A 115,343-nucleotide genomic window follows, 5' to 3' on the forward strand; every position below is an offset into this window, starting at 1 on the left:
GCTGGTTCGTGGTCCTTCGTCCGCGTCGCCCTTCCTCGTCTATCTGATGGTCCTGTGTCCGATCTTCGCGGCTCCGGCCGAGGGTCGTGGTGTCATCACTTGGCTGTGTCGCCGTCCGTCGACGGCGGATCCTCGCACGTCGTGGCACCGACATGGAGGGCGCACGCCGGTGGCGAAACAGTGAGCCGGTGTGCCGTCATGCCGCGGTGACCGCGGGCCAGCTGTATTGACCCGCAGCGTTGTTGACCCGGCTGATGGGCGGGTGTCCGTTGAGTGCGGTGTGGCAGCGGTGGTGGTTGTAGGTGTGGAGGAAGTCTGCCAGGGCCTGGGAGCGCTCGGTGTTCGAGGTGTAGGGCCGCAGATAGGCCCATTCGTCGTGAAGGGCGCGGTTGAACCGTTCGACCTTGCCGTTGGTCTGTGGCCGGTAGGCCCGGGTCAACTTGCCCGTCGCGCCGAGGTCGGCCAGGGCGGGTTTCCAGGCCAGGCCCTTGCGGTAGGCCCATGCGTTGTCGGTCAGGACCCGTTCGATGCGGGTGATGCCGTGGGCGTGGAAGAACGCGGCCGCACGGGCGAGGAAGCCTGTGCAGGTCACGACCTTCTCATCGCTGTGGATCTCGCTGTAGGCCAGGCGGGAGTGGTCGTCGACGGCGGAGTGAACGTAGTCGAAGCCCATGTTGCTGCGGGTGGCCCGGCCGGCCTGTCGGCCCAGGACCTTGTGACCGCCGCCGTCGGGAATCCGCCCAGCTTCTTCACGTCGACGTGGATGAGTTCGCCGGGGCGGTCACGCTCGTAGCGGCGGATCGCGACGCCGGTCGGGCGGTCGAGCCAGGCCAGGCGGTTCAGCCGGTGGCGGGTCAGGACCCGGTGCACGGTCGAGGCGGGCATGCCCAGGATCGGACCGATCCTGGCCGGTCCCAGCTTGCGGTCCGTCCGCAGCCGGCAGACCCGGGCCTCCATCGCTGACGCAGTCCGGTGGGGTGTCGTGCGGGGACGGCTGGACCGGTCGTGCAGCCCTGCCTCACCCTCGGTCCGCCAACGCCGGATCCACTTGTGAGCCGTTGCCCGGGATATCCCCATCTCGGCCGCGACATGCACGACCGGGCGGCCGGAACGGACACGATCCACGAGCAGCCGCCTGCCATGAACGGTCAGCCGGGCATTACGGTGGGACACGAAGACCTCCGTTGTGCGGTGAAGCCTAGACACCTCCACCACACCGGAGGTCTTCGCCATGATCAAGTCCCACGAGTGTCAACAACGCTCGTGACCAATACAGCTAGAGCGTGTCTCTTTGATGGGTTGGTCAGTTGATCGGATGTGCCTGTCCGATTAGTGATCACTGATGCGATGTGGGAGCGGATCGAGCCGCTGATGCCGACCGATCCGGTCCGCGGGCGGCGGTGGGCCGACCATCGCCGCACCCTTGAGGCCATCGCGTGGAAGTACCGCACCAACTCGCCCTGGCGGGACCTGCCTGACGAACTCGGCCCGTTCCAGACCGCCCACAAACGGTTGATCAGATGGGCTATCGACGGCACCTGGGAGAAGACCCTCGCCGCCGTCCTGGCAGCAGCGGACGCCGACGACGACATCGACTGGACAGTATCGGTGGACTCCATGGTCGTCCGGGCCCACCAGCACGCCGCCGGAGCACGTAAAAAGGGGCGACCCGCCCCGGCGAGCCCGCCGATCACGCACTCGGACGCTCCCGCGGCGGCCTGAGCACGAAGGTGCACCTGGCCGCCGACGGCGGCGCACGGCCTGTGGCCTTCACCGTCACCGCGGGCCAAGCCGGTGACGCTCCCGCCTTCGAGACGGTGATGCCCCGCATCCGCGTGCGCCGTAGAGGCCCGGGCAGGCCGCGGACCCGGCCCTTCGTCGTGCTGGCCGACCGGGCCTACTCCTCCCGCGCCATCCGCAGCCACCTGCGACGCCGGGGAATCCGCGCGGTTATCCCGCAGCCCTCCGACCAGATCGGCCACCGCCTGCGGTGAGGCCGCCAAGGCGGCCGCCCACCCGGCTTCGACCGCGATGCCTACTAACAGCGCAACACCGTCGAACGGTGCATCAACCGCCTCAAGCAGTGGCGCGGCCTGGCCACACGAACCGACAAACTCGCCATCGCCTACCAGGCCGCACTCCACCTCGCCGCCATCCTCATCTGGATCCGACGCTGACCGAAGAGACAGAACCTAGCTGAACCCGTCTCCCGTACTCTGCGTAATACACGGCAAATGCCTCGCGTCGGGCCAAGACTCATCCGACAGGTCGACCTGGAGTGTTGCGCCGTGAGTTCCCAGTTCTTCAGCTCAGTTCCGCCGCGGCGTGGCAACCGCCTTCCGGAGAACCCGCTTCCGGCTCCTCGGGCAATGCCGAGGAGGTGGTACCGGCAGTTGACCAATGACAAGAGCGCCCCCCGATTGGTCCGGCGCCATGTCTGTGAGGTTCTGTCGGACTGGGGTCTGGACCGGTTCGTCGATGACGTACGGCTGGTGGCATCGGAACTGGTCACGAACGCGGTAGTGCACGGCCACGGACCAGTGCTGGTGACCCTCGACTGCGACGAGGCCCTGCCTGGTACGCAGGTGTGGCTGGAAGTTCGGAACAGTGTGTCGGCAGGCGACCGTGCGGAGATTCCCGTGCCTGTCTCGAAGCCCGGTGGCGGACTTCTGCCAGAGTCCGGCGACGACTTCGCCACCGGCGGGCGGGGCTTGCAGATCACGTCCGCCCTCGTCGACAGGTGCGGAACGCAACGCACTCAGCGCCACGTCACTGTGTGGTGTCGCTTCACCTCCCGTTCCTGACGGCCGAGCTCGACGGGATGCACCTGGCCCGTGGCAGGCTGTGTCTCCGGCGCCGCCGTGGAGCGGCAAGCCCTCGCTGAACGGGGCATGCCGGGAAACCGTTCCTTGCAGAATAGGAGGGCGGCCGAGGCGGTGGGGTGTCATGGGCTCGCGCGCCGGTCCGTGAGGCCCGCTTCACTCGGGCGGGATGGGGCTCGGCCGGAAGCGACGGTGCCCGACCCTACGATGGACTCCGCTTGACAGCCGGGCGCGCCGACGAGGGCCCGGGCGCCCTCGACGACCAGGTTTCCACGCCGCGTTCACCGACCGCTGCGGCGGCGCGCCGCCGCAGCGGACCCCCGCTCACAGCCGGAGGACGTCCGAAGCGCTCAACGCCCTGCCGAACACCTCCACCTCCTTGATCCGGCCCGGAAACCAGTCCGCGGGCCGACCGCCGTACTGCGCCCGGCCAATGACGAAGTCGCCTCCGGAGGCGTACGGCGTGGCGTCGACTGCTTCGCCCTCCAGCCGCCCGTCGACGTACAACGACAAGCGCTTCGCGGCGGCGTCGTACACACCGACCAAGTGCGTCCAGCGGTTGAGTACCGGCCGGCCGATGGAGAGCGCCCTGCTGCTGGCCGGGTCGGAGGAGTCACTTGCCACCCTGGAGAACGCCCAACGCTGGTCGACGACGGAGTACTGCAGATAGAACCCGCTGTTCACCGACGCGTCCTGGCTGACGGCCGTGGCGAAGGCATGCGTGCTGGACAGGGACACCCAGGCGGAGACGGTGAAACTGGAGCCGGGACCGGTGGCGATGTCCGGGCCGGAAGCGGTGACCACGCTGTCCTTTCCGTTGAAGGAGCCGCCCTGGCCGACCGAGAACGCCACATGTGACGCTTGTCCGCTGAGGCGCCCCGTGCTGTCCGCCGGGCCCCAGACGGCGTCGAGTGACCAAGCACCGACGGGCGCCGGTCCAGTGTTCGCGCCCGCGGCAGCTTGACCGGAGGACGACAGATCTCCGGTCGCGGAGGGACGTGCCGCGACCGCCCTGTGAGTCGGCGACTGTGTGGACGACGGGGACAGGGAGCGGGCCGACATGCGAGGGCTCGGCGTGTGTCCGTCGCTGACGTCCGCGGACGCGCCCGGTGTGTCGGAGATTGCTCGTGTGTGATGGTGCGGCCCGCTGTCCGTGATCAGGAACAGGCCTCCGACCAGTGCCGATCCGGTGACCGCCACGGCGGCCAGAAGCGGGACGCGCAGTGGTGAGCGGGGTGCGGGCCGGGGTGACGCCGCCGGTCCCTCGAGCGTGGGCCAGTCTTCCTGCGGCGCCGGGCTCTGGTCGATCGCTTCCATCTGCCGTGCGGCTTCTGGCATCCGGGCGGTGGTCGGCCCCTTGGCCTCGGAGGTGAGTTCGGGGGAGGGAGCGAGGGTACACTCCGGCACGAGTGGTACATCGGGCATGGCGACGGCTTTGCGGATCACTGGCCTCGCCGACCCCTCGGGGCCCGGGCCGTCCTGGCGTGATGCAGTCACTCCTGTCCTCCCTCTGCTCCTGTGCGTCGCCGTGGTCCTGGTGAGGTACGCGCCCCGGTGCGGCGGGGTTCATCCAGGGCCGTGCCGGAGCCCGCCGATGGCGCGGCTCGGTGGTCGCGGTCTGGGGCGTTGCGACGATACGTGCACGGTCGCCCACCCGCTTGGTGAAGCTGGATGGGGCGGAGGCAGGATGCCCTCCGCCAGCGGCGGGCCTGATGTCCTCCGCCGGCGGCGCCAAGTCGCGGACGAGTGCCGCGGGTCGCCCAGATCGACGACTGCCGTGTCCCAGTGGTCGTCCCAACGCGGTGTTGAGACTCATAACGGGAGCGTGGCCCGGGTCGAGCTCCAGAGTGCGCCTGGAACGCGGCACGTCCTGTTATCCAGTGCCTCGGAGGTGTTGGGTATCAGCTAGGCGCGGGAAAGATGTCCTTGTTCGAGTAGATGATCATGTGCAACTGGCTTACCCTGACCTGGAATTCATGAGTCGCAGCAGGCATGGACGCATTCCCTTCCGGCCTGGGACGACGCGCTGCTCCCGTCCCGTGGGGCACGGAGTCGGCCGCGAATTCAACTCGTCACCACTGCGCGGGCGGCCTACGCGGCGCACCCTTCTGGGCGGGTCCGCGGCCTCGGGTCAGCCTCGGAGCAGTTCGAAGAGGCCCACCGCGAAGAGGCCCGAGCCTGCCAGGAAGGCCACGAGCGCCCCGCTCACCCGCTGGGAGCGCAGGTCGATGGAGGCCTGGTGCGGTGCCTTCGGAAGGTACACCACGGGCACCGATCGACCGATCGGCCACTTGCGCCGCCCCGAAGACGCGCTGCGGCACTCGTGCTGATGGCCCGTCGTGTCGGTGAAGACCACGACCGCGTAGTGGACGTGGCCGCCCTCGTCCGTCGAACGGCGGTCATAACGCACCACCGTGCCGGTGGTGCGGACTCCGTGCCGTCCCAGGCGCCGTTGCCGACGGACCTCGAACGCCCCCGCCACCCACAGCAGTGGGCCCAGCACGACCGTGAGGTACAGCAAAAGCTTCATCGCGCCTCCTCGTTGGACGGACCGGAACGCAAGACACCCCGCCGGTCCGTGGCGATTCCGGAAGGGCATCCCTATCACCGAGTCGAGGCAGCGGTCAGGTCGGGGCGCTGGTTGTGGGAATCGTCTCGGCGCCCCGCGCGCCGTTTTCGAATGTCCTCCATCAGTGATAACCACGTCCAGGGCGGACGGCTCCTGAGGTGAACCGAGCGACGGCCAGGGCCGTATACCCGTTTGGGCCCTGTACCCCGCAGCGGGCGCGAAAGGAGCAACTGATGACGGCCTGGGGCACCCTGTTCACCCGTTGGTCACACCGAACCAGGGGGCGGTTCGGCGGAGGGGCTGCCGTCACCCGGACTCAGGACACACTTGTCGATGAGTACGACGGGGTGGCACTGCTGCGCCCCTCCGCCGCCGCGCTGCCAGGGCCGGAGGCGATCGCCGATCTTTCCCGCTCGCTGACCGCCGCGGAGACCGCGCACGGCATGGCCACCATCGTGGTGGGCACCGAGGGTCTCATGCCGCCGGAGCTGTGGACGCGGCTCGGTGACCTGCTGGACGCGCTGAAGGAGGAGGGCACCACGACCGTCCGGCTGGCCGTGCCGGGTGCTGGCGCTCTCTTCCCGGATCAGCCCGCGTTGGCCCAACGTATAGCCGACGCTTGGGAGTTCGGCGTTCTGGCCCCCGAAGGATCGCCGATGATCGTGCCTGGTGGTTCGCTGTTCGATCTGGGCCGTGGTCACGCTCCGGGCGGCTGGCGACTGTTCCGTGCCGGCGCCGAGCCTGTCCGGTTGGGACCGCGCAGTCCCGCGCCCCGCTGGCAGGACGCGGTCCTCCAGCTGCCCCTGCGCACCGAGCACGGCTGCGCCGTCGACCAAGTCCCCGCCGGCGTCCTGATCCGCGCCCCCGGCTCCCAGCCCCCGCAGCCCGGAAGCCTGGGATACGCCGTTCCGGTCGACTCGGCCCGGCCTCTGGTGCTTGTGGGCGCCCAAGGGCCAGGCGGAAGCGGACCGGTCGGCACGGACGACCTCGCCGCGCTGTTCACCGCGCTGCCCGCCCCTGTACGAGCTACCGCCCGCTTCGCCCCGGGCTGCCCCGTCGATCTATTGCCTACCGCGCAGGTCGTGGCCGACACACTCGGCACCGAGGTCGAAGTGCTGACCGGGCTGCCGGTCCTCGATGTCGAGGACAGCTCGGACGCGGACGCCGCGCGGCCGATCCTTTTCGATGCCGACGGCATGCCCACCTGGCGCCCGTTCATCGAGGCGGTGGTTTGCGCGCCCGCCAGCTCGAGGTCCGCGGCCGAACCTCCGCGCATCCTGTCCCGGCGAACTGGTCTGCCCGGCGCCGGCGCCGACGGCGTCGTCGGCCTCACCCGATCCTGGCATGCCCATCTCACCCGCGCAGGCATGGCGCTCTTGCCGGCCGGCGTCGGCGCACCATCGTCGGATCGGCAGGTTCGCGCCGACCGGTTCCTCGTCGAGATCGACGGATCGGCCGGTGCCGTCGTCGACGAGGCGTTCTGCCGTGCTCTGGCCGGCCTCATCGACAAGCTCGGCTCCGAACTGCACCCCTACGTGGCACTGTTCTCACCGCCCAGGTCCGCCGTCGAGGCCCGTCGGCTGCGCCGTCTGGCGGTGGAATGCCAGGTGCGGCTGCTGGGACCGGAGGAGGTCGGCGATACTTCCGCCGCGCTGTCCGTGCCCGCGGCACCCGAAGGAGACCTTGACCGCTATCGCGACGCCATCGGCCGCATCGCCCAACTGGCCAATACCGCCCAGTACGAGGAGGCCATCGAACTGGCGGCGGCCTTGGAGCGTGAGGCGTTCGCCCTGCACGGCGAGGCATCCCTCACCACGCTGCGGGTGCGCCAGGTACGAGCCCACGTATCCCGGCTGGCGGGCTACGAGGCGCTCGCGGCGGACCTGTACCGCAACGTGGCCCTCGCCCTCCCGAACGTCCCGCGCTCCGACGAACTGGAGGCGGAGCAAGCCGCGTCCAACGCGGACGCCTGCTGGCGCGCCGTCCGGGACATCGCCCAGGCACACCGGATGGGACCGAACGTCATCGAGTTGCGCCGCCACTTTCCTGGCCCGGGCGGCCGGTTGCTGTGGGCGGCGGAGCAATACCAGCTCCGCCTGACCGAGTCGCTGCCACCCTCGGGCCTCGAACCACGGGTCGCCGGCCACATGCTGGAGGGCCAGGACCCGCCGTTCGACGCCACGATGGCCACGCCGACAGTGTCGGCCGAGGCCCGGCAGATGAGCGAACCGGATGGGGCCACCGTCGGCACGCTACCCGCGGTGGAGACGCCGCGGTTGGTCGGCGCAGGTGCGCCCGTCTCCCGGATCCGCGGCTTGTCGGCCGTGGAAACGCGCGTGGCGCCCAGCTTCTCCGCGCCGCGTCCTCCAGGGGCCGAATCCTGATGCGGTACGGGTGCCGTGTACGCGGATCCGTTACGGGCGGCCCTGGGCATGGAGGACTGTCCGCCTTCCCGCGCAGGGTGTGGCCGCCGGACGCTCTGGCCTGGCACACGTGGAACCGTCGACTGCGCGTCGCCCACGCCGTACGGGAGGGGCAGGGAACGCCATGACCGACCGGACAGGCCGACCGCGACATCACGTTGAGGTCCTGATCGAGCGTCATGAGGCCCTGATCGTCCTGCGTGGCCAGTCCGGCGCGGCACTCGGCCCGACGGACCTCGCCGACCTGACCCGTGCACTGAGCCTGCACGATGGCGTCACCACGGTGTTCGCTGATTCCCACGCGGTGGGCTCGTCGGACTTCTGGAGCCGGTTGGCCGAGGTGCTCGACGAATTGAAATCGGCTGGGGCGGTCGGCGTGCGACTGGCGGTGACCGGTGCCGGTGACGAGCGGCCGGGCCGCCCGGCCACAGCGCGGTGGGTCGCCGACGCCTGGAAACTTCCGGTCGAGGCGCCTGACGGCGCGGCGTTCGTCGTGCCTGGGGGTTCGCTGTACGTGGTGGGGCCCGCCGGTGGGCCTGGTGCGTGGCACCGGTTCCTTCCCGGGACCCGGGCCGCAACGGTGGGCGGAGCCCGCTGCCCCGCCCCAGCTTGGCAGGCAGCGGTGGAGGGCGTGCCACCACGCACCGCTGGCGGGTGCACCGTGCATCACATCCCCGCCGGCCTGGTGCTGCGGCCTGAGGCGTCTCACGCGGTACGGTCCGACGACATCTATCACGCTGTGCCCGTCGACCCGGAGCGACCGACCATCGTGGTCTTGCCGGGGACCAGCCCAGTGCCGGTTCCCGACCTGCTCTCCCTCCTGCGTGCAGCACCGCAGCTGGCGGCGTTCCCCATCCGGCTCGCACCGGGCGGGCCGCACGACGTGCTCCCACTCGCCCAAGGTGTCGCAGACGCCCTGGACACCGAGATCGAGGTGAGCACGGGCCTGCCGCTGATTATCGGCATCGCCGCCACCGGGCGCGACGCCGCACGGTCGGTGCTGATCCGGGCGGACGGTTCCCCGGGATGGGTTCCCTTCGTAGACGCTGTCGCGTGCCAGCCGTCGACGGTGGGCGAGCCTTTGCCGGAACCGCGCCTGGTGCGCTGGACACCCCCGCTGCGGGGTGCGGCGGCCACCGGCGACGGGATGCTAGGCACGGTCGGCGGGTACCGGGTCGAGGTCACTCGATCAGGGTTGCGGGTGTCCGACGCGCGCACCGCGTTGCGGGCTGATGCCTTCCGGCAGGTGAGCGACCGCGGACCGGTGATCGAGGTCGGCGTGCCCGGCGTACCGTTGGCTGAAACGGTGTGGACCGCGCTGTCACGCGTCCTGGGGGACATCGATCCCGAGGTGCGCGAGCAGGTCATGGTGCACGTGCACGGAACTCCGGTCGACCGCGGTGCCGGTCTGCGACGCCTCGCCGACCGGTTCGGCCTGCCGAGGCTGTGGGACCGCTCCGCGGTGGGCGCCCCGTACCTCCCGCCGGACGTCGGTTCCCTACCGCTCTCCCGTGGCCCGGCCCGCCCGATGACCCGCCCCGAGCCGCCTGGGGGTGCCGACGTCACCTGGGCCGAACACCGCTCACCCGTGCCCCGGACCGAGTTGACCGGCGCGCTCCGCCCTGCCTGGGCGGTGGACGTCAATCTGGAAGGCGCCTGGGACCACCTGAGCGGCGGCCGCCCGGCCGCGCCTCCCCGTCCGGCGCTGGAGGAGGTTCCCCGACCGGCGTGCGGCCCCGACCTCGAAGAGGCCTGGAACCACCTGAGCCGGCAGCGCGCCCGGACGGAACCGCGGCCCGAGGCGGAACCATTGGGTGCCCCCGGGGGGCCCGTCATCGGCCGGACGCCGGAGCGGGCTCCCGCGGTGCCGGAGGCGGCGCGCGCTGCCGCCGCCCGCGTCCCGCGCCTCGGGTACCGCAGCACTTACACCGACCGCAGCGCGCTGCGCGTCCTGGTCGGCCCGGCCGGCTCGGCGCACACGGACAACATCGACCAAGCCGTCTCCCGTCTCGGTCTGCTGGGTGAAGCGGGACGTGAGGCGGCGGCAGCCGACCTGACCGCCCTTGGCTTGTATCTGGACGCCGACTCCGAAGAGGCAGCGCTTTCCCATGCCCACCTCGCTCGCGCGCTGCGCGCCGGTGACGACAGCCTGTACCCCTACGCGGCCTGTCTCGTGTCGAGCCTGCGCCTGGTGCCTGCTTACCGTGGGATTGTCCTGCGTGGTGCCGGCCCGGGTCCGGCGGTGGTGGACACCCTGGAGGTCGGCGGCCTGCTTCAGGACCCCGCACCGGTGAGCGGAATCGTGCTCGGGCCGGGAAAGCCCACGGCGCTGCCCAGGGGGCCGCGCTACGCCGTCTGGTCAGTCACGGGGCGCCGACTGCGGCGGGCCTTCCCGGGGGCGGACGACGAGGTGCTGTTCGCCCCGGACACGCCTTTCCGCGTCCTGGAAGTCCGCAGGGCGGGTGTCTCGCCGGTCGTGCTGCTGCGTGAACTGCCCCCGCACGGCGCGGTGTCCATCGCGCGCTCGGCGCAGGAAGGCCCGGTCGAGCTGGACGAGGCGGACCATGCGGCGCAACTGCGGCTGGACGAGTCGCTCAAGTCGCTTGCGACGTCCGGCGATGCCGATTGGCCGGAGCGGTGCGCGGGACCGGTCGGGCAAGGCCCGTGATCCGGGCACCGGGCACGTCGTGACGTCGCGGCGCGCGACCGGTGCTGAGCCCTGGCCTCCTCCGCGCTCGGGCGCCGGTATACCGCTCCGGCAGCGGTACGCATCGAGGACGTCCTGCTCCGAACGGGGACCCAGGAAGAGGGACTTGGCGGGAAGGGTCCGCACTCGCCACGATGACGTCGAAGCTCCACGACCCGCTCTGTGAGAGGAGTGCCATGGCTGACGGCCTGGCCAACTTCAAGGTAACACCCGAGATGATCAGCACCGCCGCCACTTCGTGCGACACTACGGCCGCTGATGTGGACAGCAAGCTCGGCGAGCTGAAGACCTACGTGACCAACCTGGAGAACGTCTGGCAGGGCATCGCCCAGAACACGTTCCAGGAGATGATGGTCGAGTACCAGACCTACGCGCAGATGCTCCACAACGCGCTGACAGATATCGCGCAAGGCCTGCGTGGAAACTACGTGAACTACACGGACTCCGAGAACGCCAACCTCACCACGATCCATAACGTCCAGTCTCAGTTGTCCGCCGCCAACCTGGGCTGACGGCTCCGCGAAGAAGAGCGAGGAACTTCCCATGGCTGGTGTCGACAGCGCGAATCTGATGGTGGGCAGCGATCTCTCAGGCTCAGGCGCATGGATCAACAACAAGGCACAGGAGATCGTCGAAGAGCTCAACACACTGATCAAGCAGCTGCAGCCGATCACTGAGACATGGACCGGTGATGCCGCCAAGTGGTACTACGGCCTCCAGCAGGAGTGGAACTACGCGGCGAACGGCCTGCTCGGCCCTGATGGCGTTCTCGGTGAGATCGCCCAGGCGATGCACGTCAACTGGAACAACTACTCCGAAGCCGAGTGGTCGAACGTGACTAGCTGGCAACACATGTGACCCGACCGCCCCAGTGAACCGAGGAACCGAGGACCGGAATCGTGGATGAGCACTGCCGCATCACGGTCGTCGGGGAACGGCGCCAGGTGGACCTGGCCGTCCCCGCGGGCGCCCCGATCATCAGCTACGTCGACACCCTGGCCAGTCTCTGCGACCAGAACGAGGCCGATGTCATGCCGGCCGCCTGGACCCTGGCGCCCGCGACAGGAAGCCCTTTCGCCCCCGAGTGGTCGCTCTCCGAACTGGGCGTGGTGGACGGCGAGATCCTCTACCTGCGTGACACCGTGGGTCACGAGTCCGCGGAACCTGTCGTCCACGATGTGGCCGAGCGTGTGACCGACGCCGTTGCGGGAGCCCTGGAACGCGCGTGGGACGCTCGCGCCAGGACCTTCACCCTGCTTGGTCTCGGGTTGGGCTGGATCGTCATCGCACTGCTGGTCTTCGCCTGGCGCGACCAGGTGGACCGCGAGGCGCTCGCGGACCTTGCGTTGTTGTGCGGTTCGGTGCTCCCTGGTCTCGCCTGGGTCGCCATGGAACGCGGCTGGCCGGTCCCGCCGCCCTTGCGGATGACACTCGGCCTGAGCGCGGTGCCCACCCTGGGACTCGCCGCGTGGGCGCTGTCCCAGTCGCCGGGGCTGGGCGGTCTGGGGCTGAGCAGCTCCATGACACCGGGTGGCTTGGCGGCCACCGCGATCACCGCGGGGACGTTGTTCGGTGCCTTCGTGGCATTCATCGCCTCGCCAGGTGTCACCACCACTGCGGTACTGTTCGGCGCCGCCCTCACCGCGGTGCTCGGCACAGGCCTGGCGGTGCTCCGTGCGGACACGGTCGAGACGGCGGCGGCGGCCGCGATCGTGATCTTCGCTCTGCTGACGGTGATCCCTTCACTGGTCAGCCGGACCGTGGGCTTCGCGAGCCGGCGCATCGGCATGCGCGCCATCGAGCAGGACACCGACGAGGACGACGTCGTGGGAGCGGTGCGCGCCGCGACCCGCCTGCTCGTCACGTGGAGTGCTCTGCTCTGTCTCGCCTTCACGACCTCCGTGGTGGTCATGGCATTCTCGTACTCCTGGTGCGCCAACGCTGAAGCGGCACTGCTCGGATTCGCCTTTCTGCTGCGCGCTGGATCCGCTCGATTGGTGGCCGAGGTGGTGCCGCTCCTGGTGGCGGGGGCCATCGCCCTCCTCAGCTCCCTGTTGTTCGCACCGGCGCATCTCGGCTGGGGCGTGTGGGTCGCACCGCTGTACGCACTGCTGCTGGGCGCGGCGATGATCGTCTACGGGTTCCGTCGGCTGATGCGACGACCTGGTGTGCGTTCGATGGAACGGCCGCGCTGGACCACGGCGTTCGGGTCGTTCCTCGCGGGAGGCGGCGTCGCCCTTGCCGTGGCGACCTTCGGTGCCTTCGGATCACTGGTCTCCCTGGGACACCACATGTGAGGCGTCTCGACGGGACCTCAGGCCGGCAAAACGAAACCTCCGTGGCTGGAGGGGGGACGGACAACACTCTACCGATTCGCGACTGTGCGGAGAACGGCGAGACGCGGTGAGCCCCGGTACCCACGACAGATCATGGGTACCGGGGGCGCGGCAACGGTGCGGTGTCAGGCGGCCGGGGGAAAACCGGGGACAGTGGCGTCCACCGACGACTGGAACTCCGCCGAGAGGAGGCCGAGTTGGATCGCCTTGCGGGTCAGATCGGCCTTGTTGCCGACGTTGAGCTTGCTCCTGATGCGTTTCACGTAGGTGCTGACCGTTGTCTCGGTCAGGCCCATGCGGCGCGCGATCTGACCGTGTGTAAGGCCGGTGGCAAGCCAGCGCAGCGCCTCCATCTCTCGCTGGGCGAGGGCGGGCGAGGCCGCGCCGGCGACCGGCTGGCGCAGTTCGGACAGCATGCGATCGGCCAGGCCGGGCGAGACGTACACGCCGCCCTGCGCCACGGCCGAAACCGCGCGCAGGAGTTCCTCCTCGGTGGCCTGTTTGCCCACACACCCGAACGCGCCGGCGCGCAGGGCGTCAGTGACGGGCTGCAACTGGGTGAACTCGGCCAGGATGAGCACGCGTCCGATGCCGGCGAGCGCGCCCACTGTCTCACTGAACGGCCTACGCTCGGCCTGCGGGACACCGTAGACGATCACGTCGTAACCACGAGGGTTGGACGCGCGCAAGCCTGCCGAGTCGGCGGCCACTGCCGCGAGTTCCACCTGCGGGTGGTTCGAGAGAAGACTCTCCAGCCCGCGGCGGACCAGAATCTGCTGTTCGATGATGGCTAGTTGCGACATGGGGGGCATCGCACTCCTGCTTTTCTGCGGGGTCCCGGGGCGACTGTCGAGGAAACGCGGGATTGGGAAATCGCCGCGCCTCGCCGTCCTTAATGTATCCGCAGGTATCCACAGCATGTTCAGGACGCTGTGGACTTGCGGGGTGAAAGAAATCACGTGAACCACGTCGGCCTCTCGTACGTATCACATGCCGAGTGGATTTCCCGTGATTTCCTGAGGGGAAGCTTGTCGCACGCGAGCCAATTCAGCTAGGGTTCTCACGGGATTTCATAGAGACGATCAAGAAGTGAGCTCGGCATGATCGATGAGGACTGGCGTGGATTCAACTCCGCGTTCGCCGAGAGCGTCCGGCCGGAGGATCCACGGGGCCTGACGGGGCGTCGTATGCTCACAGTGAGCATCTCCGTCGTGCTGGCCGCGGCCCTTGGAGCCCTGATCTACGGCGCGTTGGGTGGGCCAGTGGTCGCGCTCCCCGACGAGGTCAAGCCGCTCGCGCCGAGCGGAGACGCGACGCCGTACCAGGCTGGCGGGCAGCCCTCCGGCCAGACCTGGACGGGCATCGCCGGACCGAGCTGCGCGGCGAGCAGTGACGGCTCCACGGACTTCGGCGTCTACGGGTACTACACCGGCCTCAACCCGGACCAGTCGACTGGCTGGAGCACTGATGCCACAGGTGGATATACGGGAGAGGCATGCACCGGCGGCTTCATCTCGCTTCCGGTCTCCGGGAAGCCGGCGGCGTACGACCCAGAGCGGTTCGCGCTGTGGACGTACGACTTCAGCTCCAAGTTCACCGACGCCACTTGCCAGGTTTCGACCTACGTGCCCACCAACTCCTCACGCACGTATGTCGGTGGGGACCCCGCCTACTTCTACTACTACGGGCGGGGCTACTCGTTCGACGACCCGCAGGCCTCGCCGACCGGGGGTTTCACCGTCAACCAGCTCGACAAGCAGGGCTCCTGGGTGGACTCTCCCTCCTTTCAAGTGACCACTGGCAAGGTGTCGGTGAAGCTTGTCAACGCCGGCGTCAAGACCGGGGCCGGCCAGGACGCCCACGTAGCCGCCGCGCAGGTGCGCCTCACCTGCACCTCGACGTGAGCGCCGGGCTGCGCGTCGCCCCCCGCGGGTGGGGCACCTTCCGCAGCATCGCCGCCGCGGTTCGGGAGGCCGAGGCGGGCGCGCTGGTCTCGGTCCAGCCCGGCACATACACGGAGAATGTCGTCATCGACCGTGACATCACCCTCGTCGCCGAAAAGGGACGCGGCACGGTCACGGTGGTGGGCGCGGGCCACGGTGCGGCCCTCACCGTGCTCAGCGCCGGTGGCACGGTCCAGGGCCTGGTGATCGAGGCCCGCGACAAGGCCGCGGCCGTCAGCGTGACATCCGGCGCGGTGGTCATCGCCGACTGCGAGATGACCGGCGGTCGTACCCAGGTCACCGGATCAGCGTCTCCGACGATCCGCGACTGCCGACTGCACCATACCGGCGAGCTCGGCCTCCATCTGTCCGGCGACAGCCGAGCCGTGGTGGAGAACACCGGCATCAGTGATGTGGAAGCGGTGGGGATCCTCGCCGAACACGGCGCGGATCCCAAGCTGGAGCGGGTGTCGGTCACGCGTTCCGGAAGCCACGGTATCCGGGTCACCGGCTCGGCCCGCGGCACGTTCTCGAACTGCGTGGTGTCGCACTCCGCCGCCGCCGCTGTCGCGGTGGACGGCGCCGCTTGTCCGGTGCTGCGTGGTTGCCGCATTGAGGAGAGCATGGCGTCGGGCGTCGTCGTCACCGGCGATGCCGGCGCGGATACCGGCCGGGGGAGTGCCACAGATGGCACGTCGGGAGAAGAACCCTCCGCGGGGGGCAACCTGGGGGTCGCGCTACGTGACTGCGAAGTGCGCAAGACGGCCTCTGAGGGGATCTGTGTCAACGGCCAGGCCGTTGCCTCCCTGATCAACTGTCATGTCAGCGACGTGCGGGGCGCCGGCGTGATGGTCGCGGGTGCCGGCACAGTGCGGATCGAGGAGTGCGACACCACCGACAGCAGTGGTTCCGGTCTCGCGGTGGGCGGCAGCTGCCACGTCGACGTACGCGGCGGTGGCTTCATCCGCTCCGCGGCGAACGGGGTCTTCGCGGCGGAGACGGCTCGTCTCTCCCTCACCGACTGCGCCGTCACCAACAGCGCGTACACCGCCGTCCACGCCTGTGACAACAGCACCGTCACGGTCACCGGATGCGAGGTGCGCGGCACTCCGGAACACGGTCTACGGGCCATGGATCGCTCACTGCTGACCGTCGTGAGAACCACGATCGACGACGCGGGACTGTGTGGGATCGAGGTCGACGGCGGAGACCTGGCGGCCCGCGCATGCAAGATCACCAAGGCCGCCACCGGGATCAGCCTGACCACCGAACACCGCCCATTGATCGAAGGGTGCGAGGTCACCTCGTGCGACGGCGTCGGGATCGATATCGGCACGGGCACCGCCGTCGTGGTGGTGGACACGACCATCAGCGAGACGGGGGCGGCGGGGATCTTCGTACGCGAACGCGCGAGCGCCTGGATCACCGACTGCTCCGTCACGGACGCCAGGGGCACGGGCTTGGTCGTCCGGGCCGGAGCGGCGCCCCGAGTGCGCGGCGTGACCATCGCCCGGAGTGCCAAGAACGGCGTCTACGTCGGGGACGACGGTGCCGGCAGGTTCGAAGGGTGTGACATCAGCGGTACCGGATTTCCGGCGCTCTACGCCGGTACCGGCGCCGAACCACTCTTTCGCGACTGCGTCGTGCACGACACGGACGAGGACCTCAAGCTCGCGGACGGGGCGGCGCCTGTCTTCGAACGCTGCCGGGTCAGCGAGGTCAAGGTGAGTACCCTGCCCGAAGAGGGCCTCACCAGCGACCCGGCCCCGTGGGCTGCCGGCACCCCCGCCATGATCCCGTCGCCCGCCGGAGGGCCGTCGGCGCCCACCGCCCACGGGAACGGAACACAGCAGCGTCCGGTGGAGACCCTGGCCGACGTGCTGGCCGAACTCGACGGGCTCATCGGTCTCGACAGTGTCAAACAGGATGTGGCCACGATGGTCAAGGTCATGCAGATGGTGCGGCAGCGTACCGAGGTCGGTCTCGCGGCGCCTCCGCTCAGCCGCCACCTCGTATTCGCCGGCAATAGCGGTACCGGCAAGACCACCGTCGCTCGGTTGTATGGCCGCATCCTGGCCGCGGTCGGGCTTCTCGCACGCGGCCACCTGGTGGAGGCGGATCGCGGTTCACTTGTCGGCGAGTACGTCGGCCACACCGCGCCCAAGACCACCGCGGTCTTCAAACGGGCCCTCGGCGGCGTGCTGTTCATCGACGAGGCGTACGCGCTCAACCCCGGTTCCCAGGGGAACGACTATGGCCGCGAGGCGATCGCCACACTGGTGAAGCTGATGGAGGACCACCGCGACAACGTGGTGGTCATCGTCGCAGGCTATCCCGACGAGATGGAGCGCTTCATCGACATCAACCCGGGCCTCGCCTCCCGGTTCACACGCACGTTGATGTTCGACGACTATGCGACGGATGAGCTCAGCCGCATTGTGGAGTTCCACGCCGACAGGCACGAGTACCAGCTGCCCGAGCAGACTGTGGGCGCCTTGCTGGAGTATTTTGAGTCGCTGGTGCGAGACGACCGTTTCGGCAATGGCCGCACGGCTCGTCAGGTCTTCCAGCGGATGACCGAGCGACACGCACAGCGCGTGGTGGAGATGACCGATCCCGCGACGGACGACCTGGTCACCCTGCTCCCGGAGGATCTGCCGTCGATAGCCGTCCGGTGAGCGGAACGCGTCAGAGAGCCCGTAGCGGGAGTGTTCAATGGTCGCCGGATCCGATGATCAAGGAGACGCCAGGTGAGCGACACCACGATCGAGCAGATACCGGGCAGTGGGGCGGCGGTGGAGGCGTCGGCGAGTGACGAGCAGTTGGTCGCGATGCTCGTGGACCGGGCCCGGTCGGAGGGTGTGCAGCTGACCGGGGAGGATGGGCTGCTCCAGCAGCTGACCAAGCGTGTCCTGGAGTCCGCCCTGGAGGGCTAGATCACCGATCACCTCGGATACGAGAAGCACGATGCCGAAGGCCGGGGCAACTCCCGTAACGGGACGCGGGCGAAGACGGTGCTGACCGATGTCGGCCCGGTCGAGGTCAAAGTTCCCCGGGGCGTGGCCGGTTCGTTCGAGCCGCGGATCGTCAAGAAGCGGCCGCGGCGCTTGTCCGGGTGGAGGAGATGGTGCTGTCGCTGTCGGCGAAGGGGCTGACGCACGGGGAGATCTCCGCGCATCGGGCCGAGGTCTACGGCGCGGGCGTGTCCAAGGCCACCATCACCACAATCACGGACAAGGTGATGGACGGGATGGCTGAATGGTCCAACCGCCCGCTGGACTCTGTCTATTCGGTGCTGTTCGTGGACGCGGTCAACGTCAAGATCCGGGACGGACAGGTCGCGAACCGTCCGGTCTACGTCGTGATGGTCGTGACCGCCGAGGGCCAACGCGACATCCTGGGGATCTGGGCCGGCGACGGCGACGAGGGCGCAAAGTACTGGCTGAGCGTGTTCACGGACCTCAAGAGCAGGGGCGTCGACGCGTCCTGATGCTGGTCTGCGACGGGCTGAAGGCCCTGCCGGAAGCGGTGGAGACAGTCTGGTCTCGAACGATTATCCAGACCTGTGTCGTTCACCTTCTCAGGAACAGCTTCTGGCACGCGGCCCTCCAGGACTGGGACAAGATCGCCAAGGCGCTTAAGCCCGTCTGCACGGCGCCGGACGAGGCCGCCGCGACCGAGCGGTTCAGCGAGTTCCAGGAAGCCTGGGGCAAGAAGTACCCGGCGGTCATCCGGCTCTGGGAGAACGCCTGGGCCGAGTGCGTGCCCTTCCTCTCCTTCGATGTCGAGATCCGCAAGGTCATCTGCTCGACGAACGCGATCGAGTCCGTCAACGCCCGAATCCGCAAGGCCGTCCGCGCCCGCGGCCACTTCCCCAACGAGGCCGCGGCCATGAAGTGCGTCTACATGACGCTCATGTCGCTGGACCCCACTGGCACGGGACGCAAGCGGTGGACCATGCTCTGGAAGGCGCCCCTGAACGCCTTCCAGATCGCCTTCGAAGGCCGGATCACCCCGGCCGCCAACTGACCCCTAAAGAAACTGGATCAGCCGTCTACTGGACACACCCCCGTAGTCGGTGGCCCCGTCTTCCGGAAGGCGGGGCCACCCCGCGTGCTACGACGCCTTCTTCATCGCCGACTTGAAGTCGGTCTCGGTGTACATCTGGCCGGCGTTGTTGAGCAACGCGGTGAACTGTCCAATGGCCTCTACGCCGCTCGCGATGCTCTGGAGGACTTGTGTCATCTTCGGGTTGATCTCCTTGGCGAAGTTCACACCCTCCTGGTCCAGGTCGTCCTGCACCCAGCTCGCGGTGTTGTGGAAGCCGTGATGCTCGGTTTGACCGGCCAACTGGCCGAACGCGTTGGTGTTGTTGATCGCGTTGGTGACGGTGGTCTTGAGGGTCTCGTACTGGCCCTGAACGTTGCTCAGCGCCGTCAGATACTGCGTCTCGCAGGTACGTAGTGCGCCGAGGTCGATGTTGAAGGGGGCGTCGTCCGCGGAGTTCCCGACCTGGGCCGCGTCAGATGATGCGGGGGTTGACGGCAAGAAGTCCGGTGCCGTCGTATACGCCATGGCGAGGTCGGGCATGGTGACGCTCGGGGGGGGCGGGGTGTTGTCCGTGGGATCGGGCCCGTATGTCGGGGTACCGCCGTAGACCGTGGTGTAGGCGTCGGCGGCTTTCTGCTGGTCCTTCGCGTCCTTCGAGTGCTTGTCTACGTTCGGTTCCCAGGGGTCAGTCTGGTACTTCGACTTTATCGGGGATGACATCAGCGCTCCTCCCGCACTTCGGTGTTCGGTTGACTTCTTGACCTCCCTATCATGCCGTGCTAATGCACTGGCCTCGATGTCCTCTTTCCGGGACGTGGGCACACTGGAACGAGGAACTGTTGGGAGTGGGACGCATGTCAGAGGCTCAGTGTGCTGACATGCGACGAGAATCGAGAGAGTCGTGGCGGACGGAACACCCGAGATTCAAGAGACGATCGACGGCCATGTGGTGGCGGGCGTTCGCACCAAGGACGGCGGATTTCTCTCCGACGACGGGAAGACCTATGTCACGTCCGATGGGAAGGTTGAGCATGGTCTGACCGCCCCAGATGGTTCGTTCCTCGAGAACGGTGAGGTGCGCACCATCGAGGGCCGGCAGGTCTACGGGACGAAGCTGGGTGATGGGTCGTTCCTGTCGGAGGACAGGAAGACCATGGTGACCTCCTCCGGGAGGGTCGAGCACGGGATGACCGACGACTCGGGCCGCTTCCTGACCGAGCGGTTCGTCGGTGGAAAGACGGTCTGGGGCTCCGACACCCAAAACGGTGGATGGGTGGCGCAAGGCGGCAAGATTTTCATCACCTCCTCCGGAGAGGTGGAGCACGGAATCACCACGCCTGATGGTTCCTTCCTCGAAAACGGCGCGGTTGAGACGATCGAGGGCCGCACGGTCTACGGCTCCCGGCTCAGTGATGGCTCCTTCGTCTCCGAGGACGGTACCCTGCGCGAAACCGCTGCTGGGAAGGTCGAGCACGGTCGCACCACACCGGACGGTGTGTTCGAGACCCCAAGGACCATCGATGGCCGGACTCTTTGGGGAAGTGACACCTCGGACAGCGGATGGCTCTCGGACTCTGGCACCACGTATATCTCCGACACGGGGAAGGTCGAGCACGGTCTGATCGCACCGGACGGATCGTTCCTCCCGGACGGTCAGGTCAGGGTGATCAATGGTCACCAGGTTTACGGCAGCCTCTTGCAGGATGGGTCGTTCCTCTCCGAGGACGGCACCATCATGCAGATGCCGGGCGGTCGGGCGCAGTACGGTCGTACCACCGAGGATGGCACCTTCGAGACCCAGCGCACCGTCGATGGGCGGGTCATGTGGGGCAGTCAGACCCAGGACGGCGGCTGGGTCGCGGCGGACGGCAAGACCTATGTGACGGCTTCCGGTCAAGTCGAGCACGGGATCTCAGCTCCGGATGGTTCGTTCCTGCCGAACGGCGAGGTGCGCACCATCGATGGGCAACAGGTCTACGGCAGTGTGCTGAGTGACGGGGCGTTCCTTTCATCGGATGGCACTCTGCTGGAGACCCCCAGCGGCCAAGTCGAACATGGTCGTACCACCGAGGATGGCACCTTCGAGACCCAGCGCACCGTCGATGGGCGGGTCATGTGGGGCAGTCAGACCCAGGACGGCGGCTGGGTCGCGGCGGACGGCAAGACCTATGTGACGGCTTCCGGTCAAGTCGAGCACGGGATCTCAGCTCCGGATGGTTCGTTCCTGCCGAACGGCGAGGTGCGCACCATCGATGGGCAACAGGTCTACGGCAGTGTGCTGAGTGACGGGGCGTTCCTTTCATCGGACGGGACGATCCTCGTCACGCCGAGTGGGACGGTGGAGCACGGGCGGACCGAACCGGACGGGACGTTCCAGACGCAGCGCACCATCGACGGTCAGACGATGTGGGGCAGCGACACCCAGGACGGCGGCTGGGTCGCGGCGGACGGCAAGACCTATGTGACGGCGTCTGGTCAGGTCGAGCACGGGATTTCCACCCCGGACGGCTCGTTCTTGGAGAACGGCGTGACCAGGACGTTGCCGAATGGCCAAACGCTATATGGCTATGCCTCAGGTGCTGATTTCTACTCCTCGGACGGCAAGACCGTTGAGCTGGCCAACGGGACTGTGCTGACAGGGACGTTGGATTCCAAGACAGGGATCTTCACGAGTGGTGACGGAAGTCAGTACGTTGTCACTGACAACGGGATTGAGAAGGCTACGCTGCAGAGTGACGGCTCCTATCTGCTGGCGGATGGTTCAACGCTGATGACTGCCCGGTCGTGGGCGGTGGACATCGCGGCCCTGGCGGAGTCCATCAAGGTGGTGTCGAGGCTGTCGGACACGATCAGCTACTGCGTCAAGTCGGTACAGCAGGAATACCAGAGCATCGAGAACGTCTGGACGGGGCCGGCGGGGTCGACCTTCAACGACGTCTCGGCCACGGTCGATTCCGCGACCCGGGATCTTGAGCAACTACTGAGCGACATGATCGCCCGTATGCGGGTCAGCCACGACAACTACGTGGCGGCTGAGAACGCCAACGTCTCGAACTCCAAGGGATCGTAGGAGGAGTACCGTGGCATTGCCTGAGAACTGGGATTCAGCCGTAATTTCTGTGGACCCCGGCGAGCTCAACACGAGTTGCACCGTGTTGATCGAAGCGACGATCAACATCAACCACGCGTTGAGCGATATCATCACCTCGCTCAACGGGTTGAAGTTGTCCTGGACCGGTGAGTCCTCGCAGGTGGCGAATGATTTCAACGACCGTTGGACAACTGCGTGCACGACGCTGTTCGGGAAGCAGGGTGATCCGAGCAGCGGTGTGTTGAACGTCCTGACGAGTGGCGTGGCGCAGGCGGCGAAGAACTACAGCGGCAATGAGTTCGGAGTCGCCAGCATGTTCGACAAATTCGCCGCCGCGCTGACGCAGACCTCCGGAAAGCCCGGCAACGTCACGGACAGCGTCACCGGGAATCCGGCCGTTTACCACACCACCGCTGTCAACGAGTCCGGGTTCTGATCCGGGGTCGGCGCCCGCTGCTCGTGGCTTGCGGGCTTGCCGCCGCCGGACCGAGCCGGAGCCCACGAGCCAGCATGACCGAGCGAACCGTTCCTTGAGGTAGCGCCCTATGTCGAACAAAAGCTCTTCTCCGAATGAACCTACGATCCTGAAGAGTATGAAGTGGGACCCAAGCCCTATCTACGACTTGGGGAACGCGTTCATCTCGTTCGGTGATTTCCTGGATGAGCAGCTTGCCGACATGAGCAGCGCGTCGTTCGATCTGGGGGACGGCGCGTGGATGGGCGATGCCTCGATCTCCATGTCGTTGGCGTGGCAGAGCGGCACCAATGACAACATGGGCGGGCTGCGCGGCGCGGGGATGAGCCTCGTGGAGCAGTGCTGGCAGCTCGGGGAGTCGATCAACTATTACGCGATGTTGCGGACGGCCCAGGAAGCGACCCAGGCGAAGCAGACGTTGCTGGATGTCATTGCCGGGATCCTGGGGGTCGCCTTCGGTGAAGTCGCGGCGTTCACGGGTGAGATCCTGGGCGCGTTGGGCGCTGCGCTGGATGCGCTGCTGGCGGTCTCAGACTCGGTAACGGAGGCTATCGCGGCGCTGAGCACGTCGATGGAGCAGCTGGGGAGCTGGGTAGGCGACACGGCCACCGCGGTGGCCGACACTCTGCCGCAGTGGGTCGTCTCGATGGGCAGCAGTCTGGGCAAGATCGGTTCTGTTGCGGGACGTGTGGCATTTGATCTGACGTGGACGTCCGCGGCGACGACGGCGGCGGTGGACGCCGTGGCGGGAGAGAAGACAGACTGGTCGCGGTGGTCGCCGATTCCCTTGACGGCCCAGGAGTGGGAGCAGTTCATCTCCGAGGGTCTGCTCCTCGGTCCGGTCGGCTATGCGCTCACCAAGGGCATCAAGGGCGCGATCGCGTCGTTCGAGAACGGCAAGGCCGGCGCGGTGAACGTCGGCGACATTCCAGCCATCAAGCCTTCGTCGACGCCTCAGGTGACGGAGACAGTAGGTTCCTCGGTGTTCGGAGGGGTCGGAGGGGTGACGGCTCCACGAGGGGCCGGGGCGGCTGGTGACACGATCGCTCCGGCTCCCAAGTCCCTTTCCAAGTCGGGTGCCGACCTGACACCTACTGGTGGGGTGAACTCCGGCTCGACGCCGGTGGCGAGGTCTGCCGTCCGAGACGGCGGCAAGAACCCGGCGGTGTCTCCGGGTGGGCCTCGGGGCGCGCGCAGTGTCCCCGCGGTCAGGCCGGCCGATGTGGGGAGTTCTGACCGGGTCGGCGAGGCGACCCCCGATGTTCCCGCGGGCCAGAGCAGGTCGGCCCTCGCCCCCCGGCCAGGCACACCTTCCTCCGTGCGGCCTGGTAGCGGAGACGGGGTCCCGGTCGCGGCGAAGCCCATACCGCATGACCCCACCAGCGTGCGGCGGGACATCGGTGGTGCCTTGAGTGGGTTGGCGAGGGCAGCCCAGAGCGCGACGAGGCCGCTGACGGCGGACGCGGGGCGGCGTGGCGGGGTGGAGGGTGTCGGGGCCGACGGGGGTGAGCGGCGCCTGGTCACCAATCCTGGTCCGCTGTCTCCGCTGCCGACGGGTGACCGCAGCGACGTGACGCATCCGGTCGCACGGGATGTCGCGGACACTATGCCCCCGAGGACCCTGAAGGCCGAACTGGGTACGGGCCTGGGCGATCACGGGACACCCAGCCACGCCGATGCCGATGACGGGCGGGTCAGCCGCACGGTCGATGACGTGCTCGACTCCGCTCGTCCGGCAGGCTCGGCGTTGGAGGCGGCGGCCCGGTCTGTGCTGCGTAATGAGGGCCGCCTCGACCCGGGAGCGGCGCGTAGTGCCGTTGAAGTCGGCCGCGCGCCGGCCGTCCGGGCAAGCAGTGCGCTTGTCGGAGACCTCTCCAGGGAGTCCGATTCCGGCGCACGGGCCGGCGAGGCGGCGGCGACCACGGATGGGCGCTCTCCGTTCGCTCCCAGCTTCGGTGGGCGTGTGCTGAGCCCGGCCCGGGAGCCGTTCGTCGCCCCGAAGCGGAGCTACCGCAGCTTTGATGAGCAGTCGTCGCACACCACTGACGCGCCCTCCCCTGTCACGCACACGGAGGACAGGCCGACCGTCACAGGCACCGGCAGCGGTTCGTCGGGCACACGCGGCGATGATGCTTTCTCCGTGCGGAAGATGGTGGAAGTAGAAGGCAGCTCGGGCAAGCAGGGCGACAACACGGCGTCCTCGCCCGGGACGGTCGCCTCGCGTACGTCGGTGTCGGCCCGCTCGCTTGAATCGGCAGACGCGGTCCGTGGAGATGAGTCCCTCTCGCAGACCGACGGCGCATCGGGCCTGCTCAAGCAGACCGACAGCGCGGTATCCGTACCCCTCCGGGCTGCCGGAGAAGGGCAGTCCGCGCCTGCCCGTCCGTCGGACGCTCACGGGTCGCTCGACCAGCAGGCCGCTGAGTCTGCTTCGACCCCGCTGTCCAGCGACCGCTCCGGGCCCGCAAGTTCGAGCGGGGCCCGGGATGCCTCGCCCGCGCAACGCGTCGAGGACGCTTTCGCCGGAAGGGGTCCGCAGAACAAGGGCGCGTCTGCGGACGCGACGCTGAGCCGTGCGGACAAGACGGCCGAGTTGATGGAGCAGAAGCGGGCGGAGGCTCGTCGGCGACAGGAGGAGATCGAGGCTGTCGCGGCCAAGTCGCCCGAGGTGAAGTCCGCCTTGGAGACTGTGCGGCTGCACCAGGAGTTGACGTTGCGGGCGGAGGAGGGGGTCAGAAACGCCGAGCGGGGGAGTGACCGGGCACGAGGCGGCCTGGTGGCGGCCTCGGCCAGGGAAGGGAACGCGCGAGGACGCGTATCGGCGGTGGCGACGCGGGCCGCGCAGAAGTCCACCGACTACGAGAGTGATCGCGACACCGCCGTTGCCCAGCGGATCGAGCATGACGCGGCTCCCACGGACGAGACCGAGGTGAAGGCGGAGCAGGCCCTGGAGCAGGCGAAGGCCTCGTTCCTCGAGGCCAGGGAAGCCAAGAAGGAGGTCGCCGCCGCGCGTGATTCGGTCAAGGAGATGCGGGCCGCCGCCCAGAAGGCAGATGAGGGCCTCGACAAGGACTTGGGGGCGGTCCGCTCCGCGCATCAGGCCCTTGTCGACCGCAGCCAGGCGTTTCGGCAGGTGGAGAGGGGGCTGGAGAACGAGCTGCGTGTTCATGTGCTGCCGGCCGCCGCCAGGGATGCCGAGGATGCCGCCCGCGGAGTGCGGCAGGCACAGGCCGCTGTGGAGCGGGCCACAGGTGCGGTGCGCGATGGCCGCCCGGGCGCTTCGGGGCAACTAAGGGTCGCGCAGGAGGAGCTCGCTGCGGCGCGATCCGCCAGCGACGCAGTCACCGAGTTGCCGACTGCTTTGGCGGCGGCGCGCGCCGCGCGGGCCCACTACGCCGAGTTGGAGAAGTCGGCCGCGGCCAAGGCCGCCGAAACCGAGAAAGCGGCGGCTGCTGACGAGAAGGCTGCTGGCAAGGAGATGGCTGGTGCCCAGGAGCCGGACGGCCCCCCGGCAGTGGCCAAGAGCGTAGGGGCCGATGACAAGTCGGCCACCGTGGCGCATGAGGAGCTTGCCAGCTCTGGGATTCGGGAGGAGACCGGGAGGCCCGTTACCGCTGAGGCGGCTGACGGCACCAGGAACGGCTCGCCCAAGCAGACGGCTGGTATCGAGGGGCCGGAAGAGACGGTTGGCGGCAACAGGTCCGGCACCGGTGAGGAAGGTGCCGCGGCTGGGGAAGTCAGGACCGAAGCGCTGGTGGAGGCGCGTCGTGTCGCGGGGGTTGCCGAGGGCCGACTCGCGCGGCTCTTGACCGCCGTGGAGAAGCTGGGTGTGGTGGCCCCGGAGCGCGAGGGCGGCCGGGAGGCGGGGCGGGAAACGCCACAGGGCATGGCGGCGGCCAGGCGTGCGGGTGCGCGCCGTGAGGCCGGTGCTGATGCGGAGGGTGTGGCGGCAGCCAGGAGCGCGGTGGAGCGTGCGCGGGCCCGGGCATTGCGGGCGGAGGAGCTGTGGAGCGAGCGCAAGCGGCACGAAAGCGCCGCGCTGGGCCGGATGATAACGGCCCGGACGAAGGTGAGCGGTGATGTGCAGTCGGTCAAGGAAGGCAGGAAGGGGCTGAGGTCGGCGCAGGAGGCGCACGCTGAGGCTCAGGAAGCGCTGAGGCAGGCGCGACAGTCGGTGACCCGAGAGACCGAAGCTTTGCGCCAGGCCGAGAGGGGCCTGGAGAGCGAGCAGCGGGTACAGGCGCTGGATCTGTCGGATGCGACCGTGTCGGCGCGCGAGGAGGTGGGGGCGGCGCGAGCCGAGCTTGCGGTCGCTGAGCGTGCTCTCCAGGCACAAGAGCTCGGTGCCGAGGAGGCCGTGGCTCAGGCGAACCGGAAGCTGGGCGATGCTAGAGCCGGTGTGCAGCGACTTGAGCGGGTCGATTCCGCGTTGGGTGCTGCCCGGACCGCGCGGGCGAGGGCGGCGGAGGCGGAGCGCGCGGCCGAGAGCGGGGAGCCAGGTGCTGCGCGGGGGCTGGAAGCGGCCCGGCGGCAGGTCAGCGAGGCGGAGTTCGACCTCGTGAGGGCGCTGAAGGATCAAGGACGCGTCGGGGCGCCGGGTGACCGGAGCGGGGTGTCGCGTGCGGTGCGTGCGGCGCAGTTGAAGGCGATGACTGGACGTGTGGAGGAGGCCACCGGGCCGGGCCGCTCGGTAAAGGTGCAGGCTGCGAGGGAGGCGCTGGACAAGCAGCGGGCCGCGGCGGAGCAGGCGGGCAGGGATGTCGCGGAGAGGGCCGCACGGGAGGCAAAGGCAGAGATCATCCAGCGGTTGACCGGTGATAGCGCGCGCAAGGCGCAGGCCGCCGCCGCCGATGCCGCGCGGACCCAGAACAAGGCTCTGCTCGCTCACCGCAGGGCCAGGGAGTCCGCCCAGGCCGCGAGGGCGACAGCGGACGCTATGTTCCGGGAGGCCTACCGTACTGGTGAGGGCCTTGCGGAAGCCGTTGCCGCGGAGAGGACGGCCAGCCAGCTGGAGGACGCGGCTGAGGCCACGCACAAGACGGCCGACGAAGCGCAGTCGGCGCAAACCCAGGCCTCACGGGCGATGGGGCGCAGGAGCGCTGTGACTCGTGAGAAACAACGAGACCTCGACCAGGTCCGCAACGAGCTCGCCACCGCGCGCAAAGAGCGCGACCTGGCGGATGGGAAGCTCGCCCGGGCGATGGACGCTTACCACGAGACCGTCAACGCCGAAAAGACCGCTCAGGCCGGCAAGGACGCTCCCGCGCAGGGCGGGAGCGAGCACGATGTGGCTGTCGGCGACAGGCGTGAGGCTGCCGGAGGCAAGGAGGACGAGGCTGCGGCGGGCCGGGGCGAGGAAGACGCCGGATCCGTCAGGCGTACTCGCGGGGCGGCTGCGGCGGATCGTGCGGTCTCCTCGCGGGAGCAGGCGCGTCAGGCCGCTGACCGCTCGTCACGGGTGCGGCAGGCCAAGGAGAGCTTCGAGGTCCTTCAGCGCCGGACGCACTGGCTGGGCAAAATCCGCTTCATCCGCCAGGAGGTGCAGGCGGACGCGCTGCGGGACTTCAAGAGGGCGCAACTGGGCGAGGCCTTGACCAGAAGAGACTGGGACGCCGCGCTGGCGCTGGAGACGTCCACGGCCATCGCGGCCAAGGAAGCCGAGGCCGGCGCGCGTAAGGCGTTGTTCGATGCTGCCCGCTCGGGGGGCCCGGAGGCGGTGGACCGGGCCGCAAGGGCACAGCAGGAGTCCGAGGCTGCGGCGAGCCGGGCCGCGGACGCCGCGCGGGGGGCCAAGTCCGCGGGCGACGTCGTCCGCGGCGCGAAGGCGAAGACCGCGGCCGCCAAGGCCAAGCTGGTTGAGGCCACGGGCGACGTCAATGAAGTGGACGGATATGTGCTGCGTGGCGAGAAGGAACTGGCCCAGGCTGAAAGGCACTACAGCGACACGCTGCGGGAACAGGTTGTAGCGAAGGCTTCGCCCGCGGTGCGCTCCGCTCTGGAGCGTGTTCACGCTGCTGAGCGTCAGGTGCGCTCCTTGCGGGATGCCGTGCGAAGCGCTGGTTCCGGGCAGCGGGCCAAGGCATTGCGGGCCGAGGCCGACGCGGCGGAGAAGGCGGTCGAGCAAGCTGGGACGCGGGCCGCGAAGGACTTGGATGACGCCGCGAACCTGCTGGTGCGGGCAGGGGAGGACGGCACGGCCCGGTCGGCGGCTGAGGCAGCGCGTGCCGAGGCGAAGGCCAAGGTCTCGTCCCAGACCCTGGAGCAGGCACGCGCGAAGGCCCAGCAGGTGTCGCATGCCGCGAAGGAGGCTGAGAAGAACGCCGTCGGCGCCGTGAAGGAGCTTGGGCGCAAGGCGGGCAAGGCCAGCGGCAGGCAGCGCGCCGGACAGCCGGACGACCTGCAGCAGGCACTGAGCCAGGCGACGCGGGAACTGGCACAGGCCAAGGACGAGCTCGCCGTCCAATTGCAGGACGGGGCCAGGACACGGCGGCCCGCGGGCCGGCCCAGGCGCCCCGGCAAGGACACCCAGGCAAAGCAGGCATCTGCCGCACACGGCGGCCCGGCCGGCTCCAGCCGTGGGGTGAGTCGGCCAGCCGTCGGGCGTGGGACGGCCGTCACAACCCGTCAGCCACTGGAGGGTTCCGCCACCACTGTGGAGCCGGAAGGAACCCCGACCAGGCCCCAGGTCACGGCAGGCTCCGCCCTGTTCGACTCGACAGGCCACACCCTGGACGGCACCACTGTCGAGCCGGTCCCCGAGGATCCCCGCCCCACTGCATTCACCGGCACCGGCCGCACCCTTCAGGAGACGCCTGAAGAGCTACCTATCGCCACCCGAACCCCTGCCTCCGAGAGCGAGCAGCCGTGGACCGGGGCGGACTCGGGCAGCGAGCGGCCGCAGGCCACGCCGGATGAGGAGGGCGCGGCCAGTGCAGTGGGCGAGGGCGCGTTCCAGGGCGAGGGGTGGAGACTGGGCGGCAGCAAGGGGACTGGGACGCGGATAGCGGGAGAAGAAGACACCGCCGCGAAGGGCCGCGCGCGGCCTGCGCGGGCCGGAGGCCGGGGAACCTTCGAGACCCTGGGACGCAGGCTCGGCGGCCTTAAAGACCCGAAACCGGTTGCGCAAGAGGAGGACGTGCCGACCCGACAGGTTCGAGAGGGCGCGTTCACCGGCACAGGGCGTCGGCTGGACGGCAGTCGGGTCGAGGGCCCGCAGCCGCACGCCGCCGACACGGGAGGCGAACAGGACACGCGCGCGTCCGGCGACACGCAGGACGCCAACGCCGCATCTACCACCGGGGAGGCCGGGACCGCGTCCGGTGCCGAGGCGAAGCCCCGGGCTGAGGTCTCTTCCGGGACGGAGGCCGGTACCGGGGCGGAGCCGGGTCCGGGGCACGGTGAGAGGGTGGGCGGCAGCGCTGCCGAGCTTCCTCCCGACCGGTCTGCCGCGGCATCGCGTGGCGGTTCTGACTCCGTGCGCAGCAGCCCCTTCGAGGCTGTGGGCCGACGGCTGGGCGAGGGGGCCGCCAACCCGGATGCGCGGGAGCGCGAGAGCGCGACGGGCCATGACACCGGTGCTACGGCGCGCCGCGGTGTGCCACGGCTGCATTGGCGTCCCGGCCGTATCGCACGCGTGTGGGCGGTAGAGCGTACGCTCAAGACCAATAAGCAGGCAGTACGGAAGGCAGCGGCACACTCCAAGCAGGTCGCTGAGTCGCTGCAACAGGTGGCCCGGGCGCAGGCCGCCGTGGACAAGGCTGTCGTCGCCACTCGCCAGAGGGCCGCTGAACGGCGGGCGGCGTACTATCAGTGGCAGCACGACGACAACCGCTCGAAAGCCGCTTCCGCGCGGTTGGAGGCGGCGCTGGCCGATGAGGGCAGGATGGCCAACCTGCACCAGATGGCGAGGAAGACCGCCGACGCGCAGGTGAAGAAGGGCGACAGCGGCCAGGAGGCACAAAGCAGTTACCTCAGCGAGGCCGAGGCAGCGCATCAGTGGCGGGTGGCGCGGACGGCGGCCGAGCAGGCCAGGACGAGGGCGGAGCAGGCGAAGGCCACAGCCGAGGCCTCCGAGCAGCGGCTGCTGCAAGCACAGGGGCTGCCCACGAGGATCAATGGCCGCACTGTGTGGTCCGGAGTCGGCGGCGCCAGCCGTGACTTGGACCGTGCCTTGGGCGAACTTGACAATGCGCGGGCAGAGTTGGCAGCAGCCATGCGCCTTCACGCAGCTGCCCGTACCGCCCCGGAGCAGGCACGGCAGGTCCGCCAGGCCGAAGGCCGCGTCGCCGGACTGACCGCGGACGCCGAGCAGCACGAGACCACCGCCCAGGCGGCAGCCCAAAAAGCGGCAGAGGCCCAGGTCGCCGCCAAGGACGCGGCCAAGGCGGCAGCCATTGCCGCCAGGGACCTCGCCGGCGCACAAGACGCCGTGAAGGCGCAGGCGACCGGGACCAGACCCTCGCCGAAGCACGCCGCCGAAACCCCGCGAGAGACGGAATCCCCGCAAGTCCCCCAGGCCGCCCAGACCACCGTGGACAGCGGCACCGATACCGCGCCCGTCGCGGGGGTCGCGCCTGCCGAGGACGCTTTCTCCCGTAAGGCGCCGGCCTCGCAAGACCGGCTCGAGCCGAGCTCTGACGCTCCTGGCGAGGCCCCCGCAGCCGTAAAATCCCGTCTGGCCCAGGCGGAAGCTGCCGTGGAGCAAACCAAGGGTGTTCTGACCCAGGCCACAGCGGCGGCCAGGGAGCAACGGGAGAGCGCGCGGCAGGCACAGGCCACATCGCAGCAGACCCAGCAGGAGCTCAAAGCCGCACGAGCCCAGCTTGCCGCCGCCGAGGCAGCCCTGCCAGCCCTCGGCGGGCGTCAGCCCAGCACACCACCCGTTGGCCTGCCTCACGCTCTGGGCCCGTTGCTGCAACGGGCCCGCAACGCCGCCCGTCTCAAGGCGGTGGCCCGGCTGAGTCCATCGGTCATCAAGGACCCAGACGCCAGCCCTCTCACCACCGCACGGCTGCAGGTGGCACGCGAAGACCTCATCCAGGCACGGCGGGATGCCGAGAGCGCCGGGGCCCAGGCCGCGCTCAGCCGCACCGAGGAAAGGCGGGCCCAAGCCGTTTGGGTGGCACGAGTGGCACGCGCCGACAGCGCGGACGGGGCCGTCGAGGCCGCGACCCGGCGCGCCGAGCGGCTGGCCGAGGCCGAGAACATCGCCAAAACCGAGGCCAGCGGCGCCGCATCGCAAGCCAGGACCACCGGCGCCGCACAGGATCTCGCGCACGAGCAGGCCACTGCCGCCGCCCTCAAGGAAGTCAAAGCCGCACGCGATCACGCCGAAAAGCAGGTCAAGATCCGCGCTGAGCAGGCCAGGGAGGCCCAGGCGCAAGCCAGACAGGCGGAGGAGTCAGCTTTCCGCGCGGCCCAAGCGCTCAGTGAGCACAAAGCCGTCCACGCCCTGGCCGCCCAGCGGGTGGACGACACACACATCGAACTCTTCCTCACCCTCCGACACGCCAGAGCCGAAGCGCGTCAACTCGCCCGCCTCACCTCGCCGCAGCGTGCGAAGGGCGAGCGCGAAACAGCCGAACAGCACCTCGCCATGCAGAACGCGACCGAACAGGCCCCGGCAGCCACCGCCCCAAGCGATCCGGCCGAGCGGCGTGAGCAGGAGGAGCAGACAACCGTCCAGTACGAGGCCCTCACCGAACAGGAAGCGGGGCGGCAAGGGGCGGCGGGAGAAACGGAGCACGCTGAGCAGACACCTCACCAGAAGGCGATCGCCCAGCGGTTGCAGCTCATCAATGACTTCAAGCAGAATTTCAACCGCGCCCTGGCCACCAGCCGGGCGCGGGCCGCAGCCGCCGCACAACTCGCCGCCGAACTCGCGGCGCACCGGGCCGCTCAGGAGAAGGGCACGACGTCCTCCAGGCAGGACGATCCTGCCGACTCCGCTCACGAGCCTGGCGCGCGGCGGGAGATGTCCGAGACCATGCTTTCGCTAGGAGAGCCGTCGTCCGGGAGTGCGGAAGGCGAGCAGTCACAACCGCGAACGGAACTGCCCCACACCGAGTCTGTGCGGGACGACAATTCCGAAATCGGAGACGCCGTCACCGGGCCCGAGTGGCCCACCCCCCGCTTCACGCTCCGCAACGAGACCAGCCGCACGCCCTACGGCACCATGCGGGACCGCCTGGTCGACAACCCATTGGTGCTCCCCACGCTCAACGGCGCCCTGCTGAGCGCCGGACAGTTCCGCGACTGGGGCAAGCAGCTGTTGATCGACGGCGAATGGCGCAATGCCGAGGCCACGGCGAGATGGATCAGGTCGCTCCCGGGTTGGTCGGCCAACAGCCGGATGCCGGTCGTATTGTTGGCAGGCGGGGCCGGAGGTACCTTCGCCCGTCAGCTGTCGCGCTTCCTCGGTGGGAACACGGTCATCGCCACGCCGGGCCACCCGATGCAGCTGTCCTCGCATGACATCTACGCGGGCACCCCGAGGTTTGACATCACGGATCGACGCACCTGGCTGGACGTTCGGGACGGCAAGGGGTGGACTCGGTACACCTGGCGCCACGCTCCCGAAGAGGAGCTCGGCCACGATCTCAAGAAGGTCCTGGCTCGGCTGGGCGTCACGATGGCACCCGCCGCCGTCGAACCGGACGAGCCGATCATCTGGAGCTACGGCCCCGAGGCACCGGTCCGCGTGGCTGAATACCACAGTACGGGCAAACAGGTGATGGCTCGCCCCACCCCCAGCGCGCCGGCCGGCTGGTGGCAAGCGTCCGCGCTCGTCAGGCGCTGGAACCCCTACCCCCTAACGCACCAGACGACGGATGCGGAAAAGACCCTCCGCGCGTTGCACGAACGCGACATCCGCGCGGTCGAGACCGTGCTCCGGGAATCCGGCGTCCACGCCGCGGAGGCGCTCGCCAAGGCCCAAGGCCGCAAGCGCGGCGTCGCTCCCGCTACCACCCCTCTCGGCCGGGGCCGCCCCGGCCGACCCGCTCAGCAAGCGGACCGTGGAGCCCCTTCCCGCGCTCCCCTCGGCACATCCGTGACCGCAGGGCCATCCACCGCAGCCTCGCCTACCGTCGCATCCAGCGATATCACCCTCACCGTCCTCAACGGCGAGATCACCACCAGTCTCCGCGCTTTGCGCGGCGTGAAAGGTTGGCGGCTCCCCCTGCTGGTCGCTGGACTGGCGTTCGCCGACCAGTTCACCACATTGCATCAGCAGGCCCTCGAACTCGGTATCTCCGTCAGGACCCTGCGAGATTTCAGCAGAAAGTTGCGGGACGCTTTGGGGCTGCCGAAGAGAGGAGGTGGCCGAGCGCTTGCGTGGGTGCCGGGAGCGGGACTGGAGATAGTGCACACGAGCGTGGGTGGGCCGTTCGGGTTCACCTTGCCTATCAAGTCGGACTGGCGTGATTTCCAGGAGCTGGAACGGCAGGGCTGGGAAGCTGAACAGCGTGTGCAAGGCAGCGGCCTGCCGATGTTGACCGCTGCTCTGCGTCTCGTGACCGGTCCTCTTTTCGGCAGTCGGCCGCCTGGATGGGTGGAGCCACTGCGCCAGCAGATGGCCAGGGAGATCGAAAAGGTCGTGCAGTATGTGATTCTGCTGACCTCGCACCCCGGCCGCTCTCACTATGATGAGCAGGTCGCACAGTTGGCCCGCGCTGTCCAGCAGGGTCTCCCCGTCCCTGTTATGTCCCGTCCATACCTGAGTGTTCTGGGCGGCACGACCCGTATCACCGGTATTCCCACCAGCTCCGAAGTGCCCAGGGGCGCCCTGGCCGCACTCGCCACCGCCCTGGTGTTCGCCGATCGCTTCACCACAGATCGGCAACAAGCCGCAGCGGCCGGATACTCAGAGCCAGCCACCCTGGAGACCGCTGTCTCGGCATTGCGCCAGGCACTTTCGCAGATCGCGGAACCCGTAGGGGTGATACAGGACCAGCCTGGTGGGCCCTACCGATTCCAGCCGCCTATCGCGTCCGACTGGGCGGACTTCCACCGAGCGGCGAATCACATTCTGCACGTCGGTCCCGAGGATCCCGATATGCTCGCGACCTCCATCCAGCAGGTCCTCGACCTGTTCACCGCAGAGCCCTTCGATCGACGGCCACCGGTCTGGGCAGAGCCGCTCATCAGCCGGCTGACTACTCTGGTCGGTCAACTGGCGAACCGAATCTCCCAGATCACCACGGATCCGGAGACCCTTGAGAAGACCCTCGCTCTCCAGCACCGTCTCGCCCCTCCCGCGCCTTCACGGCCTCCTCGCCTCATCCTCTTGGGAGGCTCCACGGATATCACCGGACTACCTGTCGCAGACACGAGTTCAGGACCCCTGGCAAAATTGGTCACAGTCCTGACTTTGACCGATTCGACTGCCTCGGACCAGGAACAGGCCCGGGCGATCAATCGTAAAGATCTAAGTTCGTGGGTCTCGAGATTGCAGGGTGCTCTGAAGGGGGCGGCGGGTGGGCCGTTCAGCGTGTCCCAGAAATCGGTACGTGGGGGGGCGTATCGGGTCGAGCCGCGGATCAGGTCGGATTGGGGTGATTTCCAGGAGTTGGCTCAGCGGGGCCTGAATCCCGGTGTGGACGATCTGGAGAGGGGGAAGCGGGAGCTTGTAGCGGCCCTCCGTCTCGTCAGTGGCCGTGCTCTGGGCCGCTGGTCCACCCCATGGGTCGATCAATTGCGTGAGCAGATCGCCGCGTTGGTGAACCAGGTGGCGGACCGGTTGATCTTGCTGGCCTCGGACCCCGACAGCCCCCTCTACGACGAGGTGGCTGTTGTTATGGCAACCACCACCAAAGAGATCGTCCTCTCGGGGACGTATGTCCCCGGCATTTACCTCAAAATGCTGGACGGCGATCCCAAGGTCGAGGGACTTGCCATTCCGAGCGCCATGAGGCGTCACCTGTCCCCAGAGTCATTGGGCAGAATGCTTGTGGTCCTTGGGCTGGGAGACCAGTTCACCTCGAATCAACAACAACCTGATGCCCTCGGTTACCCCCCGCACACAATTTCCAGTCTCCTCACGTTGGTGCGGAAACTGCTTCGTGACGCCTCGGGCGGGTCGGCATCGATTTCTCAGGACGCGAGAGGTGGGGCGTATTGGGTCGAGCCGCGGATCAGGTCGGATTGGGGTGATTTCCAGGAGTTGGCTCAGCGGGGCCTGAATCCCGGTGTGGACGATCTGGAGAGGGGGAAGCGGGAGCTTGTAGCGGCCCTCCGTCTCGTCAGTGGCCGTGCTCTGGGCCGCTGGTCCACCCCATGGGTCGATCAATTGCGTGAGCAGATCGCCGCGTTGGTGAACCAGGTGGCGGACCGGTTGATCTTGCTGGCCTCGGACCCCGACAGCCCCCTCTACGACGAGGTGGCTGTTGTTATGGCAACCACCACCAAAGAGATCGTCCTCTCGGGGACGTATGTCCCCGGCATTTACCTCAAAATGCTGGACGGCGATCCCAAGGTCGAGGGACTTGCCATTCCGAGCGCCATGAGGCGCGAACTGTCCCCAGAAACATTGGGCAAAATGCTTGTGGTCTTTGGGCTGGCGGACCAGTTCGCCTCGAAGCAGCTTCAATCTGATGCCCTCGGTATCTCCCTTTATTCAATGACCGATGACATCGTGGCGGTGCGAAAGGCGCTTCAGGAGGCTTCGGGCGGGACGGCGTCGATTTCTAAGGGCGTGAGAAATGAGGCGTATCAGGCCGTGCCGCGGATCAGGTCGGATTGGGATGATTTCCGGGAGTTGGCTCAGCGGGGCCTGAATCCCGGTGTGGACGATCTGGAGAAGGGGGAACGGGAGCTTGTAGCGGCCCTCCGTCTCGTCAGTGACCGTCCTCTGGGCCACTGGTTCACTGCCTGGGCCGATCAACTGCGTGAGCAGATCGCCGCGTTGGTGAACCAGGTGGCGGACCGGCTGATCCTGCTGGCTTCGGATCCCGACGGCTTTTTCCATGATGAACAGGCCATAGAACTCGCGCACACTGCCAAAAAATTCGTCAGTCGCCCACGGTACGCCCCCGGCCTGTACCTCAGAATCCTGGGCGGTGAAATCAAGATCGAGGGAATTGGTGCCGTAGCAGGCATTTCCGCAAACAAGCTTCCCGATCTGGTTGCGCCCTTGGTGTTCGCCGATCAGTTTTCCTCGCGTGGTGACCAGAAAAGCGCCTTGCCTTACCCCGAGGCTGCAGTGTATATATCGTTCCTCCGCTCCGCCGTGAGCGAGTACACGGAGGTGATACTAGATCCAAAGAGCAAGGTGTGGCGGTTCGTTCCGCCGATCAGGTCGGATTGGGATGATTTCCAGGAGCTGGCGAACAGGGGTATGCGGGCCGAGACTACTCCAGGTGCTGGATTGGAAATCCTTCGGGAAGCCCTCCGCCTTTCCGTCGGGTCACCTTTTGGTGGCAATCCTCCCTCGTGGGCGGCTCCACTCGTCGAACAGATCGAAAGGCGGATCAGTGAAGTCGCAGGCTATGTAGAGTTGGAGTCGATGGGACTTCAGCCACTGGATCCCGCGGGTGTGACGGAGATCGGTGATGGCGACCCGGCAGACAGCGACATCGCCATGACGGATTTCGGGGACGATGATCCCTTCGCTCCGTTCCCTTCGTACGACCACACCGGCCTCGTGGCGGGCCCGTCCTCATCGCTCGTGCGCACTCCCCGGCCCGGTGACTCCCCCGATGGTGGTGGTTGGCGCGGTGCGGTCCCCCAGGCGCCGGTGGGGGAGGTGGACACCCGTCATGGTGCTCTTTCCGGCACAGCGTCCTCGGACACCACGGACCCCGAGGATGGACAGTCTTGGGGCAGGGGCTCGAGCACTACCGCCGACCATGACGCAGGCGTCAGTGGCGGTGAGCTTCATCCGCTGGATGACTGGTCGGCCCGGCGGTTCGGCTGGCTCAACCCGGTGGTGTGGGGGCGCTCGGGTGGGAAGGAAGACGGAAAGCTCGAGCCTGTTGTCAGCTACGCCTCGTTCTCCGTACGCCGAGTGCGTATCGGCGCTGAGAGCGGGGTGGAGATCAGGGTCGGCGTCCGGCTGCGTGCCGAGGCTGGGGTGACAACCGGTCAACTGGACGCCGTCTGGCGCACGATCACCGCTGCCGCTGAGACGTATTACAACCGTCCACGGTATCGCCTGCCTGGCGCCTCCCGGGTGACGGCTGGCCGCCATGCTTCCCAAGCCGGGGACGGGCAGGCGGACGGTGACCTTCTGCGCGTGTCGATGGTCCGGGTCACCGGACCCGGTGAACGTGCCGATTCCGACGTGATGGTCTTCGACCCGGCGCGGACCGCCAAGCGCCCGGACCAGCGTTCCATACCGACCACTACGACACAGGCCCTGGCCGCTCACGAGGTCATCGGTCACACCCTGGGAATACCTGACGCTTTTCGCATCACCGAGACCACCCCCCGAGTCGACTCTGGCCACTCCCTGCGCTCCACAGACCCGGACCACCATGTTGGCACGCCCTGGATGGTCGTCGAGCAGGACACCGCCCCACGCCACCCGAGCCTTCTCATGGGCGACTACACCAAAGAGCCCGCCGACACCCCGGACGAGCAGACACCAGCACCCTCACACGCCGGACCCACCCCGCCGACCGCCGCTCTCCTCGACTGGGACCTGCACCGGCTCGCCCGGCATATCCACCTGAGCTCCGAGCCGGCCGACCTCTCGCAACCCAACACCCCACGACACGGAGCCATCCCTCAAGCCCCCGAAAACCACCCCACCAACTCCGCCGCATCCAGCCGCAACACCAACAATGATCCTTCTATGCCGCCAGCGGTCTTGGCCGTGCGAGGCGCCACGGTGCACGCGCCGGAGGCCGAAGACTTGGACGCCCCCGCCAGCGAATCGCACACGGAGACCGATACCGTTCGCCCGCACGGTGACAAAGCCATCCCCCCCGGTGGTTTCGTCAGTGACTTCGGCTCGGGCGGGGGTGGTCTGCCCGGACACATCAACGTCGAGCCGCTGCCCGAGGCGCTGACCACATGGGTCCGACAGCGCCTCGCTGAGACTGTTTTCGCGAAGAGCCGAGCGGGGAGTTCCGGCCCCGGCCGGGACGAGGAGGCCAGCCCCGCCGCCCGGCCGACCCCCGAACAGCAGGCCGAGCTCGACCAGTCCGTGGCCGCAGAGTTCGGTGACGCCGCTTTGCTGGACGATCTGGCGTACCTGCTCAGTAGCGGCATGCGGCGCACGGTGGCCTTCGAGGGCACGTCCTACGAGACCACTGCGCAGCTGGAATTCAGCGACGCGCAGCAGAAGCATGATGTCGCCGCTCAGGACCCACTCGGCCACCGGGTGTACGTCGAGGAACGGAGCCAGGGTAGTTTCGAGACGCGCGACATCGGTGGTTCAGCCAATGTACGCAGCCTGCCGCTGAGCTACAGTCGCAAGTTCCGCATTCACGACCAGAAGGACCCGCTTGTCAGCTCGCTGACCCTCACACCGTCGCTGGGCATCGGCTACAACCAAACCACGGTTTCCTTCACCGTCAGCGAGGGTTACGGCAACTACTCCCTGTTGTTCTCTTCCTCCGAACCGTCACTACCCTTCACCTACCAGGCGCACTGGGCGTTCAAGGCCGAACCGTCAAATACCAGGTCCACCGAAGCCAAGGACAGGAATAAGGGCGAGGCCCTTACGACGGGCGTCGGCCCTCTTCGGCCGCTGCCCGGCCCCGGGCGCGTCACAGCGTGGTTCCCGACGTACCTGACTGAGGACTACATCCCATCGGCCGACGACGCGCGGACGTTCGCGGATGTGCCTGCGGACGCCGACACCCTCGTCGACGAACTCCCCAACCTGCGCGTGGACCGGGTCCCGGACCCCAATTACCTTTACGACCAGGTCATGAATCACAGCTCCATGGCGGTGCTGCGCCGGAGGATGAGCGATGAGTCCCAGAAGGCCGTCAAGGCACTGCTCAACGATGCCGGCCAGAAAGAGGGGTTCCAGTTGATGCTGGCCGGCGGCCATCCTTCGAGTGTGCTGCACGACCGGTCGGGGGATGTGCTGGGCTTCTTGGCTGTCAAGGCGGCTATCAACACGATCGATCCTCATCCGAGGACCAAGAGTCGTGGCATTTCGTTGGCCTCGATCCTGCTCCACAGTTCAGGAACTGCCGGCAGCAACACGATCTCCAACTCGGTGAACCCCGCTGGGAGCCTGACCGCCAAGTGGGGGTCGGACGAGGAGGGGACCTATGGGCAGTTCACGATCAAGGGAGGCTACAAGTACAGCAAGAGCCGGACGTTCGGTTTCGGGGGCTCGGCCTTCGAAGGCTTCACCTTGTACGAGTCCAACCCGCATGTACTGGTCGACGCGGAGGTTGACTTCGAGGTCTCGCTCGTGCTGGCCAAGGGCGGGGAGGCGGACCCGGTAAGAGTGCGGCAGCATCTCGATCTGCGGGTTCCGACGAAGGGGAGCGCTGACGGCCAGACTCCCGAGCCGGGGACCGAGCTCCATCTGCCGCCGGAAGTGGCCAATCTCCGCTCCATCGGCGCCACGACCGTGCCCCTCAAGATCGACGGTACGGCTTCCTTGTTCGACGACGCCACTGACTGGCTGCGCGGCGAGGGCTTCCTGGCCCCGGAGCGAAGCGGGGTCGACCTGGGCTTCCTGGGGGACGACCAAGCGCTGTTCACGGCATGGATGAACAACGCCCGTAAACTGCTCATCGCCCGCTCCCAGGCTGGTTTGCGTGGCGACTTCGGTGAGATGATCGACGGCGGCCACACTCTGTGGTTCGATCTCCCCGGAAAGCTGGCGAGCGAGCGGGCCGCGATTCGTCTGGAGGCCGAGCCCCGGCCCGGCACCGTTCCTCAACACCTGAAGAACCTTCCCGGCTGGTCCACGATGGCGATCTGGGGGCTTGCGAGCAACGGCGGTCAGAGCGAGAGTCATAGTCATTCCGGCTCGTTCGAAGGCTCGTTGACCGGGAGCGGCGACAGCGTCCCGCATCACCACAAGCCTCCGCTGCCGACGGACCCTGCCACCAATGGGACCTTCGACTACGCCCACACGTGGCAGTCGGGGAAGAGTGAGAACTCGCTCAATGTCCCGGGTAACGAGTTCTACGCCGTCGATGGCAGCGTCCTGTCGATGTTCCGCGTTCCCACCACATTCACGATGAACGCGTTCAAGGGCAACGGCACTACTCCGATCCGTACCTTCAGGTCCAGTGAAGGCTCGGCTTTGCTGACTGTCCCGAAGGACCGCGCGCTGCCGCAGCCGCCGGCCGACCCAGAGCCTTCGGCCGGACCGCTTCGACGCAACCACGTCGTCCGTCAGCCGAACCAGGCCGACTTCGAGGCTGCGCGGTTGCAGGAGGACGTCGATGGCATGCTCCCGCCGAACGTGGTCGGGCTGAACGGAAACCTCGTGGTCGTGGCGGAGGGAAGCGCCGCGCTGAGAGACGGCTTCCAGCGGATGCTCAACGGCACCCATCCGGGCGCGCCACAGCCCTGGAAGGTCACCGGGCTCGCCAACGCCGCCGTGAGCAAGGTGGCGAGCAGCATGCCAAGCTGGATCCGCAGCGGCCCGAGCTGGGTCTCAGACATGACATTCGGCCCTTCGCTGCGCAACACCGAGAGCTTCGGACAGGAAGCCATCCTGAACGGTTTGCGCCCCATGGCCATCTTGGGGCGCGGTGGCCAGATCTTCGGCAGTGCTCACATCATCGAGGCGGAACGCGATGGCGCCCTCATCGGCACGGATACCCAGGTCGTACTCCTCGGATACCTGCACCACGCCGTCTACGACGACAATCCGCACGACGAGCACCAGCGATACTACGAGTCCGATGCCTTCACCTACGACTCGTCGGCACGGGGAGAGGCGGCGGGCCACGGCCTCTCGGTCTACGGCACTGGTTCTCAGTCGAAGGACCTTCGGTCGCTCACTGGTACCGCCACGCATAGCCGGTCCTGGACAAGGAACAGCACGGAGAGCGACAGTGCGTGGCTGAACCGGGCCACCATCGAGTCTCACGAGGCCATCCGCCAGTTCCGAGCGTCGGCGACGTACCTGTTGGCCCTGGTCGAGGCGCCGCGCAACGTCGTACTCGACACTCTGATCACCGACCCGGCCCGTTGGCTCGGCTGGCTCGGCGACAACTCCGACGTTGTCGCCATCGACGTTCCTGACGCCGTGGTCTTCTGGGCGCCCGCCGAGGAGATCCGTACGAATCCCGCTCTACTCGCGGCATACAACCTCAAGGCGCAACTCCCACCCGAGGTTCCCGCCACCTTCCTGCTGCCGGACTACTTCGTGCGAAGTGGTGGTCGGAACATGGGCCATGGTGTGGTGACCACCGCGTCGCCGCACGACAACTCGATGGCCTTCATCGACAACCTCGAGATGGCTGTCAAGCGGGAGGCGCCCGGCTCCCTCACCCTCAAGAGCTCCACGTTCGTGCCGGGGCTCAGATCGGTGATCGCCGACTACGGCTCGCCGGTCGGACTCCGGAACATCATCTCAGCCGGCAATGCCCCCGGTCGGCACACCCGCTTCTACTTCTTCTACCGGGGCTACACCGGCCTACACGTCGTGGAGGTCGCTCTTCACGCCCGCCCGGCCGGCGCACTGGAATCGATCCTCGGTTCACCGCGTGAGCAGTCCGGTCTGGATTCCGTCACAGCCGTTCTGCCCGGAGCGCGGAGCACGAGCGTCTCCAAGAGCTATAGCTTCAGCCTGAGCTTCAAGGGCGCCTCCGGCACCACCGGTGCGACGGCCGCGATGGCCCGCAGCCGTGGTTATTCTTCGGCGTTCGCGGATTCCAGGGAAGTTCGCCAGTGGGTGTCGAGCTACCGAGGAGCCGTGGACTTTCCGGCGGAGTACATGGTGGACGTCACCACCAGGTCGGTACGCCTTCCTGACAACCTGCTCGGTCTGCTCGCGAACTTCGTGGCCGTGGTGCCCCGGGCCATTCCAGGAGTGATCGATCCCGCGTACGGGATTTCGGGCCTCAGCCGATTCATGGACTCTGTCCTGAACAATGTGCCCGGTCTGCGGACGGCGGTCAGCACTCCGGTCCACGCCCGGCTGCGCTTCCTGGCGAGCGAGTCACAGCAGAATACGGCCCCCGCACCGGCACCGCCCGCCCTGATCGGCACTGGGGTGCACAACACCTCGCCCATCCCGGGAAGCGACGTGCTCGACGCCGCCATCCGCTGGATGCCCACGCGGCCGATCTTCTTCAACGATTTCGACGGTCTGGACTTCCTGGTCACCGCCCTTGGCGCGGTTTCGCCCAGTCTGCGTCGGCATGGTCTGCCGAAGACATCGGACGCGCCTGCCATGGCTATGATGCGGCTCGGTCATCTGCTCGCCTCCCAGCGGGTCACCCTGACCCCCGCCATGGCGGATGCGTTCACCGGTTGGGGCGGTGGCACGGGTGAGGCCCGGATCGAGATCATGCTCTACGCGCCGCGGATCGACGTCGAGTCGCAGAGCAAGGGCGTCGCGCTCATGGGGACGCGGGCCCAACACGGCAAGGGGAGCTCTACTTCGTCGCAGACGATGAGCCCCACCGCCGGGGTGCCGCTGACCTTCACACCCGCCGACTCGCTCAACACCTTGCAGAGCACGCTGCCTGTGCTCGGAGGGACCCCCAAATCCGGCCAAGGCTCCGCGAACAACTCTCGCAACATGAGCCTCCTGCGACACGGCGCGGCCGACGACGACAGCGACAACGGCGCCTACGGCCAGACCCTCACCGTGTACGTGGTATTGAAGGTCAGCGGTGCCGAGGGCACCAGGTACGTCACAGGCAACGCCCAGGTCCGGTCACTGATCGATGATGTCCTCGGACTCGGCGTCATCGAGCCGCACCTGATGGAGAACGTCTACGACATCCCGGCCATGTTGGCCGCCCAGGGCATTCACGACTGGCGGACGGCCACGGCCTTGGGCCCCGCCATCGCAGCGGGGCTGGAACCGACGGAGGACCCGACCGCCCCCGCTCAACTCTGGCTTGACCTCGGTGAATTGTCGCCGAGCATCGTCGCGTTGCTCGACCGGCCCATCACCGCGCAGACCCTCGCGGTCAAGCCACTCCCGGAGAATGGTCGTCGGGATCCGTCGCCCGCTGGATCGAGGCACCTGCCTGACGGCGCCGACGCCTCGACGGAGAGCTATCTTCCTTCGGACATCGCCAATCTGCTGCGGGCCGCGGATGCGGCGGCGAACTCCGCCAACCGCCCGGTCCAGGTGGCACTGCGTACTACGGGCGGTGTCCGCTACTTGGACTTCTACCCCTTGGCGACCCTCCCGCCCACTTCGGCCGGCGACCCGGACGCCCTCCTGCCCCGTCTCACCCGCAAGTCGCGCAGCATCTCGGCCAGCTCCGGCGCTCCCTCGGAACGGGGCGTTGGGCAATTCGCCCCTTCCGCCATCGGGCACGCGACCGCGGCATCCCCGACGCGCACCAGCACAGACGTGCCGCACGACGACTCCGCACGGCTGTCGATGGAAGACCGCAGTACCCGGGCCACCATCCTGGACAAGGCTCGAACCGATGCCACGTCCGCCGAAGCCGTCGACCGCAACGTGAACCCGGCGAAGGCCGTGAAGGAGCCGACCTCGGCTCTCCTGGCACAGGCTGGCGACGGTAGCGCGGTCGACCGGGATGGTGGGCTCCTGGACGACCTCGACCCGAGCAACCCCGCTCTCACAGGGCCGCCCAGCGCCGCACTCGAGGAAGCTCCCCGGCGGCCGGTCGCGACCCACGACGACGCAGAGCGAATGGGCGCCTCCGGCGGTGAGGCCGAGACCGAAGCGCTCCTTGAACAGGCCAAGGCGAGGCTCCGCAGGGTGCCGGGGCGGGACGAGGCCAACCTCGGCACCGAGCCTTCGCTCAGTGCCGGTACGCAACTTCAGTCGACTACCGAGAACCCCGAGGAAGCCGGACAGCTCGTCAGGAGTGAGGAGGAGAACCAGGGCGGAGAGACACAGCTGGCCAATCCGGCGCAGCCCGATGCGACCATCGAGCGGCGCGATGTCACCACTGAGCAGGTTTTGCCCCAGGCCGAACAGGTCGTCCTCGTCTCGGAGGCGCCGCCCGCCTCCGAGGTGGCTCCGCTCGGAGCCGAGGATACTGACGCCGGCGATGTCACCGGCGTAGGACGTGACGGGGCCGACGAACGGAAGGAGTCCGTCCAGGAGCCGCACGAGGAGCAGCAACTCGGTGAGCTGCTGTACCTCACGATGCTGGCGGAGGAGGTCCTCTCGGCGGAGGCGGAGGCCGACGGCTTGGCACGATTGCGGCCTGACATGAGAAGGCCGGACTTCGATGCCGCGTCCCAGACCGACCCCGGGTCCGGGGCAGCCCCGCTCCCCTCGGGTCCGTCCGCCGTGGCCCGAGCAACGGGGAAGCCCGAGGCCGTCGCCGCGCCGGACGGAACGCCGAGGGATGCAACGGGAGAGGGACAACTGAACCCGTCCGGTGTTCCCGCCACCCGCACCGAAGAGCCCGGGTCTCGGAGTGACGGCGACCTGGCGCCCCTTCAGCCCGGTACGATCCCGTCTGCCGACCTGGCCGACGCGCCCGGTGCGGGTCCGGGCTCCGCGCCCGACGCCGATGTCTCGGCACAGCGTGCCGAGCCTACGGCTAACGCAGAACCTGCCATCTCCGAGACCGAAGCCCTCGTGGTATCGCTCACCGTTCCAACGATCACGATCACGGCACCCGACGGCACCACGACGGAGGGCATGATCGACTCGGAGGAGGAGTCGGAGCAGCAGGCCAGGACCGACGTACGAGAGGGAGAGGAGCCTCCCACACAGCTCGGGGGCGCCGAGCCCTGGAGCGAGCCGGGCCACTCGGTCGAGGACGGCCGGCGGGACGGCGAGGAAACTGAGGGCAGCGCGACTGCGGCGCCCTCCGAAGACCTGGAAGTGCGGACCTCGCCCTCATCCGGCAAGGCGCGCGGCAGCCGCCTGACGATCGACCTTCCCCCATCCGCGTCGAGCATGCAGACGACGGAACCGCCCCAGAGCGCGGCCGAAGCCGCTCTGGTCGCGGTGTATTTCTCCCAGGTTCAGGATCGGCCGGACTATCACGACCTGGTGGAGGCCGTCGAGCGCCTCGACCGTTTGCGCGCATCCCACCGCGATCTGCGCGACGGGCAGCTCGACCTGGAGTCCATCGCCCGCATTGTGCTGGGCTTGGACGATCGCATCCACCCCACGGGTGGGGACATTGACCAGCTCCTGAGCGCGGCAGCCGACCCGGTGATCGGCGGCCGGTCGCAGAGCATCGCCGAGCTAGGGGCGCGGTTCCTCGCGGGCGTCGGCGTCTTCGCCGACCACTCGCTCCTGGTCATCGGCGGTGTCGTGCACGGGCGTAACTGGCGTTATGACCCGATGGAGGACCTCGACTTGTCGGCGGTTGGTGTCGTGGAGGTGATTTCGGACGGAGATCGCGAGCGCCTGCCTGATGCCGAACCCGCAGCGTGGCCCAACTCCGACGGGCGTAAGACGTACACCGTGGTGGCAGATGGCGGTCCTCGCCGGATCCAGGTGCGGGACGGCAGAGGAATGGTCCGCCAGGCACGCCGGGAGGTCTTCGCCTTCCTGCTGTCCCTCGATCCGCTCCTGACCGGCTCGACTTCCTGGGAGGCGGCGTTGCTCCTGGTGTCGAGGGGGGGCGCCAACCATGCCTCGATGCCCCGGGCGATCGCTTCTCGGATCGGTCTGACGACATGGGCGGCAAGCGGCCGCATGCTGGTCGAGCGCGAACAAGGAGAGCGCACGCATCGGATCTCGCTGCTCCGGAGTTCAGGCCAGGCGGTGGGCACGTTCTTCCCCAACCCCCCGGACCTGCCGCCGGCGGCCGACGACGCGCCCGCCTGGGAAGAATACGTGGTGAGCTGGACCATTCCGCCCTCCGGGAAACTGCTCGGTGGACGGGCCGGGATGACCTCTGCAGACATGGCCGCACAGCGTGAGGCCCGACTGCGTCACCTGCCGGAGATGAACACCTACCAGCTGCACAACCCCGCGACCGACAGCTATGTCGGGCCCGAGCAGGAGATGCCGACTGACGATCCCGAGGAGCCGTTCGTCCACCTGATGTACCACGGCGGCCCGGACGGCGTGGACGTTCCCCTGGAGGGCGGCAAGACCAAGAAGCTCGACTGGGAAGAGTTCACCGCATACCTGAGAAGGCGACCGAGCATCCAGGCGCTGCCCCGCAATACCCGGATAGATCTCAACATCTGCTGGCTGGGCACCTCACTGGGAGCCTCGGCCAAGGGGCGGCGTCATCTCGCTGCCCCCAGCCCCTTCGTCCCCGACCCATTGGAGCAGAGCGCGGGCGGCCAGATCATCTCCACGGGCCTTGGCCTGAAGGGACGAGGCGGAACCCGTGTCGTCGGCACGATGCGGGCGCGCGATGGCGATCGCCCGGTCTGGATGCTCGCCACAGACCAGCACAACGCCGGCGGTCCCACTTGGGAGACCTGGCTCCCCGACCCGGAAGCCGAGGAGCTCGCCGACCTGGCGGTCTCTGTCGGCCTCCACCAGGAGACCGGCCCGGTTCCAGAGGCCACCCGGAAGACGGCGCTGCGCCTGGTGCGTGCCCTGCGCCATACCTTCGGCCACACTGTCGGACAGGACGCCGACTTCCCCGAATTGTGGCAGGGCATTGGAGCGTTGGAGCTGCTGCGGCGGAGAGATCCGTGGCTGCGCTCCACCACACCCCTCACTCTGGAACTCTTCGAACGTGCCGCGATGGCCCTCAGGACCGCCGATGTCCTAAGGAACCCACCCAGCCGCGAGGAGTACCGCGACCTTCTGCGATGGGCCGTCCAGCACGTCGATGACACTCAGCCGCTCACCTTCTCCCTGGGGCTCACCGAACTGGCCTCTGTGGCGCACGGGATGGAGAACGCCCACAACCTGGACGCACAGGCCGCTGGAGTGCTCGGCCTGGATGGTTCGCAGAAGCTCGGCGAGCCCGAGTTCAGCCGCCTTTTCTGGGCCTTGGTGAAGGCTGGCGAGTGGATGAACCGGATGCTGTATCCGCATCGCGTGGTGCAGGAGATCCTCCATCAGGAGCTTCCAGAATCCGAGGCCAACGAGCAGTTGTTCACTCTGGCCGCGATGGCGGCGGCCCGTGGCCGCCCCCTGACTCGTGGCGGGTTGGCCGCCCTTCACCTGGAGATCCTTGGAGCCCACGCTGAGGAAACCGAGGTGCGCTTCGCGACCGTACCGGGAGCGCACGGACGGGATTGGAGTGGTAAGGGCGGATATGCGACCATCGACCCCTCCCGCTTCTCGAGCTGGCAGTCCTCGGCCGACGGCATGCTGGTCGACCGGGGTGTGGAGCCGTCCCCCTTCTACACAGCAGAGGCCAAGCCGCTCCTTGTGGCCGTGGACAAGATCGACGGCGAACGGGCCACGATATCCCTCGGTGGACGCGCAATACCCGTACGGCATGAGGAGATCGGAATTCTCCTCTCGTACGATCCTGTGTTCATGATGACCGGTCTCACGCGGCCTATCGTCCTGGTGGGTCCCGGCGGCAATTCCGTCTGGCTGCGGCACGCTGTGAGCAGCTGGACCGGCCGCGAGAGCTGGAGCTTCGCTGGGCACATGCGGATCGCACCGCCACATCAAGGCCTGGACACGGCGCTCATCGAGGTCGTGCAGGACGTGCCGACCGGGCAACAGCCCAAGGATCCCAAGCAGATGTGGGAGAGGACACTTCCCCGGGAGACCGTACCGGCTAACCAACTCTCGGCGTTCAGTCCGCTTGCGGTCGTCAGTTCCCCGACGCCGACACAACCCGCGATCAACGCTGAGATCCAGGTGGCGCTGGAACGGGCCTTCGGGCCCGACGTGAACTCCCATTCGGACTATGCGGCCAAGGTGTCCGCCGCGGAGGTCCTTGACGGGCTCCGCAGGACCGATCCCGACCATGTGGATCTAGCCGGTACGGCGTTCGACTTGGCGGAGATCGCCCGACGCGTTCTACTTCTGCCCGCCAGCGAGCCGGTCGAGGGGGTCGACTACGAGCGGCTTCTCGAAGTGGTGGGCGATCCCGCCGCGGCGGACCCTCCGCGCCTCCACACGCTGACGGCGGTGTATCTCATCAGCGAGGGCGTGTTTGACGACGAGTTCACCCTCACCGACTCGTCGGGAAGGCGCTGGGGTCGTAACTGGACCAATCGGAACGCCGGCGACATCGTCATGGATCGCTACCGGGCCCGCAACATCAAACCCGGTGGTAGCGCGCTGACAAGCTTCGTAGCGGCGCCGTGGTCGCGGCTGAACCTGCAGGACCCCCCTTACACCGTGATCGCCGACAAGGAAGGCGGCATGCCGGTGGTGATCAGCCACGAGGACGACTGGGCGGTACATCCCGGCGTCTTCGCGGAGTTGATGAGGCTGGACGAGATCCAGCGTCGCCTGCCCGCGGACGTGCCGTTCGTGTTGCTTTACGATCACGGGCACAAAGGATTCGGCGACCTGCCGCGCCGAGCCTCCGCCTACACCGGTCGTAAGGGGTACTCGCACACAGGCGACATTGATCTCGAGAGCACCGCCTCCGATCCGCGGCTCATCATCACCTTTCCCCACTACGAAATTGACCCGGTTAACGATTTCATTCCCAGTGAACCCGGTCTGCTGCGATTCCCAGACCCGAAAGCCCCCGCGTGGCAGCGCAACATGGTCAGCCACACCATCATTTCGCTGGAGAACGAACTACGGGGCCGGGCCGTGGTGAGTGACGAAGATTGGCACAGGCGATCCGCGACCTTCCGCTACCTGGATGGCGCAACGACCTTTGTGGCCTACAATCCGGCCACCAGGGAAACTGGCCCCGAGCAGTCACTTCCCACCCCTCCGGGACCCATGTACGTGGACGCTGTCCATGGGAGCCCAAGCGCTGTCCAAATAAGTCAGGACTCGGGTAACGGCCACGACGTGTCGGCGGAAGAGCACGCGGACGAGGTCGCCCGGCGCCGGAGTGTCATTGACTTGGCTCCGGACGGGTGGCTGGACGAGATGGTCTGTTGGGGGGACACGCCTGGTGATGGGAGCCGCCTAAGCGAATGGTCTCGGGTCCCGCTGGTGCCGGATCCGTTGTCGGTGCTGTCGGTGGCCCAAGTTGTCGCTAACATCACACGACGCCTGGTGCGCGCCAGCAAGCGCGCTCGGGGAGACAGGGTTCTTCAGGACCCCGGGGGGCCGAGCAGGGTCGTCCACGTTGTCGTTACCGATGTGCATGGTAATGGTGGGGGGCTCGACGGTTGGGCGATCAAGGAGCCGGTTCCGGATGATGGGGAGTTGGCGCGTCGGGCGGTGGCGGCGGGGTTGTGGCCGTCGGGTGGGGGGCCGGTGTCTGGGGAGGTTGTGGAGACGGTCAGGCGGCTGGTGTATGCGTTGCGTCAGGCGCTGGGTGACCAGGTCGATCATCATGGCTCGTATGGCACGCTGTTGCGGGGTATTGGTGCGTTGGAGCGGATGCGTGCGGCGGATCCGTTGGTGGGTTCTTTCGGGCCGTTCCCGATGGATCTGCTGGAGTGGGTCGCTCAGGTGCCGGGGGGGCGGAAGCCGTCGGCCGATGACTATCGCCGGGTGTTGTCGCAGGCCGCTCAGTCGGTGGGCGGCCTGCGTCGTCTGACTGAGTTCGTGCCGAATGGATGGGCGTTGGAGAGCGCTGCCCAGTCGCTTACCGCGATGGGTGGGGCGGAGCGTGGGGAGTTCGTGGCCCGGCTCGTGAGGAAGAGCGTGGGCGATGTCGTCCCGTTCGACTTCACACGGGTGTTGTGGGCCATGACCCGGGCGACGAAGTGGCTGTCGGATGTTCCGGAGAAAGACTTGGGCCGACTGGCCGGTAGGGTGTTCCACCAGCCGGGCCTCGTGTCGGCGGATGACGCCAAGAATATGGATCGGTTGCTGGAACTGGTGACCATGGCCGGCCTGGCCGGACGGGGCATCTACGACGAGCGGGAACTCGCGGTCTTCCATCTGGAGGCCGTGGGAGCGTTTACCGATCAGACAAGGGTGACTACTGAACGCGGCGACTTCGCCGGACGGAACTGGGGGGACACTACCGCCCGGAGGATCAAGTGGGGCCCTCTCCGACTCCAGGGCTTCGCACAGAGCAGGCCCGGTGCCCCTCTCCAAGCCCTGGGACCGATGGCGCCTCCGTGGTCCACCGGACACTCACCCCTCCTGTTCAACGTGAAGCCGTCCCAGAGGCGCAACCGGGCTCGGCTCGCCTTCGGTAACGGCGTCGAGTTCGAGGTGCCGCTGGACGAGATCGCGCTGCTCGCCTCCTATGACCGTGAGCTAAGCAGGGTGAAACTGGAGTTCGGCGTTCTCGCCGTGGGCGCCGGTCAATCAAGCGGCGACCTGAGTCAGGAAATGACTCGGGAACTCGGGCGCGAGGCCTGGTGGTACATGAGATCAGCGTGGCTGATGGGGTCCCGCGGCACGAGCAACTTCGCGACGCTCCTCCCCAGCGGCTTCTCGTCCACTGGTGGCCTCTTCCGGCGCACCAAACCGGTGGACGTGCTCCCGAAGCTCCCGAGGGCAACCGCCTCCGCGGGGAGGGGTGGTAGGCAGGCGAACACCCTGGGGCACGTCATCGGGACACCGACCTTCTCCGGACGCCCGACGTTCCCATCGCTGCCTGCGAGAGATCACTCGGATGCGGAGAGCGACGGCCCGGATTCGGTGGACGAAGGTTCGGCCTTGGTGCCGGACGCCTCGGGTTCGAAGCACGAGGAATCGCCCTCGATGAACGGTTTGAACCCGGTGAACGACCACGACTTGAGCATGGCATCGGGCGACCCCGAGGAGCGCGCTCGGCGGACTGTCGGAGAGGCTCTTGAGCGTGCCTTCGGTTCGGGGGTGGCTTCGCGTCCTGATTACCCGGCCATGGTGATTGCTGCGGAGTTCCTCGACAGGCTGCGCAGGAGCGATCCTGATCCGGACCACGCGGATCTGGCCAGCGGCGAACTCGACTTGGAGTTGATGGCTCGTCGGTTGTTGCTGCTGCCGGAGAGCGGACGACTTCCCCTGAGCGCTTATGAACGGCTCTTGGAGACGGCTAATGATCCGGCCGCAGTGGATGCCCCGCGTCTTGACACACTGACAGCGGTGTATCTGATCAATGAGGGCGCGTTCGATGACCAGTTCACGCTGAAGGACGCTTCGGGGAGGCCTTGGGGCCGTAACTGGAGCGGGGAATCGATTGACGACATCGACCTGGACCACTACCGGGTCCGCGTCTCCAAGCCCAGCGATCTTGTGGACCGGAGCCGGGTCCTCCCTGTCCCACCGGGCGCCGACGCACTGAGCGGTATGACGGCCACGCCGTGGTCGCGGCTGAATCTGAGTGAACGGCCTTACACGGTGATCACCCGCAAGCGATCCGGGCCACTCCGTGGTGGGTTCTTGAGTCCAGGCGTGCTCGCAGAGTTGACGAGGCTGGATGAGATCCAGCGGAGCCTGGAGCCGAACACGCCGTTCCTGCTGATTATGGGCGATGCCCATGAGGGCTTCGGTGAACTGCCGCGCTATATCGCCGAGGTCACCGGTCGCAACGGATACTCGTTCGACGGCGCCTTCGCCTGGGAGCGACTCCCCGATCAGCGGCGGGAACTCATTAACCTGCTTCGCCGGGAGGGCGAGCCGGCGAACTCCTTCATCCTCAGCCAGCCGGGGCTGATGAGGTTGCGGGACGCGGATGCTCCTACGTGGCACCGGAGTATGGTCAGCCACACCGTCGTATCGCCAGATGGCGAACTACGTGGCCGGGCAACGATGACCAAGGCAGATTTGGGCAACGGGCGCGGTGACCAATACCGGTCTCTGGACGGGATCACGACTTTCATCGCCATCAATCCCGCCACTGGTGAGAGAGGGCCTGAACAGCCCCTGCCCACCCTGCCCGGCCCCATGTACCTGGACGCGGCCCACGGGGTTGCGGGTGGGGTCTACGTGCCTCAGGCTTCGGGCCCCGACGTCAAGGTTTCGGGGGAGGAACACGCGGAAGAGGTCGCGCGTCGTAGGAGCCTCAGTGAGATGCGTCCGGAAGCGTGGATCAACGGACTGATCTGTCGGGGGCGCGCTGCCGGCGATGGGACCACCAGCCCGCACGCGGGCGCCCGCGTCCCGCAGGTCGCGGATCCGCTGTCACTACTCCCGGTCACCCAGATCGCGGCGAACAAGACACGGCGCCAGGTGCTGGGAAGCGACCGCGTGATCGGGACGACCCTGATAGGCGAGAAAGAAAAGGAGAGGGTCGTCTATTTCGTCTACACCGATGTGCACGGCAACGGCGGAGGGCCGGAGAGTTGGGGCTTCAGCGAGCCGGTTCCGGATGATGGGGAGTTGGCGCGTCGGGCGGTGGCGGCGGGGTTGTGGCCGTCGGGTGGGGGGCCGGTGTCTGGGGAGGTTGTGGAGACGGTCAGGCGGCTGGTGTATGCGTTGCGTCAGGCGCTGGGTGACCAGGTCGATCATCATGGCTCGTATGGCACGCTGTTGCGGGGTATTGGTGCGTTGGAGCGGATGCGTGCGGCGGATCCGTTGGTGGGTTCTTTCGGGCCGTTCCCGATGGATCTGCTGGAGTGGGTCGCTCAGGTGCCGGGGGGGCGGAAGCCGTCGGCCGATGACTATCGCCGGGTGTTGTCGCAGGCCGCTCAGTCGGTGGGCGGCCTGCGTCGTCTGACTGAGTTCGTGCCGAATGGATGGGCGTTGGAGAGCGCTGCCCAGTCGCTTACCGCGATGGGTGGGGCGGAGCGTGGGGAGTTCGTGGCCCGGCTCGTGAGGAAGAGCGTGGGCGATGTCGTCCCGTTCGACTTCACACGGGTGTTGTGGGCCATGACCCGGGCGACGAAGTGGCTCGCAGGCGTTGGGAAGATGAGCATGGGCCGCCTTGCAGGGCGTGTGTTCCATGAGCCGGCCCTGGCGTTGGCGGATGTCGAGACGAACCACCAACGGCTACTGGAACTGGCGACCATGGCCGGCCTGGCCGGACGGGACATCTACGACGAGCGGGAACTCGCGGTCTTCCACTTGGAGCTCGCCGGAGCCTTCACCAGCCGCACTTCGATAGTCAGCGCGTCCACCCCGTACGTAGCCGGTCGGAACTGGGCCGACAACACAGCCCGATCGGTCACGTGGGACCACCGCACAGTGAACGTTCTCAAGCCGACCGCAGACGGTCTCCAGGCCCGGGGATCGCAGACCCCTCCTTGGCAAAAAGAGCTGCCGTACCTGTTCGATGTCAAGCCGTCCGAGGTGGCTGGCCTCGCCTGGCTGGTCTTCGACGGAGACACCGAGTTCGAGGTGCCTGTGGACCAGATCGCGTTGCTCGCCTCCTACGACCCGGATCTGAACCGGATCAAACTGGGGCACGATGTCGTGGTCGTGGGCGCCGCCGGGGCGACCAGCGCCCTGCGGCAGGCGATGACCAGAGAACTCGGCCGGACGGCACACTCGTATTCGGGAAGCGCGAGACTGGTGCTGGACTCGGACGGCACGACCAGCGTCCTCAGCCTGTTCGAGTGGCCGGATCCCCGCCGACGGGACAAGCTGAGCAAGCTGCTCTTGAAGAGCAGCGCGCCCCGGGTGGCTTCACGTTTCGAACAGACCGATCCGCGGGACGTGCTCCCCAAGCTCCCGGGGACGACCAACTCCATCCGCAAGCCGGGAGGGTTGCCGAACACCTTCGGGCGGGACATCCGGATGCCCAACTCCCCCAGGTCAATGCCGCCGTCGATTCCGGCGATCAAAGTCTCGCCCACGGCGTTGGACAAGGACGAGGCGCTGACGGATGCCCCGGCTTGGCAGAAGCGCCTCGTCACGCAGCCCATCCTTTCCCCGGACGGCCGATTCCTCGGCCGCGCGGCGGTCACCGAAGCCGAACTCGCTCCTAAGCTGGATGCACTGCGGCGTCTGCACGAGATCACCCATTTCCAGCCGGTGAACCCCGCCACTGGAGACGTGGGAGCGCCACGGCCACTTCCCGTTCCCAGTCAGGCGAACGTGCAGTACTGGGACATCGGGCATGGGTTCCCGGGGGGAGCTCACATATCACTGAGCGGGGCGACGGCCAGTCAGCCCATCACGGCGAGGCAGCACAGCGGCGAACTCCGTTACCGTAGAAGCCTGTTGGCCATGGACCCCTCGGCTGGGATCGCGTCAATCAGGTGCTGGGCAGCCACTCCTGGCGGCTCCTTCCAGTCGAGGCACCTCGGAGCCCGGCCGCCGTACGTTCCGGACCCGCTCGGCTCCCTCTCGGTCGCGCAGGCCAGTGCCACTGAGACGACCCGCTTCGTGTTGGCTAACAGACGCGTCATTGGCACTGGGTGGAACGCCCAATTGCAGAATCACGTGTACTACGTCTGGACCGACGTGCACGGCAACGGTGGTGGAGCTGACAGCTGGGTGCTGGCCGAGCCGTTGCCTGTCGGGGCGGAACTCGCCCGCCGGGCGGTGACCGCGGGGCTGGCGCCCACACCTGATGCGGTCTCCGGGGAGATCCTGGAGCTCACCCAGCGTCTGGTTCGGGCGCTACGGGTGGCTCTCGGCGACGACGTGGACCACGACCCGGACTACGGGACGTTGTTGAGAGGCATTGGCGCGGTGGAGCGCATGCGCGCGACCGACCCGCTTGTGCGCAACTTCGGCCCATTCGTGATGGACCTGCTGGACTGGGCCGCGCGTCCGGCCGGTGACCGAGCCCCGAGCGCCGTCGAGTACCGGCAGTTGCTCGAGGGGGCCGCCCGGCAACCAGAGGGGGTGGCTCTGACCTCCTTCGTGCCGGATGCGACGACACTGACGCGGGCCGCGCGACGGCTCAACGCCATGAACACGGCTCAGCGTGCGGCCTTCGCGGCGGATCTACTGCGGCTGAAGGACCCCAAGGAGGTCGATCAGTTCGACTTCACCCGGGTGCTGTGGGCGCTGACAAGGGTTTCCGAGTGGCACCGGCTGATTCCTGCGGACCATGTCGAGCGCTTTGCCAGGCGTGTCCTCCATCAGCCCGCCGGTGTAACCGTGGAACCGCACCTGCTACAGGAAATGCTGATGCGGCTGGCGGCCAAGGCGGTGCTCTCCGGGCGCGATATTCACAGCGGCCTGGAGCTCGCGGTCTTTCACCTGGAGGACGCTGGTGCCTTCGGCGTCCATACCCGAGTGCTCGACACCGACGGACGGGTGGTCACCGGCCGGAACTGGCGGAAGCCCGCTCCGGCACACGCTCTGGCGCCGGGGCAACAGCATCGATGGGCCCCCGACCAGCTGAGCGGGGGTATTCCCTCCGGTCAGCGACTCCAGGCCACCGGGATGGAGGGTGCCCCGCCATGGGGCGCGCGTCCCTACCTCTTCCAGATCAGGCCGACCGCTAAGGACAGCGCGATGCTGTACTTCGGCGGCGATGCCGAGTTCGACGTCCCCTTCAACGAGATCGCCCGTCTCACCTCCTATGATCCCGAACTGCTCCAGGAGCCTCTGACGACCGATGTCGTCGTCCTGGGTGCGGGAAACCGCTCAACGGCGCTGCGCATGCGCATGTCCAATGAGCTGGGTCGAAGGACCTGGTCCTACACGGCGCCCGCAGCCCTGGTCCCGTCCGGCCGGGTCAGCTATCTCCAGGTGGTCCAGACGGTGGCACCCGGGACAGCCCCCAGACCGTTCGCCTCTCTCTTCGAACGCACTGTGCCCCGCGACGTGATCCCCCTGTTCCCGGACTCCACCGGCGAGAGTCTTACGTCGACCTTGATTCCGTACGCCGTCGACGGGCGGTCGTCGGAGTCCGAACCTGGGGCCGACACGGTCAGCCTTGCTGCTGTGATGCGCGAGATCGGTACGGGATCCCGCGCGGAACGGATGGCTCAGGCCGACGCGGCGCGGAAGCTCGACCTCCTGCGTGCCGGAGACCCGGAACTTGGCGCCGGCACGCTCACCGAGGCGCTGGAGCCCCTGGCTCGGCGGGTGCTCGGGCTCAGCCGGGAAGCGCCGGTGGGACCGACAGAGTTCGCCGAGTTGTTGGCCGTCGCCTCGGACCCCATGGCCGCGGACACCACCACGGTCGAAGGCTTGGCGATCGTGCATGAGGCCCTGCGTGGCCCGGGCGACATCGTCTCGGTGGCCTCCGACGAACTCGTCGTCGGGTCGGAGTCCGACGCTTCCGAGGTATCGGCCACGATGTCCGGTACCTCGGACCTCCAGCGATCCGTCACCTTCGGTTCCGGCATCGAGTCGAGCGCCACGGGCGACACCGAGGTAGACCCGGCGCCGGCCGACCGGAGCCCCTCTTCGGGTGAGAACGCGGACTCCGCACACGCCGACGCACCGGACGGGCGCGACACGACTCCGGCGCCGATCGCCGTGGTGCGAGGCTTGTACCAGCCCGAGAGCGACACCGTGCTCGTCGACGGCGAGCAGCTGACCGCGCAGCAAGTGGCGCGGCGGCTGCGGAGCTCCGCCACCTGGCAGCCCGCTTCGGTGGCCGTGCTGTACATCAGCGGTACGGGAGCGCCCGCGAATGCTGGGCACCGACCCTTCTCTGCACAGGTCGCCACGCACCTCGACGCGACCGTCGCCGCCCCGCGGGGACCGGTGGAGGAGGCAGTCGGCTGGATCGTGCAGCACCCGCAGGGCCGCCCCGCTCCGGCCGATGAGACGTGGCGGCCGAACGCGTCCGCCCCTCCCGCGGACTACCGCAACGCCCTCTTCGATGGCAAGGCCGAGGACGGCTTCGAGGACCAGGACATGGACTTGGCCGAGTCCGAGCCCGAGCTGGAGGAGCCCCTCGGCGAGGTGCCGTGGTACGTCGAGCACCGGGCTCTCGGTGAGGCCGCCATCAAGGGAGCCGGCTACCCCGAGGACTCGGTGCCGCTCATTCACCAGGCAGCGGTGGACACCGCGGCTCACGTCACCCGGCCCGACGAGGCGAAGTCCTTCGCCGACGCGGTGGCGGACTGCGTCGCCGAACTGCTGGCAGCGCAGACGACCCAGGAGTGGCAGACCCTGCTGCGGGTCGGTCGGCATCACGTCATCGAGGGCAAGCTGGTCTGGCTGCGGCCCGTGCTGGTGAACATGAAGGCGACGAAGCGGCCCGCGGACGGCGCAACGCGGGAGTACAACATCTCCTTCGCGTCGACCTCGACCGGCGGCAAGACAGCTGTAGAACGGACATTCGACTATCAGTCGCTGCTCATGCTGATCGCGTCGATCGGCTCCAGGGTGCTGTCCAATCTCGTCCCTGGCGTGCCCCTCGTCGGCGTGGGCCGCACTGTCACCGAGGGCGTCGAATGGAAGCGCAACATCATCGCCGGACGCAAGCCGTACATCAAAGACAACTCCCGTTTTGTGAGCGGGGCGAAGGTTCTGGTCTTCGTCGATGGCGTCGAACGCGAACACAACATTGTGCTGAACGGGCGCCTCACCCTCGACATCCCCTCGGAGTTCGCCGCCACGAACGGTCCGGCGCCGGAACCCTCGGCGAAGGTCGTGGAGAGCAAGATGGGTCTCCCGGGCATCCGTCGTCAATTGCCCTCGATGGGACGTGAACTGCTCAACGCGGTCGACCTCATTCCCGTCACCGCCTCCGTGCAGCGGAGCCTCCTCAAGGCGGGGCTGCCGCCGGAGAGCGTCGTCAAGGCCATGCGCGAGGTACAGGGCGTACTCAACGAGCACGCGGTCCGCAACCGCAGTCGGGCGTTCTTCACCAAGGGCGGCATCGTCACCAAGAAGATCCACGTCACTGCGGGGGCCTTGCGCGACTTCGACGCGCACTTCGCGGTCAGCGCCGCCGTCGACACCGTGCAGTACCTGGGCGACACCCCGCTGAAGGTGCGCGAGGACGTGGGCGGCGCCGTGTCCGGCGGCCGGGCCAAGCAGGTGGCGAGCAGGGCCGACACCGGATTCGCCTTCGACATCGTCGGTCTCGCCCAGCCCACCCCCGGGGCGCACACCAGCCCCGAGAGCGGCTCCGTGAGCCCGGACGCACTGGAGTCGTCGGAACACCACCACGCGGCGGCTACTGGGTTCCTGCCCGCGATCTCGTTCATCGTGACCAGTGAGCGTACAACCGCCCACGAGCTGACCCAACAAGCCACTGGGCACACGGTGCTCACCGTCAACTACCCGCACAGTCGCTACCACGCTTCGCTGAAGATCACGGTCGACATCCGCTCCACGACGCACAAGCTCGGCCCCGTCATCGAGTCGGCCACCAGTGAGATCGCCGTGGGCCGCCGAGACGCGGCCACCTTCGAGCGCCGACTGCTCGGCCGCGTCCACACCCCGGAGCTGCTCACCGAAGAACCCCCGGCCACCAGGACCGTGCACCCTCGGATACGTGTCCTGCCCGCCCCGGACCCCTCCGAGGCGTCGATCTCCACGACACGCCCCGACGACCTGGATGCGCCGCTTGGCAGGCGCCACGCACGGGAGCCGCTGGGGTTGGCGTCGCGCCGCGGCCTGGGTTTCGGGTCGGGTGTCTCGCTGCCCGGCTCCGAATTGGTTCACGACCTGTTGCGGGCCAAGCTCGTGGCCATGGACGCCAAGCACGGCGGTCGGAAGAAGACCGACTGGGCGCAGGCGGACCTCGACCTGTCGGCCTGGTACAGCAGGCCCGCCCTGGAGGGCGATCTCAACCGGCTCCTTTACGGCATCGATCACACCGTCACGGTCCGGGGGCGCGAGTACCAACTGTTCGCCAGGGCGTATCTGCGAGAGAGGATCGGCGACGCGCCGGAGACCTACCCGATGACAGTCAACCTGCGCAACCAGCACGCGACCCTGGTGCGCGGCCATCGCGGTGGCAGCTGGAACGTGAGACTCGCCGTCGGCGCGGGTTCCCGCTTCACCCTCAAGGAATGGGCCACCTTCCAGCTCGGCGCCCTCGGCGGCGCCGGGGTGTACGGGCCGGGTGCCGGCCACGACTTTGTCGGCACCACCAAGTCCTACCGCCGGACCGAGACCGGAGGCGACGTCGATGAGTACCTCTACGACGTGGTGTACGAGGTGGCGGTCAGGCCTGCGCGGGGGAAGACCGAGCGGTGGTGGATCGACGGCCGGGAGCCCCGTCAGTCCGGCAAGGGGCAGCGGAAACTGGCCGGCTCGACCGCGGCACGGGTGGTCGTGCCGCACGAGCACGCGCCGACCAGGGCTTCGGCCGCGGCGCGGGGCGGCAAGCCGGGCGAGCTCACCAAGATCGAAAGCTGGCCCACCGGCAAGAACCCGAACAACCGTCCGGTGGACTTCGCCGGGGGCGGCACCTCGGGTGTCTTCCCGGTCTTCCTGGCGATGCCGGAGCTGGCGGCGAAGGCCGCCGCGATGTACGCGGCGGCCAACGGCAACCCCCCGGTGTGGCTGGCCGACCCGATGAACTGGCCCGAGGCGATCCGTCAGATCGCCTCTCCATCCGACCTCGCCACCTTCTTCGCCGAGGAAACCGGTGAGGTCGGCCGGTACCTCGAACTGCCGAAGGGCAAGCACGGCTACAAGCAGTCGATGCGGGTACGCATCCGTGGCTACAGGCCGCGGCTGGTGACCGTCAGCGATGCGATCGAGCTGGAGCAGTACACGCAGGGCGGCCTCAACCACAAGCGGGGCAACGAGCACACCTGGCGTGGTGGTCTGGTCGGCTCCCTCGGCCCGCAGCTTCACCTCGGCAACGCCGCCAGCAAGAGCGGTGTAGCCGCGGAGTCGGGAGGGACCGACAAGCCCTTCCTCGCGGCTGGCGTGCACGTGCACGGCGAACCCAGCTGGTCGAAGACGCGCCAGCGCACCCTGGGCAAGGGCCAGGTACAGATCACCCGGGCCACCTACAGCGGGAAGACGTACGTCTTCCGGATGGATCCGGTCTTCGAGTTCACCCTCGTACGCTGGAGGAACGGCCAGATCACCGAGACCAGCGAGTACTACCGGACCCGCGACGCGGTGGATGTCGCCGTGCCCGAGGAACTTCTCGCAGACCTGGGGCTCAGCGACTTCCGGGAGGGCAAGATCTCCGCACCCTCGTCGGAACCGCGCTTCGTCCACCCCGGCCTGACGCGCGGAACCGGCTACCCCGAGCGGCTGCGCGCCGGCCAGGTGCTCGATGTGATCAAGGCCAGGCTGCGTGAGCGGGGCATCCTGCGCACCGAGAACGACCCGGCGAAGGAGCGCCCCAACCTGCTGGCCCGGGAACTGGAGGTGTCCTTCGGCTCGGAGCCGCTGCGCAACCAGTATCCATTGCTCACCTCGGGCGGCGGGGTGATGCGGTGGATACCACTGCCTCGGGCTTTCGGCGCTACCCAGTACCTGTGGGTGAAGGTCACGGCGCGGGCGGAGGACGCCACCTCCAACCGGGCACGGCCTGATGTCGCGTTGATGCTGCGCACCCAGGCGCCGTCGGTGACCGAGAGGAAGACAGAGCAAGGCCCGGCGCTCAGCGGTGGGTTCGAGGCACACGTCCTCGGCGGCAGGCAGCGCGGCGAGGGAGGTGTCGAGTTCGGCGGTGTCTGGGAAGGCAAGCGGGCCGACACGGACGAACAAGCCCAGAAGGTCCTGAAGATCTACCGCTCCAACCCGGTCGGCACTTCATGGGAGTTCGAGCACCCGCTGACCTTCGCGATCGAGATGGGGGTGAGTACTGAGCCCCCGGAGCTCCTCAACGTCCCGGTCCGGGCTGCCCGCGAGACTGTCCTGGGAGCCGGGCGGTTGATCGGCAAGGGACGTGGTGTATACCACTTCTGGTACGACCACCGCCCCTTTGTCTGGAGTTGGGAGGGCGAAGCCCAGGGCGACCTTCGGCTGCTGCTCCCCGAGCACCTCACCGAGAAGGGCACCGGCCCGAAAACCGGCCTGGTCTACGGTAAGAACGCGACGTGGGGTCACTTCCCCTTGCCACGAAAGACGCCGGACAAGCTGATCGAGCTGCTCCACCCCTGGGGTGTACCCGCGGCAGGCGCGGTCAGCCGGTGGGCCGCACTGGCGTCCGCTCCGTTCAAGCCACCCGCGGACCTGTCGGAGGAGACGAGCAAGCCCTGGCGTGTCCCCGGCCTGGACTTCACGAATGTCGCTGGCCTGCGGTACCAGCATTTCACCGACGCCGACCAGTTGCTGCCCAACATCCACGAGCTGCTGCGTCACGAGTACAAGGTGCCGGTGGGCTCCTTCAGCGGGACGCTGGAGAAGGACATCGTCAAGGACGAGTCGCTGCCCGGCATTCCGTACACGCAAGGCGGCCGTCACACCCTGGTCGGCATGAACATCGTGTCGGCCGAGGTGGTCGGCCCCCAGAACGGCGCCATGTTCAAGGCCCGGCATTACACCCAGAACGATGAGGAGAGCAAGAAGGAGCCGAAGTCGGCCAGCGGACACCGCTTCGCTCTGGGGCCGCAGTTCGGCGGAAACGACATGCAGGGTCAGCGGCTCCTCGAACTCACGCCCGTGGAATGGGGTACGCAGGAGGCACAGGAGGAGACCGGAAGGCTCGACCAGACCGAGGAGAGCAACCGCGTCGGCAAACGCCGCTACCGGCACTACAAGTTCGACGTCGAACTCCAACTCCGAGGCTCGCGCGGCGTGATCCGGGTGCAGGTGCCCGGCGGTCTGTACGGCATGCTGCCGCTGGAGAGCACCCCGGACGCGACCGGCCACTACCCAGTGGCCGGCGGGCTGGAGACCGAGTACCCGGCCCTGTTCGGCAAGGACCCCGGCGCCGTCGCGACCGCCCGGCTCCGCGGCTTCGGGTACACCCCCGGCACGGACACCGCCGCGGAGCACACCTCGGCGGGCGGAAGCGAGCCACCGGCCCTGCGATTGATGGGTCTGGTGGCCGACGACGTGGAGAAGCCCGCCGCCGTCTCCCTTCACGACCAGATCTCCTCGGCCTCGGCGAACCGTGGGCAGGCAACGACTCCGCGACCGGGCCGTGGTGGCACCGGGGCATCGCGGATGGCATCTCTGGACGCGATGCTGGCGGCGATCCTCCAGCCCTCCGACGGCCCGGCAGCGGACGGCGTCACCCCGAAGGCGGGCGGCGACACCGCTGAGGGTGAGGGCGCGCCGCTTCAGGACCCCGACGCTGACATCCTGATACACCGGGCCGATAGCACGGTCCCGGCATCGCTCGTCCGTACCTCGTTCCCGGAGGACCAGTGGGTCAAGCGGGCCGAGGCGTACCGCCACCTCGCGGAACTGACGCACTACACCCGCCTCATGAAGGACCCGCGCAACGGTGACGTCATGTCCCGTCGAGAGCCCGTGCCTTGGGCAGCGGGCGGTTTCGGTGTCCACTTCTTCGCCTCGCACGGCGGTCCGGAGGGCATTGAGCTGGCTCTGGGAACCGGCGGTTCCCGCAGCGTCGGCGGCGCACGGGCCGGCGGCACGCTGGGCCGACGGCCTAGCATCGCGAACCTTCCGGCCACCGACGTCCTCGTGGCCCTGTTCTGCGAAAGCCCCCAGGAAGCGCAGGCGTTCGCGGACGAGTTGGGCAGGCGCGTTTTCGCGCCCACCGGCGGTGTCGCCCTGGAGCCGCCGACCCGCACCCGGCCGGCGCGGCTGACCTTGTTGCACGACAGGGCGGGGCGGCCCACCTGGTTCCAGGAGTACGTGCCGGGCATGAACGACACTCCCGGCTCCTCCCCGACCGAGGCAATGGACGGTTGGCGGCAGGCGACAGGTGAGGAGGTCCCGTCCGCCGACTACGCCAACGTCACGCTGGCGGACCTGGACGAAGGGCAAATGGCTCTCTACCGGCTGTTGCTGCGGGAGCTGGATGTGACGGAATGGCTCTACCGCCGCTACGAGAGCGGCAGCGCCGTCAGCATGATGCCGTCCAATGTCAGCCTCTTCGCGCGGATGATGCTGAACCTGCCGTCGGGCGAACCCGTCACCGGTGACCACCGGCGCCAGGCAGTCGAACTCGCGATGTCCCCCCAGCAGGCCTTGGGGGGCCACTCGCTCGGCCCCAGCTTGCGAAAGGTCGTCATCGACACTCTCACCGACATCCAGTCCCTCGACTTGACGGACGCCTCCTCGGTGCACACGTACTTCGCCGACGGATGGGGCGAACGCCAACAGGACACGTACTGGGAGGAATCGGAGGAATCGGAGGAAGAGGACGACCCCGAGAGGGACGAGCCGCCCACAGCGCGGGAGGAACGGCCCACGGCCCGTTCGGAGAGTGCCGCGGTCTCTGGTGAGGAGGACCGAAATCTCGCCGGCCCGCCTTCGGTGTCGCGGTCGCAAACGGTCAAGGCGCTACGGAGCCTGATGCCTCGGAGTGATGACGAGACCGCTGTCGAGGCGGACTTCGAACTCCTGAAGCAGCAGGCCGCCGCTGCCCTCGACGACCGCAGGGCGCCTGGCCGCGACGCCCGGATGATCCGCGCCCGCCGATCCGCGACGGCCCGGCCGCCGCTGAACCTCGACAGCGCTCCACGGGCCCCGCGGCCGGGCGCGGCGAAGGCCCTGGAGCCGCTTCAGGAGGATTCCGCCCGGATCGACACCGGCCTGTCCGGGGTCTCGTCGGCCGGACTCCCCCCGACGTCTTCCGGGGGAAGGAGCTCCGCTGTCGTGACCTCGGTAGAGGACACCTCCTCCAGTGTCTACAGCGTCGAGGGCGGGGCGGAGCCCAAGGGGCCGTCAACCCGTGAGCGCCTGGTGCACCGGTGGCCGGACCAGGAGAGCACGACCGATTACCACGTGTTCGACGAACGGCCCACGGTCGCACCGTTGTTCACCGTGCCGGCCGACTACCGCATCGTCGAACCCCGAGGGGACTCCGAGCCCGATCTGCCGCTTACCACCATCGGCCTCGGCGTCTACAACGTCGACGGCGCCGAGCGCCCCGCACTCTGGCCGTCCAGGGACCGCAGCATCGCGAGCCTGCGGGTGGGCAAAGCGCAGCAGCTCTACGCCACGCTCCGGGCGGTGGAGCGTGCCAACGCCCGCATGGTCCGTTACGACAGCCCCGTCCGGCTCGTGATCGACCGGAGAGCCGGCGTCGTCCTCGGGCCGTCGACCGGGGCGGACGGGAAGGTCCTCTATCGCGTGACCGCCGTCTTCACGGAGGAGAACATCGGCAACAGGCGTGAGGGCGACAGCTCCCGGGACACCGCGCGCGCCATCGCGGGCACCAGGCAAGGCGGGGGAGAACGGGAGTCGCACATCGTCTTCCGGGCCGCGGACGGGAGCGACACGCCGGTGACCACCGCCGAGGTCTTCTCGCCGGAGGAGCTGGAAGTCGTCTTCCATCCTCTGGCAGAGGCTCTGGTGGCCACCACCAAGGCCGTTCAGACCGCCCAGAAGCCGGACCCCCGCTGGGCCGCGGGGCACATCGGACGCAAGGACACCGACCGGCGGACCGTGCCGCAGCCCGGTCGTGAGTACGGCACCAGCCTGGCCCTGTTCGAAGGCCCGAACGTGGCATCGGCCGCGTTGTCCGACGCGGCCGCCAGTATCGGTGTCAACGAGCATGCCTGGGCCGAGGTGGGCGAGGTCTATCTGACCGTTGCCGTCTTCTCCCGCGACGAGGAGGGCAAGGCGAGCCTGCTGCCCAACTACGCGGCGCCGCACAAGGAAGCGGGGCTCGCCACCTTCTCGCACCACTTCGCCGCGGTGGTGTTGGAGAGCGAGGACGGCATGAACCAGGTGACCCTGGAGAACGTGGCCCGGGACAAGGAGGCGAGGGCCGCCGCCACCGCGGCGATCGAGGCGAACCTCGCCCGGTTCACCGCGGAGGAGCTCGCGGCCTACGCGGACCGGCTGGACGTCCGGAATGCGGGCGGCTCGGACCACCGGGCCGACCGCTTGAGCGGCCTCGTCCGGGGACTTGCCAACCTCAAGAAGGCCCGGACGTACCTGGCTTCGCTCACTCCCGAGGCGGTGGACTGGGAGGGCGCGCAGAAGGCGGCCAAGCACCTGCTTTCGTCCGCCGTGCAGCGGATGATGAAGGCCGAGTCGGGCATGCAGAGCAGAGATGCTTGGTATTTCACGATGCTGGGACGCGGCCCGGGGGAGAGTGCCCACGACCGGCACGGCGGGTTCCTCGGCGACGACCCCGCCCTGGTACCGAATCCGCTGACAGTCGTCGTCGTGCATAACTCGCTGCCGAAGACTTCACCGTTCCTCCCCGGCCAGGACGCCGCATTCGTGTCCCGCAGGATCACCGCTATCGCGCGTTCCCTCGCCACCGCCGGCCTGTGGAGTCGGACCGCTGGACTACCTCTCCCGAAGGTCGTGGTACGTGGCTTCGTCGACGCGGCCGCCAGTTCGGTCAAAAGCCGCCGCCTGGCAGGTCTCGTACCGGGGTCCTCGGACGCGATGTCGGCCGCGCGGGACATGCGGAGTCGGCTAGCGGCCGAACTCTCCCGGATTCTGGGCGAGCGGCAGAGCGGAGACCCCGGCGAGCCGCTGACCGCCGATGTCTTCCAGATCGACGTCAAGGCAGGGCGGCGCGATCTGGAAGATCATTCCTGGCAGGTCGACATCGAGATCGCCGACCCGCGCTCCGAGCCCGGCACACCGGCAGACGTGGGCTCGTCCCGGACCAGGGGCCGCGCCTTCGGTCTGCGGTTCCGCTCGGGCGACGAGACCACCATCACCCGAGCCGTCGACTCCACCGGCGGTGACCCGGCCGACGGCGGAACTGGTCCTGCGGAGTCCTCCGCCCCGCCTGCGGCTCCCACCGCGCGGGAGGCCTTCGGCACCGACACGGTTACTCCGCAGATCGCCTCGGTACTCGACTCCGCTCTCGCCGAGGTCGTCCGAGACGGCTCCGCGCCGCCCGTGGACGCCGCCGACTCGTTGGTCCGGCGAGTTCTGCACCTGGACCGCGACGCGATGGTGGGCGCCCAGGAGCGGCGTGCCCTGCTGACCCTGGTCGCGGAGGCGACCGAGCGGCTCCGGGCCGCGAGCATCCCGGAGCTCGGCGCGTTCCACCTGGAGCACGGGCTGGGCCTCCTTCGGCCCGAGACCCTGCTGCGGCGGTCGGACGGTTCCTTCGCCGGGCGCAACTGGACCGGCGCGCCGGTGGAGTTGGAGACCGACGAGGTGCTCGTGATCGACACCGACGGCAATGTCCTGTTCCAGCGTTCCGCCCCCTGGCAGGGGGACCCGTATGTCGTGCTGGCCGGTGGTGACGCGAATCTGCTGACTCTTGTGCTCGCGGATGGTTCGACCCGCCTGGTGCCGTGGGAGGACATGGCCGAACTCGTTCGGCGGGATATGACGGGGCGGGGGAGCACCGAGGTGCCGTCACGGATCCCAGTTCTGGCCGTCCCCGCCGCGGGCGCAGGGTTCATGGACACGCCGCGGCGCGTGGCCCGGACCGTCGGGACCCGGGTCTGGTCCAGCGACGGCGATGTCACCACGGCTCCGGGCTCTGACGGAGCTACCCGCCTCGCGATCGTCGCGGTGGACGATGGCGGGACCCGCACCGGGGGCTGGCTCCCCAGCGACCCAGAGCTGTGGGCGCGCGGCCTGGAAGGCTCGGTCCGCACCCTCGACGGCCGGGAGATCCCGGACAGCCACATCTACACCGTCACGGAGGCCAGCCTCGACCGGCAGCGGCTGCTCGGCCGGACCTCGGTCCCCGCCCACGAGGTCAGTGGCTCCCTCGAGCAGGAGTACGCCCAGCTGTCGGAGGCCGAGGGCTTCGCATTCGTCGTACCGGACCCGGAGGCTCCCGACGGAATCCGAGAGGGCGCGATCCAGCCGCTGCCCTGGCCGCGGGACGTCCGCTACCTCGGCTTCCACGCGTTCGCACCGGTGGGGGACGGCGCAGGGGCGGTCCGCCTGGTGCTCCAGGACCAGAGCACTGTGGTGGTCGCACCACAGGAGGCCGCGGCCTTCTTCGGGCGCCGCGGCAGCATGCAGGCTCTGGCCTCCGATGTGCCCGTCGTCATCAACGGCTGCTTCGTGGCGGCTGATCCCACGGACGACCTGCTCGTCACGCCGCGCCCCGCTCAGCTGTTCGCGAACCGCCTGGGCCAGGACGTCTGGACCACCGATACGGAGGTCGGCTTCGTCGGCGATCGCGGTGGCCCCCCCAGGTTCCTCCTGAGGACAGGAGACCTGGCGGCTCCGGGAATTGGCTGGTCACGGCTCCGTCCCGAGCCCCACGAGAACCGTCTCGCGGCGCTCCTGCGCAGCGCGGGGCTGAACACCGTGCAGGCTCCGGGCAGTGCCACGAAGCGCGCGTTGCGGTGGGTGCGTGCTCTGCGCGAAGCGTACGGTCAGGACGTCTCCGACCGGCCGGACTACCTGGACCGGCTGAGGGGAATGGCCGCTCTCGACGAGATGCGGGCCGTGGACGGCGACACCGAACTCCTGACATGGCGCACCCTGCACCGTGTCGTGGCGGACCACGTCTCCGGCCACACCCGGGAGCATCGGCCCTTCGCGCAGGCCTTGGACATCGTCCTCACCGCGGCCCGGGCCCACAGTGCCATCGGCACCGCCCAGGGTCTGGCCGACTTCACCGGCGGCGGCCAGGGCGGCACCGTCGACACCTCCCTGGTGGCGACGTCGGGTCGCAGCGAGGGGACGCCGGACCCGCAGGACCTCGCCGCACGGCTCGCACAGAAGGCGGACGAGTTCGGGGGGCTGCCCGAAGAGGGCCTCCGCGCGGCCGATCAGCTCGCGGAGGAACTGGGCAGTGGTGACCCGGACGCCGTACTGTCGGCGAACATCGCCTTCGGCACCATCCTCACGCGCGGCGGCTACGAGGACGAGGCCCACGGCCGACGCCGCGGCGATGCCTCGTCTCGCCCCGCTACCTCCGGCGCCGGTAGACGCGCGGACGCGCCCGTCTTCCGCGAGACCATCGAGTGGGGCACCCGAACACCGTCCTCGGTGGGCGGTCCGCGGGAGGCGGAGGAAATCCCTCCGCACGCCGTGCCGGACGACGACATCGAGATCGCGGAGGACACCGTTCTGGTGTCGTTGGTGCCCGGCCCGAGCGAGATCTACCAACAACTCGAAGCGCACCAGCCGCTCGTGGTGCATTTCAACCCGGGCGAGGCCGAGATACCCACGATGAGTCTGTCCGACCTGGAGATGTGGACCGAGATCCTCACCGTCCCGCTGGGCCAGTGGGACGGCGAGGACAATGGACTCGGGCTGTTGCTGGTCGGGTCTCCGACACCGGGCGCCCCGTCCGAACTCACCAGCGCGCGGATGGAAAAGGTACACAGCGCGATCTCCGAGGTACTCAGTGACTTCCTTGCGGAGAACGGCATGTCGGGCGTGAGTCGGCCTGAGGAACTGGTCACCTTCAGCAAGCGGATGCTCGTCAACGCCGCCGGCCGCAGCCGCTCGACGCCATCGGAGTGGTCAGGCAGCCAGCCCAGCGGCCTGAGCCAGTGGACTTCATGGGATTGGGCGGTCAGCCGCTCCGGCAGTGAGGCCCATTCACCCGAGTCGGCCCGGCACAGGCCGGTGATCCGCCGGGTGTCGGCCGGTACCGCGCTGCGGCAATCCCTGCCGGACAGCGTGCTCGCGGGCGTCCTGGCAGTCATGCGCGTACCGCACGTGTCGGCCGCGGTGGTTGAGCAGGTCTTCGGCATGCCTGAGGAGAACCAGAAGAAGTTCCAGCGGGTCGCGGACAAGCACGGTGTGGTGATCGAGGTGCGGGGGACACATCCCGACTCGGTACGGCATCTGAGGAACGGTGCTCTTCCCAAGCCGAAGGAGATCAAGGCGAAGACGATCAACGAGCTGGACACCTTCCTCGGCGCCAGGGACGCGGATATCGGACTCGTCGGTTTCTTCGTGCCCCGACTGCCGGAGCGCACCGAGGAGTTCCAGGATGACGACCGGTGGGAGGCGATCAAGAGGCGCTACGAGCAACGCCTCGCCGAACAGGCCGCGCTCGAAAATGTGATGGGAACTCTTTTCACCACCAAGCGCTACCGGGTGATGGACGGTGTCGTCCAGGGGCTTGACCAGACAGGCCAGTGGAAGCCGTACACCGGGGACCACGACGTGTGGAACCTGCTGGAACTGGACGGCGAGCAGGTCGACCCCCTGCGCTACGAGATCACTGTGGGCAGGCTCATCGCCGACGGCATCGCGCAGCACGGCGCGCACTTGTTCTGGGATCCGCAGGACCCCTTCGAGCGCGAGGTATTCTCCCGGGTCGTCGACAGCCACAAGCAGCACTCCGGTGGCGAGCCGCTGGTCCGGTTCGTGCCCGGAGTCCGCAGGCCGATCCTTACCTACGCCGATGACATCATCTTCCTCACCCCGGGTGGTGCGTCCACCGAACTGTTCCCCGCGCAGGCAGACGACGAGAGTGCCGATGCCATGAGCAAGTCCTGGATCGGCATGTACGGCGTCGACCCGGATGAGGCCCCCCAGACGCAGCGGATGCCACAGCCGGCAGTCCTGCGCCCCATGAACACCGCATCGACCGAAGCCGTGTGGATCGGCGCGTACGGAGTCTCGGCCGAGGCTGACGCGCTCGCTCTCGCCTCCGGAGCTCCTCAGGACGCGCCGTACCTCACCGTCGGCCTCGACGTGACGGGTCGCGGGGTGCGCCACGTCGATGGCTCGCTCATGATCCCGGAGGACGTCGCTGACGCCCTCGTTCTGCGGTATGCCGACGGCCAGTGGGCTCCCACCTCGCCGTTGCGTTGGATGTTCTTCGGCGATGATCGGTCCGGCCGAGAGTTCGCCGGTGGCGTCATGCGGATTCTGTGGGGTCGCGGTCTGACCGGTGTCACCGCGGTCTACCCGGACGCCACAGATTTGCGCTGGCATATGATGAAGGCCGACACCGCCGAGACCGACATCCATGACGAGCGTATGAACGTCGGCTACATTCCGCCCGCCGACGAGGGCCTCGCCCCCATTGCCGAGTCCGTCGACGACACGGCCGCAGAGGCGGCTGCGCCGACCGCGCGGAACACCGCGATGGGGGCGGAGGACCTCGCGGAGGAGGCCCTTAGCGACGCGGACTTCGCCGAAGTGGAAGGCTTTCCCGAGAACGCGGGACCGAGTGTGGGAGCCGCGGGTATTTCGGACCTACGGTTGCGTGTTGACCGCGAGTTCGACTGGGACGAACTGGATTCGGAGGCGGACTGGGCCGCCGGGGACGGCTCGGCGCCTGAACGGCCTGGGCTCGGTGAACTGGAATTCGACGGGTCCGGTTCTGACGAGGTGTGGTTGCCGGGTGGCGTCGGCGTAGTGGATCCCGCGGTGTCGTCGGCGGCAGCGGTGCCGGTCGACGCGTCGCGGATCGTTCCGTCACCCGTGTGGTACGAGGGCCGTCAGGCCTTCCGAGCGGACCATCGGGCTCCTGAGGTGGTCTTCGACGAAGGACTACGGCCGCGCGGTGGGAGTCTGGATCTGGAGGAATACGTTCGTCTGGGATTGGGTGAGAGCGCGGGCTATGGATTCGTCGGTGCCTCGCCGAGCAGGGAGTGGGTCGCGGGGTGGGCCGGTCACGGTGCGTTCGTGTACGAGATCGACGCACCGGGCGGGGTCGATGTGGCGGAGACCCTGGCGGCGCACGGTCTGCCGTACACCACGGCTGAGGAGGACGAGATCGCGTTCGCCGGTGGGGTGGCATCGCGTTTTGTCAAGGGCGCGTGGCGGATCGTTGGTGCCGGGCGGGAGGTTGCCCGGGACAACACCCTCGGGGAGTGGATCCCCAATCCCGGCTACCGTCCGTACGGGGAGGAGGGCGAAGGTGGACTCGGAGTCCGCGGCGGTGGCGGGGCTGACGACGGGTCTTGATGGCATGGGGCGCGATGATGGCTCCGCCGTGATGCGCGTGGGGGCGGCGGTACTGGGCCGTGGGGCGGCGGCGCCTGGAGACGTTGGAGATGGGGCGTCGCGCCGTCCAGGAGGCGGGAGCGGGGGCGTCAGGAATGGTACTGGCATTGCGACGGGGTACCGCTGCGGGGCACGGGTGGCTGTTCCGCCAACACAGGAGCAGGTGTACGGCAGAAATCCTGGGGTCACCGCGAGACACTGAGCCGAGCGGGCCACTCGACGGCCTGCTGAAACCGCTGGTCCCGGCGTCCGAAGCATGGGGTGTCGTGCTCCACTTACTTCTGGTTGGTCTCCCAGCACATCGCTGTAACTCCGCTCTTCGCCTTGAAAAATAACCTGCTTCCATTCGCCTCGCGCAACTCGTTCCATCGTATTCTCGGCACTCTTCGGTCTTGCAGTAGAAGCTATTTTGATAAAAACTTCCCGAACATCAGGGTCGTGCTGGACGGCTACATCAGAGAACTACTCGACTTCTACCGTAGGGTTCTCAAGCGCGGTCCGAGTGAATTCGGCCCTATCATGGAGCTGGACCGCCCGATCTCTTGGGAGTCGCGCGAGGCCATGCGACGGATCATGACCCCATCCTCTCCCTGAGGATCGCCAGAGTCGGCGGTGGAACCATCCCGCTGGTACCCTCGGACGTTTATAGTCAGCCGTCCGGGGCGCTCGCCGGGGTGGCCTTGGGGGAGCGTGAGCTGTCGTCCTTCCGGGACCGTCTCCAGAGCGCCGTCGACACGGTCGCGAACTGGCTGCGGCGAGCTCGGGAAGGGTTGTGCCGCTGACGCGGGAGGCCATGGAGGAGCTTCAGTCGTTGGTGTGGGCCGCGACTGATCTGCTCCTCGGGTCGCTCGCCAATGCTGGCGGGAAGACGTCGATGCGTAGAAGTCCCGTCGGCGGGTGCCGTCCTCCACCGCCCATGATCGGGGACGGCGATGGCAACCGAACAGGGAACTGTACCGACCCGGACCACGAACCTACGGTCGAGTAGAGAGGAGCGTCGGAGGCTCACGTACCGGCGCCGGATGACCGAACAGGTGGTGCCATGCCGGAGGCGTCGGAAAATCTTGGTAGTGGAATGGACTTCGGCGAGCTGATCCGCGGGACGAGGCGGATCAGCGGTGGTCTGGCAGATCTGCGGCAGGATCTGATGTCGGTCGAGGCGAACGGCCACGCGGCGGACGGTGCAATCTCCGCGACGGTCTCCGGGGATGGCCGGGTCGTCGATCTGCGCATCGACGAGTCGGCCATGAACTCGACCGATCCACGGACGCTGGCCGAGTACATCCTCGCGGCCATCGACAATGCGCGGCAGTCGGTGTCCGCCCAGAGTACGGAACGGATATCCACCATGACCGAGGGGATCGGCTCCCTGCTGGACCGGCTCCGCAACGGCTCGAACGCCCCTCAGGTGACGCCCCGCCTCCCGCGGCCGGATCCCCGTCGCGGCCGCCAGCCGGAGGAGCCGCCCCGCCGTCGTCCCCGATCAGGGTCGTGAGGCCCTCAGTCAACCTGCCTGCAAACTCCGGCGCGACAGACGAAGAGACGCCATGTCCCGGATCATCTTCCACCGGCCCGCCAGGGTCGTCCCCCCGCAACTACCTACGGAGCCTGTCGTCCTCGCGGCTCCGCCGCAGCCGGTCGGCAAGGAGGGCAACTCCAACTGGCTGATGCTGCTCATGCCCCTACTGTCCAGCATCAGCATGGCGGCCTACCTGATGTCCGGGGGCAAGAAGATGCTGGTGCTGCTGGGCATCGGCTTCGTGGTGCTCTCCATCGGCGTCACCGTCGGTGTCCGCATGCAAATGCGCGGGCAGGTTCGAAAACAGAAAATCCGCGCTCGAGACCGCTACCTGGACCATTTGGTGGAAGTCCGGAACGCGGCCCGGCAGGTGGCTGCCACCCAACGCATCGTGGCGGCCTGGCAGTTCCCTACCCCGTACCGATTGTGGGCGATCGCCACCCAGCGGCGGCGAGTGTGGGAGCGTCGCAACAGTGACCCTGACTTCCTCACCGTGAGCATCGGCCTCGGCTCCGCACCGCTGTCCACTCCGATCCGGCTGGCCGCGCGAAACGATCCGACGGTGGAATACGATCCCCGGGCCAAGGCAGCGGCTGACCGGCTCATCGACTCGATGGCCTCCGTGGAGAGGCAACCCGCTTTGGTAGACCTGGCGAAGGCCGGTGTGGTCAGCGTGCTGGGCCCTCGGGCAGAGGCGCGGGCCATGGTGAGAGCGATGGTGTGCCAGGCCGCGGTGCTCCATGCACCTGACGACGTGGGCATCGTGATCGCCACTGGCGGGGAGGACTGGCACTGGGCAAAATGGCTGCCGCACACCCATGAGCCGGACACCAGGGGCGAGACGGACGTCGTCCCGCTCGTCGCCGAGGATTTCGACGGCGTCGTCGACCACATCGCCTGGGCGATCGAGCAAGGCACCCATAACCAGCCGCGGCATGTCTTGGGGGAGCGTGGGGCCGCCGACCCCCGCCGACGGCTGGTCGTCGTGCTCGACCGGTATGTGCCGCATGCCGCGTGGGCCCGCTCGCCGATCGCCACGGAACTCTTGGCGGTCGCCGGCCCACAGAGCGCCATTACCGTGATCTGCCTGGTGGAGCACGAACGCGACGAGCCCACGCGGGCCGACATCCGGCTGCGACTGGACGACCAGGGCGTCGTCACCGTCGAGGCCCGCCGCACCGAGCAGCGGACCGAGGTCGCGGACATAGCCGCCGCGGCTGCCGGTCTCCCTCTGTGCGATGCCGTTTCTCGGGCGCTGGCTCCGCTGCGACTTTCGGTCGAGGGCGAGGAGATTCTCGCCCAGACCATGTCTCTGCCGAGCATGCTCGGCGTCGGCGACCTGGCAGCCTTCGAGGCGGAACAGCTCTGGGTCTCGGAAGAGGACGAGAACGTTCTGCGTATGCCGGTCGGCTTCGACGCCAACGGGCAACCCCTGGTCCTCGACCTCAAGGAATCCGCACAAGGGGGCATGGGACCGCACGGCCTCATCGTGGGAGCCACCGGGTCCGGCAAGAGTGAACTGCTGCGGACCCTGGTAACCGGTCTGACGATGACGCACTCGCCCGAATTGCTGAGCCTGGTACTGGTGGATTTCAAGGGCGGTGCGACGTTTGCGGGCGTCACCGAACTGCCTCACGTCGCGGGTCTGATCACCAATCTCGTGGATGAGGTCGCACTGGTCGACAGAGTGCGGGACGCCCTGGTCGGCGAGCAGCAACGGCGACAGAAAATACTGCGGGACGCCGGCAACATCGACAATGTCCGCGACTACCAACTGCGTCGAGCAGCAGGGGCTAAGGGCTCGGACGGTCGTCCATTGGAGCCGTTGCCGTACTTGCTGATCATCGTGGACGAGTTCGGTGAACTATTGTCCACCCGGCCGGACTTCATCGAACTCTTCGTCCAGATCGGCCGAGTGGGCCGGAGTCTCGGCATGCACCTGCTGTTGGCCACCCAACGGCTCGAGGAGGGGCGGCTGAGAGGACTCGACTCCAACCTGTCGTACCGGATCTGCCTGCGCACCTTCTCTGCGGCCGAGTCGCGCGTCGTGATCGGTACCCCGGACGCCTACCGGCTTCCGCCCATCCCGGGTTCCGCGTACCTGAAAGTCACGGACTCTGTCCTGGAACGCTTCCGCGTCGCCCACGTCTCCGGCGTCCACCAGACCGACGAGCAGCGTGAGCTCGCCGCCGGGCCCTCGCCCACCGATCCCGTACGGTTCGACCTGCGACTTCCACCAGACCCTGATGAGCGGGAGCGGGAGCGGCCGAAGCCCATGCTCCAGGGCCCCACGGAGATGCAGCTCATCGTGCAGCGGCTGGGAACGGCGGGGCAGCTGGCGCACCAGGTGTGGCTGCCTCCACTGCCGTCGGCGCTCACACTGGACGACCTCACCGGACCGATCGGAGTCAATCCCGACCGCGGCATGTCGGCCGAGTGGTGGCCCCACAAGGGAACGTTGCGCTTCCCCGTTGGTGTCATCGATCTGCCGGCGCAGCAGCTCCAGCAACCCCTCGTTCCCGACTTCGCGCAGGCCGGCCACCTCGCCATCGTGGGCGCGCCCCAGTCGGGCAAGAGCACCTTTTTGCGCACCCTCCTGTTGTCGGGCATGCTGACCCATACCCCGGCCGAAGCGCAGTTCTACTGCCTCGACTTCGGCGGCGGATCGTTGCAGCCCTTCGAACGGGCGCCACACGTGGGCGGCATCGCGGGCCGCCACGACCTGGCGCAGGCCCGTAGGGCGCTGGCGGAGATCCACCAACTCATCGCTGATCGGGAAGCCGTCTTCAGGAGGCTGGGCATCGACTCTGCGGCTGAGTTCCGACGCATGCGCGCCAACCGGCAGCTGCCAACGTACCTGCGAACTGCCGACGTTTTTCTGGTGATCGACAACTGGGGTGCGGTCAGAGGCGAGTTGGAGGACGTCGACGCGGCCGTGCTCGACATCGCCAACCGTGGCCTCGGCGTGGCGGTCCACCTCGTCCTTGCAACCAACCGGTGGGCAGATTTGCGCTTGGCACTGCGAGACACCATCTCCGCTCGCCTGGAGTTGCGACTTAACGACCCCGGGGACTCGGAAATCAATCGCCGGGCCGCCCGGCAGTTCGGACTCGCCGTGTCCGGGCGCGGCCTGGCTCCTCCAGGTATCCAATACCATGTGGCGCTGCCGCGCCTGGATGGGCAAGACACCGCCGACGGACTGTCGGAGGCGCAGGAGGAGGTGCTGGGCAAGCTCGCGGCGGCCTGGACCGGGCCGGTGGCGCCGCCCATCCGGATGCTCCCGGAACGCCTGTCCGTGGCGGACCTCGAACTGCCGCAGGACGACTCCTCGCCTGGTGTGCCGATCGGCATCGCGGAGCGAGATCTGGCTCCGGTGCGCGTGGAACTGAGCGACGCTGACCCGCACTTCTTGGTCTACGGTGACTCCGGATCGGGCAAGTCGAGCTTCCTGCGTACCTGGATCAAGGGTCTTGCCGCGAGGAGGACCGCCTGGCAGGCCCGCTTCATCATGGTCGACTACCGGCGTGCCCTCATGGATGTGGTTCCGCAGGAATTTGTCGGCGCCTACGCGGGCGACGCGAACGCCGCGCATGCCTATGTCGAACAGGTCGTGGCCAAGCTCACCGAGCGACTGCCGCCGCCGGAGGTGACGTTGGAACAGTTGCGCAGGCGTGACTGGTGGAGCGGCCCCGAGTTCTATGTGGTGGTCGACGACTACGACCTGGTCGTGGGCTCGGGGCGGACTTCCCCGCTGTCGCCGCTGGTCGACTTCCTGCCGCAGGCCCGCGACATCGGGTTGCACCTGATCGTGGCGAGGCGTGTGGCCGGGATGTCCCGCGCTTCGATCGGCGAGCAGCTGATGAGCAGGATCAAAGAGCTCGGAACCAGCGGTCTGGTCCTCTCGGGTGACCACCGGGAGGGCGTGGTCCTGGGAGACCAGAGAGCCGTGCAGCGGCCTCCCGGCCGAGGTGTCCTGGTCACCCGTCAGGAGCCCGCCACGCTCGTTCAGGTGGCCCTCACGGATTGAGTGGGCCTCGCCAGGGCCCTGGGCCCCTGGGCGGGTTCGGGGCGCCGCCCGTGTGACGGATCTCGGAGCGGCACCCGTGTACGGCGGGTCCGCACGGCCGAGGTGCGTGCTACACGGCCCTGGACTTCTGCCGCGTGCTCTGGTCGCCGGGAGGCAGATCGACGTGGTGCGTTTGGTGCGACTGAACCTCGAAATCCCATCGGTCGTATCTCTAAGCATCCGGGGCGCATGCCGTCGGGGCCACGACACCGCGAAACACCAGTGAGGAGCACACGTTGACTTCTGATGGCAGCGAGCCGCTCGGGTCAGGCGAGCCGATCGGTCGCTCCGCGAGTGAGTTGCCGGCGGATCCGAGGCTGCTCCGGCTCGACTACTGTCACGAACAGACGGACTGGAACGAAACGTACGACCCGCTGGAATGGTGGCATGTGCGAGTTGGTCTCGTCCACGATTCCCGGGCCGCCGAGGCGGCCTGTACCGCTGCCGACCGCAGTGATGTCGGGCACCTGCGCTTTTGCAGGGTGCGTGACTCCGGCCGGCACGACATGTGGCGCGTAGCACGGGCCCCTCAGGTGCTCGGATCCGTGGCAGATGCGATTCTCGATGAGAAGTCCGGTGAGTTCACCGACCCGTTCCAGCAGGCCCTCAGCTGGCCGGTAGGAGACCTGCTCGTCGTCGATCATGTGGCTTTGGACGAGTGTTGGCGTGGGTTCGGCCTCCGCTCCATTCTGCTGGCCGAGGCATTGGGTGTCCTGGCCTCCGGGTGCTGCGCTGTGCTCAGCATTTCCGGAATGTCCGCGTCAGGCGGGTTGCGCGCCGAGCCACTGGGACAGCCCTGCGCCGCGTGTGTCGATCCGCGCGAGGACGTGGTGAACGAGCACTGGGCAGGAGCCGCGTTCCGCCCCTTCCGCGCGGACGTCTGGTTCGCGGATCCGGGACTGCGGGAGTTCGAGACCTGCCGCCAGCGGCGCGTGGCGGACCTGCTCGACCTGTCACACGCGTTCGGGGAACAGGTGAGAAGAGATGAGACGCAGACGCGCGATCCCTCACGGGTGAAGTGAGGAGAGCCGTTCAAGACGGCCGCGGGCGGTTCGCTCTTGTACGGGCATCGACCGTGAACTGAACCACGCGACGACTGCATTCGTATACCTAGCGGAAGACTGGACGACCGGCTAGCGCCGCGAATTGCACGACATGCCATGAAAGGGACCGCCATGGGGTCATCCCGTGAACCACGCAATCGCCGCTTCCGCCTCGCTTCGGCAGGAATCCTCGCTACCGGTACGGTAGCGATGGGTGTGGCGGGCACCTCTCACGCGTTCGCGGGTGATACACAGCCCTCGGACACTCCGCACCACGATTCCCATCACAAGACGGCTCCTCGGACCGTGCCGAACAAGCCGGCCGCGGCCGAGGCGAAGACCGCACCGCTCGCCTCCGCGCCGGCGGCCGAGACGATGCCACTGTCCAAAGCAGTCATCTTCCGGTCCGGTGTCCCCGAGACCTCGCGGGGCCCGACCAGGGTCCTGGCCCAGTCGGCTACCGGGTCCCAGACCGAAACCGCTCCGGTCAGCAGCCCCGCGCAGGCTGCCCTCGCGCCGCAGGCTGCCCCCGCCTCTCAAGCTGCGCCTGCTTCTCAAGCTGCCTCGGCTTCTCAAGCTGCCCCCGCGATCCAGACGGCCCCCCGCGAGGAGGCCGCTCCTGCGAGCCAGAACGCCGCCGCTCCCCAGGCCTCACCCCCGTCGTGGGTCGCGTCCAAGCCGCGGCCCACGACGGAACCGAAGAGCGACCACCCGGCCGAGGCGACTTCGACATCGCAAGAGACAAGGCCTACAGCCATTCCGCAGGTCGCACACGTGACCGAGACCGTGGCCACTGGTCAGTCCGGGAATTCGCAGAGCGCGAAGGACGCCTCCGCGTCCCAGCCGCAGGACACCGAAGTGACGCCTTCCACCACGGACTCGGGGCTGGCGACGCGGCTGTACCGGGTACGACCGGGGGACACCCTTGAGAGCATCGCCGAAAGTCAACTCCACGACGGCTCGCGATACCAGGAGATCTACGATCTGAACCGCGGCAAGGCGCAGGCGGACGGCCAGAAGCTCACCTCCCCCTCGAACATCGAGCCCGGGTGGGTACTCGAGTTGCCGACGAATGGTGAGGCGTCGCAGCAGAGTGCTCTGTCACCCGGTACGAAGGGCACACCCGTGACGTCGTCCGCGACTAAGGGCAAGCCCGTGACGCCTAAGCAGGAGGCCGCGTCACCCCCCGCGCACGTGGCCCCCCTGCCGGTGGTGAAGAGCGAGCGGACCAGTGAGATTCACGAGCCGAAGGCCGCAGCTCCCAGCGCTGCCGCCCAGCCGACGGCGCGGAATGTCGGCAAAGCGGCCGCAGTGTCGTCGTCGAAGCCTGCTGTTGTGCACACCGGGACGTCCTCGTCATCGCCGAAGACGGATGAGTCGGCGAAGCCCGCAGGAACTCCGACGAAGGCCGGAGCCACGAGGCGGACCACGAAGATCTCAGCATCCCCTACCTCGCAGTCCAGCCGCCCGCAGGACACCCGAAACAGCTGGCGGGAATACACGGTGCGACCGGGCGACACACTCGCGTCCATCACCGCGGCGGAGGTGGGCGCCAGCCCCGTCCGTGAGAGGGAGATCTTCGAACTCAACAAGGACAAGCGGCAGGCCGACGGGTCCGGGTTGACCTCAATGACCCAGCAGTTGAAGCCCGGTTGGAAGCTGGAGATCCCACCTGCCGACGAATGCGCTTCGGAGGTCGCCACGCATCTGTCGGCGGCGCAGGGCGAGCCCGGCACACCTGTGTCGCACGGAGCCAAGTCCATGGGCAAGCACAGTCATTGGCACGATCACAGCTGGTACTGATCGTGCCAGCTCTCGGGGGCCGACCGGGGGGCGGAACGGGCCGACGAGCGTGGTGACGTGGCACCCGTCCGTAACAGCCCCGCGCCCTTACCGCCGACATCCACCCTGCCCGCCCCGGTCGCCCCCTCGGACAGGAAGTCCGCGACACCGCGCGAGAAGTGTGAGAAAGCTGTATCACATCCTCTTTTCGCAGGTCATAGGCAAGGAAGGGTGGTCATGATCCGGCTTGCTGTTCGGTTGGGCGTCCATGGTCGCTGTTCCGGCCGTGGCGTACTGGCTCCCGCCTTCGCCCGTCGACTCTGCGAGTACGCCGATCACGCCGGTCTTGGCGATCGCGGTTGTCTGGTCCTGCAGCGCGTGCCGTCCCGTCGTGGAAGCCTGCGCGCGTGCAGGACCAGTCCCCACGCAAGTAAGAGCGACGCTTGCCACCGTCGCGGTCAGTACAAGGCGTCCTTGTTTGATTCGCACGTCAAAAGACCTTCCTTCGCTTCCGCCGGACGGTTCACATTTCCGTCCGTCATCCACGCTACGAAGTGATGCGTGCGGGCACCCTCCGGCCCCCGGCGAATCGATGATGGGGATAGCCCCCGCTTGACCGATGGCCGCCCGGGTGGCCGGGCCCGCGCGAGGGTACGTCGCTTGCCATGGAAGGCATCCGGGAAATGGGTCTACGTATGCCGGATCAGCACCAGGCGCTTGCACGGTGGCGCCAGTGAGCGCGCACGGCCGACGCGCTCGGTGCTGCCCAGGTCGGCATCGCCCGCCATGTCGTCAGCAAGGCTGGCGACGCGACATGTTGGCTTGGTGAATGGGTCCCATGGAGCCCGATTCACGGCCGAGCCGGACGCGGTGGCACAGCGTGAGTGCCGGAATCACGGACGGCAGTCTTGACCAGTTCCCATGTATCGCACCCCCACTGCTGGGGCGGAGCGGAACCCCTACCCTGTCCGGGCGTTCGGGTGGCTCGCCTGGAGCGATGCGCGGTTCGGCCTCGTCCTTGTGGCAGCGTCTACCCGGTGGGCGCTATGAACGGGGCGTCCAGTCGGTCACGGTGCCCCGCGCATTCAGCCGACTCCCAGTTGTCCTTTCGAGCCACCGGCGACAGCAGACCCCGCACATACCCACGCATCCGGCACCGCAGATCCACCCGCGAAAACCGACCCCCAACAACGACTCCGACTCCGCCGCCCACCCGAGGGAGGCGTGTAGCGGTCTCAACGCCATTGCTACCGCGCCAGTTTCGGCCCAGGCTAGGATATTCGGCTTGCGCGTCGAGAATCGAGGACCATGTACTGTGCGCTTGCCCCCTGGCAGCGCCACCTCAACCGCGCCGAGCGCCGGCCGGGCTGACGTCCCGCCGGGCATGAGCATCGCCCCCGCTGCCCGGAGAAGGCGGGGCGGTTGCCACGTGGTAGCGGTCGTGGCTGTCAGACTTCAGCCTCCTGCGCCAGTCGTTCGAGCGTCCGAACCATCGTCTCCCGGTTACGATTGGAGCGTCGCCTCAAGCCTGTGGTGAGTACTGAGCTCAACTTGTACAGCGGACCGCGCTGGTCGACCGTTCGCTCGATGATCTCGCATCCTCCTCCCGCCGGTCTGAGCTCGAACTCCCACGTCGCTACGCGACGTCCTCGTGCCGTGACGGCAAAGGCGAAGCGCCTCCCGTGTTCGGCGGCGGTGACAACGCAGAGCGTGCTCCATTTGATGATGCCGCGGCGGTTGTCTCCACGGAACGTCGAGCCGACCGCACCAGGAATGCCGCTGAGCCATACCCCGCCGGCCGACTCAGGGCTCCACTCGTTCATGCGGGTTATGTCCGCGATCAGTTCGTACACGCGCTCGGGATCGCCAGACGTCAGCCGCCTTACCTCAATCGCGGCCATCTCTGTACCTCGCAATCGACGTGAGTTGATGGAGAGCACGAGCCGACGTCCCGACGGATGTCTCGCAGCGGCCGTCCGTAAAGATCGCGCCACAGCGCCTTGCCGACACACAGGGATCGGCCAGCAGGACGCCACTTCGCGACTTCCCCGGGGTCTCGTGGCGTCACGGCCTTCCAGGCCGGCAGCAGTCATCGCGGTGTGAGTGTGAGTGCAATTAGGGGGTTGGTGTTATGCGACGCGGTGGGTGGTGGTGAGGTGGTGGGTGTGTTGGTTGTGGAGTGTGTCGCGTAGGGCTCTGAGGGCGTGGTAGGTGCGGGATTTGACGGTGCCTTCGGGTATGCCGAGGCGTTGGGCGGTTTGGCGGACGGGCTGGTTGAGGACGTAGATCTCGATGAGGACGGTGCGGTGGGTGGGGGAGAGGTGTGTGAGGGCGTCGCGCAGGATGTGGCGGTCGAGGATTTGTTCGAGGGGTTGGGTGGTGGTGGGGATGCGGGTGAGGGGTTCGTCTTCGACTTCGGTGGGACGAGCGGAGCGGGCGCGCAGCGCGTCTATGGCCAGGCGGCGGGCGACGGTCAGGAGCCAGGGGCGGACGGTGCGCGGGTCGTCGTGGAGGGTGTGGAGGTTGCGCCAGGCGCGGAGCATGGTTTCCTGCACGAGGTCTTCGGCGGTTTGGCGGTCGCCTTCGGTCCAGCCCATGAGGGTGCGCAGGAGTGAGCCGGCGTGCATGTCGTACAGGGTGCGCATCTTCTCGTCGGCGTGCTGGGTGCCGGTAGAGGTGATCGGGTCCGCTTCCGCCGTTGTGCCGGTCATCGTCCGTTCCCTTCGTGCCGTTTGCCCGGGGTTCGCGACCATCGTGGGCTCGTGGGCTCGTGGAGACATCCGTGAGACTCACGTAGATACGCAGCCAACGATTCGAAGGAGAAAGCCCTCAACGAAAGCGCTTACGCAAGGTTCGCGCACTGTTAAGCCCCGGGTGGTAGCCGCTTGTTCTCTGCTTCGACGTACGGACCTGGTTCCCGTTCGTGATGGCTTCCGGTTATCGTCACCCCTACCCGGAGAAACAGGTGAGCGTGTTGATCGGACGCTTGGTCGAACTTGGCGTGATCGAGGGGTTGTTGGGCGACCTTCAGAGTGATCAAGGGCGTTCGCTTTTGATCGAGGGAGAGCCCGGGATCGGCAAGTCGACTTTGCTGTCTAGCGTGCTGAGCCGAGCTGCGGAGCGTGGATGTGAGGTGCGAAGCGCTACCTGTGACGAGGAGAACCGCCAGTTCCAGCTGTCGCGGGTGAGTCGGGTGCTGGGCTTCGACGAGGCCTACCGTGATGCCGCCCCGCCGGAGCCTGCTGGACTCGGTGACCCAGTGGCCGCCAGGGTGGAGCGCTTTTTGACCCTGGTGGACAGGATGTGCGTGGAGCGTCCACTGGTCCTGGGGATCGAGGACCTGGAGTCGGCCGACGACGACAGCCTGCTGCTGTGGCGCCGCCTGTGTCGTGCCACCGCCCAGCTACCGCTTCTCCTGGTCGGCACAGCCCGCCCGGAGTCCCGGCGCTCCGCGCTGGAGCAACTGCGCCGCGAGGTACGCGGCCAGCGTGGCGTACAGCTACGCCTCGGGCCATTGGGACCCCAGGAGACGGCCCGGATGGTGGCGGAGGAGACCGGTTCACCGCCCGGACCGCGACTGATAGGCAGGCTGGAGTCCGCCGCCGGAAACCCTTTCTACATCAAAGAACTGCTGGCCGCCCTGGTGCGGGAAGGGCAGATATCCCGTCGCGAGGGCACAACCGAACTCGTCGATGAACAGGGCGCTCCCGCCGGCTCTGTGGTTGACGGACCTCTCGCAGTCCTGGTCTCGAGTCGGGTGGACTTCCTGACGTCCGAGACCCGTGCGACACTGCGTCTCGCGGCGCTGTTGGGGCCCCGGTTCACCGTCGCGGAACTGGTCTCGTTGGAGGGAAGCACGCCGGGAACGGTGCTGGGTTCGGTTGAAGAGGCACTGGACGCGGGAGTGCTCGAGCCGGTCGGTCCAGCGTTGCGGTTCCGGCACGGACTCCTGCGGGAGGCGCTGTCGGCCGATCTGTCAGTCACCGAGCGGGATGAGCTGCGCCGACGTGCCGCGCAGGCGCTCATCACCGCCGGCGCGGCGGTGGAAACCGTCGCGCGAGTGATCCTTCCAGCGCTCGCCACCGCCGACGGCTGGGAACTGGACTGGCTGACGCGGAACGTCTCCCGGTTGGCCGACCGGGTGCCCGCAGTCGCGGTGGAACTGCTGGAGCACGCACTGCCCCACACCAGCGCCGACGACCCTCGGCACGCTCTGCTGGAGAGTCAGCTGGTCGGCGTGTGTTTTCTGCTGAACCGTTTCTCGCGGGTGGAGGAGTTGTGCCGCGGCATCCTGGCTCGTACCTCGGATCCTCATCGGATCGGCCAGGCGCGCTGGTTGCTGGGTATCACGGCGCTGCGGGGCGGCCGATATACGCAGGTGCTGATCGAGGTTGACGCTGCGATCCGCGATCCACGACTCGATGCGATGTGGCGCGCTCGGCACAGCGCACTGCGTGCGCTGGCACTGTGCTTCACCGGCGGGCCGGAGGCCGCCGGTGAAGCGACGCGGGTCCTGGCCCTGGGGGAGGAGCTCGGCGACCCGACCACCATGGGATACGCGCTGCACGCGGCCTCGGTGCTCAGCAGCCGGGCGGGCGACCGAACGGCGTCCCTGGCCGGGATCGACCGTGCGCTGGCGGCCATCGGTACCGAGCCCGCGTTGATCGATTTGCGTCTCGGCCTGCTCGGCAACCGGACGTCCACCCTCGACGACCTGGGCCGGTACAGGGAGGCAGCGGAGACCATGGCGCTGGCACTGGGGCTGGCCGAGCGCGTCGGCGCGCCGCGACTGTCAGCCTTGCTGGTGCAAAACGCCTCGCGGTGCTACACGGCCGGGCGCTGGGATGACGCGCTCGCCGAACTGGGTCAGGTGGAGCAACTGCCGCCGGGCCTGCGGCTGATACAGCACGGGGTCGCCGCGCTCATAGAGATGCGGCGTAGCCAGTGGCGGGAGGCCAGCCATCGGCTCGCGCAGCTCGACGGCGTGGAGGTGCCGCCCGGCTGGCCGAGTTCCGGCGGAAACCTGCTGGTCGCCCGCAGCCTGGCCGCCTCTCGTGCAGGCAGACCCCACGACGGGATGAGGATTTTGGCGGTCCTGCTGAGCCGTGAGTACGAGCGCAACATGGAAACGCGCAGTGACTGGCTACCGGATCTCGTCCGGCTCGCGCTCGCCGCAGGCGATACCGGGACCGCGTGGGCGGCGGCCGCGGCCGCCGCCAGGGACGCCGAGCACGAACCACTCCCGGGTAAGCGGGCCGCGGCGGAGTGGTGCCGCGGGCTGGCGAACGCGGATCCGGCCGCCGTTCTGGCGGCCGCCGACCTGCACCGGTCGGCCGGCCGAGTACCCGATCTCGGCGCGGCGCTGGAGGACGCCGCCGTGCTCCAGGCGCAGAGCGGCGACAGGCAGACCGCCTGCGGCACCCTCGGGGAGGCCCTCGCCGTCTACCACGACTTGGGGGCGACTTGGGACTCCCGGCGTGCCACGGAGCGGCTGCGGTTCCTGGGCGTGCGAGCGTCTGGAAGGCGGAGGCCGAAGACCGGTTGGGACTCCCTGACGGCCACGGAGTCACGGGTGGCCAGCCTGGTCGCGGAAGGTCGCTCCAACCCTGACATCGCCGAGCGCCTGCTGCTCTCCCGGCGCACGGTGGAGACCCACGTATCGCACATCCTCGCCAAGCTCAGCGCCACGTCCCGCAAGGAGATCCGTGACATGGCCGCAGGACGTGACCAATAGCGGGTGTGCTCCCAGTTCATGTCGTCTCCTGAGCCTGCTGGTGATCGCCCTCGACCACCTTGGCGGCCGGGGACCTCTGATCCGGGGTCCCCGATACTGCGTGGACGTGAGAGACGACAGTGATCGCGGCGCGCACCAATCCGCCATGGCTGTGTTCGGACAGCCAGCCGAGTGCGGTGTACGGGCTCGTCGCACCGCCCACACTGAGTGTGGCGGCGACGACCAGTTGGTCCGTGAGAGCGACTAACGTCCTCGTCGGGCTGTGCAGCAAGCCACTGCCTCGCAGTGACGCACCACTGTGTCCCTGCGGCGAGCCGGGGGCGTGGCGTTCCTGGGCCCCGCTTCTGTCGGCATGCCAGCCGCCGATAGGTCCAGCGTTGGCACGTCCTCCCGATTATGCAGGCGAGCGGATGACACGGTGCCGAGCTCGGGGAATTCGCCGCCCTCGACGCGGGAGCCCGGGGCGGCCCAGGTCATCAGCCTGGGCCCGCTCTCGTCATCATCTCGCGTTACCTTCTGTATCCCTGTGGTGGCACCGTCGTGGCGAGGTCTCACTGCGGGTCTCCGTGACCGCCATCCCGCCCTCATCCCCTGGGGGCCGGGCACGCGGATCCCCTATACGTGGGCGGCTCCCGAAGCAGCCTCCATTTCTTCATACGGACGACGGAGAGGGTCGGTTCAGCCGACTCCATCCGGTGGGGCCCGTGGTGGCATGTTGTGGGCACGCCATGGGTGCGGTATGCGCGACGCCGGGCTGGGCATCCGGATCGTCCGGCATGCGTATGGTCCCGCAGAGATCTTTAAACGCGGAGGCGCCGGATCGGCACCTAGCGAGCCGCCTGCCCGGAGGAGAGCGCGCGCTTCCCGGAGCGCTGAGCCGACTTGCCTCGCGGTGGTCCATCAACTGACCCGAGTCGGCTGGGGCGTGGAGGGTTTGGCAAAAGCTCTGCGGACCAGACCCCGGCCGGTGATCGACGCCCGACTCAGGGGCATGCGGCGCTCTGTGACCCGCGGTGCCGACGCGGCATGGCCTGACGGAGCAAAGGCAAATCCCGCGCCCTGGCGGAAGCTGAAGGGACGGTCAGGCCGGTCGAGCAGGGCTGATGTCATTGTGCACCAAGAAAGGTGAACGTGCTGGCCCGCAACTCAGGCCGGGGAAGGTACCGATTCCAGGACGGCTCGCCGAGCCGCTGCGCCTCCGCCCCGCCGCATTCGGTCGATACCACCGATGCCGCGTCGGCGACCAGAACACGCCGGCGCAGCCGGTCCGCGATGAGCTGGCCGAACGGCGGCCCCCCTCGATGCCATACGGTCGCGAACGTCATGACCACGCGCAGGTTCTGCAGCAGTTCCGGGGGCAGGGTCTCCAAGACGGACAAGACCCGCTGCTGGTCTTCCTCGCAGGTTGCGTCACCGTCGGCCAACACCGTCATCCCGTCCCGGTCGGGCGGCAGCGCGGCGGCGGCCCGATCGACGTCGGGCCGGGACGGAATCCGCATGTGCAGGCCCGCGGGGGCCGAGGCGAGGGGGGAGTCGTCCGGCGTCGTGTCCAGCACGGCTCGCAGGGCGCGCCCCCACGCGGGTGGAGGCGAGAGCGGTCCGTGCGGCTGCGGCGACACGGTGGGGGAGAAGCGCACCCAGTGGCCGAGGCCACCGTCGTCGTGCACGGCCAGTAGGTCGCGTCCGTTGGCGTGGAAGTCCAGTGCGGCGGCAGGCGCGTATACGGGTGCGTCCAGCAGGGAGGCCAATTCCTCCAGTTGCTCGGTCGACTCCCGCACCCCAGCGTACGGCCAGTCCAACTGGACCTGGTGGGTGGCTTCGGGAGGCAGGGCGCTGAGCAACTGCGTGCAAGCGGCGAGCAGCAGGGGGTCGAGTCCGCGTCCGTCCACCACGACTTGCAGTCGGTCCGCTGCGGGAGGCACTCGTGCGGCGAACGCCGCGAAGCGGCTGCTCGGCGCGCCGAGCGGGCGCATCGCGTAACCGGCCGGGACGCGGTTGAGCACGGCGGGCAGCGACTCGGCCAGGTGGTCGTGCCGGGTTAGAGCGGTCTCCCACGTGGGCGTGGGATAGAGCGCTCCCACGCTCTGGACCGCCCGGCCCGGGCTGACCCGGTACCACTGCCAAAAGGCGCCCGATGTCATCTCCGGCGGCCCTGAAACGTAGGTGATCCCACCGGTTCCGCGCAGTGGCCCGCTGGGCGCGACGAGATCGAGCTGGTGTTCACGGGCGAACGCGCGGCCTTCGACGGGTCCGATGGAAGGCAGGAATATCCGCACTGCCCGAGGACAGTCCTCGGGCAGCACCGATAGAACGCGCGCCATGGCGTCGAAGGTGTCCGGATCCGGGCCCATGCCCGCCACCACGACGGCGAGTCGTTCCTGGTCGGCGGGGATCTGTGCCACAAACGTGGCGTCCCGGACAGAGGGTGTACCGCGATAAAGCCAGACACCGGCCGGGATCAGACCCGCCTTCCATGGCGCCTTTGGTGCGGGGACACCGTCTCGGACGATCTCCCGCCACCACGGGGACGGGGGGCCCGCCGTGGCCGGCAGCTGCGAGATCCAGTCGGCGCTGAGCGGCTTTTCCAGCCAAGCGGGAGCAGCCTGCCCGCCGAACAACGGCATGTCCAGACCCGGTAGTTCGGGCAACTGGCCCATGACGAGCCCTCCTTCTCGTGGACGCGAGACCAGGACGCCCCCGACCGGTTACCGGCAACCGGTCGTCGGAGGTGCCGGACCAGGCCCGCGAGATCAGTACCAGTTATGGTCCTACCAGAGGCTCCACGCCTCGCACGGGCTACCGTAGCGGGGGCCCATGTAACCGAGGGCCCACTCGACTTGGGTCGGCGCTGTACCGCAGCAGCTAGGCGGGCCAAAGGGCGCGCCGGTGCGGCTGGGGCAAGAGGCGGGGGCTCGCAACCCGCGAGGTGTGCGGGGCGCGGGTTGGTTGCGGCCAGGTCACCGGCGTGCGCCGGGTTGGTGCCGTGCGGCGGCCGGCGCGTTGTGCGACTTTGGCGGCCTGGCCTGTTCTGGCTGGGCCGCCTGGTGCTCGCCGGGGCGTCATTCGGCAACCGGACAAGGCGCGGGGGCCGCTGAGCAGATGTGACCATGACCGCTGGGTGCGTGGTCCGGCCGCTGGTGATTCCCACCGACGGGAGTGGCGCGGTCCCGCTCTCGGGCTTCGGAGTCCGGTGCTCATGCTGGAGGGTGGCCGAGGCGTGGGGGGCTCCGGCCAGGCTGACGGCGGCGGCCCCTGTGACCAGGATCCCGGCCGACGTAAGACGCCTGCGACGGCTCTCGGGAATCTGATCCGATCCCATCATCGGTCCCTTCACTACTGCAGCGTTGTGCGATGTGTCCGGTAGGTGTCGGCTCGAGTGTCCACCCGACCCTGGCCGACATCTCACCGGACGGGACCGGGTACACGCGCACGGCTGAAGATACGGATGCTGTGAGGCCGAGGTTCAGCACCTGACCGGAAATGTGGATCTCGGGACCGGCGCCTGTACGCCGGTAGGGACCTATGACTTCGGAAAGTATCGCCGCCCGCTGTGGAAGCGCAGCATCAAGTCCATGATCGCCTGAGCGCGGCGCCGCACACGGCTCCGGCCTGAGCAGGGCACGCTGGGTGGTCGAGCGCGCCTTCGCCTGGCTGCACCAGTTCAAGCGGTTCCGCATTCGCTACGAACGACGCGCGGATCTTCAACAGAGCCTGCTCAGGAGCCCGACGGCCCGGCGGCATGTCGACGCCATTGCGTCATCGGGCGCTTCGTGTTCGCGACGACGGCATGGAGCGACTGGAGTGTGTCGGCCAGCACTTGTCGCAGGGGTGTGGTTCCGGAGTCGTGGATCCATTCCTGCATCGCCGTCTGCTGTACGAGCATCCCGGCCCGGGCTGTGATCAGCGCCGTCGCGGCGTCCAGGCCTCGTTGCTGGAGCGCGGAGGCGACGATGCCGGTCAGTGTCTCCCGCTTTTGCAGCTCACGCTCCTGGAGTTCGGGGGTCGCCAGGATGATCCGGGCCCGGCGGGCAACCGCGTCACGACGGTCCTGGAACATCTCGTCGGCGACGGCCTGCAGGGCGCGTACCACGACCTTTAGTGGGGGCAGACCCTCATCCTGTGCGGTGATCTCGCGCATGACGATCTGCTTCTGCAACTCCGGCCCGCTCCCGAAGAGCGCCTCCCGTTTGTCGGTGAAGTGATTGAAGAAGGAGCGCTTGGTCAGGCCCGCCCGGCGGCTGATTTCCTCGATCGTGACGCGCTCGAATCCCTTCTCGGCGAAGAGCTCAAGGGCGGCGACCTGTAGGCGGTCAGCGGCATCGGGTTCCCAGCGTGCCATGCACAGAAGTCTACTGATTGCGCTAAGTGCAGTCGAACTCTACAGCGATTGCATCAAAGTGCAATCACCTGCGGCTCGGCAGGCTCATGCCGGCGCTGAAGGAGGTCCACCATGCGCGTGTTCATCACCGGTGCCTCGGGGCACATCGCTTCGGCCGTCATCCCGGAACTGCTGGCGGCCGGGCACACCGTGACCGGGCTGGCCCGTTCCGAGAAGTCGGCGGCCCTCGTGCGATCCCTTGGTGCCGAAGTCCGGCACGGCGATCTCGACGACACCGAAGCCCTCACCACCGCGACTGGCGAGGCCGACGGAGTCATCCACCTCGCCTTCAAGCATGACGAAATGCGCTCAGGGGACTTGCAGGGCGCGGCTGCGGCCGACTTGCGCGCGATAGACGCGATGGCCGGCGCGCTGGAAGGAACGGGCAAGCCCTTCGTGGGAACGAACGGACTCCTCGGGCTGGCTCTCGCCGGCTTCTGCGGGACGCTCACTGAGAATGACGTGTGGCCCTCCGGCCCGCGGATCGATGCGGAGAACAGGGTGATCGCCCTCGCGGAGCATGGCGTGCGCTCTTCAGTCGTCCGCCTTCCCCCCCACAGTGCACAGCCTCGGCCGCTACGGTTTCGCATCTGGGCTCATCGCGCTCGCCCGCGCCGTGGGACGCTCCGGATACGTCGGCGACGGCTCGAACCGGTGGCCCTCCGTCGATACGCGCGATGCCGCCCGCCTCTACCGGCTCGCCCTCGAATCCGCACCCGCAGGATCCCGCCTGCACGCCGTCGCCGAAGAATCGGTCACCCTGGGGGAGACCGCCGAAGGCATCACCCGCCAGGTCGGAGTCCCGACCGCATCCATCACTCGCGAGGCAGCGGCCGAGCACTTCGGATATCTGGCCTCCTTCATCGGCCTCGATACTCCGGCGTCGATCCGGATCACCCGTGACCTGCTCGGTTGGACACCGGCACATCCCGGCCTGCTCGCCGACCTTCTCCAGGCGAGCAGCTAGAGGCGGTCCGTGGACGGAGAGCTGGCGGCAGCTTCGACGTGAGGCTGTGCTCTGAGTGGCTGATGTTCCGCACGATGGCATCCACAAGCCCGCTCGCTGTGGAATGGGACAACCTCTGAACTCTGCGGCAGCGAACCCGACCACCGGATCCACGGCGGCCAGCGCCCGAGGTGACCCTTTGAAAGGAGGCCCCACGGGCCCTTAGCCGGTGGACCGGGGCAGGACAGGCTCCAAGCACCACCTGATCACCGATGGGCACGGAACCCCGATTGCCATCATCCCTACCGGCGGCAACCGCAACGATGTCACCCGGCTACTGCTTCTGCTCGACACGATCCCGCCCATACGCGGCCGGGTCGGCCGCCCCCTCGGCACAGGCCCGATTCACTCTTCGCCGACCGCGGATACGACCACGACATCTACCGCCACCAGGCCAAGCCCGAGGCATCGTGCTCCCATCGCCCGCCGCAACAGTCGCCACGGCACCGGCCTTGGCGTCTAGCGATGTGCCGTGGAGCGGACCTTCCCCTGGGTGCACGGCTTCCGCCAACTCCGCGCCCGCTGGAACGGCGGGCCGACATGCAGGAAGCCTGGACGACGGTGAGGGAGTGCCGGAGACCGGCACGGATCGCTCCCGCCGGACAGTCGACCTCGAGCCCGCGGTTTGAACCAGCGGCCAGTGCTTGGCGTTCTCTCCGTTTCGCTTCCCATCCGCCGCGGCGAACGTCGCGGCGTGCTTCGGCGCTGGTAATGAGAGCTGCGTGAATTGGCCACACCGGCGCCCTCGCCTTCACGGACCCTCAATTTGAGGAAGATGGTCATGACGGGGCCCTCACGACCCAGAGGCGATAGCCGATGTGGAACGGAGTGAACCGCCCCGGGGCGCGGCTCGTTGTACTACGTGGGTTCTGCTTGCCATGGTCGTCCGAGGAAGTATGGCGTCGAACCCTTCGTGCGGCTCGCCGAAATCGCATCGGTGAGCCGCACGGCGGACACTGGATGGCGTCGCTTCTGCATCGAAAGAGAGATCGAGCGTGGCACCACAACCGGACTTATCGCGACGGGGTGACCCGTTCGGCCTGTTCGGCGCTGAGGGGACGTCTGGAGCGGTGGCTCTGGTGACCGGGGCTGCACGTGGAATTGGGGCGGCGGTGGCGAGCGCGCTCGCGGATGCCGGCGCCAGGGTTGCGGGCATCGACCTTCGAGCTGCGTCCACGCCGACAGGGCCCGGCACGGTCGTCCACTACCAGGCCGACCTCACGGCCGACGGTGCCATCGACGCGACTGTGCGCCGTGTCGAGAACGATCTGGGGCCGGTGGACATCCTGGTCCATGTCGCAGGTGTCCTTCGTCCGGCCACCGTGCTGGACTCCACTGACGACGACTGGGACCACACCTTCGCAGTGAACACGACGGCGGTCTTTCGGCTGTCCCGAGCGGTCACCGCGGGCATGATCGACAGAGGACGCGGCTGTGTCGTCCTGGTCGGGTCGAACGCCGCCGGTGTCCCGCGGCGTGCGATGGCCGCCTACTCCGCGTCGAAGGCTGCCTCGACGATGCTGATCCGGTGCCTGGGGCTTGAGCTGGCGCCGTACGGCATACGGTGCAACGTCGTCTCACCCGGCTCAACCAACACCGCCATGCAGCGAGAGTTGTGGACCGACGACAACTCGCGCGGCGGAGCCCTGGAAGGCTCGGCGGAAGACTTCCGTGTCGGAATTCCTCTCGGACGCCTAGCGGATCCATCGGACATCGCGGACGCGGTCTTGTTCCTGGTCTCCGACCGGGCTCGCCACATCACTATGCACGACCTGTACGTCGATGGTGGGGCCAGCCTGCGCGCCTGATCGGCCACCTTCGGCGGCCCTGTCACGATCACACCTGAACGGAGCAGCCTTGCCCGCTACAGACCAGAACCGAGTGTCGTGTGAGGGCCCCACAGACTTGCTGGAGAGCTATCGTCCGACCTCCTTCTTCCTGTCCTCTCCGCGAGGGCCGCTCCTCGCCGACGCCCCTCTCCACCGGTTGGCCTCGGTCGACACCGCGTCAGCAGCCTTGTCCCGGGCATCCGAAAACAACGTGCTGTTCGGTGCCCTTCCTTTCGACGGAAGTCAACCGCCCCAGCTCGGCTTGGGCGCGGTCGTCCGTTTGCCAGCACCCTTGACGGTGCATCAGGAGATTGCCGCTCCGGTGCCCATCGGGGCGGACACAAGCTGGGCATGGGAAGAGCCCGACGACACGCTCTACAAGGAGGCGGTCCGAGCAGTCATCAAGCGGATCGGCCAAGGTGAAGTGGACAAGGTGGTCCTCGCCCGCGCGATCGATCTGACAGCCGATCGCGACATCGAAGTGGGCGACATCCTGCGGGCGTTGGTGACCGCAGAACCAGACGCGTACTCCTTCGCGGTGGATCTCGGAGACCGCACGCTGGTGGGCGCGAGCCCGGAGTTGCTGGTCTCTGTGCACAACGGCCGCGCGACCGCCAATCCTTTGGCCGGTTCAGCCCCGCGGCATCCGGACCCGGTGCTCGACAGGATCCAGGCTACGCAGCTGCTGGAGTCCGCCAAAGACCAGAGGGAACACCAGGTGGTGGTCGACGCCGTGGCGGACGCTCTGGCACCACTGTGCCGGGAGCTGGAGACACCCGCACGTCCGGCGCTATCTCGTACGCGCACCATGTGGCATCTGTCATCCCGGGTCACTGCCGTCCCCAGGGAGGGTGTCACCGCTTTGGACTTGGCACGCGCCCTACACCCCACTCCCGCGGTCTGCGGCCAACCGACCGGGGCCGCCCGCCAGGCGATCCGCGAACTCGAAGCCAGCCCCCGTGGCTTCTACTCAGGCATGGTCGGGTGGACGGACACTCGAGGTGATGGCGAGTGGGTGGTCAGCATCCGCTGCGGCGAGGTACGAGGCAAAAGCCTGCGTCTGTTCGCCGGCGCAGGCATCGTGGCCGGGTCCACGCCTGAGGGTGAGGCGGCTGAGACGCGGGCCAAGCTGCGCACCATGCTGCTGGCCTGCGGGGCAATAGAGGCCACGTCATGACCGGGGGCGGAATTCCGGCCATTGAGCCGTACGCGATGCCCGAAGCCCAGTGCCTCCCAGCGAATCGGGTCGGATGGGAATGTGATCCGAGCCGCGCGATGCTGCTCGTTCACGACCTCCAGAATTACTTCGTGGCCCCGTTCACCTCCGATGCTCCGCCGCTGTCTGTCCTGGCGGAAACCGTGCCGGCACTCGCCCGCCGCGCCAGGGCACTGGGCATCCCTGTGGCGTATTCCGCCCAGCCCGGATCACAGAGCGAGCGCCAGAGGGGGCTGCAACTCGACATGTGGGGCGCGGGAATCGGCTCCGATCCTCGCGATGCCGAGATCTGGGAGGCGGCGCGGCCTCAGCCAGGTGACTCCTTGCTGGTCAAGTGGCGCTATGACGCGTTCCATCGCACCGAGCTCGCGGATTTGCTGCGCCGTGAGGGACGCGATCAACTGATCGTGACGGGGATCTACGCACATATCGGCTGCCTGATGACCTCGGCACAGGCGTTCATGCGTGACATCCAGGTGTTCTTCGTAGCGGACGCCGTGGCCGACTTCTCTCGTGAGGACCACGAAGCCGCCTTGCGCTGGGCGGCAGGTCGGTGTGCGCGAGTCCTGACCACCGAGGCCCTGCTCGCCACCCTGCCGGAGCCGCCCACCGGGCTGGCCGGCACCTCGGTCCCGGTGGAAGCCGGCCCTCGACACGTGGCGCACACCCCGTCAGCCCCGCCGAGAGGCACCGCATGAACCTCGCAAGCCCTGCACCCTCCACCTCCGCCACACCTCTCGTCGACCTGGTACGTGCCGCGGCCGATCGCCGACCGCGAGCGATCGCCGTCGAGCAGGCCGGCCACCAGGTCACCTACCGGCAATTGACTGAGGCCGTCGACCAGCTCGCGCTGCGGCTGCGGGAATCCGGAGCCGGAACCGTCGCCGTCACGGGCGAGCGCGGCATTCCACTGGTCGTCGCGGTCATCGCCGTGCTGGCTGCCCCGGCGAAGCTCGTGACTGTCGACCCGCAGCTGCCCGCCAGTCGCCGAGCCGCCATGCTGGATCGCGCTGGCGTGGACCTTGTGTTGGCCACCGAGGCGTACGCACGCTATGCCGACCCGGAGGGCAAGCTACCGGTTCACAACATTCCGCAGATGGGCGAGGAAGCCGGCTTGCTGAGTGTTGTCCGACCGGGCGGACCGCCGAAGAAGGCCGGGGGCTACGTCTTCTTCACCTCGGGTACGACGGGATCGCCCAAGGCAATCGCCGGGCGACAACTGTCGGTCGCCCACTTCGTCAGCTGGCAGCGCGACGCTTTCGACATCGCATCTGGCGACCGGTTCGCACAGGTGACAGGGCTATCGTTCGACGTGTTCCTGCGAGACCTGTTCACCCCCCTGGTTTCCGGTGCGACGGTCTGCTTGCCATCCGGTCTGGCGACCGGATGGCAAGGGCTTCTCGACTGGTTGCGTCACGAGGACATCACCGTGGTTCACACGGTGCCGAGTCTGGCCGCTCGTTGGCTTGCCACCGATGTGTCGTTCGAGGCCGCAGACCGGTTGCGTCTGACCTTCTTCGCCGGCGAGCCCCTGTCAGCACGCGTCGTGAGCCAATGGCGTGAACACTTTCCGGGATCGAGGGTGGTCAATCTCTACGGCCCAACAGAGACCACCCTCGCGAAATTCTGGCACGAGGTCGACACACCACCCGTCCCGGGAAGCCAGCCCGTCGGCCGTCCTCTGCCGGACACTGAACTACGGCTCGTGGACGACGAGGTGTGGATCCGCACCCCTTACCGCACCGACGGATATGTGGACGACCCAGCGGAGACCGCCCGCAGGTTCGTTCACAGCGACGCCGAACCTGATGGTCACCCGTGGTATCGCACGGGCGACCTGGGCAGTCTGGACGAGCGCGGACTCCTGCGGCTGCGCGGGCGCAGCGACCTCCAGATCAAGATCAACGGTAACCGGATCGAACCCGAAGGGGTCACCGCCCAACTGCGTTGCCATCCACTGGTCCGGGATGCGGTCGTGACTGCCCGGCGACGTCCGGACGGGGCGCTCTACCTGGCAGCTCACTACGTCGCGGGCACCCCCACTGGCCTTAGTCCGGTGGTCCTGCGGAGCTGGCTGGCAGATCGGCTGCCAGCCGCGCACGTGCCCTCCGTGCTCGTGCCTATGGACACTCTCCCCCTCGGAGCGAACGGCAAAGTGGACCGCACCGCGCTGCCCGACCCGCTGGCGGGCGAACCAGCTGAGGTCTGCGATCCACAGGTCGGTCCCGATCCTCTGCACGACCTCGTCGCTGCCTCCTTCGAAGCGGTGCTGCGGTGCCCCCGAGGCGCGGTGGACGCCGATTTCTTCGAGTATGGCGGAACGTCTTTGGATGCCGCCGACCTGTCCATCCGGCTACTGCGATCCACCGGTCGCCAGTTGGAGATGCACGAGATCTACGAGTTGCGGACAGCGCGTCATGTCACGGAAAGGCTGCGCTCTCGGCCCATGAAGGAACAGCCGCCCATTCCTCACGGACTGCAGCTGGCGGTCACAGGTCTCGCACCTCAACAGCAGCGCTACCGGCGCGTCTTTCTGCCGTTCGGCAATCGGTCCTGGGCGAACATGCCGGCCCTCATCGTCCTGCCGGATCACACCGAGGCAGACGCGGTACGCGAGGCGCTCACGGAGATCGTGAAGCGCCATGACAGCCTGCGTGCGTGGTTTGAGGAGGACTCGGCGGGTGAGGTCCGCCAGTACTTCGCGGAGGAGATCGACATACGGGTCGCGACCGTCGAGCTCGAGACCTTTCCGATCCATCAACACGATGCACACGTAGAGCGGTTGTGGATTTCCGAAGCGAATACCCTGCTGCCCGACACCCGGCCGCCGCTCTTCAGAGCCTGTCTGGTGCGGCACGGCCTCGGACGGTCAACGCTGCTGTGGAACGTCCACCACATGGTCTCCGACGGCTTCAGTCAGCAATTGTTCCGCCAGGAGCTCAGCGCACTGCTCAACGGTGCTGCGGCGTCCGACCTGCCAGGTCTGCCGATCAGTTATCGCGACTACATCGCCTGGTGCGCCACCGGCGGCAGCGGGACGCTCAGCGCCCAGCGTGCCTACTGGCAGCAGGTCTTCTCCGAGCCGTACGACCGCGTGCTCCTTCCCACTCGCCACGCATGCGCTGAACCGGCGCGCGGTATCGCCTACCAGTTCCCGATCGAAGAGAAGCTCAACGCCAGGGCTGAGCGTTTTGCTCGCGACCACGGATTGACCGTGTTCTCGGTCTTCCTCGCCGCGTACTTCCTTCTCGCCCACTCCCTGTACGGGACCGACGACTTGGTGGTCGTCACCCCCGCGGCAGGTCGCACCCGCCCGGAGGTCCAGAACCTGATCGGTAACTTCATCTCCTTGGTGGCGATCCGGCACCGTGCCGGTGAGGAAACGTCCTTCGCGGACCTAGCCGGCTTGCTTCAGAGGCGCGCGATACGCGCCATGGAAAACCAGGACTATCAGTACGACCAGGTGATGGCGGACGTCGGCGCGGCTCCGGACGACGATCGCTTTCCCCTGACAACCGTTTGCATCTCTCTCATGGACCTGCCACCTGAGCAGGAAGAGCAGTTGCAACTTCCCCGCTGCCGAGACCTGGGATGCGACGTGAAGTTCGACCTTCTCGGCTACCTCCGCCACGCAGGCGGAACGACCGCTTTCGACCTCCACAGCCGTCGATCGCTGATGGACGAGGAGGATCTGAGAGATCTCAAAGCCCGATTCGTTCAGATCCTCGACACTCACCTGCCGCACGCCTGACACGAAGTATGCGAGACACCTAGCCTCGTCGAGCGGGAGGGGAATGCTGTGAACGACGGGGCCCACCCACGGCGGTGGCTGGTCCTGGGGCTCTGCTGCAGTGCGTTGTTCGTCGTAAGCATGGACAACACCGTCCTCAACGTCGCGCTACCTGGGATCCGGCGGGACCTGCACGCGAGTGTTGAGCAGCTTCAGTGGGTTGTCGATGCCTACGTGCTCGTCCTGGCGTCGTTCCTGATGTTGGCCGGCGCGGTAGCCGACCGTGTCGGCAGGCGTCGTCTGCTGCGCGTCGGATTGGCCCTCTTCACTGCGGGTTCAGCTCTGTGCAGCGTCGCTTCGGATTTACACTGGCTGGTTGCCTTCCGCATGCTCCAGGCAGTGGGCGGCGCCATGCTCAACCCGGTGGCCATGTCCATCCTCACGGTGACGTTCACTGATCCCGGCGAGAGGGCCCGGGCCATCGGTTGGTGGGGCGCAGTCGCCGGTGTCAGTATGACGGCGGGGCCCGTGGTCGGGGGCGCTCTCGTCGAGGCTGCGGGCTGGCGTGCGGTCTTCCTGGTCAACCTGCCTGTAGGGATTGCTGCTTGGCTACTCACCGGCCGTTGGGTGCCGGAATCACGAGCAGCTGTGCCGCGGCGGCTGGATCCGGCGGGGCAGATACTCGTCGTGGTACTGCTGGCCTCCACGACCTACGCCCTCATCGATTTCACGGCACTGGGCTCGACGGAGGCGGCGGTACTCGGCTGTGCCGCCGTCGCGGTGTCGGCGCTGGGAGCGTTGCTCGTGGTGGAGTCACGTCGTGCGGAGCCGTTGGTGGAACTTTCCTTGTTTCGCAGCAGACCCTTTGTGGGAGCGAACATCACGGCGGTCTGCGCCTTCGCCGCCCTTTATGGCTTCCTATTCACCACGACGATCTACCTTCAGGTCCAGCAGGGTTTGTCGGCGCTGCAGGCGGGGCTGGCCCTGGTGCCGATGGCCGCGATGGGACTTGTGTGTGCCCCGGTGTCCGGACGCATGCTGGCCGCACGAGGGGCGATGGCGCCGCTGCTGGTATCCGGGACCACGATGACCGCGAGCGGACTGCTGCTCGCGGTCGGCAACGCCGAGGCAAGTGTCGTGGAGCGCTGTGTTGCGTTCGTCCTGTTCGGCATCGGATTCGGTTTCGTGAACGCGCCTGTCACGCACACCGCCGTCTCGGGTCTCCCGCACGCACGTGCGGGCGTGGCTGCGGCGTTCGCAGCCACGAGCCGTCAGGTCGGTTCCATGTTGGGGGTCGCGATCACGGGGACCGCGGTCGCGAACGGTTCGCTCACCACAGCATGGAGCATCGTCGCGCTCTTCTGCGCGACCTCCCTTGCGGCTGGCTTGATCGGTTCCGCCCATTCGAGCCACAAGACGCGGTTTCGACGGCCGGGTCTTGGCCTTCATACCCGTGTACGACATTCGATGGTCGGCGGCCGGATCGCCGTGGATGTGTCTGAGGACATCGACGAAGGCGCCGGCTGACCATCCGGCCCGACCATCTTGAGACAGATACCGTCCAGGCACAGCCGTCGCGTAGGAAGCGCGGCGCAGGATCGACGCGACCACAGAACCCACCAACGATGGCTACATCCAGCCCTGCGGGGGCGCTGGGGCCAAAGACGGGCCGTAATCTGGCTCGGCGGCGAGGCCTCGCTGGACCCAATCCGTGACACTCAAACTGGGACGGTGACATGAACGTCGGCGCCTCTTTACTCTCCTGAAGGACCATCGCCTTCGGCCAATAAGGGCAGATGCTCTGTCAGGTCTACCTCCTTCCCACACCCCATTCTGATTGGACGTCGTTGCAGACCCCCTTGCTTCCTCGTGCGCCGCACGCATTGCCGTTGCTCGGGCACATCCTTCCGCTGTTGCGCGACCCCCTGGATTTCCTTCTGTCTCTGCACGCTCAGGGTGATCTTGTCAGGATCCGCATAGGCCCCGTCCCGGCCGTTGTCGTTTGCGAACCTCGACTTACTTGGGATGTGCTACGCAACGATCGAGTCTTCGACAAGGGAGGTGCGTTCTTTGACCGAGGCCGCGAGGTGGCCGGGAACGGGCTGGGCACCTGCCCGTTCAGTCATCATCGCCGGCAGCGACGGCTGCTCCAACCAGCCTTCCATCCCAGGCGGCTTCCCAGTTACGCGACCGTCATGATTGATCGGATCAACGCCGTGACGGACTCGTGGCGGGACGGCCAGATCCTCGATGTGGTCGAAGAAATGACCCACATCACCTCGGCGACGACCGTCGCAGCGATGTTCTCGGACGCACCGCCGCAGGCTACGCTGCAACAGGCTCTCGATGACCTGAGTACTCTACTTGCCGGTGTGTACCGGAGAATGCTCACACCGTATCCACTGGACCGATTGCCCACGCCTGCGAACCGGCGTTACTATCGTGCCAGGACGAGTCTGCGGCGCATCTGCGACGAGATCATCAGTGTCCGGCGACTCAGCGGTGTCGACCACGGCGATGTGTTGTCTGCCTTGATATTCGGCCGCGACCCACAGGACGAGACCCGGGGCTTGGACAACGAGGAGATCATCGACCAAGTATTGTCATTCTTCCTGGCCGGCACGGAGACCACCGCTTACACGCTCGCCTGGGCTCTGCATCTCCTGGCACAGCACAGTGACATCCTCAATCGCCTGCACGATGAAGTCGACTTCGTTCTGGGCGGCCGGTCTGTGACCGCCGATGACCTACCTCGGCTGGAACTGACCCGCCACGTGATCACCGAGACGCTGCGGCTGTGTCCGACCGCGTGGATCTTTACGCGCCTCATGACCAGCGATGCCGAGCTGGGCGACTACCAGTTGGCTGCGGGTACTCATCTCGTCTACAGCCCTTATCTGGTTCATCACCATCCGGAGCTGTACGATAATCCAGACCGATTCGACCCCGACCGCTGGTTGACCGAGCGGGCCCGATTTTTGCCGCGTCACGCGTTCATTCCGTTCGGTGGGGGTGCTCGTAAGTGCATCGGCGACACTTTCAGTTTCGCAGAGGCCACATACGCACTCGCCACGATCGTCTCCCGCTGGCGGCTGTTGCCCACCTCTGATCAACCAGTTCGTCCCGCTCTGGCCGCCATCATGCGGCCGACGAATCTGCACATGCGGCTCGTGGCGAGAAAGTCGGTGCCCGGATTGTGAAGACGCCAGCTGAGACGATGCTTTCGTTCAGCGTTCCGGTCGGAACCATTCCCCATGATCGTAATCCGTGTGCGGCTGTCGCGCACAAGTCGACCCGAGGCTGGGCAAATCGATACCGACTGATTGGCGACGACCGCCGACAGCGCGCGTTCGACCAACTCAACTACGCTGAGCTACTTTCCTACGCGTGTACGACAGCCACCGCGTCACGACTGGGACTGTTTGCCCAGTGGTTCACGTACTACTTTTTGCTGGACGATCAGCAGGACCTGGCCGTACTCAATGGGCGGCATGAAGAATTCGTCGCTTTGCAAAGTAAACTCCGCATCGCTCTGCACTCTCGCGGTGCCGTCAGTCCCTCGCGTGATGAGGGACTGGTTGCGGCAGTGGCTGATCTGTGCCGGCGCACGGCGCCCCTCGTGTCCGACGGATGGTGGTACCGCTATGTGACTCACGCTGAGCAAACGTTTGCCGCCCAGCGGCAGGAGAGCGACTACCGCTTGACTGGCGTCATGCCTACGCCATGGGCTTTCAAGAAGGTTCGGCGTGAAGCCGGAGCGGCAGAAATGGTGTTCGACATCATCGAAGCTTGTGAGGAGAGTGAGATACCGGAATCGATCCGCTCCAGCGCCGCATGTCGGCGCTACGCCGACGATCTCAACGATTTCACCACGTGGTCCAACGACGTGCTCGGGGTTCAGCACGACGCCGCCAACACTGATCCGAACAACTACGTCCTAGTCCGTGAGCACGCCGACGGCCTCGAACGCGAGGCGGCGATCGCCGCCGTGATCTCCGACATCGTGTGGCTCGCTGAGCAGATGCCTCTCCGCAGAGCAGAAGTGAAAGCGGTCGCCTCAATGCACTGTTCAGGGCCGGAACTGGAAGGTATCGAACGTGTGCTGGATGCTTGGCGTGCCTTTGCCCTCAACGTCCCTCTCCACTACCTGCGCGCTGATAGCCGACTGGCTCAAATGGACGGCGCGGCCCCGGGACGCCCAGCTGGCTTCATCAGTGACTTGCTGGGCGTCGGCCGGCCTTGCTGATCATTTCAGAATGCGGTTTGGAGTCGTCTCCAGCGGATGATGTCGCAGGCGAGTTGGACCGAGGTGGAGGTAGGCGCGTATCTCGTAGCGGGTCCGAAGACGTTTGAACTGGTGCAGCCAGACGAAGGTCCGCTCGACGGCCCATCGGGTCTTGTCCAGGCCGGAGCCTTGCGGGGTGCGACGACGGGCGGTCTTCGGTGTGATTCCACGAGCTCGGGCGAGGCGGCGGCACTTGTCGAAGTCGTAGCCGCGGTCGGCGACAGGCCACCTGAGCCGGCGACGGGGGCCGGCTTCGCAGGGCGCGGATGTGCGGAACAGTGTCGGCGGTGGCATGAGCTGAGTGACGTCGTGGCGGTTCCCGCCGATCAGAGTGACAGCGAGCGGGGTGCCGTGTCGGTCGACGATCAGGTGGTGCTTGCTGCCGGGACGGCCCCGGTCGACTGAGCCCCTCTTTGAGTGCCCTCGACAGGGCCCTGCTCTCGTATAGTTACCGGCAGGTGGCGTGTAGCGGTGAGTAACTATTCGGGGCTGCGGTCGCGCTGGTGGAGGGCGGCGAAGTCCGCGTGCGCGGTCTCGACGGCTTCGGGGTCTGCTCCACGGTCTCGCCCATTGCGCGGCGGCGGAGCACGGTGTGCAGCATGTTGTCGGTGATGACCGGGGGCCGGCCGCCGTGCTTGCCCTTGCGGGAGGCGGCGTCGAGTCCTTCGAGGGTGGCCTCGCGGACGATCTCCCGCTCGGTCTCCGCCGTCGTGGCGAAGAAGCCGAACAACAGCCGGCCCAGGCCGGCGGGGTCGTAGACGCCGACCAGCGGTCCGGCGAGCATCTCCAGCACCAGGCCGTGCGCGGTGAGATGGTCCGCCAGCGCGGGCAACTCGGCCCCGTCCTGGGTCAGTCGCTTCATCCCGTTCACGGTGAAGATCACCCGGTAGTGCGAGGCATGCGCCTTGATCTCCCGCGCGCACGCGGGCGCTGCCTCGAACTGCGGGCGGAATCGCACCGGGTGCTGGTCTTCTCGGAGAAGATCTTGCCCCGGGGGTGTCTTTGGCGGCGAGCGCGTGCAGCTGCGACTGGAGTTCCTGGGTGAGGCTGGAGCACCTCGCGTGCCCGAAACGGTGTTCGCGCTCGGGGGTGTCCGGGGCAATCGGCGGGCGGTCGGCACGCGCGGGAGCTTGGCGAGCCAGGGCACCTTCGTGACGCTGCCGCTGTGGTAGGTGCCGGCGACCGCGCCGGAACGCGAGCGGCAGGGCGGGCCCGACGACGCGTCACAACGGGGGCAAGGATGGCGCTCAACGCCGTCGGCGTCGGACTCGAGTGCGGTTTGAGGCTCCGTCGTGGATCCGGGTCCCGAGCCGCTTTCGCCGATCGCTCTGGGTCGTGCTCCGGGAAGGGAACGTTTGCGAGAGGCCCCGCTGGTCGAGGACTCGTCGATCCTCGATCACTCCGTGGCGGTCAACCCTTGCGGCGGGCCGGGGACCAGGATTCTGGTAACGAAGTTTGCGAACTGTGCCCGCACTCTTTCCCGCGGAATGCGCTCTTCTCCGGCCAAGTGCTCGACGAGGTCGGCTCGGGTGGCGGCGAGCAGGGCGTGGGCGGTGAAGTCGCCGTCGGTCAGGCCGGGGATCTGCTCCAGTACGGCTTGGAGCATGCCGTGCCACTGCTCGTAGTGCTCCGCCTGGTACGGGCTGCCGCTCCCGCTTTCCTCCAGGGCCAGCGCGAGGCGCCGGTTGTCGAGTTTGAAGCAGAGGACGGCATCGAGCAGGGCGGTGACGCGATCCTGCGGTGGAGTCGCGGGCCCCAGGGGTGGTGGGCCGGCCTCGACGGCCTGTCTCATCGGTTCGAGCCGTGCCTCGTACAGCGCGCGGAGCAGACCGGCGCGATCCCCGAAGGCCCGGAAGAGCGTGCCCTTGCCAACGCCGGCCTCTGAAGCGACGTCGGCCATGGTGATGTCAGCGGAACTTTCACGGCGGGCGAAAAGGGCGTCGGCAGCTGCAAGCACGGCCTCCCGGTTACGGACGGCGTCTTTGCGGGATTTGCGCTCGGGCATGCTGCTCCTCCATTTGCAAAACGGACCTGCGGTCCGTATCGTAAACCGGACCCAGGGTCCGTATTCTGGAACTGGAGGTACCCATGTCCGTACCGACTGCTCCGGCGGATCTGTACCGGCACAGCCTTCGACTGCTGCTCGGCAAGACATTCCCGCGTGGGTCGCCCTGTGGGCTGAGGACGGGCTCATGGAGTTCCCCTTCGCTCCCGACGGCTGGCCCCGGCGTCTGTGGAGCGCAGGGAGGTCATCGCCGCCTACATGCTGCACTACCCCGACCACGTCGACCTGCATGACTTCCCCGATCTGCGGATCCACCAGACCACCGATCCGCAGACCATCGTGGTCGAGATGCGTGGCGTCGGCCGCCTGGTGGAGAGCGATGCCCCCTTCGATATGCCCTACATCGCCGTCGTGACCGTTCGAGACGGGCACATCACCTCTTACCGCGACTACTGGGACCCTGTCGGCGGCCAGGAGCCCGGTACCGACTTCATCGGGAGCAACCGATGACCACCGTCGGCACCACTCTGGTCATCGGCGCTACCGGCACCACCGTCAGCCGCACCGCTGCACAGCTGACGGCCGTAGGCCACCGCGTAAAGGCCGCCAGCCGCCGGGCCGCCCCGGTCGCCGGCGTCGAGCCGGTCCCCTTCGACTGGTACGACCCCGCCACCCACGCCGCCGCCCTCGACGGCGTCGACCACGTATCCCTCATACCGCCCCTGGGCGACTCCGACCCCGCGGCGACGATGCTGCCGTTCCTCCATCAGGCCCGCACTTCCGGCGTGCATCGCGCGGTGCTGCTGAGCTCCTCGGCCATTCCCGAGGGCGGCCCGGCGGTGGGAAAGGTGCATCAAGCCCTGCCCGATCTGTTCGAACAGTGGGCGGTGCTGCGCCCCTCGTGGTTCATGCAGAACTTCACCGGCGCGCACGTGCACGCCCGCAGCATCCGCGACGAGGGCGTCATCTGCACCGCCACCGAAAGCGGCCGGGTCGGCTTCGTCGACGCCGAGGACATCGCGGCCGTCGCCGTGCGCGCTCTGACCGACGAGCGAGCCCCCAACTTTGATCTCGCCCTTACCGGACCCGAGGCACTTAGCCACGACGACATCGCCACGATCATCACCGAGGTCACCGGCCGGCCCGCGGCCCACCACCGCCTGTCCTACGAGCAGATGCGCGACCGCCTCACGGCGCAAACGCCGGTGGAGTTCGCCGCAATGCTGGCCGGCATGGACCGTGCCATCGCCGGAGGGGCGGAGGACCGCATCACCGACACTGTCCAGCGCCTCACCGGTCGGCCCCCGCACGCCTTCCGCGCCGTCCTTGAGAGGGAGATGAGATGCAGCAGCTGATGTACCAGGACGATCAGCAGTTCCGGATCGAGCCCCTGCGTGATCTCGACCTGGCCGTCTACGGCGCTCGGACGTCGGGGAAGTCGTTGCAACCGCTTCCCATGTCCCCTCCGGCGACTGATGGCACGACGCCTGGCGGTCCACCGCAAAGCGTCTGGGGCCGAAGCCCGTGCAAGCCGCCCCGTCAGCGCGAGGGTCGGGCTGCTGCGGGTCTTGAGCTACTACCGGGTGGCCGAGTTCTTGATGCACGACAACCCCCACGACCCGCGCATCGACCACGCCCACCAGCGCGGCTTCGTTTGCTTCCGAGATGCCATCACCCCACCTCCCGGGCAGCACTCCCGTGGAGATGCGGTACGAGGACGCCGTATTGCACGGCTGCTTCTCAGAAGCTCACCGGACGTCCCAACGGCCCGCTTGGCACGGCGAACCGGCCGGATCAGGCCATGCCCGGTCACACTGCCGTGAACCTCAACTCGTTCTGAACCGTAGTCCTGTTGGTGCCCTACACGCAGGCGCACATTGACAGGAGGGCCAACATTGCCAGAGACGACATATGCGATCGAGCTCACCGAGGCGGCGGTAGCCAAGGTCACCGACCTGCTGCGGCGGGAAGAGCCCGGGCTGGCAATGCAGGTGTCGGTGCAGCCGGGCGGTTGCTCAGGCATGCGGTATCAGCTGTTCTTCACCGACAAATACGCCGAGGCCCTCGCCAAGATGCTGGCGGAGCGGGACGACGAGGGGTTCGCCGAGGATGACGAGCCGCAAACGGCGGCCCAACGGGCGGCTTTGGTCGCTGACAAGGTGTCGGTGACCTGGTTCGACCGCTTCGCGGTGGTAATCCCTTGAGCGGCCCCTACCTCGAGGGGGCGAGCATCGACTACCTGGACACGCTTCAGAAGTCCGGCTTCGTGATCGAAAACCCCAACGCGAACGGCTCTTGCGCCTGTGGGGACTCCTTCCGGTGAAGCGGAGTGGCGGCGACATCGCCGAGGTGCCGCTGGCCTGGCTGTGCGCAGAGGACAGTGCCAGCCGACTGCTCGTATGCAGCCAAGCGCCTTGGTCACAGGCGTCATTCGAGTACCGCGCCGCACACGACGTCCTGGCCTTGACACTGGTATTCACCTGCCCCCCCGGGCCCCCGGCGGACCTCGGAACACCGCACGCGCTCTTGGCCGATGACACCGAATGGGCCCTCTGGTGCCACGCGCGCCTCGACACTGGCCTCTGTAGCCTGCAGCCTGCGGACAAGCGACTGGCCGTGAGGGCCTTTCGTGGGCTGACGTCGAGCCGATTGGTGGGTGGCTCTCTCGACCAGACGCTGGAAGCCTGCGCGGTCACGGTAGTAGGCCGCGGAGCCGGCGTCAGTGTCGGTGTGGCGTCAGCCCGCCGCGTGCTCGATCCATGGGCCGAGCAGAATCACCCCGGCCGAGGCACCAACGTCGCGTAACGGGTCCCTGCCGCCCAGGGCAGGGACCCGCCTGACAACAGCACAGCGGCTCCGTAGGCATGTGCGTTCTCCGTTGACGGGTTGGTGGCGTTGGTCCGGCGTCGGGGTGGTGATGTCCAGCGCGGTCGGCCATGTCGGCTGCCTTTGGAGGACCGGGCATTGCTGGCAGCCACTGGCGCACGGACCTGACGTTGCGGCGGGTGGCTCCGTTGTTCGGGGCCTCGAACTCCGCAGCCGACAGGATCCTGGACCACCCGGCGCCCTTGCCGGCCATCTCGCCGGCGCACCGGCCACGCAAGGACACCGTCCACATCGTCGACGGCACCCTGGTGCCGACCGCGACCGCAATGTGGCCGCCTCCAACAAAACTACCGGTACTCCGCGAGTCTGCGGGTCGTGATCGATGCCAACATCCGTCTGGTGGCGGCCATCGGCATGCCGTTGCCCGGCAGCCGCAACGACTGCCGGGCTTTCACGGAATCCGGTGTCGACAGGGCCTGCCGCGGGGACGCCGACTGTCGCCGACGGCGGCTATCCGGGCACCGGCCCGGTCATCCCGCACCGCAGACGCCAAGGCCAAAGACACCCCAGCCCGCGGCAGGAAGCGGAGAACGCCGTCCACCGCAAGGCCCGAGCACGCGTGGAACACACCTTGTCACGGCTGAAGAGCTGCAAGATCCTTCGGGACTGCCGACTCAAGGGTCATGGCGTACACCAGGCCATGTTCGGTACCGCCCGACTCCACAACCTGGCTTCCACCGGCTGACTCACATCCCATAGGGGACAACCTCAAGCTGATGCACACCATTCGTTGCCGGCGCCGCACGCGGACAAGGGTGCCCTGAGGCGGAGAGTACAGATTGCGAGATGACGCGCCGGGAGATCAACCCCCAACAAGTGCCTCCATTCGTCACGCCGGGCCTCGCGACGTGCGTGATGCCCTGCCGTTGGCAGCGGGTCGGGACCTCGGGCGCTTGGTCGGCAAAGACATCGATGCGCTCGTGAAGTCGCGGTAGCCGATGGCCTGGGAGACGCTGATGCGCGGGCCAGGCAGTGCGCACAGCCGCGCTCGCGGAGCTTAGCGCAGCGCGAGCACGCCTGCCGGAACGGTACGAGCCATCAACGGTACGAGCCATCAAGGACGTCCACCGCGCCCGCCGGCGAGCCCAGATGACGACCGCTGCCAGACGGTCATGACGATGGATCTGTAGGCCATCCCGAGTGGCGTCGCCTCAAGAGTCGATTCGACGAGATCGCTCACATCGATCCAGGCCGCGCCTTGCTGAGTGCCGCAGGGCTCCTGACGCTCCGTAGCCGTCGTGTTGTATGTGTGAGCAGCTTGCAACTCCTGGTTCAACTCGTACCAGGCCGCAGCGTAGAGGACCTCCGCGTCGCGCAAGAGCGAGCGCAAGACGGCGCCCTCGCGGCACTCCTCTGCCTGGCGTGAGATCTGCAGCATCTCGTCTGTACCTTGTTGGGCGGTCATCGTTGCGTCCTTACCTTCGGGTGCGAGGTCACACCAGGTAGTACGGATGAGACTGCGACCGAACTATGCGGTTCGCGTCACAGAACTGTCACAACGATCTTGCGGCGCATCCGGGACAGGCCTTCGGACGGCCGACACAAGTGAGGGGAGATGCCCTCCTGCCAGGTGAGGACTTCTTACGGCTCGCGGACGAAGGCCAGGCATGGGCGTCCGCCCGCCGATGGATCGCTGGGTTCCGATGCTGTCGAGGTAGGGAGACAAGCCGCGCCAGCATATGAGTGCGTAGCTCAGCGTGAGGAAGGCTTTGTGGATCTCCCAACGAGTCCGCAGGCGATGGGACTGATACAGGTGGTCGTACGCGCTTCACGACCTGGCGTTGACCGCTCAGCTCGGAGCCGTGTTCAGTGTTGCGCGGGCGATCAGCGGAGCACCGAAGCCCAGACCAGGCGGCGGTACTTGTCCTGGTCGTCACCGTGATCGGCCGGCACCATGCCTGAGTGGCACCGGAGTCGGCCACGCTTGCCACGCACCGGCGGCGCCTTGCAGAAGTGACGTCGTGGCGTTTGCCATCGGCCAGAGCGACGGCGAGCGGGACTCCGGTGGCGTGGCCAAGACCAGCTGAACTTGGGCAGCTTCCTGTCGGCTTCGTCCGGGCCGACTGCTCCTCGGCGCTTCTCGGGGCGGACGAGGGCCCGCGTGGGGAACCAGGCTCCAACGCCTGGTGCTCGACGATCCGGCGCGCAGCGAACTGGTCTGCCCTTCAGCCTGTGCGAGTGCGAGCCTCGCTGGACCAGCGGTCTGTCGGATCCGCCAGACCGCGCAAGGCTGTGACGAGGCGGTCTATACGGCGTTTGTTGCGCAGATTGAGCCTTCCTCCACGCGGTAGCCCGAACAACGAGCCGGGGACCAGTTCGATCCCCATATTCTGCAAGCTCTCATAGGGGTCGGGAACAGTTTCGTCTGCGGATAGGTAGCAGGCGAAGCATTCACTGCCTGGGACCACTCGATACGGGGTGCCCGCGACGGCATCGACCAGCCGCCCACGGTTCTCCGCCGTTTCGCGTTGAGTCGTGCGCTGGTACGCCGTGTCGCTGAGAGCTGCTCGGCTGGCCATTATTGCCACGCTAGCCAGGCCGATGGGGTCGATCGTGTTGCGGAATGCCTCGCGAGCGCGATCGGGCACGACGATGAACCCGACGCGCAAGCCTGAAAGTCCGAGGAACTTTGAAAGGCTGCCCAGAAAGACGACGTTTTCCACCTCCCTGACCAGGCTCATCGATGAGCTTTCCGGGTAAATGGAATCTGCTTCATCGATTACGAACATCGTCTCCGGAGCCGCGAGGAGCATTGCACGAACTTCGTCGGGATGCCACACGCGCCCGGTGACCGCACTCGGGTTGGAGAGGATGATGAGCTCCACTTCCGTACTGACGCAGAAGCCGGCTACGTCCTCGGCTGAGATGATATAGGGGTAATCTGTGCGATCGAGAAATTTGATGGGCTTACGGGTTCGGCTGGCAAAATAATGAAAGCCTGGCCAGTCGGGTTTGCACAGCCCCACATTCCGGGCTATTGGTCCGAAAACGTCGAACGCGGTTCGGATTGCGTCCATGCCACCCGAGCAGAGGAATATGCTCCTAGAGTCGACATCGTAGAGATCGGACAGATCCTGCCGCAGACCCACGTCTTGTGAGTCCCAATGAAGCAGGAGGTGAGCCGATTGCGCTGATCGCACAGCATCCAGTGCCATCAGCGAAATGGAGTCGTTCTCGCAGCCATCGAGAAGACAACGGTCCTCTACCGGCGTGCCGTCGGAGGTGACAAGGCGAGTGGGAACCGCGCGAGCGGGTACGGAGAAAGGTTCGATCAGTTTGCCTGACACGACACTCTCCTAATTGATGAAATCGCGGGATGGGTGAGCACGAGGGTATTTTCGGAGGTACTCGTAGAAGCGGGCCACATGAGTGTCGCTCCGAGTGACGGGACCTGGTCGAAAATGCAGATCAGCCAGGACTTCGATGTCCTCAAGCAGGACACTGCGCTCCCACTCGAACGCTTTGAGTGCCTGACGCGCATCAGCTTCCGCGTCATCCGTTCGCTCTGCGAGGCCGACGATGAAGGCCTGGGTCAGCCCAGGGGCCGGAAGGGCGAGGCCATCTATGATGGCGAACCAGCGCCCGTCGATCTCACCTTCCAGAGTGAAGAAACTTGTACCCCATGTGGACCACACGGTTTCCATGAGTTCACCGCGAAATTCGTTGCGCAATTTGATCTGCGCACGGTACTTCTCGTAGAGAAAATTGCGGTCATCGACCAGATCTGCCGGATCGAACTGGACGCCGTGCAAAGCTTCCAGGTGCTGTATGTCCATACCGTTCGCACAGAACACGAACGGATCGATGTGCATGTCCACACCGAGCTCTCCAACGTGCCATACCAGTGCGTCGTCCGACGAGGACATCGAAGGAATCTCCCACAGTGGTTCGATTCCGTTGAAGGCCCACACCAAGCCGAAGCGTTCCGTAGTGGGAAACGAAAATATGCGCGCGTTACGTGGCGGATCATCCAGCAGGCCTGTTCCGGTTGCCACGCAAAGTCCCTGCTTATCCCATCGCCATCGGTGTAGCGGACATCTCACCGTGGAATCGACGACCTCGGCGCGAGAAAGGTCCGCGCCCAGATGGGTGCAGTACCCGCTCAAAACTTGGGCCACCCCTTCTGTATCGCGGAACACGATGACCTTTCCATCGAGAAAGGGGCGTGGCGTCAGCTTCCCTATGCCTACCTCACTGGACCTGCATATGGGAAACCATGATTGCGTGAAAACGCCATCCTCCCCTTCCGCGGGGATGGGTCTGCTCAGGAATCGGACAGGTGGAGGAACGATTCTGCACCCTGGCGTATTGGTGTGAGCTTCGTCGGAGATAGCCACAGAAGGGCCCCCATGTCTGACAGAGCCGACATGACGTTTAACCTTCATCAACCTAACAGCCGGGGTTGACGGCAGTCCATACCTGTGCCGCAAGTGGCTCTGCGTCTGCCGGATATATCCTATATGTTCCATTTCTGAGGTTGTACTCGTGATTCGCTCGGGCATTTACTGATGATTTCAGAATGAAATCGGTGTGTTGGTTTGGCAGTTGAGCGTTGTGTCGGCAGCCCTGTCGGGTGCCTGCTGATGTTGTGCCTGATGACCTGTGAGAACGCCTAGTGCCGTTGCTGCCTCTTGCTCGTCCGCCTCGGCGGGCCCGGGCGGTTGCCGGTGGATGACTGCGCCGCTTTCCGGGGGCATCGTCTACGTGCTGCGCAAGGGCGTGAGCTGGTCGGATGTATCTGCGGAGAGGGCCGTCAGCAGCGAGGTGGCCGCTTGGTACCGCTTGAGGGACTGGACCGAGGCTGGTGTCTGGCCTCGTCTGCACAAGGTCCTTCTGGCGGAGTTGCGGGCGGTCGGCCTGCTAGACATGGATGACGCGGCAGTGGACGGCTCGGACGTCAGGGCACTCAAAGGGAAGCTCACATCGGACCTTCGCCGGTCGACCGGGCCCGCCCCGGCAGCAAGCACCATCTGATCGTCGACCGGCACGGCTCCCCGCCCGATGTCATTCTGTCCGGCGGGAACCACCCCGACGTTCAGTGGAAACCGGCCGATCACCGTCTCCACACGGTCCAGAGTCCAGCGCTGGTCCTCCCAACCGCGCGCGGCCGGCCCCTTGGCCAGCTCCCCTTCCCACTGCGCGAACTGCTTCTCACTCAGCCTCGGAAGCGACGTCGACACCTGTGACCGCAGAGCCCGCGGACCACCCTCGTCCCACATTTACCGCCGCTGCACCGAGCGGACACTGACCCGCAGGTCCTCGGTGATCACCGAGCTCGCTTCGCCCTGGGCGAATCGTTCGGCGGCCCTGAGCCGTAACTCCTTGCGACACTATCGCCGTTCGGCAGCCAGCCCGCCGCATTGTGGATACCGCATACCTCGGTGGTACCGCATGGGCGATGAGCCGTCGGCCCCTACGACTCCATGAGTGCAATATCAGTAGACGGTGTCCTACATGGTGAGGTTGCGGAAGCGTCTGTAACAGCGGAGGGCGGGCTGCCAGTCCGAGGAAGGCCAGGTAGTTGCTGAGGTTGCGTTCGTATGGGTGGGTGAGGCGGCGGTAGCCCGTCAGCCAGGACGCGGTGCGTTCGATGACCCAGCGGCGGCGCCCGAGTCGATGCCCTAACGGGCGATGCGGACACCGATGCGCTTGCCCCATAGCCATCGCCACAGATGAGGGACGTCGTAGGCCTTGTCGGCATGAAGACGCACGGGCTTGGAGCCGGCTGCATGGAGTTCGTGTCCCATGTGGAAGTGGGGCAGTATCGGCTTGAGAGCGTGGCTGTCGTGGCTGTTGACCCCGGAGAGGACGACACGTAGAGGCAGTCCGTTCGCATCCAACAGGACACTGATCCTGGAACCCGGGCTTACCCGGTTCCACAGGGCTCGGGCCTGCAAGTTCGCCCCCTTCTTCAGCGCGGACGTGGGCAGAGTCGAGGACCGCGCGTGATAAGCCAACCAGTTCCTCGCCGCCCAGGACGTGGAGCACCTTGTGGTGCGGTCGTCCCACATACCGGGCCACGGTCTGACCGGCTTCTTTGAGCGTGTCATAGCCTTCATGGGGCCTGCGGCATCGTCGCGCTGGCTGTCGGAACCCGTCGGCGGGCGACCCGGGTTGCACGAAATCAGGTACGGCCAGTAGAAGCAGTTCGCGATGACCGCGTCGCGAAACAGGGCGAGCGGTCAGGCGGCGGAGCGACCTCCAGCGACGGCGCGGTGCCACGGCTGCTCGATGGAAGCGCGGCGGCCGCTGGGGCCACAAGCGCTCGGGAATGGCTGGACCGAGCACCGCAGGACCTGCACGCTCCTGGGTTGAGGACAACGCCTGATTCATCGTGCATTGAGATGAACGCGCATCGCTTAGCCTACGTAACTCTGTGTGGACACGCGCGGCCGGTCAAACGCATACGGCGGTGGGCAACCCCCGTAGGGCAGACGCGCCGGCGGCGGGGGAACGCCAGTTGGCTTCGTACTCGGGAGGCTTCATGAGCTATGACACCGTCGCCCTCGGCGCGCCAAGACCAGGGGCCGTGCTGCGGCCGGTGGCGATAACCCGGCGGGAACTCAGGCCGTACGACGTGCTGATCGATGTGACGTACGTGGGAATCTGCCACAGCGACATCTACGTGGCGGGAGACGCTAGGGCGAGCGCCAGCTCGCCGGCGGTACCGGGCCATGAGATCTCTGGGTTCGTAGCGGCCATCGGCGATCACGTGACGACCCACCAAGTCGGGGACCGGGTAGGAGTCGGCTACGTCGTCGACTCCTGCGGTGTCTGCGACCAGTGCCTCAAAGGCGCCGAGCAGCATTGCCTGTTGGGGCCTGTACCCGTCCACGGGGGCGTGGACTACTACGGACAGCACATGTATGGCGGCTACAGCCACCGGATTGTGGTGCGGGAGCCCTTCGTCCATCGAATCCCGGACAGTCTTGACCTCGCGGCCGCCGCTCCTCTGCTTTGTGCAGGTATCGTGCCCTACTCGCAACTTCGCTTCTGGAGAGTGGGGCCCGGCACCGCGGTTGCAGTGGTAGGACTCGGCGGACTCGGGCACATGGCCGTCAAACTGGCCGCTGCGATGGGCGCCCGGGTCGCTGTGGTGAGCCGATCCCTGAGGAAGCGGGAGGACGCCCTGAGATTTGGGGCGCACGAGTTCCACGTCGCGGGTGACCCCGCCGCTCTGGACCGCCTGCGCGGACGTTTCGATCTGGTCGTCAACACAGCCTCCGCTGTGCAGTCGCTCGATCCCGGACTCCGGATGCTACGGAGGGCAGGCACCATGGTGCTCACTGGACAATCCGAGGGGCCGCTGTCCGTTACCCCGGCAGTGCTGACCCGCAGCCACGGCCTGCTGGCCGGCGTCTCCGCCGCAGGAACCACAGAGACACGGGAACTCCTCGCGTTCTGCGCCGAGCAGCGAATCACCCCCGACATCGATGTCGTCTCCGCTGCCCAGATCAATGAAGTGCAAGCTCGGCTGGTCAGCGGAGAAGCCCGCTACCGTTTCGTTCTCGATGCCACCACCATCGGCATCGAGCGCCTTGCGTGAGGGAAGGAACGAAGGGATCGACCAGTACTCAACGGCGATAATTGGCGTGCTGTGGTCCGTCGCGGAGCCGCGAGGCCCGTCACGCCTCCTTCGGCGTGTTCGCCCCCCAGCCAGCGGGACGCGGGGCGGCGGCCGTGTGAACCGCTGACCCCGCGCGCGACCCGTTCGGCGGTGGCCCCAATGCGAACCGGGAGGGGCCGGGCACGCTTCGTTCAAGCGTACCGGTCCCCCCCCAAGACCGTGCTGTCGCACCTGGCATGCCTGGGTACGGGCGCGAGGAGTTGTGCCCCTCTTGGCCACCGTAGGCGTCCTGGCCCTTCACGACGGGGCCGACGATACGCCGCCTCTCTGGGCGCCGAGCGCCTGTCACGTGCTATCTCGTGCCACGCGTGGTCGTCAAGACCAGACTCGCGGCCTTATTCGCGCCCGCCGAAAACCTTGACGTGCTGATCGCCACTGCAAGCGATGCGGAACTCCATCAAGCTCTCCGTCACATAGAGCCTTATGCGTGTCCGCTGTCCAGCCCGACGCGTATGTGATGCCGATTCAGTCACGATCGGCCTGCGGCTTCTGGACGGCCCCCGACTATGTCAGCCAGCCGCGCAGCAGTGGTCCTGGCGTGCCGAGCAAGCCAACCAGGTCGTCCGCCCGAGGCGCGAGGGCCCGGCAGATGCCATCGATGCGTTCTGGCAGGCTCAGGACCTCATCGGCGGCAAGGATGCCGCGGGCAAGGTACCAACCGGAGTGGGGGGACACCTGTTGCAGGCAGAACAACTGGTAGAGGCCCTCGAGCAATGGGCGAACGGTGTAAGGGGCAACCGGGGCGTGCCACTCTTCGTACAGTGCCTCTGTCGTCGTGCGCACCGCATGGGCTTCGGCGAAGCGTGAGGCGAGTCCGGCCCGGTCGTTCCACGACTCGAACGTGGGGCGGTGCTCGGCCTCGGCCGTCCGCAGGCTCGTGATGAGTTCGGTGTGCAAGAGTCTTTCTCTGGTACGGAACATCCGTATCCAGCCGTCCCGAACGCGCTCGTCCGCAGGCGGAAGATAATCCTGGCTGTCTGCCATCGCCCAGGCGGAATCCAGAAGGATCATGCGGTTGTCGCCGCCGGCGCTCTGGAAGGCCAAGGTGAGCG

41 protein-coding genes and 12 pseudogenes (1 of these 53 running past the window's edge) are annotated in these 115,343 nt (G+C 67.5%); 33 read left to right on the plus strand and 20 right to left on the minus strand.

The annotated features are described in order from the left end of the window. Window positions 1-196: 196 nt before the first annotated feature. Window positions 197-1,173 (minus strand): annotated as a pseudogene (locus K7472_RS19155) (IS481 family transposase). Between the two features lie 174 nt (window positions 1,174-1,347). On the opposite strand from K7472_RS19155, the pseudogene K7472_RS19160 reads away from it, so the two are divergent. Continuing rightward, window positions 1,348-2,177, plus strand: a pseudogene (locus K7472_RS19160) (IS5 family transposase). Window positions 2,178-2,393: 216 nt separating this feature from the next. Then, window positions 2,394-2,804 (plus strand): ATP-binding protein, encoded by a 411-nt coding sequence (locus K7472_RS19165; protein WP_222979710.1) that lies wholly within the window; start codon window positions 2,394-2,396, stop codon window positions 2,802-2,804. A gap of 342 nt (window positions 2,805-3,146) precedes the next feature. On the opposite strand, the gene K7472_RS19170 is transcribed toward K7472_RS19165, so the two are convergent. Both K7472_RS19170 and K7472_RS19175 read right to left on the minus strand, forming a co-directional pair. Continuing rightward, complete coding sequence (locus K7472_RS19170; protein WP_222979711.1) at window positions 3,147-3,674, minus strand: LamG domain-containing protein; 528 nt, start codon at window positions 3,672-3,674, stop codon at window positions 3,147-3,149. A gap of 1,279 nt (window positions 3,675-4,953) precedes the next feature. Then, the gene (locus K7472_RS19175) at window positions 4,954-5,352 is read right to left on the minus strand and encodes a DUF3592 domain-containing protein (protein ID WP_222979713.1); all 399 of its coding nucleotides are present in this window, start codon (window positions 5,350-5,352) and stop codon (window positions 4,954-4,956) included. Between the two features lie 386 nt (window positions 5,353-5,738). Here K7472_RS19175 and K7472_RS19180 point away from each other — a divergent pair, with 386 nt between their 5' ends. The 5 genes from K7472_RS19180 (at window position 5,739) to K7472_RS19200 (ending at window position 12,818) form a co-directional block, all read left to right on the plus strand. After that, window positions 5,739-7,775 carry a hypothetical protein gene (locus K7472_RS19180; RefSeq protein ID WP_222979714.1) on the plus strand — a complete coding sequence of 679 codons (2,037 nt, stop codon included), beginning with the start codon at window positions 5,739-5,741 and terminating at the stop codon, window positions 7,773-7,775. Between the two features lie 163 nt (window positions 7,776-7,938). Beyond that, window positions 7,939-10,482, plus strand: a complete 2,544-nt coding sequence (locus K7472_RS19185; RefSeq protein WP_222979716.1) for a hypothetical protein — start codon at window positions 7,939-7,941, stop codon at window positions 10,480-10,482. 215 nt (window positions 10,483-10,697) lie between these two features. Beyond that, on the plus strand, window positions 10,698-11,033 hold the full coding sequence (locus K7472_RS19190; protein WP_222979719.1) for a WXG100 family type VII secretion target: 336 nt from the start codon (window positions 10,698-10,700) through the stop codon (window positions 11,031-11,033). A 31-nt stretch (window positions 11,034-11,064) separates the two neighbouring features. Beyond that, window positions 11,065-11,379, plus strand: a complete 315-nt coding sequence (locus tag K7472_RS19195; RefSeq protein ID WP_222979721.1) for a WXG100 family type VII secretion target — start codon at window positions 11,065-11,067, stop codon at window positions 11,377-11,379. Between the two features lie 41 nt (window positions 11,380-11,420). Further along, a complete protein-coding gene (locus tag K7472_RS19200) occupies window positions 11,421-12,818 on the plus strand; it encodes an EsaB/YukD family protein (protein WP_222979722.1) in 1,398 nt (465 codons plus the stop codon). A gap of 164 nt (window positions 12,819-12,982) precedes the next feature. Here K7472_RS19200 and K7472_RS19205 read toward each other — a convergent pair whose 3' ends face one another. After that, a complete protein-coding gene (locus K7472_RS19205; RefSeq protein WP_252395889.1) occupies window positions 12,983-13,660 on the minus strand; it encodes a response regulator transcription factor in 678 nt (225 codons plus the stop codon). 297 nt (window positions 13,661-13,957) lie between these two features. Here K7472_RS19205 and K7472_RS19210 point away from each other — a divergent pair, with 297 nt between their 5' ends. The 3 genes and pseudogenes from K7472_RS19210 (at window position 13,958) to K7472_RS19220 (ending at window position 18,829) form a co-directional block, all read left to right on the plus strand. Beyond that, the gene (locus K7472_RS19210) at window positions 13,958-14,761 is read left to right on the plus strand and encodes a hypothetical protein (RefSeq protein ID WP_222979724.1); all 804 of its coding nucleotides are present in this window, start codon (window positions 13,958-13,960) and stop codon (window positions 14,759-14,761) included. After that, window positions 14,758-17,478: a right-handed parallel beta-helix repeat-containing protein gene (locus K7472_RS19215; protein ID WP_222979725.1), complete on the plus strand. Its 2,721-nt coding sequence runs from the start codon at window positions 14,758-14,760 to the stop codon at window positions 17,476-17,478. The genes K7472_RS19210 and K7472_RS19215 overlap by 4 nt, the downstream gene beginning before the upstream one ends. Window positions 17,479-17,631: 153 nt before the next feature. Next, window positions 17,632-18,829, plus strand: a pseudogene (locus tag K7472_RS19220) (IS256 family transposase). Between the two features lie 87 nt (window positions 18,830-18,916). Here the strand turns inward: K7472_RS19220 and K7472_RS19225 are convergent. Next, on the minus strand, window positions 18,917-19,570 hold the full coding sequence (locus K7472_RS19225) for a hypothetical protein (protein WP_222979726.1): 654 nt from the start codon (window positions 19,568-19,570) through the stop codon (window positions 18,917-18,919). Between the two features lie 181 nt (window positions 19,571-19,751). Between K7472_RS19225 and K7472_RS33470 the strand changes: the two genes are divergently transcribed. The 7 genes from K7472_RS33470 to K7472_RS19260 all read left to right on the plus strand — a co-directional run bounded on the left by K7472_RS33470 (window position 19,752) and on the right by K7472_RS19260 (window position 79,616). Then, window positions 19,752-21,920 carry a WXG100 family type VII secretion target gene (locus tag K7472_RS33470; RefSeq protein ID WP_222979727.1) on the plus strand — a complete coding sequence of 723 codons (2,169 nt, stop codon included), beginning with the start codon at window positions 19,752-19,754 and terminating at the stop codon, window positions 21,918-21,920. 10 nt (window positions 21,921-21,930) lie between these two features. Beyond that, window positions 21,931-22,377, plus strand: a complete 447-nt coding sequence (locus K7472_RS19235; protein ID WP_222979728.1) for a WXG100 family type VII secretion target — start codon at window positions 21,931-21,933, stop codon at window positions 22,375-22,377. 157 nt (window positions 22,378-22,534) lie between these two features. Continuing rightward, window positions 22,535-71,146, plus strand: a complete 48,612-nt coding sequence (locus K7472_RS19240; protein WP_222979729.1) for a lonely Cys domain-containing protein — start codon at window positions 22,535-22,537, stop codon at window positions 71,144-71,146. Between the two features lie 1,114 nt (window positions 71,147-72,260). Further along, window positions 72,261-72,680: a YbaB/EbfC family nucleoid-associated protein gene (locus K7472_RS19245; RefSeq protein WP_222979731.1), complete on the plus strand. Its 420-nt coding sequence runs from the start codon at window positions 72,261-72,263 to the stop codon at window positions 72,678-72,680. 52 nt (window positions 72,681-72,732) lie between these two features. Continuing rightward, on the plus strand, window positions 72,733-76,731 hold the full coding sequence (gene eccCa, locus K7472_RS19250; RefSeq protein WP_222979732.1) for a type VII secretion protein EccCa: 3,999 nt from the start codon (window positions 72,733-72,735) through the stop codon (window positions 76,729-76,731). A 275-nt stretch (window positions 76,732-77,006) separates the two neighbouring features. Next, window positions 77,007-77,792 (plus strand): hypothetical protein, encoded by a 786-nt coding sequence (locus tag K7472_RS19255; protein ID WP_222979733.1) that lies wholly within the window; start codon window positions 77,007-77,009, stop codon window positions 77,790-77,792. Window positions 77,793-78,587: 795 nt separating this feature from the next. Next, complete coding sequence (locus K7472_RS19260) at window positions 78,588-79,616, plus strand: LysM peptidoglycan-binding domain-containing protein (RefSeq protein WP_222979735.1); 1,029 nt, start codon at window positions 78,588-78,590, stop codon at window positions 79,614-79,616. Window positions 79,617-81,043: 1,427 nt separating this feature from the next. Here the strand turns inward: K7472_RS19260 and K7472_RS19265 are convergent. Together K7472_RS19265 and K7472_RS19270 are read right to left on the minus strand one after the other, a co-directional pair. Next, window positions 81,044-81,496: an SRPBCC family protein gene (locus K7472_RS19265; RefSeq protein WP_222979736.1), complete on the minus strand. Its 453-nt coding sequence runs from the start codon at window positions 81,494-81,496 to the stop codon at window positions 81,044-81,046. A gap of 228 nt (window positions 81,497-81,724) precedes the next feature. Beyond that, the gene (locus K7472_RS19270; protein WP_222979737.1) at window positions 81,725-82,306 is read right to left on the minus strand and encodes a sigma-70 family RNA polymerase sigma factor; all 582 of its coding nucleotides are present in this window, start codon (window positions 82,304-82,306) and stop codon (window positions 81,725-81,727) included. Between the two features lie 254 nt (window positions 82,307-82,560). Here K7472_RS19270 and K7472_RS19275 point away from each other — a divergent pair, with 254 nt between their 5' ends. Continuing rightward, window positions 82,561-85,329 (plus strand): ATP-binding protein, encoded by a 2,769-nt coding sequence (locus tag K7472_RS19275; RefSeq protein WP_222979738.1) that lies wholly within the window; start codon window positions 82,561-82,563, stop codon window positions 85,327-85,329. 1,106 nt (window positions 85,330-86,435) lie between these two features. On the opposite strand, the gene K7472_RS19280 is transcribed toward K7472_RS19275, so the two are convergent. Further along, window positions 86,436-87,986, minus strand: a complete 1,551-nt coding sequence (locus K7472_RS19280; RefSeq protein WP_222979739.1) for a hypothetical protein — start codon at window positions 87,984-87,986, stop codon at window positions 86,436-86,438. Window positions 87,987-88,938: 952 nt separating this feature from the next. Here K7472_RS19280 and K7472_RS32770 point away from each other — a divergent pair. Further along, window positions 88,939-89,031: pseudogene (locus K7472_RS32770) on the plus strand (transposase); the annotation flags it as partial. A gap of 13 nt (window positions 89,032-89,044) precedes the next feature. Here the strand turns inward: K7472_RS32770 and K7472_RS19290 are convergent. Continuing rightward, window positions 89,045-89,668: a TetR/AcrR family transcriptional regulator gene (locus tag K7472_RS19290; RefSeq protein ID WP_222979740.1), complete on the minus strand. Its 624-nt coding sequence runs from the start codon at window positions 89,666-89,668 to the stop codon at window positions 89,045-89,047. Between the two features lie 111 nt (window positions 89,669-89,779). On the opposite strand from K7472_RS19290, the pseudogene K7472_RS19295 reads away from it, so the two are divergent. The 9 genes and pseudogenes from K7472_RS19295 to K7472_RS19335 all read left to right on the plus strand — a co-directional run bounded on the left by K7472_RS19295 (window position 89,780) and on the right by K7472_RS19335 (window position 101,734). Beyond that, window positions 89,780-90,674 (plus strand): annotated as a pseudogene (locus tag K7472_RS19295) (SDR family oxidoreductase). A 205-nt stretch (window positions 90,675-90,879) separates the two neighbouring features. Continuing rightward, window positions 90,880-91,256 (plus strand): annotated as a pseudogene (locus K7472_RS19300) (transposase); the annotation flags it as partial. A gap of 527 nt (window positions 91,257-91,783) precedes the next feature. Continuing rightward, entirely contained in the window at window positions 91,784-92,521 is a 738-nt protein-coding gene (locus K7472_RS19305) for a 2,3-dihydro-2,3-dihydroxybenzoate dehydrogenase (RefSeq protein WP_308013986.1), read from the plus strand. Window positions 92,522-92,618: 97 nt separating this feature from the next. After that, window positions 92,619-93,719: an isochorismate synthase gene (locus tag K7472_RS19310; RefSeq protein ID WP_252395891.1), complete on the plus strand. Its 1,101-nt coding sequence runs from the start codon at window positions 92,619-92,621 to the stop codon at window positions 93,717-93,719. Beyond that, window positions 93,716-94,456 carry an isochorismatase family protein gene (locus tag K7472_RS19315; protein ID WP_222979742.1) on the plus strand — a complete coding sequence of 247 codons (741 nt, stop codon included), beginning with the start codon at window positions 93,716-93,718 and terminating at the stop codon, window positions 94,454-94,456. Before K7472_RS19310 ends, K7472_RS19315 begins: the two co-directional genes overlap by 4 nt. Beyond that, window positions 94,453-97,509 carry an amino acid adenylation domain-containing protein gene (locus K7472_RS19320; RefSeq protein WP_222979743.1) on the plus strand — a complete coding sequence of 1,019 codons (3,057 nt, stop codon included), beginning with the start codon at window positions 94,453-94,455 and terminating at the stop codon, window positions 97,507-97,509. The genes K7472_RS19315 and K7472_RS19320 overlap by 4 nt, the downstream gene beginning before the upstream one ends. Window positions 97,510-97,557: 48 nt before the next feature. Next, window positions 97,558-99,015: an MFS transporter gene (locus tag K7472_RS19325; protein ID WP_222979744.1), complete on the plus strand. Its 1,458-nt coding sequence runs from the start codon at window positions 97,558-97,560 to the stop codon at window positions 99,013-99,015. Between the two features lie 269 nt (window positions 99,016-99,284). Further along, complete coding sequence (locus tag K7472_RS19330; RefSeq protein ID WP_222979746.1) at window positions 99,285-100,688, plus strand: cytochrome P450; 1,404 nt, start codon at window positions 99,285-99,287, stop codon at window positions 100,686-100,688. A gap of 17 nt (window positions 100,689-100,705) precedes the next feature. After that, on the plus strand, window positions 100,706-101,734 hold the full coding sequence (locus tag K7472_RS19335) for a terpene synthase family protein (RefSeq protein ID WP_222979748.1): 1,029 nt from the start codon (window positions 100,706-100,708) through the stop codon (window positions 101,732-101,734). On the opposite strand, the gene K7472_RS19340 is transcribed toward K7472_RS19335, so the two are convergent. From K7472_RS19340 to K7472_RS19350, 4 genes and pseudogenes are all read right to left on the minus strand, one after another. Then, window positions 101,735-102,256: a transposase gene (locus tag K7472_RS19340; RefSeq protein WP_222979819.1), complete on the minus strand. Its 522-nt coding sequence runs from the start codon at window positions 102,254-102,256 to the stop codon at window positions 101,735-101,737. Then, window positions 102,222-102,731: a recombinase family protein gene (locus K7472_RS19345; protein WP_308013987.1), complete on the minus strand. Its 510-nt coding sequence runs from the start codon at window positions 102,729-102,731 to the stop codon at window positions 102,222-102,224. The genes K7472_RS19340 and K7472_RS19345 overlap by 35 nt, the downstream gene beginning before the upstream one ends. Window positions 102,732-102,944: 213 nt before the next feature. Then, window positions 102,945-103,163: pseudogene (locus K7472_RS33840) on the minus strand (hypothetical protein); the annotation flags it as partial. A gap of 6 nt (window positions 103,164-103,169) precedes the next feature. Continuing rightward, complete coding sequence (locus K7472_RS19350; RefSeq protein WP_222979750.1) at window positions 103,170-103,778, minus strand: TetR/AcrR family transcriptional regulator; 609 nt, start codon at window positions 103,776-103,778, stop codon at window positions 103,170-103,172. An 83-nt stretch (window positions 103,779-103,861) separates the two neighbouring features. Between K7472_RS19350 and K7472_RS19355 the strand changes: the two are divergent. From K7472_RS19355 to K7472_RS19370, 4 genes and pseudogenes are all read left to right on the plus strand, one after another. Beyond that, window positions 103,862-104,288 (plus strand): annotated as a pseudogene (locus K7472_RS19355) (nuclear transport factor 2 family protein). After that, window positions 104,285-105,133 (plus strand): NAD(P)H-binding protein, encoded by an 849-nt coding sequence (locus K7472_RS19360; protein WP_222979752.1) that lies wholly within the window; start codon window positions 104,285-104,287, stop codon window positions 105,131-105,133. Before K7472_RS19355 ends, K7472_RS19360 begins: the two are co-directional and overlap by 4 nt. Before the next feature lie 540 nt (window positions 105,134-105,673). Further along, the gene (locus tag K7472_RS19365) at window positions 105,674-105,982 is read left to right on the plus strand and encodes a HesB/IscA family protein (protein ID WP_222979754.1); all 309 of its coding nucleotides are present in this window, start codon (window positions 105,674-105,676) and stop codon (window positions 105,980-105,982) included. A gap of 682 nt (window positions 105,983-106,664) precedes the next feature. Beyond that, window positions 106,665-107,349, plus strand: a pseudogene (locus K7472_RS19370) (transposase); the annotation flags it as partial. Window positions 107,350-107,718: 369 nt separating this feature from the next. Here the strand turns inward: K7472_RS19370 and K7472_RS19375 are convergent. The 6 genes and pseudogenes from K7472_RS19375 to K7472_RS32785 all read right to left on the minus strand — a co-directional run. Beyond that, the gene (locus tag K7472_RS19375; protein WP_222979756.1) at window positions 107,719-108,069 is read right to left on the minus strand and encodes a hypothetical protein; all 351 of its coding nucleotides are present in this window, start codon (window positions 108,067-108,069) and stop codon (window positions 107,719-107,721) included. Window positions 108,070-108,829: 760 nt separating this feature from the next. Then, the gene (locus K7472_RS19380; RefSeq protein ID WP_222979757.1) at window positions 108,830-109,951 is read right to left on the minus strand and encodes an aminotransferase class I/II-fold pyridoxal phosphate-dependent enzyme; all 1,122 of its coding nucleotides are present in this window, start codon (window positions 109,949-109,951) and stop codon (window positions 108,830-108,832) included. A 9-nt stretch (window positions 109,952-109,960) separates the two neighbouring features. Beyond that, a complete protein-coding gene (locus tag K7472_RS19385) occupies window positions 109,961-110,659 on the minus strand; it encodes a hypothetical protein (RefSeq protein ID WP_252395893.1) in 699 nt (232 codons plus the stop codon). A gap of 6 nt (window positions 110,660-110,665) precedes the next feature. Then, a pseudogene (locus K7472_RS33715) lies at window positions 110,666-111,166 on the minus strand (Rieske 2Fe-2S domain-containing protein); the annotation flags it as partial. Between the two features lie 543 nt (window positions 111,167-111,709). Further along, window positions 111,710-112,039, minus strand: a pseudogene (locus tag K7472_RS33845) (IS630 family transposase); the annotation flags it as partial. Window positions 112,040-112,114: 75 nt separating this feature from the next. Beyond that, a pseudogene (locus K7472_RS32785) lies at window positions 112,115-112,670 on the minus strand (transposase); the annotation flags it as partial. A gap of 478 nt (window positions 112,671-113,148) precedes the next feature. Here K7472_RS32785 and K7472_RS19390 point away from each other — a divergent pair. Continuing rightward, window positions 113,149-114,210: an NAD(P)-dependent alcohol dehydrogenase gene (locus tag K7472_RS19390; protein WP_222979761.1), complete on the plus strand. Its 1,062-nt coding sequence runs from the start codon at window positions 113,149-113,151 to the stop codon at window positions 114,208-114,210. A gap of 585 nt (window positions 114,211-114,795) precedes the next feature. On the opposite strand, the gene K7472_RS33480 is transcribed toward K7472_RS19390, so the two are convergent. Next, window positions 114,796-115,343 carry the 3' portion of an acyl-CoA dehydrogenase gene (locus tag K7472_RS33480; RefSeq protein ID WP_222979763.1) on the minus strand. It continues 1,150 nt past the right edge of the window, so the window shows 548 of its 1,698 coding nt (coding positions 1,151-1,698); the start codon falls outside the window, past its right edge — the gene reads right to left on this strand; the stop codon is at window positions 114,796-114,798.

It is taken from the genome of Streptantibioticus parmotrematis (genome assembly GCF_019890615.1).
GTDB lineage: Bacteria > Actinomycetota > Actinomycetes > Streptomycetales > Streptomycetaceae > Streptantibioticus_D > Streptantibioticus_D parmotrematis.

Bases quoted from the DNA above. Each gene is read 5' to 3' on its own strand.
- K7472_RS19265 (WP_222979736.1), bottom strand. From the start codon at position 81,496: ATGGCCGCGATTGAGGTAAGGCGGCTGACGTCTGGCGATCCCGAGCGC.
- K7472_RS19280 (WP_222979739.1), bottom strand. From the start codon at position 87,986: ATGGGCCAGTTGCCCGAACTACCGGGTCTGGACATGCCGTTGTTCGGC.
- K7472_RS19315 (WP_222979742.1), top strand. From the start codon at position 93,716: ATGACCGGGGGCGGAATTCCGGCCATTGAGCCGTACGCGATGCCCGAA.
- K7472_RS19335 (WP_222979748.1), top strand. From the start codon at position 100,706: ATGCTTTCGTTCAGCGTTCCGGTCGGAACCATTCCCCATGATCGTAAT.
- K7472_RS19245 (WP_222979731.1), top strand. From the start codon at position 72,261: ATGGACTTCGGCGAGCTGATCCGCGGGACGAGGCGGATCAGCGGTGGT.
- K7472_RS19175 (WP_222979713.1), bottom strand. From the start codon at position 5,352: ATGAAGCTTTTGCTGTACCTCACGGTCGTGCTGGGCCCACTGCTGTGG.
- K7472_RS19225 (WP_222979726.1), bottom strand. From the start codon at position 19,570: ATGTCATCCCCGATAAAGTCGAAGTACCAGACTGACCCCTGGGAACCG.
- K7472_RS19190 (WP_222979719.1), top strand. From the start codon at position 10,698: ATGGCTGACGGCCTGGCCAACTTCAAGGTAACACCCGAGATGATCAGC.
- K7472_RS19195 (WP_222979721.1), top strand. From the start codon at position 11,065: ATGGCTGGTGTCGACAGCGCGAATCTGATGGTGGGCAGCGATCTCTCA.
- K7472_RS19360 (WP_222979752.1), top strand. From the start codon at position 104,285: ATGACCACCGTCGGCACCACTCTGGTCATCGGCGCTACCGGCACCACC.
- K7472_RS19330 (WP_222979746.1), top strand. From the start codon at position 99,285: ATGCTCTGTCAGGTCTACCTCCTTCCCACACCCCATTCTGATTGGACG.
- K7472_RS19240 (WP_222979729.1), top strand. From the start codon at position 22,535: ATGAAGTGGGACCCAAGCCCTATCTACGACTTGGGGAACGCGTTCATC.
- eccCa (WP_222979732.1), top strand. From the start codon at position 72,733: ATGTCCCGGATCATCTTCCACCGGCCCGCCAGGGTCGTCCCCCCGCAA.
- K7472_RS19390 (WP_222979761.1), top strand. From the start codon at position 113,149: ATGAGCTATGACACCGTCGCCCTCGGCGCGCCAAGACCAGGGGCCGTG.
- K7472_RS19270 (WP_222979737.1), bottom strand. From the start codon at position 82,306: ATGACCGGCACAACGGCGGAAGCGGACCCGATCACCTCTACCGGCACC.
- K7472_RS19210 (WP_222979724.1), top strand. From the start codon at position 13,958: ATGATCGATGAGGACTGGCGTGGATTCAACTCCGCGTTCGCCGAGAGC.
- K7472_RS19350 (WP_222979750.1), bottom strand. From the start codon at position 103,778: ATGCCCGAGCGCAAATCCCGCAAAGACGCCGTCCGTAACCGGGAGGCC.
- K7472_RS19320 (WP_222979743.1), top strand. From the start codon at position 94,453: ATGAACCTCGCAAGCCCTGCACCCTCCACCTCCGCCACACCTCTCGTC.
- K7472_RS19290 (WP_222979740.1), bottom strand. From the start codon at position 89,668: ATGGCACGCTGGGAACCCGATGCCGCTGACCGCCTACAGGTCGCCGCC.
- K7472_RS19185 (WP_222979716.1), top strand. From the start codon at position 7,939: ATGACCGACCGGACAGGCCGACCGCGACATCACGTTGAGGTCCTGATC.
- K7472_RS19205 (WP_252395889.1), bottom strand. From the start codon at position 13,660: ATGTCGCAACTAGCCATCATCGAACAGCAGATTCTGGTCCGCCGCGGG.
- K7472_RS19375 (WP_222979756.1), bottom strand. From the start codon at position 108,069: ATGACCGCCCAACAAGGTACAGACGAGATGCTGCAGATCTCACGCCAG.